This window comes from Flavobacterium sufflavum (genome assembly GCF_004016525.1).
Taxonomy (GTDB): Bacteria; Bacteroidota; Bacteroidia; order Flavobacteriales; family Flavobacteriaceae; genus Flavobacterium; species Flavobacterium sufflavum.
The window spans coordinates 57,672-173,014 of record NZ_SACJ01000001.1 but is presented as its reverse complement, the minus strand read 5'-3'; the positions used below and the strand labels follow the sequence as shown (position 1 = coordinate 173,014).

77 protein-coding genes (2 of these 77 cut by a window edge) are annotated in these 115,343 nt (G+C 34.7%); 45 read left to right on the top strand and 32 right to left on the bottom strand.

Annotated elements, in window-relative coordinates; genetic code table 11:
- The 5 genes from EOD40_RS00560 to EOD40_RS00540 all read right to left on the bottom strand — a co-directional run.
- On the bottom strand, positions 1–822 hold the 5' portion of the coding sequence (locus tag EOD40_RS00560; RefSeq protein WP_128192956.1) for a glycoside hydrolase family 2 TIM barrel-domain containing protein. 1,755 nt of this gene lie to the left of the window's left edge; the window shows 822 of its 2,577 coding nt (coding positions 1–822); it begins with the start codon at positions 820–822; its stop codon lies off the left edge, out of view.
- 79 nt (positions 823–901) lie between these two features.
- A complete protein-coding gene (locus EOD40_RS00555) occupies positions 902–2,626 on the bottom strand; it encodes a family 43 glycosylhydrolase (RefSeq protein WP_128192955.1) in 1,725 nt (574 codons plus the stop codon).
- 487 nt (positions 2,627–3,113) lie between these two features.
- Positions 3,114–3,497 (bottom strand): hypothetical protein, encoded by a 384-nt coding sequence (locus EOD40_RS00550; RefSeq protein WP_128192954.1) that lies wholly within the window; start codon positions 3,495–3,497, stop codon positions 3,114–3,116.
- Positions 3,498–3,634: 137 nt separating this feature from the next.
- Positions 3,635–5,995, bottom strand: coding sequence for a TonB-dependent receptor (locus EOD40_RS00545; protein ID WP_128192953.1), 2,361 nt, complete (start codon positions 5,993–5,995; stop codon positions 3,635–3,637).
- A 507-nt stretch (positions 5,996–6,502) separates the two neighbouring features.
- Positions 6,503–7,273 carry an NUDIX hydrolase gene (locus EOD40_RS00540; RefSeq protein ID WP_128192952.1) on the bottom strand — a complete coding sequence of 257 codons (771 nt, stop codon included), beginning with the start codon at positions 7,271–7,273 and terminating at the stop codon, positions 6,503–6,505.
- Positions 7,274–7,783: 510 nt separating this feature from the next.
- Here EOD40_RS00540 and EOD40_RS00535 point away from each other — a divergent pair.
- The 7 genes from EOD40_RS00535 to EOD40_RS00505 all read left to right on the top strand — a co-directional run bounded on the left by EOD40_RS00535 (position 7,784) and on the right by EOD40_RS00505 (position 19,403).
- Positions 7,784–8,278: an RNA polymerase sigma-70 factor gene (locus EOD40_RS00535; protein ID WP_128192951.1), complete on the top strand. Its 495-nt coding sequence runs from the start codon at positions 7,784–7,786 to the stop codon at positions 8,276–8,278.
- Positions 8,279–8,531: 253 nt separating this feature from the next.
- Positions 8,532–9,650 (top strand): FecR family protein, encoded by a 1,119-nt coding sequence (locus tag EOD40_RS00530; RefSeq protein ID WP_164905424.1) that lies wholly within the window; start codon positions 8,532–8,534, stop codon positions 9,648–9,650.
- Positions 9,651–9,863: 213 nt separating this feature from the next.
- Positions 9,864–13,244, top strand: coding sequence for a SusC/RagA family TonB-linked outer membrane protein (locus EOD40_RS00525; protein WP_164905423.1), 3,381 nt, complete (start codon positions 9,864–9,866; stop codon positions 13,242–13,244).
- An 11-nt stretch (positions 13,245–13,255) separates the two neighbouring features.
- Complete coding sequence (locus tag EOD40_RS00520; protein WP_128192948.1) at positions 13,256–14,767, top strand: RagB/SusD family nutrient uptake outer membrane protein; 1,512 nt, start codon at positions 13,256–13,258, stop codon at positions 14,765–14,767.
- Positions 14,768–15,045: 278 nt separating this feature from the next.
- The gene (locus EOD40_RS00515) at positions 15,046–18,033 is read left to right on the top strand and encodes a glycosyl hydrolase (protein WP_128192947.1); all 2,988 of its coding nucleotides are present in this window, start codon (positions 15,046–15,048) and stop codon (positions 18,031–18,033) included.
- 160 nt (positions 18,034–18,193) lie between these two features.
- Positions 18,194–18,733, top strand: coding sequence for a Crp/Fnr family transcriptional regulator (locus EOD40_RS00510; protein ID WP_164905422.1), 540 nt, complete (start codon positions 18,194–18,196; stop codon positions 18,731–18,733).
- Positions 18,734–18,809: 76 nt separating this feature from the next.
- A complete protein-coding gene (locus tag EOD40_RS00505; RefSeq protein ID WP_128192946.1) occupies positions 18,810–19,403 on the top strand; it encodes an NAD(P)H-dependent oxidoreductase in 594 nt (197 codons plus the stop codon).
- Positions 19,404–19,783: 380 nt separating this feature from the next.
- Here EOD40_RS00505 and EOD40_RS00500 read toward each other — a convergent pair whose 3' ends face one another.
- A complete protein-coding gene (locus tag EOD40_RS00500) occupies positions 19,784–20,839 on the bottom strand; it encodes a GntR family transcriptional regulator (protein WP_128192945.1) in 1,056 nt (351 codons plus the stop codon).
- Between the two features lie 149 nt (positions 20,840–20,988).
- Positions 20,989–21,987, bottom strand: coding sequence for a GntR family transcriptional regulator (locus tag EOD40_RS00495; protein WP_128192944.1), 999 nt, complete (start codon positions 21,985–21,987; stop codon positions 20,989–20,991).
- Positions 21,988–22,317: 330 nt separating this feature from the next.
- On the opposite strand from EOD40_RS00495, the gene EOD40_RS00490 reads away from it, so the two are divergent.
- The 6 genes from EOD40_RS00490 (at position 22,318) to uxuA (ending at position 32,401) form a co-directional block, all read left to right on the top strand.
- Complete coding sequence (locus EOD40_RS00490) at positions 22,318–23,655, top strand: BNR repeat-containing protein (RefSeq protein WP_128192943.1); 1,338 nt, start codon at positions 22,318–22,320, stop codon at positions 23,653–23,655.
- A 41-nt stretch (positions 23,656–23,696) separates the two neighbouring features.
- Complete coding sequence (locus EOD40_RS00485) at positions 23,697–26,825, top strand: glycoside hydrolase family 2 TIM barrel-domain containing protein (RefSeq protein ID WP_128192942.1); 3,129 nt, start codon at positions 23,697–23,699, stop codon at positions 26,823–26,825.
- 18 nt (positions 26,826–26,843) lie between these two features.
- Positions 26,844–29,006, top strand: coding sequence for a family 43 glycosylhydrolase (locus EOD40_RS00480; RefSeq protein ID WP_128192941.1), 2,163 nt, complete (start codon positions 26,844–26,846; stop codon positions 29,004–29,006).
- Positions 29,007–29,202: 196 nt separating this feature from the next.
- Positions 29,203–30,309, top strand: a complete 1,107-nt coding sequence (locus EOD40_RS00475) for a DUF4861 family protein (RefSeq protein ID WP_231129549.1) — start codon at positions 29,203–29,205, stop codon at positions 30,307–30,309.
- A 44-nt stretch (positions 30,310–30,353) separates the two neighbouring features.
- Positions 30,354–31,193: an SDR family oxidoreductase gene (locus EOD40_RS00470; RefSeq protein ID WP_128192939.1), complete on the top strand. Its 840-nt coding sequence runs from the start codon at positions 30,354–30,356 to the stop codon at positions 31,191–31,193.
- A 29-nt stretch (positions 31,194–31,222) separates the two neighbouring features.
- Positions 31,223–32,401 carry a mannonate dehydratase gene (uxuA, locus tag EOD40_RS00465; RefSeq protein WP_196781408.1) on the top strand — a complete coding sequence of 393 codons (1,179 nt, stop codon included), beginning with the start codon at positions 31,223–31,225 and terminating at the stop codon, positions 32,399–32,401.
- A 250-nt stretch (positions 32,402–32,651) separates the two neighbouring features.
- Here uxuA and EOD40_RS00460 read toward each other — a convergent pair whose 3' ends face one another.
- Complete coding sequence (locus tag EOD40_RS00460) at positions 32,652–33,572, bottom strand: retropepsin-like aspartic protease (RefSeq protein WP_128192937.1); 921 nt, start codon at positions 33,570–33,572, stop codon at positions 32,652–32,654.
- A gap of 492 nt (positions 33,573–34,064) precedes the next feature.
- Between EOD40_RS00460 and EOD40_RS00455 the strand changes: the two genes are divergently transcribed.
- Entirely contained in the window at positions 34,065–34,799 is a 735-nt protein-coding gene (locus tag EOD40_RS00455) for a porin family protein (RefSeq protein ID WP_231129548.1), read from the top strand.
- Here the strand turns inward: EOD40_RS00455 and EOD40_RS00450 are convergent.
- Positions 34,794–35,402: a hypothetical protein gene (locus EOD40_RS00450; protein ID WP_128192936.1), complete on the bottom strand. Its 609-nt coding sequence runs from the start codon at positions 35,400–35,402 to the stop codon at positions 34,794–34,796. The genes EOD40_RS00455 and EOD40_RS00450 overlap by 6 nt on opposite strands.
- 173 nt (positions 35,403–35,575) lie before the next feature.
- Here EOD40_RS00450 and EOD40_RS00445 point away from each other — a divergent pair, with 173 nt between their 5' ends.
- The 3 genes from EOD40_RS00445 (at position 35,576) to EOD40_RS00435 (ending at position 39,684) form a co-directional block, all read left to right on the top strand.
- Complete coding sequence (locus tag EOD40_RS00445; RefSeq protein ID WP_128192935.1) at positions 35,576–38,020, top strand: bifunctional UDP-N-acetylmuramoyl-tripeptide:D-alanyl-D-alanine ligase/alanine racemase; 2,445 nt, start codon at positions 35,576–35,578, stop codon at positions 38,018–38,020.
- Positions 38,021–38,106: 86 nt separating this feature from the next.
- A complete protein-coding gene (gene mscL / locus EOD40_RS00440; protein ID WP_128192934.1) occupies positions 38,107–38,526 on the top strand; it encodes a large conductance mechanosensitive channel protein MscL in 420 nt (139 codons plus the stop codon).
- A 162-nt stretch (positions 38,527–38,688) separates the two neighbouring features.
- Complete coding sequence (locus tag EOD40_RS00435) at positions 38,689–39,684, top strand: aspartate-semialdehyde dehydrogenase (RefSeq protein ID WP_128192933.1); 996 nt, start codon at positions 38,689–38,691, stop codon at positions 39,682–39,684.
- Positions 39,685–39,798: 114 nt separating this feature from the next.
- Here EOD40_RS00435 and EOD40_RS00430 read toward each other — a convergent pair whose 3' ends face one another.
- Positions 39,799–40,860: a hypothetical protein gene (locus tag EOD40_RS00430; RefSeq protein WP_128192932.1), complete on the bottom strand. Its 1,062-nt coding sequence runs from the start codon at positions 40,858–40,860 to the stop codon at positions 39,799–39,801.
- A gap of 173 nt (positions 40,861–41,033) precedes the next feature.
- Here EOD40_RS00430 and EOD40_RS00425 point away from each other — a divergent pair, with 173 nt between their 5' ends.
- The 3 genes from EOD40_RS00425 to EOD40_RS00415 all read left to right on the top strand — a co-directional run bounded on the left by EOD40_RS00425 (position 41,034) and on the right by EOD40_RS00415 (position 46,290).
- Complete coding sequence (locus EOD40_RS00425; RefSeq protein ID WP_128192931.1) at positions 41,034–41,387, top strand: hypothetical protein; 354 nt, start codon at positions 41,034–41,036, stop codon at positions 41,385–41,387.
- A 263-nt stretch (positions 41,388–41,650) separates the two neighbouring features.
- Positions 41,651–43,858, top strand: coding sequence for a TonB-dependent receptor (locus EOD40_RS00420; RefSeq protein WP_128192930.1), 2,208 nt, complete (start codon positions 41,651–41,653; stop codon positions 43,856–43,858).
- A 317-nt stretch (positions 43,859–44,175) separates the two neighbouring features.
- On the top strand, positions 44,176–46,290 hold the full coding sequence (locus EOD40_RS00415; RefSeq protein WP_128192929.1) for a prolyl oligopeptidase family serine peptidase: 2,115 nt from the start codon (positions 44,176–44,178) through the stop codon (positions 46,288–46,290).
- A gap of 260 nt (positions 46,291–46,550) precedes the next feature.
- Here EOD40_RS00415 and EOD40_RS00410 read toward each other — a convergent pair whose 3' ends face one another.
- Positions 46,551–48,134 carry a L,D-transpeptidase family protein gene (locus EOD40_RS00410; RefSeq protein WP_128192928.1) on the bottom strand — a complete coding sequence of 528 codons (1,584 nt, stop codon included), beginning with the start codon at positions 48,132–48,134 and terminating at the stop codon, positions 46,551–46,553.
- Between the two features lie 352 nt (positions 48,135–48,486).
- On the opposite strand from EOD40_RS00410, the gene EOD40_RS00405 reads away from it, so the two are divergent.
- The 8 genes from EOD40_RS00405 to EOD40_RS00370 all read left to right on the top strand — a co-directional run bounded on the left by EOD40_RS00405 (position 48,487) and on the right by EOD40_RS00370 (position 54,924).
- Positions 48,487–49,860, top strand: coding sequence for an ammonium transporter (locus EOD40_RS00405; RefSeq protein WP_128192927.1), 1,374 nt, complete (start codon positions 48,487–48,489; stop codon positions 49,858–49,860).
- Between the two features lie 93 nt (positions 49,861–49,953).
- Positions 49,954–50,631, top strand: coding sequence for a tRNA (guanosine(46)-N7)-methyltransferase TrmB (gene trmB, locus EOD40_RS00400; RefSeq protein ID WP_128192926.1), 678 nt, complete (start codon positions 49,954–49,956; stop codon positions 50,629–50,631).
- Between the two features lie 32 nt (positions 50,632–50,663).
- Positions 50,664–51,299, top strand: coding sequence for a LysE family transporter (locus EOD40_RS00395; protein WP_128192925.1), 636 nt, complete (start codon positions 50,664–50,666; stop codon positions 51,297–51,299).
- Positions 51,300–51,474: 175 nt separating this feature from the next.
- On the top strand, positions 51,475–52,623 hold the full coding sequence (locus tag EOD40_RS00390) for a helix-turn-helix domain-containing protein (protein ID WP_128192924.1): 1,149 nt from the start codon (positions 51,475–51,477) through the stop codon (positions 52,621–52,623).
- A 6-nt stretch (positions 52,624–52,629) separates the two neighbouring features.
- Positions 52,630–52,962: an MGMT family protein gene (locus EOD40_RS00385; RefSeq protein WP_128192923.1), complete on the top strand. Its 333-nt coding sequence runs from the start codon at positions 52,630–52,632 to the stop codon at positions 52,960–52,962.
- 183 nt (positions 52,963–53,145) lie between these two features.
- On the top strand, positions 53,146–54,273 hold the full coding sequence (locus tag EOD40_RS00380) for an Mrp/NBP35 family ATP-binding protein (RefSeq protein WP_128192922.1): 1,128 nt from the start codon (positions 53,146–53,148) through the stop codon (positions 54,271–54,273).
- 14 nt (positions 54,274–54,287) lie between these two features.
- On the top strand, positions 54,288–54,527 hold the full coding sequence (locus EOD40_RS00375) for a NifU family protein (RefSeq protein ID WP_128192921.1): 240 nt from the start codon (positions 54,288–54,290) through the stop codon (positions 54,525–54,527).
- Positions 54,528–54,606: 79 nt separating this feature from the next.
- On the top strand, positions 54,607–54,924 hold the full coding sequence (locus EOD40_RS00370) for a 2Fe-2S iron-sulfur cluster-binding family protein (RefSeq protein ID WP_128192920.1): 318 nt from the start codon (positions 54,607–54,609) through the stop codon (positions 54,922–54,924).
- Between the two features lie 58 nt (positions 54,925–54,982).
- On the opposite strand, the gene EOD40_RS00365 is transcribed toward EOD40_RS00370, so the two are convergent.
- From EOD40_RS00365 to EOD40_RS00340, 6 genes are all read right to left on the bottom strand, one after another.
- Positions 54,983–55,732 carry an SGNH/GDSL hydrolase family protein gene (locus EOD40_RS00365; protein WP_128192919.1) on the bottom strand — a complete coding sequence of 250 codons (750 nt, stop codon included), beginning with the start codon at positions 55,730–55,732 and terminating at the stop codon, positions 54,983–54,985.
- A 67-nt stretch (positions 55,733–55,799) separates the two neighbouring features.
- Positions 55,800–56,582: a DUF3050 domain-containing protein gene (locus EOD40_RS00360; RefSeq protein ID WP_128192918.1), complete on the bottom strand. Its 783-nt coding sequence runs from the start codon at positions 56,580–56,582 to the stop codon at positions 55,800–55,802.
- 168 nt (positions 56,583–56,750) lie between these two features.
- On the bottom strand, positions 56,751–57,929 hold the full coding sequence (locus tag EOD40_RS00355) for an acyl-CoA dehydrogenase family protein (protein ID WP_128192917.1): 1,179 nt from the start codon (positions 57,927–57,929) through the stop codon (positions 56,751–56,753).
- A gap of 125 nt (positions 57,930–58,054) precedes the next feature.
- Entirely contained in the window at positions 58,055–58,717 is a 663-nt protein-coding gene (locus tag EOD40_RS00350; RefSeq protein WP_231129547.1) for a tRNA1(Val) (adenine(37)-N6)-methyltransferase, read from the bottom strand.
- Positions 58,718–58,839: 122 nt separating this feature from the next.
- Positions 58,840–59,364 (bottom strand): ribosome maturation factor RimM, encoded by a 525-nt coding sequence (rimM, locus tag EOD40_RS00345; RefSeq protein WP_128192915.1) that lies wholly within the window; start codon positions 59,362–59,364, stop codon positions 58,840–58,842.
- A gap of 13 nt (positions 59,365–59,377) precedes the next feature.
- Positions 59,378–59,929 carry a 30S ribosomal protein S16 gene (locus EOD40_RS00340; RefSeq protein ID WP_128192914.1) on the bottom strand — a complete coding sequence of 184 codons (552 nt, stop codon included), beginning with the start codon at positions 59,927–59,929 and terminating at the stop codon, positions 59,378–59,380.
- Between the two features lie 199 nt (positions 59,930–60,128).
- Here EOD40_RS00340 and EOD40_RS00335 point away from each other — a divergent pair, with 199 nt between their 5' ends.
- Both EOD40_RS00335 and EOD40_RS00330 read left to right on the top strand, forming a co-directional pair.
- Positions 60,129–60,608, top strand: coding sequence for a DUF6252 family protein (locus tag EOD40_RS00335; RefSeq protein WP_128192913.1), 480 nt, complete (start codon positions 60,129–60,131; stop codon positions 60,606–60,608).
- Between the two features lie 157 nt (positions 60,609–60,765).
- Positions 60,766–61,116: an RNA recognition motif domain-containing protein gene (locus tag EOD40_RS00330; protein ID WP_128192912.1), complete on the top strand. Its 351-nt coding sequence runs from the start codon at positions 60,766–60,768 to the stop codon at positions 61,114–61,116.
- 70 nt (positions 61,117–61,186) lie between these two features.
- Here the strand turns inward: EOD40_RS00330 and leuB are convergent, their stop codons facing one another.
- From leuB to EOD40_RS00285, 9 genes are all read right to left on the bottom strand, one after another.
- The gene (leuB, locus tag EOD40_RS00325) at positions 61,187–62,242 is read right to left on the bottom strand and encodes a 3-isopropylmalate dehydrogenase (protein ID WP_128192911.1); all 1,056 of its coding nucleotides are present in this window, start codon (positions 62,240–62,242) and stop codon (positions 61,187–61,189) included.
- 39 nt (positions 62,243–62,281) lie between these two features.
- Positions 62,282–63,805, bottom strand: coding sequence for an alpha-isopropylmalate synthase regulatory domain-containing protein (locus EOD40_RS00320; RefSeq protein WP_128192910.1), 1,524 nt, complete (start codon positions 63,803–63,805; stop codon positions 62,282–62,284).
- 142 nt (positions 63,806–63,947) lie between these two features.
- Entirely contained in the window at positions 63,948–64,544 is a 597-nt protein-coding gene (gene leuD, locus EOD40_RS00315; RefSeq protein WP_071184045.1) for a 3-isopropylmalate dehydratase small subunit, read from the bottom strand.
- Positions 64,545–64,663: 119 nt separating this feature from the next.
- Positions 64,664–66,058 (bottom strand): 3-isopropylmalate dehydratase large subunit, encoded by a 1,395-nt coding sequence (gene leuC / locus EOD40_RS00310; RefSeq protein WP_128192909.1) that lies wholly within the window; start codon positions 66,056–66,058, stop codon positions 64,664–64,666.
- 566 nt (positions 66,059–66,624) lie between these two features.
- Entirely contained in the window at positions 66,625–67,842 is a 1,218-nt protein-coding gene (locus EOD40_RS00305) for a S8 family serine peptidase (protein ID WP_128192908.1), read from the bottom strand.
- 515 nt (positions 67,843–68,357) lie between these two features.
- The gene (locus EOD40_RS00300) at positions 68,358–70,304 is read right to left on the bottom strand and encodes a tetratricopeptide repeat protein (protein ID WP_128192907.1); all 1,947 of its coding nucleotides are present in this window, start codon (positions 70,302–70,304) and stop codon (positions 68,358–68,360) included.
- 36 nt (positions 70,305–70,340) lie between these two features.
- A complete protein-coding gene (locus EOD40_RS00295; protein ID WP_128192906.1) occupies positions 70,341–71,060 on the bottom strand; it encodes a glycosyltransferase family 2 protein in 720 nt (239 codons plus the stop codon).
- A 158-nt stretch (positions 71,061–71,218) separates the two neighbouring features.
- Positions 71,219–71,911, bottom strand: a complete 693-nt coding sequence (locus EOD40_RS00290; protein ID WP_128192905.1) for an aspartyl/asparaginyl beta-hydroxylase domain-containing protein — start codon at positions 71,909–71,911, stop codon at positions 71,219–71,221.
- Between the two features lie 3 nt (positions 71,912–71,914).
- The gene (locus tag EOD40_RS00285; protein WP_128192904.1) at positions 71,915–72,424 is read right to left on the bottom strand and encodes a hypothetical protein; all 510 of its coding nucleotides are present in this window, start codon (positions 72,422–72,424) and stop codon (positions 71,915–71,917) included.
- A 151-nt stretch (positions 72,425–72,575) separates the two neighbouring features.
- Here EOD40_RS00285 and EOD40_RS00280 point away from each other — a divergent pair, with 151 nt between their 5' ends.
- The 7 genes from EOD40_RS00280 (at position 72,576) to EOD40_RS00250 (ending at position 90,277) form a co-directional block, all read left to right on the top strand.
- Positions 72,576–73,133 (top strand): phage tail protein, encoded by a 558-nt coding sequence (locus EOD40_RS00280; protein WP_128192903.1) that lies wholly within the window; start codon positions 72,576–72,578, stop codon positions 73,131–73,133.
- Positions 73,134–73,194: 61 nt separating this feature from the next.
- Positions 73,195–74,346 carry an ABC transporter substrate-binding protein gene (locus EOD40_RS00275; protein ID WP_128192902.1) on the top strand — a complete coding sequence of 384 codons (1,152 nt, stop codon included), beginning with the start codon at positions 73,195–73,197 and terminating at the stop codon, positions 74,344–74,346.
- Positions 74,346–75,263: a methionyl-tRNA formyltransferase gene (locus EOD40_RS00270; RefSeq protein ID WP_231129546.1), complete on the top strand. Its 918-nt coding sequence runs from the start codon at positions 74,346–74,348 to the stop codon at positions 75,261–75,263. Before EOD40_RS00275 ends, EOD40_RS00270 begins: the two co-directional genes overlap by 1 nt.
- A gap of 38 nt (positions 75,264–75,301) precedes the next feature.
- The gene (locus tag EOD40_RS00265; RefSeq protein WP_128192901.1) at positions 75,302–81,676 is read left to right on the top strand and encodes an MBG domain-containing protein; all 6,375 of its coding nucleotides are present in this window, start codon (positions 75,302–75,304) and stop codon (positions 81,674–81,676) included.
- A gap of 72 nt (positions 81,677–81,748) precedes the next feature.
- Complete coding sequence (locus EOD40_RS00260; RefSeq protein ID WP_164905421.1) at positions 81,749–82,588, top strand: outer membrane beta-barrel protein; 840 nt, start codon at positions 81,749–81,751, stop codon at positions 82,586–82,588.
- A 150-nt stretch (positions 82,589–82,738) separates the two neighbouring features.
- Positions 82,739–87,277, top strand: a complete 4,539-nt coding sequence (gene dnaE / locus EOD40_RS00255; protein ID WP_128192899.1) for a DNA polymerase III subunit alpha — start codon at positions 82,739–82,741, stop codon at positions 87,275–87,277.
- Between the two features lie 273 nt (positions 87,278–87,550).
- The gene (locus tag EOD40_RS00250; protein WP_128193391.1) at positions 87,551–90,277 is read left to right on the top strand and encodes a glycosyl hydrolase; all 2,727 of its coding nucleotides are present in this window, start codon (positions 87,551–87,553) and stop codon (positions 90,275–90,277) included.
- Between the two features lie 82 nt (positions 90,278–90,359).
- Here EOD40_RS00250 and EOD40_RS00245 read toward each other — a convergent pair whose 3' ends face one another.
- Positions 90,360–91,943 (bottom strand): glycoside hydrolase family 28 protein, encoded by a 1,584-nt coding sequence (locus EOD40_RS00245; protein ID WP_128192898.1) that lies wholly within the window; start codon positions 91,941–91,943, stop codon positions 90,360–90,362.
- Between the two features lie 302 nt (positions 91,944–92,245).
- Here EOD40_RS00245 and EOD40_RS00240 point away from each other — a divergent pair, with 302 nt between their 5' ends.
- From EOD40_RS00240 to EOD40_RS00225, 4 genes are all read left to right on the top strand, one after another.
- Positions 92,246–93,370, top strand: a complete 1,125-nt coding sequence (locus tag EOD40_RS00240; protein WP_128192897.1) for a glycoside hydrolase family 88/105 protein — start codon at positions 92,246–92,248, stop codon at positions 93,368–93,370.
- A gap of 144 nt (positions 93,371–93,514) precedes the next feature.
- The gene (locus tag EOD40_RS00235; RefSeq protein WP_128192896.1) at positions 93,515–94,846 is read left to right on the top strand and encodes a right-handed parallel beta-helix repeat-containing protein; all 1,332 of its coding nucleotides are present in this window, start codon (positions 93,515–93,517) and stop codon (positions 94,844–94,846) included.
- Positions 94,847–94,904: 58 nt separating this feature from the next.
- Positions 94,905–96,701, top strand: coding sequence for a prolyl oligopeptidase family serine peptidase (locus EOD40_RS00230; protein WP_128192895.1), 1,797 nt, complete (start codon positions 94,905–94,907; stop codon positions 96,699–96,701).
- A gap of 349 nt (positions 96,702–97,050) precedes the next feature.
- Complete coding sequence (locus tag EOD40_RS00225; RefSeq protein WP_394343656.1) at positions 97,051–98,127, top strand: GntR family transcriptional regulator; 1,077 nt, start codon at positions 97,051–97,053, stop codon at positions 98,125–98,127.
- A gap of 179 nt (positions 98,128–98,306) precedes the next feature.
- On the opposite strand, the gene EOD40_RS00220 is transcribed toward EOD40_RS00225, so the two are convergent.
- Together EOD40_RS00220 and EOD40_RS00215 are read right to left on the bottom strand one after the other, a co-directional pair.
- Positions 98,307–100,253, bottom strand: coding sequence for a RagB/SusD family nutrient uptake outer membrane protein (locus EOD40_RS00220; protein WP_128192894.1), 1,947 nt, complete (start codon positions 100,251–100,253; stop codon positions 98,307–98,309).
- Between the two features lie 19 nt (positions 100,254–100,272).
- Positions 100,273–103,359, bottom strand: a complete 3,087-nt coding sequence (locus EOD40_RS00215) for a SusC/RagA family TonB-linked outer membrane protein (protein WP_128192893.1) — start codon at positions 103,357–103,359, stop codon at positions 100,273–100,275.
- A gap of 454 nt (positions 103,360–103,813) precedes the next feature.
- On the opposite strand from EOD40_RS00215, the gene EOD40_RS00210 reads away from it, so the two are divergent.
- The 3 genes from EOD40_RS00210 to EOD40_RS00200 are packed head-to-tail and all read left to right on the top strand — an operon-like array spanning position 103,814 to position 109,619.
- Positions 103,814–105,172, top strand: a complete 1,359-nt coding sequence (locus tag EOD40_RS00210) for a rhamnogalacturonan acetylesterase (RefSeq protein ID WP_128192892.1) — start codon at positions 103,814–103,816, stop codon at positions 105,170–105,172.
- A gap of 17 nt (positions 105,173–105,189) precedes the next feature.
- Positions 105,190–108,060 (top strand): glycoside hydrolase family 2 TIM barrel-domain containing protein, encoded by a 2,871-nt coding sequence (locus EOD40_RS00205; RefSeq protein WP_128192891.1) that lies wholly within the window; start codon positions 105,190–105,192, stop codon positions 108,058–108,060.
- A 17-nt stretch (positions 108,061–108,077) separates the two neighbouring features.
- Positions 108,078–109,619 (top strand): rhamnogalacturonan acetylesterase, encoded by a 1,542-nt coding sequence (locus EOD40_RS00200; protein ID WP_128192890.1) that lies wholly within the window; start codon positions 108,078–108,080, stop codon positions 109,617–109,619.
- Between the two features lie 123 nt (positions 109,620–109,742).
- On the opposite strand, the gene EOD40_RS00195 is transcribed toward EOD40_RS00200, so the two are convergent.
- Complete coding sequence (locus tag EOD40_RS00195; protein ID WP_128192889.1) at positions 109,743–112,202, bottom strand: glycosyl hydrolase 115 family protein; 2,460 nt, start codon at positions 112,200–112,202, stop codon at positions 109,743–109,745.
- 189 nt (positions 112,203–112,391) lie between these two features.
- On the opposite strand from EOD40_RS00195, the gene EOD40_RS00190 reads away from it, so the two are divergent.
- Complete coding sequence (locus EOD40_RS00190) at positions 112,392–113,378, top strand: pectinesterase family protein (protein ID WP_231129545.1); 987 nt, start codon at positions 112,392–112,394, stop codon at positions 113,376–113,378.
- Positions 113,379–113,658: 280 nt separating this feature from the next.
- Here the strand turns inward: EOD40_RS00190 and EOD40_RS00185 are convergent, their stop codons facing one another.
- Positions 113,659–114,336 (bottom strand): hypothetical protein, encoded by a 678-nt coding sequence (locus EOD40_RS00185; protein ID WP_128192888.1) that lies wholly within the window; start codon positions 114,334–114,336, stop codon positions 113,659–113,661.
- Between the two features lie 435 nt (positions 114,337–114,771).
- On the bottom strand, positions 114,772–115,343 hold the final stretch of the coding sequence (locus EOD40_RS00180) for a rhamnogalacturonan lyase (RefSeq protein WP_196781400.1). The gene runs 1,207 nt beyond the window's last position; only the last 572 of its 1,779 coding nucleotides appear in the window; the start codon falls outside the window, past its right edge; its stop codon occupies positions 114,772–114,774.

Sequence of the window (115,343 nt, the reverse complement as noted above, 5' to 3'; positions counted from 1 at the left end):
CAGCTTTTTTTGTGTACTGCCAACAATCTTTCCGCTTGGGTTTAAAATATTGGTTACTAATAAAATATCGCTATTTGATGCTTGTTTGTTTTTTATTGTGGAACTAATTTTTACAATTGCTTTATCCTGTGTTACTTCTGGTGTAGTAATGTTGATTCCCCACGTATCAACATGAACAGGGTCAGTAACAGTTAACCATACATGGCGATAAATCCCTGAACCACTATACCAACGGGAATTTTTGCCCTCATTTCTTACTTTGACTGCTATTATATTTTCCTCTCCGGCGGATTTTAAGTAAGGCGTTAAATCATAATAAAAAGGCGTATATCCATAGGGGTGATTTCCTAAATGTACACCATTTAGCCATACATCAGCGTTCATGTACACTCCATCAAAATGGATGGATACTAGTTTGTTTTCTTTATTTTTTTCAGTTACAAATTTTTTTTGATACCAAGCTGTACCACCAACAGTCCATCCAGTTGGTGCTTTTCCAATGCTGTTTTTTGAAAATGGACCTTGTACTTTTCCTTGTTCTTGGTTTGCTAAATCCTCAATACTCCAATCGTGAGGTAAATTAACTTTTCTCCATTTTGAATCATCTAAATGTATTTGTTCCGCACCTATAACATTAGTTTTGGTAAATGCCCAATCTTTATCAAAAGATATTGTTCGAGTATTTGAATTGCTTTGTGCCATTGAAGGTGAAACTGTTATGATACTTGTTAAAATAAATAAATAGACTCTTTTTAGGGAATTTGCAACAGTTGAAATGCTATACGCTTGATTTAATTTATCTGGTGTGGTTGTGTTTTTCATAAAACAATATAGTTGATAAACATTCTCTTTTATTTTTTTTCTTAGGGTTTCAGCATGATCTGTGTTAATCTGAATTCAATCAATCGTTCTGGGCTTCAATAACTTTGATTCCTTTGGTTATACCATTTTCATTAAAAGTATCAATTGTAAAGAAGTATTTTTGTTGAGCATTAAGACTATGAATTGTTAAAGAATCGGCATTAAAAACCTGATAGTTCATGTATAACTTATCTGGAGCAGTACCATAACGGATATTGTATCCTGTAGCATCCTCACTTTTTTGCCAAGTAAGGATCACATTACGCTTATCAGTAGTATCACGGACAGCTGTAAATGAAGAGACATTTTGAGAAAGTTTTCCATTGCCTTTACCAAAAATTCGCAAACCGGATATGGCAAATTTCCCATCAGGCACATGGTAGTTAGTCAAACGAATATAACGGGCAGACACAGGAGCTTTCAATTCGATAAAATCGTGTGGAACGTCAGTTGTATTTGTTCTTTTGTCGGATATGGTTTTCCATGACTTCTTATCATTGGAATATTCAAGTAAATATTGATAATAAATGGAATTAGTTCTTCCTAAAATAGTTGTTGCCTCATCAAAAAAGTTTATTTGGACAGCATTTATTTTTGATTGTTTCTGTAAATCAACTAGTATCCATTCTCCTTTATTACCGGTTTTGGCACTCCAGTAGCTGCGAACATCTTCGTTAGTTGTATTTTCTTTTGGATGGCTATCTAGTGTAGAAGATACTTCAACAGGCTTTTTATAAGACAATAACATCCCTGATGGTTTATAATCTTCTGGTTCTTTAATGTGCTTTTTAGGTAAAACATGTGGGAAATCTCCAAAAGCGGTATAAGCATAAAAAGTTCCGTCTTCATCCAAAAAAGCAGGAAATAGACCTAGCCGTCTTTCAAAATGATCTTTTACCGAAATTGTCATGGTTCCCATGTACCAGTAATTAGACCATTTATCCTGAAATGTGGTACCGTGTCCAGCACCACAAATAAAGCCTTCGGGTTTATATGAAAAAGGATTGTTCTCAGCAAGTTGAAATGGCCCTAATGGAGAATTCGCAATATATAAGCCATCTGAATAACTTTTATATTCTGTACCTGGAGCCGAATACTGTAAGTAGTATTTGCCCTTATGTTTTGTTATCCAAGGCCCTTCTAAAAATGGCTTTCTTCTTCCTGAATAATCATTGTAATCACTAGGTCGTTCCCAACCATTGTTTATAGTGTTACTACTTAGTAATTCAGATTGAGATCCTATTGGATCGAAAGTTTCTTTATTTAGTTCTACACCATAAATGGGTTTATTATTAGAAAGTCCTTGATACAAATAAAGACGTCCATCATCATCAAGAAAAAGACATGGATCGTTTACAACAATAGGGAAATTTTCTTTTACAATTTGCCATTTCCCGCTTAATGGTTCAGCAGACTTATATATGCGTCTGTCAAGTGCCATAAAATACACAGCATCATTCATTACAACAGCTGTAGGGGCATAATCTTCGAGAGGTAAGTCAGATGTAGTGATGAACTTCCAATCAATCAAATTATCCGATGTCCAATATCCTCCAGATTTAGAAGCAAATAAAAAATACTTTCCTTTAAATAAAACTACAGCAGGGTCAGCAGCTTCTCGACGCGAAGGATTGTTTAACTGAAACCTGTAATTAAGATTTATAGGATTGCAAACAGTTGTTTGTTTATTTATGTGTTGAGCATTGATTTGCAATGAACAACACATAAATAAAATGAATAACAAATTCGATAATATATTTTTCATGTTGTGTAATGTGTTGAGTGTGAAAATGGAAATACAATGTTTCTTTATTGCATTGATTTGAACCTATGATATAAGAGAGGTACTTGCTTTTTTTGAGCTAATACCTTTTTTAGTGTAAATTTTGCTATTAGTATTTTACCTTTATCTAAAGCTTTTACTCTAAATCATTATGGAAATAGTGATAGTAATCCAAGAAGATCAATCCATATTAAAATAAGTCCAATCTTGTGGATTCAGAATAAGATGATTCACGGTAATTTCTCCAGATTGAATAATTTTATTTTTGCGAAAGCTTTTAACTTTTTTGGAGATTATCCAAATGCTCTATAGTTGCTATGAGATAAAATTACAGGACTTTTTTTTATGTAAATTGTTAATAATTTGTGGTTTATTTGGTTTTTAAAAGAGAAGTCGTAATTAAAGAAGATTTTTTGAAATAATTAGGAAGTAATGGTAGTCTTTGTGACTACCATTACTTCTTTTTTTCTCATTTTTTAGATTCAACTATTCTGGTTCCAGTACAATCAAACATGTCTAGCAATGATCCGGTAATATTGTTGTCATCTTTTTTTTCTAGATAGATGTATACATCATAACCACTTGCCGTAAAAAAACAGGTTATGAATTTTTCTTTTTCATCTATTTTAGTGAATACATCTGCAGGTCTACCTTCTCCTGCCATATTTCCTGTTAATTTACCATTTTCGCCTCTTGTTAATGTTAGTACACTTTTAGCATCACCATCAGGAAGACCAGTTGTTAGAAGTTGCCATTTTCCTATAAAATAATCTTTAGATTCTTGGGCTTTTGCGTTAACTGAAAACATCAAGCTGCATACTATAGCAGCAATAATAATACTTAATTTTTTCATGACATTTGTTTTTTTTTGATTTGTAATATTTGTTGTTTGAGAAATAATTTTTTATTTTTTAGAACCTAACTTTCAAAGTTCTAAAAAATAAGAACTTTGAAAGATTAGGATTCATAATCTATTTACACACTTTTTATTTATATTTTGAAATTCACAGTAAATTCGATTGTACGTGGGCGAATACCTGATGCATTAACTCCTTTTCCTATATAATTAGGCTCAGTTGCTGTTGTTATCTGGTCAGCACCTTGCAAAGCACCACTGATACCTTTTTGATTTAAGAAGTTTACAACTTGCAACTTAAAATCAACATTTCTGCTCATACGATATTCAACTCCCCCAAAGGTTTCCCACCAAGCATTGTAAGCAATTGAATTGGTTAGGTTACCATATTGTTTTCCAAAATATCTTAGATTAGCATAAATCTTGTAGTTCCCTAATTTATAACTAGGATCAATTTCCATCAAAACATTAGACATTCCAGGAATAATATTATTATATTCATATGTAGTACCAAAGCCACTTGCTGTATAATTTTTGTATTGTGGTTTTTGCAAGGTTATCAAATAATGCAAATTAAAATTCTTGAATGGACTTGTTACAATATCTGTAGTCCAACCCAGTGTTTGTATATCATAAAAAAGAGGATAAGCTTTAGCTTTTATTGATGTATTATTTGGGTCATAAAAGTCTAATCCAGTAACGTTGTTCAATTTTGAGCTTTGTGTTACTTTAGACACTATACTAAATTTATCTCCTTGATTATAATAAATACCTGCACCTAAAAATATAACTTTTATTTGATTAGACTTGGCTATTGTAGTCTGAGCAACAAGATTACCATTTCCATCCACATCTGTTATAGGGTTTCCTAGTGCATCTTTTTGGTTTGCTGGGTAATCATAATATCTGTTTAGATAATCGTTATAGGTAACATCCCCTAAGAATCCAAATTTATTGGTAACCTTTGCAACAAAACTACCTACAGCTACGTGGTTAAATTTGTTTTTGAAATCTACTGACATAAGGGGTCTGTCCTTTATGAAAGAATTAGTATATTGATTATGAAGTTCCTCTGTATCTTCTTTTTCTAGTCGAGCACCAAGGGTGAAATCAAAAACTTTACCTACTTTAAAATCATCTGATAAATATAATGCTGTTTTATTCGTTTTTACTTTTGTTATATCTCCTGGTATTCCTACAATTCCATCTGCATTAGTGATTGGATAATAATATGGAGACCCTGGAACAGGACTTACATTCATTTGCCAATCTAATAATTGAGGATTAGGTGTTACTGTTTGATAATAAATACCCATGTTTGTTTTTTGCAATCCTGTTTTATACAACTGTTCAGTTAAACCAAGTCTCAAACTATGTACTCCATATTTTTTGGTAAGCTCCATACGAGTCATCCAAGTGTCAATATTGGTTGGTTCTACTGCTTGGTTCACTACCATTTGAACATTGTCTGTATATTCTGTATTAGTATTATGTAAATAGTACTTATTATTAGCATCTGGCGTACTAATTCCTAAAGTCAACGGAAATTGAACAAGAAAAGGCGACTTGGAGTGCATATACATTGTTGAATAACTCAATTTATAATCATTTGAAAATTTATGCTCACCATTTACATAAAAAGCATTAGATTTATTTTCATTAAATTTATCATCCGCTAAGTTCATTTTTACTGATTCTCCAGTATTAGCATCTGCATAGGCAATTTGTCCATTTCCTAAGGTATAACTATCTCTACTTAAACTAAAACCTGGATATTCTGAAAAATCACCATTTCCATTATAAATTAAGGGTTGATTGACACTATAATCTTGTCTTTGTGTTGCGTTTTTATATAAAAAATTAATTTTTCCTTTCTTATATTTCTTTGAAATCCCCAGTTTAAACATCTCCATCCTTTCAGTTGACCAAGGATAATACATCCTATTAACACCATTTCCACGATCATAAGTTTCTTGTAAACTAATTGAGTAACCCCATCCATCCTTACTCATTGGACCTGATACATTTCCACTGTAAATTAAAGACCCCCAGCTATTGGTATAAGCTGAAAAAAAACCTTTAAATTTAGTACCAGGTTCACGATCATATGAATTGACACTAAAACCAACTTTTCCAAAAGTAAGTGCTCCTTCAGCAAGAGATAATAAACCAATCCTTCCGATACTACTATCATACTTCCATACCGAAGTAACAATTTGAGGGTAAAACTGATATATTACTGGAATGTCGTTTTCTAAAATCTGAATATCACCTCCTGGAGGAATACCAACATTGATTTGTCTTGGTGTCGTAGCTGAAGAGGCATTCAACATTACGTTTCTATTCTTCTCTTCTTTCTTGTTTCCTCCAACTGAATCTTTCGCTACAATAGATTCGGTTTTGTCTTTTTTATCCTGTGCGTAGGATTGCTCTGGTAAAATTGCTGCGATAGCAATTAAAATTCCAATTCCAAAAGGAATAATTTTCTTTTTCATAATGTAATTTGGTTAAAATGGTTTTTCATTGCGTTAGTATAATGCTTTCTATTGCGTTATATTTACGCGATAAAAGTATTAAACATTTTTTATATCACAATGCAAAACTTCATAATTATTCATTTTTGCATACTATTTTTACGATATGTAATTTTTTTCACCTAAAATTTTATAATATATTCAAGTGTTTTTTCTTAATTATAAGTATTTGATGATTGGAAAAAGCATAAATTAAAACCAAATAACACTCTGAAAAAGAGTTAGATAAGAACCGAATAAGGTTTCTGTTAATTGGATATGGAGGAAAAAGAAGGAAAGAAGGTAATACAGTTTTAATAAAATCGTCTTGGCGTTAAACTACTATTTTAGATTTAATCTAAAACGTATTTAATGTAGGTAGGACTGAGTAATAATGAAAAAGAAACCCTATCTCGTTTAAGCGAAATAGGGTGAAGAGTTAATTGTAATTATTTTTTAGAGATCGCCTCCGTATGTTTTTTGATAAAATTAAAGTACTAAAGCCGTTCTCTCGGATAAAGCATTTTCATAATTTTCTTTGTGAAACTTATATAAAAAAGGGGAACGATGTTGGCCTATATTACGTTTCTCATCCAGTTTAACAATAATTTCTTGTGCAAGTAATTTATTTGGAAAATTTCGTCTATCAAACTTCTTGTTTAAAATTGTTTCGTATAAAGTTTGAATCTCGGGTAATGTGAATTTCTCCGGTAATAATTCAAATCCGATAGGCTCATGGAATATCTGATTGCGAAGAGTCATTAATGCGTAATCTATTATCTCATTATGATCTAACAATAAGTCTTTTGGAATTTCATTCACATCAACCCATTTATAATCTTCAACAAACACATCTAATTTTATATCCGCTTCTGAACAATCCATTAAAGCATAGTAACCAATAGAGAGCGTTCGTTCAGCTAACCAAGTTCCTTTAGTCATAGATACGTCAATCCCACTTTCATATTCTTGTGGCTTAATACGATGCTTACTATCTCCAAATGTATGAAACTGTTTTAAAAAGATGTTGTCAAGAGCTGTGCGTTCCTTTAAAATTCGATTCACAGCAACTGTCAATGATTCTTCTCTTTTTACATAGCCACTGGGTACTCCCCAACCAATACCTACTAACTTTGTGAGCAATACTTTTAGTTGTTTGTTTTCATAACCAAAAATGACGCACTCCAGTGTAAAATGGGGCAGGTAAATTTTATCACCATTTTCAACGAAATCATAATATTGTTTTAAATTCGAATCCATATAATTTGTAACCTATATTTTTTAAAGTCGTAAAGATAAGAATTGATTTTTCAAGAAAATAATTTAATGCGTAAATTTAATGCAATAAGTTTGCTGTTATGAAAATTTAACCTAATTTTCTCGCAGTCTTTGTTTTTATATACAAATAGAGTATTTATTCAATCTGGGGTATAGGTAAGATCTCCGAAAATTGGATTTGAAATACTCTAGAAGTTATATTATAAACGATACACTATGCCGAAATAAAACATTCTTGATATTAAAGAAAATAAAGGAAACAAAGAAATTTACTTTCGGGGTCGATTGGTAGTATGGAATCTAGCTAATGCACTTAATGTGATTTTTTGTACATCCTAATGAATGACAGAATGAGTTTACTTTATAATGTGTAATGTAAGTGCAGGATAGTCAAAATGGGTTATATTTATATATTTGTAATTATTAAACCATATTAAATAGTTTCTATTGGTAGCTGAAAGGAATATTATTGTTAAAAGTGATTTACGAAAAATGTTTGATACATATTACGAAGCACTCGTAAAATATGCTAATCGTTTTTTGATTTTGACAGATGAATGCGAGGATTTGGTTCAGGACGTATTTGTAGGTTTATGGGAAAAAGAAAAAACATTTCCAGATGAAACTTCGTTAAAAGTCTTTTTATATAAAACAGTTCGCAATAAATGCTATAATGTTATCAAGCATAATAAAGTAAAAGATAAATACGCTGAAAATGTAGTGATATCATTAGAGGACGACAATCTGTTTTTAGAACAAGTACTTGAAGAAGAGATTGTGCGTCAGTTGTACCAAGCTATAGATGTACTTCCTGAAAGGAAAAAACAAATCATTAAATTGAGTCTTAAAGGACTTAAAAACAATGAAATTGCAGAAGAATTACAAATCAAACTCCAAACAGTTAAGACCTTAAAATCTCAATCCTATACTATATTAAGAGAACAATTCCAGGATTTGAGTGCAATCATTTATTTTTTATTGAATTAAAAAAATATTCTTTTTTCAAACTTTTTATATCAATATCCTCAATTTAATCTTTTTGAGATAGTTATAGCAATACGATTGATTTTAAATTGTGATTTTGCTATTTTATTTGGTTCTTTTTTTTACTATCGAAAAAAAAATCTAATTTTTAATAGTACCTTATTACAACTTAGTTGTTCTTAATATATACACTGTAGATATTATGATCGATATTTTTCAAATAGCAAAGTTAAAAATAAAAAAATCTCTAAAAATTTTGTCAGTTTCTGATAAAATACAATTAGATCAATTTTATAATGATTACCCCTTCTCTAAGAAACTTAAAATAAAAAAACTAATTGATAAATTTGAGGGATATTCCGCAATAAATAAAGATAAAGCCTGGAAGTCAATCGAAACTAAGATTAAGGAACAAAAAGACAAGCCCGTTTTTGTACTCTTTAAAAAGCCATGGTATAAATACGCAGCAGCTGCAATTTTAGTCGGTGTTTTAATGATGACTTATTTTTTCAAAGAAAGTGTATTCCAAGATCCTGTTGAAATTACTTCCCCAATTGTAAATGCGAATACGGTTATAGTACCAGGTACTGACAAAGCTACTTTAACTTTAGAGGACGGTTCTGTTGTGACTTTAGAAAAAGGGAATTCAATCACTACTAAAAATGCCAATAGCAATGGTGAAAATATCGTTTATAAAGATGGTAAATCAAAAACGGATGAAATCGGATTTAACTATTTAACCATTCCAAGAGGAGGACAATTTCATTTAGTTTTGGCTGATGGTACCAAAGTGTGGCTAAATTCAGAAACGCAATTAAAGTTTCCTGTATCATTTGTTGATGGAGTTGTTCGTAAAGTGGAGTTAGTTTATGGTGAAGCCTATTTTGAAGTTTCTCCAAGTACCAGCCATAAAGGATCTAAATTTAAAGTATTAAATAAATCACAAGAAATAGAAGTCTTAGGGACAGAATTTAATGTAAAAGCTTATAAAGATGAAGCTAACATTTATACCACTTTAGTACAAGGAAAAGTATCAATTAAAACAGAATTGACAAAGAAAATATTAAAGCCATCAGAACAGTCCAATCTTAACCTTAATACTAATGGTATCCAAGTATCTGTAGTAGATGTCTATAGTGAAATTTCTTGGAAAGATGGCATATTTAGTTTTAAAGGAAAACCGTTAAAAGATATTATGAAAGTAATTTCCAGATGGTACGACGTTGAGGTAATTTTTGAAAATAAAAATTTAGAATCGATAAAATTCAAAGGGACTTTGGAAAAGAATCAAAGTATTGATGAAATCTTATCAATTATGAAATCTTATTCAATAAATAATTATGAAATAAAGAACAAAACCATAATACTGAAATAAATTACTAACCAATAAAATTTACGACTAATGAAATAAAAAAAGAACCAAAAAAAAGAGGATAAAGTCTAAAACCCGCAAAAGTATAAAGCCCTATCCTCAATGTATAACTATCAATTAATTAAAATTATTAACTAACTAATAATGCACAAATTTATGGAAATTAAATTAACCAATACGTTTTTTCTCTTTGGAAAACGGCTATTAATGATTATTATGAAAACATATATTTTTTTATGTTGCACAACCATTTTTGCCCTATCTCCTGTTAATCTCATCTCGCAAAACTCGAAGGTTAAAATCGAGGAAGATAAAACATTGACAGTCGATCAGGTCTTTGATATTATCATGAATCAAACAGACTATAAATTCTTCTATGAAGAAGGACTGTTTAAGGATTTACCAAAAATAAAGGTCAAAAAAGGAGTTGAAAACACAAACAAACTGCTTAATAGAAGTTTATCAAATGGTCATTTTAGCGTTGTAATAACAGATAACAATGCCGTAATAGTAAAGGAAAAATCGCCAGATACTCCTAAGGAAATTCAACAATTGTCCATTTCAGGAAAAGTTGTTGATGAAACTGGAATGCCTTTACCAGGAGCATCAATTCTTAAAAAAGGAACTACAAATGCAACAACTACAGATTTTGAAGGTAAGTTTTCAATCAAAGCAATTAAAGGAGACGTCCTGTTAATATCTTTTATTGGCTATGTCCAGAAAGAAGTTTTGGTAGATTCCCAAAAAGATATAACGGTATCTCTTAAACCTGAAGTCTCAAGTCTTAATGAAATTGTAGTTATTGGTTATGGTACACAAAAGAAAGAAAATGTTTCTGGTGCTGTTTCTCAAATAAAAACAAAAGATATTCCTAAAGCAGCGAATAGCTCGATCAATCAATTGTTGGCAGGAAGAGCTGCAGGTTTACAGGCTAGACAAACAAGTTCAGAACCTGGTGGTAACATTGATATTTCTATTAGAGGAAGAGGAAATCCATTAATCATTATTGATGGAATTCAAATGCCTACAACAGGACTAGAAGCAAGTAATAGTAACATTGCTAATGAATTAAACAATGTTCGTAGAGGTGGTTTTGCAGGGCTTAGTCCAGAGGATATTGAATCAATAGAAGTACTTAAAGATGCAAGTGCCTCCATTTATGGAGTAAATGCTGGAGATGGGGTAATTTTAATTACAACTAAAAAAGGAAAAGAAGGACAAATGAGAATTAACTATAATGGAAGTACTTCAGTTGTTAATAACATGAAGTATCTTAAAACATTAAGTTCTTCTGAATATATGAAAACCTATAATATGTTTTCGAAAGATAAATTTTTATTTGACAATGCGATGACTCCTTATGGAACTAAGACACCTGATTTAGCTGCTTATAATGGTGCGTATAGCCCATTTTCTGAGCAGGATATTCAGAACCCAGAATTTAATACAAACTGGCTCGATAAGGTTTTAAAAGTGGGCTCTATTGCTAATCACTCACTAAGTATTAATGGAGGTAGTGGAAAACTCGTTTATTATGCTTCGGGTAGTTATTTCAATCAACAAGGTAATGTTGTAAATTCGAGTATGGAAAGGTTTACTGGTAAAGCTAATCTCTCTTTTAAAATAAATAAGTTTTTGACATTAAACACTAATTTTAATGCTTCAAAAGCCGAATTTGGTAATACTCAGTCGGGATGGTCAACAGGTGGAGCAGGTGCGCAATCATTTGCAGGGGTTCAAGCTGCTGTTGCTTACCCAGCAAATTTACCTGTATATAATACTAATGGTGAATTTTCTCGATTTGCAAATATTGGTAATCCAGTATCACTTCTTGATATAAAGGATAAGACTAATTTCACATCATTTTTGACCAATCTTTCATTGGACATTGCTATCATTCCAGATGTTTTAACTGGAAAACTGATTTATGGAAATACAGCAGAAACATCAACAAGAGATTTTTTTGTGCCTAAATCAACTTTTTATTTTGAACAAAATACAGCACGTGGTTCTTTTAACGAAGCCAAGAGACAATGGCAAACTTATGAGGCAACATTAGCTTTAAAAAAATCTATTTTAAATGATAATGTAGTAGTTGATGCTGTTTTTGGATTAGGTGAATATCCAAAAGAATCTTATGGTTTTGGAGCAGCTGGAGCAGGAATGTTAGATGCGATTAACACGGCTAATTTAGGTTCTGCAACCACTCAAACTACAATATCTTCCTATAAAGAAAAATCCAAAACACGCTCCTATTTTGCAAGAAGCTCTTTTGAGGTATTAAATAAATATGTATTGCAATTAGGTATTAGACATGATGGATATAGCGGCTTTTTTCCTCAAAATAAGTTTGCATCTTTTCCTTCAGCTTCTTTTGCTTGGAAAGCATCTAAAGAATCATTTTTACAAAATATTGAATGCATTGATTTGTTGAAATTTAGAGGGAGTATAGGGGTTACAGGTGCAATACCTTCAACTTTCGTAGGTAGTGCTTATGCTGCATATATTCCTGATAGTTATGCGATTCGCTTTAATGATGGTTCAGTTTCTTATATTCCATATACTTTAAGTAATATAGATCGCCCTGAATTAAATTGGCCTAAAACCATTATGAAGAATATTGGAATGGATTTAACTTTATTTAAAAATAGAGTTTCATTAAGTGTTGATTTATTTAGGGATGATGTGACTAGATTAATTACATATGCAAGTACGGATCCTCTAGGTTTTTTAGCCACGCAACCTATAAATGGAGCTCATCAGGTAAGAAAAGGATGGGATATTACTCTAGATACAAAGAATTATAAAAGCGATAAATTCAAATGGTCTACCACTTTAAATTTATCACATGTTGATTTTAGATGGAAAGATAGATTTCCAAATTATGTACAATCTACTTATCAGGGAATTCCATATGATGGTATTAATGATCCTGTTAATTCTATTTATGCATTCAAAACAAATGGGATTTTACAAATCGGTCAAGCAGTTCCGGCTTATCAACCTGCTAAAGCTTCATATCCTGGTTCCCCAATTTTCGTAGATAGTAATAATGATGGAGTGATTGACGGAAAAGATATAGTTCGATTTAATGCTTCCCCTGATATAAATATTGGATTAGGAAATACCTTTAATTATGGTGATTTTGATCTCTCCGTATTTTTTTATGGACAATTTGGTGCTTATGGAAACAACCAATTGCTTTCTTGGACAAATCCATTGAGAATTGTTACAAAAGATCAAGCAGGAATTAGAGAAATAAATCAAGTTTGGTCTGCTTCTAATCCAGATGGTAAATATCCGGGAGTAAGTTATAATGAGTCTTCTTTAGCCTTGCCAGTAGGAACTGATGTGAGAATTCAGAAAAGAGACTTTGTAAGATGTAGAAACATCACTTTAGGGTATAACTTTAATTCAAAAGTGCTAAAAAATTATATTAAAGATTTACGCTTTTACGTAGACGTGCAGAATCCATTTGTCTTCACAAAATTTGAAATTGGTGATCCTGAAGTAGACTCACAAGGAAATAGTGCTGGTTTAGCTGCACCTTATCCTATGGTTAGAACATGCTCGTTAGGAATCAATGTAAACTTTTAATTAAAAAAATCATGAAAAAAATAATAATTATTTTTAGTCTTTTAGCTCTTCTTACTGGATGTGATAATGGGTTAGATCCTGAAATATACGGTAGTTTAACACCTGCAAACTTTCCAAAAACGGAATCCGAATATGAACTTTATACTCTAGAAGTTTACAAACCATTTACTTCTAAATGGGGATATTCTGACGGTGGGATTTCTCAAAATTTATTTTGGGGCTATGAATATTCAAATGTACAATTGAATGATGCTTGTACTGATCTTATGTCAGTTGCTGGAGCGCAAGGTTTATTCCAGGAAATAAGTAAAGCCAATTTCTTGATATTAAAGAATGAAAACACTAGGAGTCATATTGAGAAAATTAGATATATTTCCAAAATAACTACAATAATTGGTGACTTAGAAAAGGCTACAACAATTTCTGAAACAGCTAAAGCACGATTCATTGCCGAATCAAAAACGGCAAGAGGAATTTTAATGTACCATCTCTTAACAATGTATGGCCCAGTACCCGTAATCTTAGATGCTAATTTGATAGGAACTGATGCTGAAAAAAATCTTACCAGACCAGAAAGAGGTACATATGTAAATGGAATCATTCAAGATTTACTTGATGCAGCCAATGTTCTTGAAAAATCACCTAGTCAATATGGGCGTTTTAATAAAGGACTTGCGCTTACTTATTTAATGCGTACCTATTTAAATGAAAAGGATTGGTCAAATGCTGAGATAGTAGGTAGAGAAATAGTAGATTTAGGCTATAACCTTGTATCAAATTACAAAAGCTTGTTTGTACCATCAACTGAGCGAAATACGGAGACTATTTATGCCATTTCAACTGATGCATCTGCTAATGGAGGAGGACTTTTAGGAAACATGAATGCATACAGTTGGTATTGCTATCCAGTAGATTTTCCTGGAATTACCCAAAATGGAGGTTGGCTGGGGCCAAATGCATTTTTTACTGCAAGTTGGGAGTTTTATGATTCTTTCGATCCTGCGGATAAAAGAAGGGAATTATTGATTCCTAGTTATTTAGCTGTTAATAATCGAGGAGGAATTCCTGCCGGAGGTACAAGAGATAGATCTAATATGAGTGGAGCAGTTATTATGAAGTATCCTGATGTTGAAACTTCTTCATTTGCTCGTGGTAATGATATTCCGTTGGCAAGATATGCTGATGTTTTGTTGATGCTGGCAGAAGCAATCAATAATCAGGATGGGCCTACATCTGAAGCTATTGGGATGGTCAATTCAGTTCGTTCTAAGCACGGTGGTTTGAATAATTTGTCAGCAGGTGATACGGCAACTAAAGATGCTTTTGCAGCTGCAATTTTGAAAGAAAGAGGATGGGATTTATTCTTTGAAGGATATAGAAGAATAGATTTAATTAGATTTGGGAAATGGAATCAAGCCCTACAATCGGTTGGTAAAACACCTGGTCCTGCTTTATTTCCAATTCCTGAGTATAAAATTCAGCAAAGTAATAATAAACTATCACAAACAGATGGTTGGCAATAATATAAAACAAATAGGTTTAGTTTGGTTATAGTTTGTGTAAATAGGTACTATTAAGTGAATAACTTGATAGTATCTATTTTTATATTGTTTTGTAAATTATAAAAACAAAAGATTGTTGATTTAGCTTTTTAAAAGTTATGTTTTTTTGTATGATATGTAAATATTTATCTGTTATACTTAAATGAAATAGTAGTGTATTCTTGAATGATTTTTTAAATACTAAAACTATTTTAGTTTACCTTGATAAATAGAATTGAAAACGAATTTAATTATATAATATGAGTTTAAATAATTCCAAAAAAAAAGTCAAATACATTTTATTGTTTTTCTATTTTTTTAATGTTTTTACTGCTTTTAGTCAGAATAACGAAATAGCAACACAATTTAAAAATGCAAATGGTCCAAGTCCTTATGTATTATGGCAATGGATGAATGGCTGTGTGACTAAAGAAGGGATTACATCCGATTTAGAAGCATATAAAAAAGTGGGGATAAAAAATGTGCAACAGTTTTTAATTGGAGGTTCTGAAGCTGATATTACCGATCCAAATATTACCGTTTTAGGTGATAAATGGAATGATTTAATGAAATTCTCATTAGATGAATGCCAACGTCTAGGAATGGATTTTGGAACGCATAATTGTCCTGGATGGAGTTCAAGTGGAGCACCAGGAATAGAAGTAGCGGATTCCATGCAAAAATTAATTTGGTCCAAAACCACAGTTTCAGGAAAATCATCAAAAGGAGTTGTTTTACCTAAAGCTGAAATCGATGCTAAATGGAATTATTATCAGGATATTTGTTTAATTGCTATTCCTAAAAATGATGTGATTTTAAAGAAAGAAAATGTTATTGTTTTAACGGATGCAATTGATAGTTCCAACAAACTAAAAAAAGCGCTCCCTAAAGGAGAATGGATTGTGTTGCGTTTCGGTCATACTACAACTGGACATATAAATCTAACGGGACCAGTATCTGGTCAGGGTTTAGAAGTTGATAAAATGAGCAGGAAAGCATTAGATAAATTTTGGGCGTTGTATCCTGCGAAATTAATTCAGATGGCCGATAAACATGCAGGAAAAAGTTTCAAACGAATAGAAATTGATAGCTACGAAGCTGGAAGTCAGGATTGGACTTCTCAGATGCCGGCGGAATTTAAACAACGCCGAGGATATGATTTGTATCCATGGCTGGCAGTTATTGCCGGTTATACGGTTGAATCAGAAAATGTTTCGAAACGTTTTAAAAACGATTGGCAAAGAACCATCAATGAATTATTTGCAGATAATTATTATGGTTATCTGGAAGAGTTGGTTCATAAAACGCCAGGGATGGAGTTTTTGGTAGAGCCTTATGGAACAGGAAAGAAAAATTTTGACGATACTTCAATTAGAGGTATTGGAGATATTTATATGTGTGAATTTTGGACTAAACCCGCTACATGGGGGTGGGATAGTATTTTGCCAGTTTCGAGTAATTCGCATGTGAATAGTAAAAAAATAGTCGCTGCAGAAGCCTTTACAGGACAGCCACAATATGCATTTCAGAATGATTTTGCTGATTTGAAGGCTACAGGAGATCAGGCATTTTGTGAAGGAGTCAATCTTTTTGCACTTCATGCCAGTGCGCATCAACCATGGCCAAACCTGAAACCAGGAATGGTAATGGGATGGTGGGGTACGCAATTTGGTCCAGGACAAACATGGTGGAATCATGGTGCTGCCAAGTGGATTCAGTATGTAACCAGATGTCAGTTGCTATTACAAAAAGGATTGTTTGTTGGAGATGTGTGTTATTTACAATTGCAACGACAAAAAAACACCCCTATTCCAGAAGGATTTAAAGCAGATATTTGTAGCGAAAAAGAATTATTGACACGTTTTAAAGTTAAAGATAATACCCTGACTCTTGGCGATGGAATGTCTTATAGAATATTAATACTTCCAAATCAACCCAAAATAGAACCAGAGCTTGCAAGAAAAATTGAAACTCTTGTAAATGAAGGAGCTATTGTAGTGGGTAATGGATTTACAGGAAGTTCTGGATTGAATAATTATGAAACAAGGAATAAAGAAGTAGTCGATATTAGCGAACGCCTTTTTGGTTCTTTTGAAAGTAACAATAAACTAAAAAAACAACTGCTAAAAATTGGAAAAGGTAAAGTATATGTTGGTTATTCAGTCGAAGAAGCTTTAGCCTTGGAAAATATTGCAAAGGATGTAGAAGTCTTAAATGATAAAGAAAATATTGCCTGGATTCATCGTAATGATGGAAATGAGAACTATTATTTTATATCAAATAAATCAAAAGATAAAATTACAACTAATATCAGTTTTAGGATAGATGGCATGAAACCCGAAATATGGGATCCGGTTACAGGAGAAATTATTGATGCTTTAATTTGGGAAAATAAAAATGGTAGAACTGATGTAAGTCTCAATTTAGAAGGTAATGGTTCTTGCTTTATTGTTTTTAGAAATCAAATAAACAATCAGACTGCTGCAATAAAAAATCTCTCAATTAATGGGATAGATGAAAATATTGGGACATATTTATCAAATAAGAATCAGTTAATTTTAAATAAAAAAGGGACTTATAATTTGTCTGTACAAAATGACAGAAAAGTTGCTCTAAAGCAAAAGCAGAATGAGGAGGCAATACTGTTAAATGAAAATTGGGAAGTACAGTTTGAGGAAAACCGAGGTGCTCCCGCATCAGCTCATTTTGATAAACTTATTTCCTGGCCCTTACATACTGATTCGGGAATTAAATTTTTCTCAGGTACCGCACAATATAAAAAATCATTAAAACTGAATTCAAGACAGTTAAAATCCAATAAGCGAATACTACTCGATTTAGGAGAAGTTAAAAATATTGCTACGGTAATCGTAAATGGAAAAACAGTACAATTAATCTGGAAAGCTCCTTTTGTGGCTGATATTACTAAATTTTGTAAAGCAGGAGAAAATCAGCTGGAAGTAAAAGTAACTAATTTGTGGCCTAACCGTATTATTGGCGATAAATTAGAACCTGAAGATTGTCTTTGGGGGGCTATGCGTACATTTACGTATGTTGATCCAAATATTCCAATTGGAAGAAATCTTTTGGAAATTCCTGACTGGGTTAAAAACAATACGCCACGTCCCAGTAAAAATCGTATTACCTTTTGTACTATGGATTTCTTTGAAAAAGATACACCGCTTTTACCTTCAGGTTTAATAGGTCCTGTACAAATTTCCATCCAGAATATCTGGGATTTTAGATGATAAGAAATAAATATTTTGTGTTTTATTCAAATGCGATTTTATTTAAAAATAAATTTTATTGTACTGTTCTTCTTGAATTATAGAGCTTTATATGATTTTGTTATATATTTATGCGACTTAGTGGTATCAAGCCCGCGAAGAACTAAAGTCAATTTTAAGGATGGATAATTTTATGTATGACAATATTGAGTGGGATAAATTTAGACATTTGTTTAAGCGTCAGGAAATTCCAGCAAAGACAATTCTTTTAAATGAAGGTGAAATTTCTAAACAAGCATTCTATATTGAACAAGGATGTTTAAGAGTGTGTTTCAATAATAATGGAAAGGATATAACTTTTCAATTTTTTTTTGAAGGAGAAAGTGTTTCATCAATTGAAAGTTTCCGGACAAATCAACCTAGTTTATTTACAATCGAAAGTATTGAACCTTGCATCATACATTCCATTTCTAAAAAGGATTTTGAGACAATGATCGAAACTTCAACCTCTATTAAACAGCAAGTAGAAGAACATGCTTTTCAACGATTGATTTTCTATCAAAAATTATTTCTTTCGCGTATCAAAGATAATCCTGAAAAAAGGTACTTAGAGCTATTAGAAAACAATCCTAAAATTTTACTTAGAGTGCCTCAACATTACATCGCTTCTTTTTTAGGGATAACTTCCGTTTCACTAAGTCGTATTAGAAACAGACGCTGAGCATTTCTTTACAATTGTTATCGTTCAGCTATTTTTAACTGCTGACTTTTGTGTCATAAATTTTAAATAACACAAAATGAAAGTAGCAATAATATTTAATCACCCTTATGATGGGAGTTTTTGTAACGCAATTTTGCAATCAGTTACAAACGGGCTTATAAAAGCCAATCACCAAATAGACCTTATTCATTTAGATAAGGATAATTTCAATCCAGTAATGACAGCAGGAGATTTAAAAGCTTTTCGAGACAAAAATCCAGTAGATCCAAAAGTGATAGAATACAATGATAGGATAAAAACTGCCGATCATTTAGTGTTTATATTCCCAATTTGGTGGGAACTCATGCCAGCAATGACAAAAGGTTTCGTAGACAAAGTTATTTTTCCGGGTGTTGCCTATGATTATACAAATGTAAGTAATACAAGAATGACGCCGTTGTGGGACAATATAAAAGGTGTTACGATGATTACAACGATGAATACACCTAACTATTTGTACTGGCTTATTTTTGGGAATGCTATAAAAAAAGCAATGTTGTTAGGGACTTTTTGGAAGATAGGCTTTAAAAACAGAAAGTGGATAAGCTATAATATGGTAAAGATGGTATCCTTAGAGAAAAGGATAAATTGGCTTACTAAACTTGAAAATAAATTCGCGTTATTGAAATAAAAACAAGCTCTTGAATCTTATTTTTTTGAAGAATTTAAGGGCTTTTTCTGTTTTTACTTTTGTTGAATGGATTAAAAATTAAATCATTGTAAAATCACGGACACCCGAGAGCATTGCTCGAACAGGCGAAGCAATCAATCGGTCTCACTCCGGTCGTTTGCTTTGTTTCGCTCGGCTGTTCCAGTCGTCCCGCAAAAGGGGGACTCCATTGCGCACTTATGTGAAACATATTGTGCTCCTTTTTTTATCGAAACCCCAACAACCTCAATTCTCCAGCTATTATTTTGACAATCTGGGAGCCAAACAACAAGTCAAGTATTTCGAGAATAATTGTAATCTGAAGATCTCAAATCGCGAGCTAGGCTTTGATTGCAAGTTTCTTATAATGAATTGCGTTCGATATAATTAAACGGATTTTTTGAAATGTCTTTTTTGTTGCTAAGTACAAGCTTTGCAGCTGCTTCACCCATCCCTTTGAAATCAGTGCTGATTACTGTAATACCCAAAAGTGCTTTTAAGGGAGTTTCATTATATGAAATCACGCCAACGTCTTTTCCCATAACCAAATCTTTCTCCCTAATTTGTTGTATTAAATGAACGAGATCTTCCTCCTCAATAGTAATATAAGCCTCTTTAGATTCGAATTCCAGATCATCATAAATTTTGTCCAGAATTTCAAATTCAAAATCATATCGTTCACAAAAGTTAATAAAACCAACAAGAATTCCTGTTGGATAGGGGAATACCAATTTAGTAGGGTACACTAAAATTATTTTCTTGTATTTTTTTAGTTTCTCAAGACCTTCTTCCAGTGCGTGGATAATGTCTTGTTTGTAATCCTGATAAATGACTGCAAAAGTACCTGAAATTTCAGTGTATGAGTTATCTATTATTATGAGTTTTTCTTTAGGAATTGTTTCAATAGCCTTGATTACTTTTGGTGTATAACAAACATGATTTTTAGCTTTACTCTTAAAGTGAGGCATAATCACGAAATAATTATAGCTATTGATGTTTTTCTTTAGTGCATTAATAAAAAGCTGTTCATCGCAATAATAGAGGTACATATCAACATCAGCCTTATTGCCTATTGTATTGACAAAGGCATTGTAGACTTCCATTTTATAAGAGCTGGGTTTATTTATCAGAAAAAAAATAGTACTCTTGGATTCAGAATTCTCGTCAGCCGTAAAATATCCTTTACCCTTAACCGAAAAAATTAAATCACGGTCTCGAAGGATTTTGTATGCCTTTTCAATAGTGTCACGAGACAATCCAGATGAGTCGCTAAGATCATTTATGGAAGGTATTCGATGTTGCTTTTTAATGTTTTCATTCAAAATGTCTTCTGAGATACTATCTGCTACCTGAATGTATTTGGGAATACTAGAATGATTGTTGACTCTTATTGTAATATTTGTTGATTTTTCTGTCATTCCTTTTTTATGTTAACAATAGTTGAAACTTTTGTTTGCCACTATTTTATAGTTTCTTTTTCTTGTAGTTATATCTCTTCTTTAAATGAAGTAATTTCAATAAATATAACTGTTTTGTCTTGAAATAGCTATACACTACTCCTTTATTTTTACAAAGACCCTCTCACTATCAAACTACTTTTATTTTCTATTTGTTCTTTTTTATGATTGAGGATTAATTCGGCCAGTATGCGTCCCATTTCTTTGAAATCGGTGGATATGGTCGTGATTCCTTCTGCAACAACTTTTTTTAATGGAGTATCATTGTAAGAGATGATGCCAACATCATGACCAATAAGCAATTTTTGTTTTTTAGATTGTTCGATAACGTTTACCAGATGGCGATCATCGGGGATGATATAAAGGTCTCCTTTTTGGATTTCGTTATTTTCAAAATTAGAGATGATGTCGTAGTGAAATTGGTGTTTCTTGCAAAAATCGATAAAGCCTTCTCTCATTCCAATAGGTTGTTTGTAACTGGAGAAAATCAAGATTAGTTTTTTGTATTTCTCAATTTTGTTTTTGCCCGATTCTAAGGCGTTGTAGGTGTCTTTAGTGTGATTCTGGTGTACCGAAGGGAAGTTTTTTAATTCGGCATTGGTTTGATCCAGAATAAATACATCTTCTTCAGGTAATGTTTTGATTATCGATGCCGCATTGACCAAATTGGTAGGCATGATGATGTATTTGGAATAATTTCCATTATTGTCATGGATGAGTTTTTTAAAAACTTCGGGATTGAAATAATGGAAGAAAATATCTATTTGTGCATTTCGATTGATGGTTTCCATAAACGAATTGTAAAGATCTTCCTTAAAGGCGTTTAATTCGTCGAACAATAAGAAAATGCGTTGTTCAAAACTAAAGTCTTCACTTTTTACATAATAACCTTTTCCTAAAATGGCATAAATGATCCCTCTTTTTTTGAGTTCGTCATAGGCTAATAAAACGGTGTCTCTCGAAATTCCGAATTCAATGGAAACTTTATTGACAGAAGGTAGTTTGTCTCCTCTTTTTAAACGTTTTTCGGCTATAGATATTTCTATGGACAATATGATTTGCTTGTATTTTGGGAGATTCTGTCTTTTGTTGATGGATATTATTTTCATGCTAAAGAATATAAGGCGATAAATATATGTAAAATAACCGGTATATAGTGGTATGGTTTGAGGGCTGGTTTTTTAAAAACAATTATTTGTATGAGAGCTGGATTTGTTTGCTAAGTATTTTATTGATGATTTGGTTTGTGTAAACCTGTATCTGGTAGAGAAATTCAAAAACTGGTTGGTACTGGTTTGTATTTGTAAATGTTGTACATACATTTGTTAATTACTCCATAAAAAAAACATTAAAAAAAAATAGATTTGCTATTTTATTCTGGTTTTTTGAAAAGCAATTTTTGTCAGCAATATTAATTTGGGTTTTATAAAAGAAAAGTGATGAATGTAAGTTTAGGGAATCAATTAAGTAAGCAGATTTCAATAGTTAAAAATTTGTTCTTAATAAGCTTGTTTTTTTCTGTAGTAGTCAATGCTCAGCTAAAAACTAAGGAAAGCGAAATTGGTTTAGGCTGGAGCAATAATTCGGTTAATACCGTTATTTTTAGAAACAGTGCGCTCACTACTTTTAAGAATGTACAATATACCGCTTATTACAATCCTGAAGGGAAAATGGTTTTGGCAAAGCGCAATTTGAATACTGATAAATGGGAAAAAGTAATCACTCCTTACAGCGGTAATGTAAAAGATGCGCATAATGATATTAGCATTGTAATAGATGCTGCCGGTTATCTTCACGTGAGTTGGGATCATCATGATACACGTTTGCGATACGCAAAAGCTAAAGCTCCTTATAGTTTAGAATTGGGTGAGGAGCAAGCCATGACCGGCAAAGATGAGGCTAAAGTTACCTATCCTGAATTTCATAATTTGCCTGATGGGAAATTGTTGTTTTGTTACCGTTCGGGGGCTTCAGGACGAGGGAATATGATTATGAAAGTGTATGATGTAAAAACCCAAAAGTGGACTTCCTTACAAAATAATTTAATTGATGGAGAAAATCAACGTAGTGCCTACTGGCAAATGTGTGTAGGCAAAAAAGGAATTTATATTTCCTGGGTTTGGAGAGAAAGTTGGGATGTGTCTACTAATAATACTATTTGCTATGCTTTTTCGGCTGATGGTGGGAAGACCTGGCAAAAATCTACTGGTGAAAAATACAATTTACCAATAACCAAGGCAACTGCTGAACACGCTTGGGAAGTGCCACAAAACAGTAGTTTAATCAATCAAACAGCAATGACTGTGGATGAGGTGGGAAATCCTTATATTGCAAGTTATTGGAATAATGATGCTGTACCGCAGTATAAAGTGGTTTATTTATTAGATGGAAAATGGAATTTAATCAATACTGATTTTCATAAAAACTCTTTCACTTTGGGAGGTGGAGGAACTAAAAGAATTCCAATTTCACGCCCTGAAATTTTAGTAAACAAATCCATGTTGTATCTGCTTTTTAGAGATGAGGAGAGAGATAACAAAATAACATTGGGGTATACTAATTTGGATAAAAAACAATGGAAATTAGAAGATATCAGCCGTTTAACGGTAGGACAATGGGAGCCAAATTTTGATAAGGAACTTTGGAAAGAGAAAAAACAATTGCATATTTTTTCTCAAAATGTAAGTCAGGCCGATGGAGAAGGATTAGCAAAGGTAGAACCTCAGCCGGTACAAGTTTTAGAACTTAAAAAGTTACCTTTATTACAAGCTAAATAGCAAAAAACGCACACACTAAAAACCACCAAAATAGATTAAAAATGAGAAGTAAAATAATTTTTGCGCTTTTGTTAGCTGTGCAAGCCATAACGGCACAGCAACAAAAAAATGAATGGGAGAATCCTGAGGCAGTAGAGCGAAACAAAGAAGCAGGGAGAACTTCATTTGTTTTGTATCAAAACGAGACTGTAGCGGCTTCAAATAAACCGGAAACTTCGGCTTATTATCAAAGTTTAAATGGTGAATGGAAATTTAATATCGTTAAAAAGCCAGTCGATCGTCCGCAGGATTTTTATAAAGTGGATTTGGATGATAAAAGTTGGGCTACTATTCCTGTGCCATCTAACTGGGAATTGCAGGGATTTGATATTCCTATTTATACGAATATCACTTATCCTTTTCCGCGAAATCCCCCCTTTGTAGATAATAATTACAATCCGGTAGGAAGTTATAGAAAAACATTCACCGTGCCTGAAAATTGGAATGGCAAAGAAGTGATATTACACTTTGGATCCATTTCAGGTTATGCCCGTGTTTACCTTAACGGAAAAGAAGTAGGAATGAGCAAAGCCGCAAAAACAGCAGCCGAATTTGATGTGACTTCGTTTTTACAAAAAGGAGAAAATGTATTGGCGGTTCAGGTTTTCCGTTGGCATGATGGAAGTTATTTAGAAGATCAGGATTTCTGGAGGTTGAGTGGTATTGAGCGTGATGTGTTTTTGCAGGCTACACCTAAATTCACCATTTGGGATTATTTTGTAAATGCCGATTTAGATGAAAATTATACCAATGGAATTTTTAAAACTACGGTTCAATTAAGAGCTTTTCAGTTAAACAAAATTAAAAATGCCAATCTGACTTTAACATTAGTGGATGCTCAGGGACAAAAAGTATATGCCGAAACTAAAAAAGTTACCAATGCGACCAAAGAAGTTGTCTTTAATTCAGTTGTAAACAATGTGAATAAATGGAGCTCGGAAACTCCTTATTTATACCGTTATATTCTAAAATTAGAAACTGCTAATCCTGCTGAGAATTCGGTAATTTATGGGAAAGCAGGTTTTAGAAAAGTGGAAATTAAAAATGCCCAACTTTTAGTTAATGGTAAAGCAATATTGGTGCGTGGTGTAAATACTCAGGATCATCATGAAACCAAAGGACACACTCCTGACCACCCAACAATGCGTAGAGATATAGAATTGATGAAACAAAATAACATCAATGCCATCAGAATGAGTCATTATCCGCATGATCCATATTTGTATCAATTATGTGATGAATATGGAATGTATGTGGTAGATGAAGCCAATGTGGAAAGTCACGGAATGGGAGTTGAGGGACAAAATATTTCGGCTGAGTCCAGACATCCTTCTTATGTACCAATGTGGTTTCCGGCGCATTTGGATCGTATCAAACGTATGTTAGAGATCGATAAAAATCATCCATCGGTTATTATATGGTCTATGGGGAATGAGTGCGGCAATGGTCCTGTTTTTTATGATGCCTATAAATGGTTGAAAAATAGAGATGCATCCCGTCCGGTGCAATTTGAACAGGCTAAAGAAAATGCCGATACTGATATTGTTGTGCCAATGTATCCAACTATCAAGTATATGAAAGAATATGCTGCTGCAACTGATAAAACACGTCCTTTTATTATGTGTGAGTATGCACATGCTATGGGAAATAGTAGTGGTAATTTTCAGGAATATTGGGATATTATTAATAGCAGTCCTCACATGCAAGGTGGTTTTATCTGGGATTGGGTAGATCAGGGAATTAAAACCAAAGACAAAAATGGAACGCCTTTTTACGCTTATGGAGGCGATTTAGGAGCTGAAAAATTGCATCATGATGAAAATTCCAGTGCCGATGGTTTGATAAGTACCAATCGTATTCCACATCCATCACTGGTTGAAGTTAAGAAAGTATATCAAAGTATTTTGTTTAGTCTAAAAGGATTAAACCAATTGACTATTAAAAATATTTTCCATTATACCAATTTGAATCAATACCAATTCAAATTTGAATTAGTTAAAAATGGTCAGTTAGTTCAGGAAAAAACATTCAATGTAGATTGTGAACCTCAAGAAAGTGTGACTATCGATTTGCCTATTGAAGCTTTAAACGAAAAAGGAGAATATTTCCTGAATGTCTATGCTTATACTAAAACTGCGACCGACGTAGTTCCGGTAAACCACGAGGTAGCCAGAGAGCAATTTGCTATTGGAAACGGGAATTTTTTCGCTGAGAAAACAGTCGAAATTTCGAAAAAGTCAGCTTTAAAAATCAAGAAGAGCGGAAGCATTTTATCTTTTGAAACAAAAACAATTGCTGGAACTTTTGACTTGGCTAAAGGAGCAATTACGAGTTATAATTTTAAAAACGAAAGTGCTCCAATCATAACTAATTTTCCAACACCTTACTTTTGGAGAGCACCAACAGATAATGATTTTGGAAACAAAATGCCGGAAAAATTAGCTGTTTGGAAAAATGCTCATTTAAATCCTGAAGTAAAATCGGTTACGGTAGGGAAACAAACGGAGCAAGGTTTACCAATAGATGTTCAATATGTTTTGGCTGGAGCCAATACGCCTTACACCGTAAATTATGTAATCCAAAATAATGGAGAAATAAAAGTAACGGCCAGCATAGACAAAACAGATAAAAATTTACCGGAAATCCCTCGTTTTGGTATGCGTTTGGAACTTCCGGGAGCTTATGAGAATTTGAATTATTACGGTCGTGGTCCAATAGAAAATTATTCCGATAGAAAAACGGCTTCTTTTGTAGGCACTTACCAAGACAAAGTGGCAAACCAATTTGTTTGGGAATACATGCGTCCACAGGAATGCGGTAATAAAACAGATACAAGATGGTTTAGCTTGCAAAATGATAAAGGATTAGGTTTGAAAATTACAGGAGAGCAAGCTTTAGGTTTTAGTACGCTAAATGTTTCAACAGAATCTCTAGATCCGGGAGCTACTAAAAATCAACGTCACCTTAATGATGTTAAACCACAAGATACGGTATTTGTACATGTAGATTTAGCACAACGTGGTTTGGGAGGAGATGATAGCTGGAAATCACTGCCACATGAGCAATATTTGCTAACCGCACCAAAATACAGCTATAGTTATACCTTGAGTTTGATAGCTCCAAATAATTAATAATTCGATTAAAATAATATGAAACGAATACAATCCGCATTTTTTACCACTTCGATAAGTCTAATTTTAGTGTTGTTTTCTTCTTGCAGTGTGACTAAAAAAGTAGCCGAGAATACAACTGCTTACTTGTTTGTCTATTTTACAGGAAATGCAAAATCGGAAGAAGCCATCCGTTTTGCAATCAGTAAAGACGCTTATAATTATTATGCTTTGAATGATAATAAACCCGTTATTGTTTCGGAAGCAATCAGTACAACTGGCGGTGTTCGCGATCCTCATATTTTAAGATCAGCCGATGGCAAAACTTTTTACATGACCGTTACCGATTTGCAAACCGCCAATGGTTGGGATAATCAGGCCATGATACTGTTGAAATCGAGTGATTTGGTGAATTGGACTTCTTCAAAAGTAGATATTTCAAAAGTGTTTGCCGGATTTAAAGACGTAAGCCGTGTGTGGGCACCGCAAACTATTTATGATGCTAAGGCTAAGAAATACATGGTATACTTCTCGATGTTACAACCTGGTGGAAAAGATATTGTTTATTATTCGTATGCCAATAAAGATTTTACGGCTTTGGAGACAGTTCCAAAACAACTGTTTTTTAGTCCTACAAAAGGCTCTTGCATTGATGCTGATATTATAGAAAAAGACGGAAAATTTCATTTGTTCTTAAAAACAGAAGACACCGCTGATAAAGGAATTAAAGTGGCAATTTCAGATAAGTTGACTTCAGGATATGTGTTGAAGGATGAATATGTTGATCAAACCAATGAATCGGTTGAAGGTTCGGGAGTTTTCAAACTAAACAATTCGGATACTTATATTTTGATGTATGATATGTACCGAAAAGGGAAATATCAGTTTACATCTTCGACTGATTTGAAAAATTTCAAGGTGATTGATGAAAATGTTTCGATGAATTTCCATCCAAGACATGGTACCGTTTTACCAATAACAAAATCGGAAGCACAGTCATTAATCAATAAATTTGGATGGTTTCCAAATGGTGAAATTGCAGGAGCTCAATCGGCGGCAATCAAACAAAACAACGTTATTATTGATCTTGAAAACAAAAAGATGTTGCTTCCTGTAAAAAACGGAACCGATTTGAAACATTTTGATCCTGAATTCAAAGTAAATCAAGGAGCCTCGGTAAGTCCTGCAGGAGCTCAGGATTTCTCTCAAAAAGCGGTGAAGTACGATTTTGAAATGGGCGATTTAGGCAAAATGTCTTTTGATGTAGAAGCGGTGGTTAGAAATAATCCATCATTGACGGGTTATTATGCCGATCCTGAAATCCTTTATTCGAACAAGGACAATCGTTTTCACTTGTATCCTACTAGCGATGGTTTTAACGAATGGAGTGGCGATTATTTCAAGAGTTTTTCGTCAACTAATTTAGTGGATTGGGTTGATGATGGCATGTTGTTAGACTTGAAAAAAGATGTTTCCTGGACTGATGTAAAGGCCTGGGCGCCTACGGCAGCCGAGAAGAAAATAAATGGTCAATACCGTTATTTCTTTTATTATACAGGCGATGCCAAAATAGGTGTAGCAGTAAGCGATAATCCTCAAGGACCATTTACTGATATTGGAAAACCATTAGTGGCAACAAAACCTAACGGAATTACAAGAGGTCAAATTATTGATCCGGATGCTTTTACTGATCCTGTTTCCGGAAAAAGTTATTTGTATTATGGAAACGGATTTATGGTGGGAGTTGAATTGAATGATGATATGATTTCGGTGAATGAAAAGACACTTACGGTGTTGAATCCGGATAAGACTTTTAGAGAAGGAACCGAAGTTTTCTATCGCAAAGGGAAATATTATTTCTTATGGTCTGAAGATGATACGCGAAGCGAGAATTATAGAGTGCGTTATGCTACAACCACTTCCCCGTTGGGTTCGTTAAGTATTCCTAAAGATAATTTGATATTGGCTAAAGATCCTTCTCAGGGAATCTATGGAACAGGACACAACTCGGTAATTCAAATTCCGGGTACTGACGAATGGTATATTGTGTACCACCGTTTTACTATCCCAAAAGGAATTACTATGGGGCGTGCAGCCGGATATAATAGAGAAGTATGTATTGACCGACTTTATTTTGATGAAGAAGGAAATATCATTGCTGCTAAACCTACATTAGAAGGTATTCAGCCTGTTAAGAAATAAATTAAACCATTTTTAACCATTAAGGAATTAAGAAAATTTAGGCTTAATGGCTCTTAATTTCTTAATGGTGAAATTAAAATGTAAAGCTCTGTTATAAGCTATGAAAAACTATATAAGTTTGATGTTTAAGTGTTTATTGGTATTTTTTTTGTTTTCAATATTGGCTAATGCCCAAAATAAATCAGTGAAAATTTCAGTGAAAAATAATCTCGGTTTTTCGCGAAAAGAAATTCTGTCTGTTTCGGGCAAACAACTTTCAGATTTGTTGAAAGGAAATAAAGCGAACGATTTGCGAATTAAAAAAGAAGGAACATCTGAATATGTTGTTTTACAATGGGTAGATTTTAATCAGGATGGAGTGGCTGATGAATTGTTGTTTCAGGCTGAGGTTCCGGCTAAAGCCAAAACGAATTACGAAATAGTTTTTGATGGAACTATAGCTTTGCCTGAAAGTACAATTACAACTTATTCCCGTTTTGTGCCAGAACGCACCGATGATTATGCCTGGGAAAATGATAAAGTGGCTTTTAGAACCTATGGTCCTGATGCGCAAAAAAGAGTAGAAGAAAATCGTCCAGAAGGAACATTAACCAGCGGAATCGATCTTTGGTTAAAAAGAACGGATAAATCCATCATCAATAAATGGTACGGCGAGAACCTGAAAAAACCGGGTTATTACCATATTGATCACGGCGAAGGTTATGACCCGTATCAGGTGGGCGCGAGTCGCGGTACTGGAGGAAGCGGGATTTGGGAAGACAACAAATTGGCAGTTTCTAAAAATTTTGTGAGTTATAAAACCATTTCAGTTGGGCCATTACGCACTGTTTTCGAATTAACGTATGCGCCTTGGAGTTCGTATGAAGTAAAAGAAACCAAAAGGATTTCGTTAGATTTAGGTTCGAATTTTTCTAAGTTCGAAATTTCGATTGATGTCAATAAACCGCTTCCAAATTATGCCACAGGTATTTCTTTGCATGAAAATAAAGGCGAAGTAAAAATTAATAAAAAAGAAGGTTGGTTTCGCCATGGGGAGACAATCGATGGGGTTTTCTTAGGGGAAGGAATTGTTTTAAATCCAAAGTTAGTTCGTGATGCTTTTGCAAATGTTTCAAAGCTAAAAGACCATAGCGATTTGTTGGTAATAACACATCCAAAAGAAAATAAGTTAATATATTATGCCGGTTTTGCCTGGCAAAAAAGCGGTCAAGTTACTAACGTAGCTGATTGGGATACTTTATTACAAAAACAAGCCGAAATAATTGCTAACCCCCTTAAAGTAACGATAAAAGGAAATAAATAAATCTTTTTTTGTAGTTTCGCTAAAACTTACAAAAAAAGACTGGAATGGATATAATTAAAGGGCTAAAAGATAAAGTAGTCGTAATAACTGGAGGTGCTGGAGTATTAGGTGCCGGATTTACAAACGCACTGGCAAAACAAGGGGCTAAGGTTGCAATATTAGGAAGAGACTTAGTAAAAGCTCAAAAATTAGCTGCCGAAATTAATAGTGCTGGTGGAAAAGCCTTAGGCGTTTCTGCTGATGTTTGTGATGAAGACAGTTTAAGAAAAGCACATCAGGAAATTAATGAGCAATTAGGATTAGTTGATATTCTGATTAATGGAGCGGGAGGAAATCACCCAAAAGGAACTAGTGCTGATGTTTTTTTTGACAGAGAAAATAAAACTACAGGATTACAAACTTTTTTTGGTTTAGATACTGAAGGATTGCGTTTTGTATTTGATCTTAATTTTATTGGTACTTTGTTACCAACTCAGATTTTTGCTGCTGATATGATAGGAAGAGAAGGATGTAGTATCTTGAATATTTCTTCGGTAAGTGCTTTTCATCCGTTGACAAAAGTGGTTGCTTACAGCGCTGCCAAAGCCGCTATCAGTAATTTAACAGAATGGTTATCGGTTTATTTTGCTAAAGAAGGGATTCGAGTGAATGCACTTTCGCCAGGTTTTTTCTTAACGGAACAAAACAGAACTTTATTGACTACTGAAGACGGAAGTCTTACCGAAAGAGGAAATAAGATTCTTTCACAAACACCAATGGGACGATTTGGTGAACCAAATGATTTAGATAGTACATTACTTTGGCTATGTAATCCTGCTTCTCGTTTTGTAACAGGAATTGTAGTTGCTGTAGATGGTGGATTTTTAGCGTATTCAGGAGTTTAACACACACATATAATCAAAATACAATGGGAATAGAACAAACTTGGAGATGGTACGGACCAAAAGATACTGTGCCACTTTCTCATATTAAAATGGCAGGAGCAACAGGAATTGTAACGGCTTTGCACCATATTCCAAATGGAACTGTTTGGACAGTGGAAGAAATTCAAAAAAGAAAAAAAGAAATTGAAGATGCTGGATTGACATGGTCAGTGGTAGAAAGTATTCCTGTTCATGAGAATATTAAAACCCGTAAAGGAGATTATAAAAAATACATTGAAAACTACTGTCAAAGTATAGCAAATCTTGGAGCTTGCGGAATTGATACCGTTTGTTACAATTTCATGCCGGTTTTAGACTGGACCAGAACGGATTTGGCTTTTGAAGTAGAAGATGGTTCTAAAGCTTTGCGTTTTGACCGAATGGAATTTGCAGCTTTCGAATTGTTTTTGTTAAAAAGAAAAGGAGCTGAAAATGATTATACTGCTGAAGAAATTGCTAAGGCTACTACCGTTTTCGAAGCTATGAACGAAGACCAAAAAACATTATTGGTTAAAAACATTATTGCCGGATTGCCAGGAGCTGAAGAAGGATATACAGTAGAGCAATTACAAGTAGCTTTAGATGATTATGCTGAAATTGGCGATGCCGAATTGAGAAATAATTTATACGAATTCTTGAAAGAAATTATTCCGGCAGCTGAAAAAGCAGGAATTGTGATGGCAATTCATCCTGATGATCCGCCTTATGCTATTTTAGGTTTGCCAAGAGTGGTAAGTACTGAAGCTGATGCAAAACAATTGATTGAAGTTGTGGATAGCAAAAGCAATGGTTTGTGTTTTTGTACTGGTTCTTACGGTGTAAGAGCAGACAACGATTTAGTAGGTATGGTGCAACGATTAGGTCATCGTATTAACTTTATCCATTTAAGAGCAACTAAACGTGATGCGGAAGGTAATTTCTACGAAGCGGATCATTTAGATGGCGATGTGGATATGTATGGTGTGATGAAAGCAATTGTGGAAGAACAAGATAAGAGAATTGCTAATGGTCGTCCAGATTACAGATTGCCAATGCGTCCCGATCATGGTCACCAAATGCTTGACGATTTGGACAAGAAAATGAATCCGGGTTATTCAGCTATCGGTCGATTAAGAGGTCTTGCTGAGTTAAGAGGTCTTGAAAGAGGAATCAGAGGAAATCAAAATTAAATAGTATTAAAAAGGAGCAATTTTTTTGCTCCTTTTTTTGTAAAAGCACAAAGATAAAGATGATATAGCTTTTGTATTTTGACTTGTTTTGTTTGCTCACTGCTGTGGGCACAGACAAATGCCTGCGCTAACGTTTGCCTAAATGCTACAAGTCCGAGCGATCGGGTACTATTTTCTCATAATTGTGAGGGCAAAGACAGAGACTATTCCAGAGCGGGTGTACACAGAAATTCTTAGCTGTTTCCATTAGTTATTTATATGGCTCAAAAAAGAATACTTTATTTTTAAAATCGAAAGTTACTATGCCATATTTCAAAAATTGTGCTCCAATTATAGAATAATGTTTATTCGAACAAGTAAGTACTGGAAATCCATGCATTACTAACTTTCCTATGCTTACGGAATCAATTTTTGCAAAATAATTGATTGTTGTATCGTTATGTTTTCCAAACAGACCTGAGCTATAATTATCCTTACTTGCTACAGTACCAATTATATTCTCTTTTTTAATACTATTATTAGAAATTAGCTTATTGTAAGAATCCATTTTAATTTCATACAATCTTCTGGAACCTGTATCAAAGAGGGTCGTATCTTTGCAAGAACCGTCTGAATAGGATGTTAGCAATAAAGGTGTGTTTTGAGTTCCGAAAGTATTAAATTTTACAGAACTAGTTTTTTCGTGTTTCATATTAAAATGTGATTTTGATACTTTAAGTTGCTTATTTTTTGTGTCAATTTTAATAATTAAATTAGTAAAAGTATCACTGCCTAAATAGCCATCTATCACTATTTTTTTGTGTTTAAAAGGCTGTAACACTTTTACAACACTAACTGTCCTATTGTTGATTTCAAAGTTTTTAAGTTGTAAACTTGAAATTGTTGTTTGTTTTACCCATTTTTTATTACCAAAAAAATCTACACCTTTTATAGAATCTTTTACCTCTAATTTAAGTTTTTTAAATATATCTTCTGAAATACATGTGGGAGCACCTGTATCTAGTATAAAATGATAGGTAATTCCATTGATAGTAGTTGGAACAACAATAAAATCAGAGTATAATTCAATAGGAATTGTAACAACTTTAAGCCTATTATAAAAGGATAAGGAGATTGATAGTAATAGGACTAAAATGGACAAAAATAGAACTAAGTTTCTTTTTCTAATCATGATTTTCTTTAAAGCTTAAAATACTGTTTTAAGTATTAATAACGTCAGTTTGTGAAAAAAAATCCGTCTTGTTGAAAACAAATATATATAAATAGTTTTATAAAAAAAGAAGATTTTTCGTATTTTTATATATGCATTATGCTCTATGGATTAGTTTTAATAAACCCAGCTTCTCGAAGTGTTCCTTAAAAATAGTTCTTAAATAGTGGAATTGCTCCTCAAAGTATTTTTCCGATTGCACAGTTATTCACCTGTGCCCGCAAAGATTGTCAAAGCAAATCTAATAAAATTAGGTTCACTTCTTTTGTTATTTATAAAGTAATACTCCTTTTGGTTTTAGTGTTTGTTTATTTGAGTGTAAAGTTGTAAAAACTATGTTGACGTTTTGAATTTCTGAATGAAATTGTGCAATTTTTTTGCTCCTTTTTTGTTTAATAAATCATCGCTACATTGAATCAGTTATATTTGTAAAGTATTTAATAAAAACAGCTAATGATGGACTTACTTCTTAACCCATTTAAAGAAAAATTATTTTTTAGTGTTTTGCTATTGCTGTCTTTTTTTAGTGTTTTTGCACAAGGAGGAGCGCAGCCTAAGAAAGAAGTAAAAGAGGTAAAAATAGATTCTTTGTACAGAGAAGACCAGTTTTATTTTGGGTTTACCTATAATACGTTGAAACAAATGCCGGAAGATGCCTCTCAACAAAAATTTTCAATTGGGATTTCAGGAGGTTTTCTCAGGGATATGCCTGTTAATAAAGACAGAACCGTAGCTTTTGCATCTGGTTTAGGACTTAGTTATAATAATTACAATCAAAATATCGGAATTAGCGGAACCGCCCAAGATGCAATTTATACTGTTCTAGGTTCGCAATCTAATTTTGATAAAAACAAGTTCACTCAGTTATTAGTCGATGTGCCTCTTGAATTCAGATGGAGAACATCTACTTATGAGAGTTATAAGTTTTGGAGAATTTATGGCGGTATGAAATTTAGTTATTTGGTTTATAGTAAATCTGTTCTTGAAAATAATGAAGGCCGGGTAGTGATTACTAATAATGCCGATTTCAATAAATTACTTTACGGCCTTTATCTGTCAGCAGGATTTAATACCTTAAATGTGTATGCTTATTATGGTTTGAATCCTGTTTTTAAATCGGCTGAAATTGACGGAAAGAAGATCGATATGAATGCCGTTACCATAGGTGTGATTTTCTATATTTTATAACCATACATACAGCAAAAGAATTTGTGGGATACTGCCTAAAAGTACTCCCATAATCAGTTCTTTAGGAGTGTGCGCTTTCATTATCAATCTTGATGAGGCCACAACACCATTCATTAATACCAGAAAAATTATTAGGGCAGTATTTGGAGTTTGGTGATGCAGACTTAAGCCGAAGACAAAAAAAGCCAAAGCACTTAGTCCCATCATGTGAAGACTGACTTTTGTGTTAAAAAACAAAAGCGATAATGCAATGAGTGTACTCATCAAAGCACCTAAAAAGAAAAAATGCAGTTCGGGATAAAGTTCCAAGGTAATGCTTTTTCGAACCAAAAGAATAATCAGAAAACATTGAATAACTAAGGGGAATTTACGTTCAGACAATTCAGGTACCATTATAGAGGTAATTTTTCCGGTTAACTTCAACAGGAAAAAGAACATAATTGGTATTACAAATGTGATGATGCTTACCTGAAGTAAGACTATGTATTTTTCTTTATTGAAAAAATAAGAATGATTTGAAAAAAGATAAAAAAGGGTGGCATATATCGGGATAAATACCGGATGAAAAAGATAGGAAAAAAAAGGAAGAATTCTTTTTGGCATTTTTTGAAAATAACTTAGACTCACAAATATAGCGAATCTGGTAAAAAGTCTTTTTCTAAATTAAAAGATTGAATTATATTTAACATTCTTTTAAATTCTTATACAAGGCTTCAGTTTCAAAAGAAGTCTTATTTTTGATGAAGCATAGTTTGCCTTAACTTCTTTTCAATTCGATGAGTATAATAATAAAAAACAGTATTCCAATTCTGGATGCAAAATGGTTTGGAAACCATCCCGAAGCAATAATAGATAATATTTCGATTGACAGTCGCTCCTTGCAAAATAATGAGCATACGCTGTTTTTTGCTTTGGTTGGTCCCAATAATGATGCGCATCATTATATCAGGGATTTAATTGCCATAGGGGTACAAAATTTTGTTGTGACTCATATTCCTGAAGAATGTAACGGTCAGGCTAATTTTTTAGTTGTCAAAAATACGCTTGTTGCATTGCAACAATTTGCGGCATACTACCGCAGTCTTTTTCATTTTCCAATTATTGGTTTAACGGGAAGTAACGGAAAAACCATTGTCAAAGAATGGCTTAATTTCCTGTTGAGTCCGGATTATAATGTGATTCGAAGTCCTAAAAGTTACAATTCCCAGGTGGGTGTTCCTTTGTCGGTAATTGCCATTAATGAGAAACACAATCTGGGCATTTTTGAAGCGGGAATTTCTACCGTTTCTGAAATGGATAAACTGGAAAAAATTATAAAACCTACCATTGGTGTTTTGACCAATATCGGTTCTTCACATGATGAAGGCTTTACTGATTTGGAAGAAAAAATCCAACAAAAAATGCTGTTGTTTCAAGATGCTGCCGTTTTGATTTATCAAAAAAACTCTCAGGTTGAAAACTATATAAATCCTAAAACAAAAGCTTTTTCGTGGAGTTTTAAAGAGGAGAATGCCGATGTTTTTGTGTTTAACAAAGAAATTGCCAATCATGAAACTACATTGTCTTATAAATACAAAGGGAATTCGTATGAGTTAAAAATCCCTTTTGTGGATAAGGCTTCTATCGAAAATGCTATTTCGAGTTTGATGGTGTTGTTGTATTTTGATTACGAAAGTGATGTCATCCAATCGAGAATGGAAATGCTTTTTCCGGTCGAGATGCGCTTGGAAGTAAAAAACGGAATCAATAATTGTAGTATTGTTGATGATAGTTACAGTTCGGATTTTCAGTCTTTGAAGATTGCCTTGGATGTGTTGGAAAGCCAGAATCAATTTCAAAAGAAAACGGTAATCCTTTCGGATATTTTTCAAAGTGGTTTTCCTAATGAGCAATTGTATGCTAAAGTGGCGCAGTTAATTGTTTCGAACAAAATTAATCGTGTTATCGGAATTGGAGAAACTATCTCGGAGTTTAAAGATCAGTTTTCGAATTGCATTACATTCAAAACTACAGCTGATTTTATTTCGAATTTTGAAAAGCTGGATTTCTCCAATGAAAGTATTTTGATAAAAGGAGCGCGTTCGTTTCAGTTTGAGGAAATAGTGACTTTGTTAGAAGAGAAAACCCATGAAACGGTTTTGGAAATTAACCTGAACGCCATTAGTTACAATCTGAATTTTTTTAAATCGAAATTGAAGCCAAAGGTGAAGATCATGGTGATGGTGAAGGCTTTTGGTTATGGAAATGGCGGACTCGAAATTGCCAAATTACTGGAACATCACAAAGTGGATTATTTGGGTGTGGCTTTCGCCGATGAAGGAATTTCGTTGAAAAATGGCGGAATCAAATTGCCTATTATGGTGTTGAACCCTGAAAGTACTAGTTTTTCGGCCATTATTCAGCATCGCTTAGAGCCTGAGATTTATAGTTTGAAAGGATTGCACGCCTTTCTTAAAATTGCAAAGCAAAAAAATCTGCAACATTTCCCAATTCATATTAAACTCGATACAGGCATGCACCGTCTGGGTTTTGAAGAAAATACTATTGATGAGTTGATTTCGACTTTAAAAGGAAATTCAACAGTAAAAGTTCAAAGTATTCTGTCGCATATGGCTACCAGCGATGATGTAAAATATTATGATTTTGCGCTTTCGCAAATTCAGTTGTTCGGTAGATTGTCAACTAAAATAATGAGCGAATTAGAGATTAAACCTATTCGTCACATTTTGAATACTTCGGGAATCAGTAATTTTCCGGACACACAATTTGATATGGTGCGTTTAGGAATTGGACTTTACGGGGTTTCTAATGATGCCAATGAACAGAAATATTTAGAAAATGTGGGTACTTTGAAATCTATTATTTCGCAAATCAGAACTATTGGTACAGGGGAAAGTGTGGGTTATGGCCGAAGATTTATGGCCGAAAAAGAAACTAAGGTCGCCACAATTCCTATTGGTTATGCCGATGGAATTTCGAGAGCCTGGGGTAATGGCGTAGGTTATATGCTTATTAATGGAAAAAATGCGGTTATCTTAGGAAGTGTTTGCATGGATATGTTGATGGTGGACGTAACCGAAATTGATTGTGCCGAAGGTGATGATGTGATTATTTTTGGCGAGAATCCAAATGTCTCTTTTATTGCCGAAAAGTTAAATACGATTCCGTATGAAATACTAACGAGTATTTCCCAGAGAGTGAAACGGGTGTTTTATCGCTAATGCATTTTTTACTTTGAATTGTTTTCTTGTTAAAAAAAAGTGTTAATTTAGGAATCGGAAAGAAGTTTAACTTAAAACAGATAAGTATGGGATTTTTTAGCGATTTTAAAGCCTCTCTAATGAAAGGTGACGTATTGAGTTTAGCAACTGCCGTTGTAATTGGTGGTGCTTTTGGTAAAATTGTGGGTTCTGCTGTAGACGATGTTATTATGCCAATTGTTGGTCTAATAACAGGTGGGGTTGATTTTACAACAAAATTTATCACTTTAGACGGAAATAGCTATGCTGATTTAGCTGCTGCTAAAGCTGCTGGAGCTGCTGTAATTACTTATGGTAACTTAGTACAGGCGATTATTAATTTCGTAATTATTTCCTTTTTTATCTTTGTGGTTTTAAGGGCTGCTGAGAAAGCTAAAAAGAAAGAAGAAGTTGCTGCTCCTGCTGCACCAGCCGGGCCAACTCAGGAAGAATTGCTTACTCAAATTAGAGATTTATTGAAAAAGTAATACCGCTTCACTATATGTTCAACTAAACCACTCAGAAACGGGTGGTTTTTCTTTTGTGTTATATTTTTAACTTTTTGTTACTTTTTGTGAACGTCATTGTTTTGGCTTGGATATTAATTACTTTTGCAGTTCAAATTTAATATTCAATAATAAAAATATACTATGAAAATAGCAGTTGTAGGTGCAACCGGAATGGTTGGAGAAGTAATGTTACAAGTATTGGCAGAAAGAAATTTTGTTACTGCTAATGACGAATTAATCCTTGTGGCTTCTGAGAGATCAGTAGGGAAAGAAATGGAATTTCAAGGTAAAACATACAAAGTGGTAGGATTGGCTACTGCTGTGGATATGAAACCGGAAATAGCTTTATTCTCTGCAGGTGGAGATACTTCATTAGAATGGGCACCAAAATTTGCTGCCGCTGGAACTACTGTAATTGATAACTCTTCAGCTTGGAGAATGGATCCAACTAAAAAATTAGTAGTTCCTGAAATCAATGCTGGCGAATTAACTAAAGAAGATAAAATCATTGCTAACCCAAACTGTTCTACTATCCAAATGGTTTTGGCTTTAGCTCCATTACATAAAAAATACAACGTTAAGAGAGTTATCGTTTCTACTTACCAATCTATTACAGGAACTGGTGTAAAAGCGGTAAAACAATTAGAAAACGAATATGCAGGAATTGATGGTGATATGGCTTACAAATACCAAATCCACCGTAATGCAATTCCTCAATGTGATGTTTTTGAAGAAAACGGATACACTAAAGAAGAGATGAAATTAGTTCGTGAGACTAAAAAAATCTTAAGTGATAATACTATTGCAGTTACGGCTACTGCTGTTCGTGTGCCTATCGTAGGTGGACACTCTGAGGCAATCAACGTGGAGTTTTCAAATGATTTTGACATCAACGAAGTAAGAAGCATCCTTGAAAATACTGACGGAGTAATTGTTCAGGATAACTTGAAAGAGTTTGAATACCCAATGCCTCTTTTTGCTCAAGGTAAAAACGAAGTGTTCGTAGGTAGATTAAGAAGAGATGAGTCTCAACCAAATACTCTAAACATGTGGGTTGTTGCTGATAACCTAAGAAAAGGTGCTGCTACAAACACGATTCAAATCGCGGAATATTTAGTGGCTAACAACTTAGTATAATACTAAATACTTTTTATAAACAGAAAGCTTCTCGATTGAGAAGCTTTTTTTATGGGTTAAATATAGGATTTATTGAAGTTAAGAGAAAGATTTGTAAGATAACAGTTGATTTTGTTAATCATAATATTCGATTTCTCTTGTAACAATCTTAGAAATAAAATTATCCTTTGAATAGATTTTTTTTATCCAGTTTTTATGTGAATCTAATATTGTTTCAATTTGGGTAGTCTCAGTATGTTCTTCTTTGTCATTAAAGAAATCAGATTTTCTTCTGTAAATAGAAAATTTAGAATTTTCCATAATTTTATAATAGGACGTTTTTTCTTTGTTTGAATAATAAGAATAATTTAAAATTGTAATTGAATCTTTTGAATTATAAGTATATGTATGTGTGCTTCTCTCTAAAAAATCTCTAAAATATTCTTCTTTAATATCTAATATATAATCTTTATTGGTGTATTTTTTTGTTATTTCTTTAAAAGATGAACTCGTCTTGTTCTTTATTGTAATTAAAGTATCATTAATAGTTTTGTACGAATAGAGAGTAGAATCATTAGGAAACAAGTTTTTTACGGTTTTATCTCCAGTAATACTTTTATCCCAAGTTATCCCAAATCCATTTGGAGTATTGTGAAGTTTCTCTTTTATTACTTGTCTTTTATTATCATAAGTATATTGATGGTAGTGTTTGAGTGTATCTTGTAGGAAGTATTCTTGTTTTACTAAAAGATTATTTTTAAAATGATTTATATATTGTTCACCTAATTTTTTTCCTTTTTCGTAAATGTTTATGCAATCTGGTTGTTTTCGGGAATTGGAAAAAAACTGTTTGGCTAAAACAGAAAGGGAATCATTTCTCTTGTTAAAAATAACTATTGGTCTGCCTGATTTATCAAACTCAATTAATCTCTGATTTTTATAATATTTATTAAAATTGGAAGTAGTAATTTTTGAAAACAAACCATTTTTTAAAAATTCAATTTTAGTGCTAATTTTTGATGTATCTATTTTGTTATTTTGTTTAGTGTATGAAATATCATCTATATTTAAAGTTTTCACTTTAGCATTTTTGAGATCATTGTAATTAGGTAATGTTACAAATCTTGAAAAAGCATCTTCTTGAGAAAATGTAGAATAGGAAATAGATAAAAAGATAAATAAAAAAATATGTTTCATTATAGCATTTTTTTAAAATATCTGTCAACAACTTTATAGGTTTGATAGCTGTCAGATTTTATTTGAGTCAAATATATTAAAATATTCTTACAAATTATTTAAAGAAGATTTAAGTATTTCTTACGTTAATCTACCCAATTAGGATTTCTTAATTCCACCGCTTAACTTTGCAAATGATGAAAAGAAAACAGCTCCTATATAGTTTTACTTTGGCAGCGGCGGTATTGTTCTCGATACTGTTTCAGTCTTTTCATAGTTATGAGCATTTAGAAAAACAACTTTCACATAAATTCTGTGTTCACAATCCTACACAGAATAAGGCTGAACTCACTCACCAGCACAAGACATTTGAGCATTGTGCCATTTGCCAGTTTGCATTTGGAAGTTGTCTATATCCCAAATTTATAAGTTACCATTTTTTTTCTGATTTTAGGGCAATCCCTTTTTTTAGTAAAGATCAAAAAGAGATTATTCCTTTCTCGGGGAGTTTGTATGCACACCGGGGGCCTCCTGTAAGTATTGTTTAATACTACTTTACTTTTAAGCTTATCATTAAAATATTTGAATTTCACCATTAAGAAGTTAAGGGAATTTAGTTTTGATTCTTAATGCATCTAAATTTCTTAATGGTTTAAAAAGAATAATGTTTTCTATTCAGATAAATCTAAAAAGTAAATAGTGTAATTCTGTTTTTAGTTCACTTACAAATTTTGTTAAGTGTCTTTATTCTAATTCATATTTCTCATGTCTGATTTAAAGTGTGGGAAAGTAAACAATACAATCATTTTCAATGAAAAAATATATAATTGCCCTATTCTTGGGGTTTTCAGCTATGCTGCAGGCTCAAAATGCAGTTTCAGGAATTGTTACTGATAATACAAAACAGCCTCTAATAGGCGTTTCGGTTTATGTTCCGGAATTACACAAAGGAACCATAACCGATGCTAATGGGAAATACGTTTTAAAAAATCTTCCCAATGGAACATTAAAACTCCGTTTTGAATATGTAGGTTATGCCAGCCAGAATCAGGCTATTGATAAATTACAGAAGACAAACACCTTAAATATTCAAATGATAACATCCACTTTTGAAATGGATGAGGTAATTGTTTCTACGGCTTTCAGCAAAATTCAATCCCAGAACGTGATGAAAGTAGAGCACGCCAGTATGCGTGATTTAGAGAAAAAAGGAACGGCGACTCTTATTGAAGGATTGGCGACAATTCCGGGAGTTTCCCAGGTTTCTACGGGAACTTCTATTGGTAAACCCGTTATTCGGGGATTGAGCGGTAACCGCGTTTTGGTGTATTCGCAAGGCGTTCGGGTAGAAAATCAACAATTTGGTGACGAACATGGTTTGGGTTTAAATGATGCCGGAGTTGAGAGTGTTGAGGTTATCAAAGGTCCGGCTTCTTTGCTTTATGGTTCGGATGCTTTGGGTGGCGTCTTGTATTTTAATCCGGAAAAATTTGCCGAAGCCAATACTTTTAAGGCTAATTTTAGTCAAAAATTATTTTCGAATACTTTAGGAAGTAATTCCAGCCTTGGCGTAAAAACGTCAACTGAAAACTGGAAGTTTCTGGCTCGTGGAAGTTACAATACGCATTCTGATTATCAAATTTCAGGAGGAGATCGCGTGACAAATAGCCGTTATAATGAAACCGATTTCAAAACCGGAATTGGATATAGCAACGCTGCTTTTTCTACGGTTTTACGATACAATTTCAATAAATTGGATTTAGGAATTCCCGAAGAAGGAATAGCAGAGCAGTCTAAAAGTAAAAACACTATTTTTCCAAGACAGGGAGTGGATAATCATTTGTTGAGTTGGAACTCGGTGATTTATTTGAAAAACTCAAAACTGGACGTCGATTTAGGATATATAGCAAATGATCGAAGCGAATTTGAAGACAGCAATGAGGCTATTTTACGAATGAAATTAAAAACCTTCAATTATGATGCAAAATACCATTTGCCTAAAATAGGAAATTTAGAATCGATAGTTGGAATTCAGGGAATGCATCAAACCAATGCTAATTTTGGTGCAGAATATTTAATTCCGGATGCGACTACGAACGATTTTGGTGTTTTTGGAACGGCAAATTACGAATGGAAAAGCAATGTAATTCAGGGAGGATTGCGTTTTGACAACCGAAAAATTGCCACTGTAGCTCATGGTGTTTTAGGCGAAGAAGGTTCTTTTGAAGCAATCGATAAATCTTTTGACAGTTTTAATGCTTCTTTGGGTTACAAAACCAATCTGGCTGATAATTTAACGATGCGATTGAATGTGGCTTCGGGTTTTAGAGCACCAAATTTAGCCGAATTAACTTCGAATGGCGTTCACGAAGGAACCAATCGTTACGAAATAGGAAACAGCAATTTAAAGACCGAACAAAACCTGCAAACCGATGTGAATTTTGAATACGGAAACACTCATTTTGAGTTTTTCGTGAATGGATTTTACAATCACATCAACAATTATATTTATACCTCGCCTACAGGAACGCAATTAGAAAACAATGATGTTTTCGAATACATTCAGAACAATGCCAAATTGTATGGAGGCGAAGTGGGCTTGCATTTTCACCCGCATCCGTTAGATTGGTTGCATTATGAAACCAGTTTTGAAACTGTTACAGGAAAGAAACAAAACGGCGATTATTTGCCGTTGATTCCGGCTAATAATTGGAATAATACCATCAGAACCGAATTCAAAATTAAAAATTGGTTTGACGAAGGATTTGCCAGTTTGAATGTAAACACCACCTTAAATCAAGACAATGTTAGCGGTTTTGAAACCAGTTCAAACGGCTATACTTTGGTGAATTTAGGTTTTGGAGGAAAAGTAAAATGGGGGAAAACCGCGTTTAATGTCAATTTGAACGGGAATAACTTATTCGATAAAAAATACATCGCCCATCTTTCCAGATTAAAAACCGATGGAATTCCAAATATTGGAAGGAACATTGTTCTGGGCGTGAATTTTAATTTGTAAGACGTTTTTAGTTTTACCGCAAAGTTTACTAAGTCCTTCGCAAAGTCCGCAAAGCTTTGTGAGCTTTGATATTAAAACAAATCATAATTCTTCTTGTGCTTTGCGCCAAACTTTGTGTTCTTTGCGTTAAAAAATAAAAACACAAAGTTTGGTGAACTTTGAGGTTAAATACAATTTAAAACCATTAAGATGTTAAGAGTCATTAAGTGTAGCGCTTAATTCCCTTAACTTTCTTAATGGTTTTATAATTTTAAGACTTGGTCAAAGTTTTAAAATTTTGAATCCTTATTTTTGTTTGAATAAATAGTGAGAATACTATGCGAAAAACAATTATTATAACCACAATTATCAGCTCTATAATGACATCATTTGCCCAGACTTCAAAAGCCATTTTATATCCGGAAACCAGAAAAGATGCAACAGTAGATGATTATTTTGGAACCAAAGTTAAAGATCCTTATCGTTGGCTTGAAGACGACCGTTCGGCTGAAACCGCTGCCTGGGTAAAGGCAGAAAATAAAGTAACAAATGCTTATCTGGACCAAATCCCGTTTAGAAATCAACTGAAAGAAAGACTTGAAAAACTGTGGAATTATGAAAAAACAGGAGCGCCTTTTATAGAAGCTAATTTTACCTATTATTTCAAAAACAATGGTTTGCAAAATCAGTCGGTTTTGTATCGAAAAGATGCTGCGGGCAAAGAAAGTGTTTTTCTGGATCCGAATACTTTTTCTAAGGATGGAACGACATCGTTAGGAGAATTTGCCTTTTCTAAAGATGGTTCAAAATTAGCCTATTCCATTTCCGAAGGCGGCAGCGATTGGCGAAAAGTAATCATTATGGATGCTCTGACTAAGGAAGTTTTAGGGGATACTTTGGTTGATGTAAAATTCAGCGGCTTGTCCTGGAAGAGAAATGAAGGATTTTATTATTCCAGTTATGAAAAACCTAAAGGCAGTGAATTGTCAGCTAAAACCGACCAACACAAATTGTATTTCCATAAACTGGGAACAACCCAAAAAGAGGACAAAATTATCTTTGGCGAAGACCAAAAACGACGCTATGTTGGTGGCAGCGTTACCGAAGACGATCGCTTTTTGGTCATTACTGCGGCTACTTCGACCTATGGAAATGAGTTGTACATTCAGGATTTGTCAAAACCGGAAAGTCCAATCGTGACTATTGTGGCTGATTTTAATAGCAACAATACCGTTATGGATAATGATGGAGCGCAGTTGTTCATTGTGACTGACAGGAATGCGCCCAACAAGCGAATTGTAACGGTAGATGTCAATAATCCAAAACCCGAAAACTGGAAAGATTTAATTCCCGAAACCACTCAGGTTTTAGAACCGGCCACTTGCAGCGGCTATATTTTTGCCCATTATATGAAAGATGCGGTTTCGGTGGTGAAACAATATGATTATTCAGGGAAATTATTGCGCGAAATTCAGCTTCCGGGATTAGGCTCGGCCGATGGTTTTAGCGGAAAGAAAAAAGATAAAACGGTGTATTTTAAGTTTACCAATTATATTATGCCGACGACTATTTGTGCTTTAGAACCGCATTCGGGTAAATCTGGAGTGTATCAAAAATCAAAAGCTGAATTTAAGACGGAAAGCTATGAAACCAAACAGGTTTTTTATACTTCAAAAGATGGAACCCGAATTCCGATGACCATTACCCATAAAAAAGGATTGAAATTGGACGGAAAAAATCCAACTATTTTATACGGTTACGGCGGATTCAATATTAGTCTGACACCTAGTTTTAGTATTTCTAATGCCGTTTGGATGGAAAATGGAGGTGTATTTGCCGTGCCTAATTTGCGTGGCGGTGGCGAATACGGAAAAGAATGGCACGATGCGGGAACCAAGTTGCAAAAGCAAAATGTTTTTGACGATTTTATTGCCGCAGCCGAATATCTGATAGCTGGGAAATATACGTCTTCTAAGTTTCTGGCCATTTGCGGTGGTTCTAATGGCGGTTTGTTGGTAGGAGCCGTGATGACGCAGCGCCCTGATTTGGCTAAGGTGGCTTTGCCCGCCGTTGGCGTGTTGGATATGTTGCGTTACCATACTTTTACCGCAGGAGCCGGTTGGGCTTACGATTATGGAACCGCTCAGGATAGCAAACAAATGTTTGAGTATTTAAAAGGCTATTCGCCATTGCATACTATCAAAAAAGGAGTGCAATACCTGGCTACTATGGTAACTACAGGTGATCACGATGATAGAGTAGTACCAGCACACAGTTTTAAATTCGTTGCCGAATTGCAATCCAAACAATCCGGAAACAATCCTGTTTTAATCCGTATCGATGTAAAAGCCGGTCACGGTGCCGGAAAATCAGTCGCGGCAACCATACAGGAAAATGTCGATATTCAGGCTTTTACGTTGTTCAATATGGGAATCACCCAATTGCTGAAATAATAACGATTGTCACATCGAGCGAAGTCGAGATGTTTTTTCTTAAGATTATTTAGGAGCACAACGATTCTATTTTTAAACAACGTCTCGTCCCGCTTTCCGTTATATCTCTTGTTCCGCAAGCTCCACAAGAGGATGCTACTTCAATCGGGGCTATTTAGAACGTATTTTTTTTTATAACAACATTTCACACCGCCAGTCGAGAGATTGCTTTCAGCCAGTTCGGCTAAAGCCTCGAGTGGCGGTTTTTGATTTTATAATGATTATTTAACAAATAACATCGAAGCTAGTAAATCATCCCTTTTATAGATGTCATTGTAAAAATGAATCGTTCCATCGTTGTCTACCCAGGCAGTGAAATAACCTATGTAAACTGGAATTTTGCTTTTAAGAGTATACCAGTTTTCTTTGCCGCTATTCATGGCTGAATCAATTTTTTCGGGAGTCCAGTCTGGGTCGTCTTTTAAAATTTCGGCAGCCAATTCTTTGGGTTTTGCCACACGGATGCAGCCGTGGCTGAAGGCTCTGGTTTCTCTGTCAAACAGACTTTTGGAAGGAGTATCGTGCAGGTAAATGTTATTCGAATTCGGAAATAAAAACTTGATTAACCCAAGAGAGTTTTTAGGTCCGGGTTTTTGTCTGAGTTTGTTTTCGTTCCATTCCATGTCGTGTTCGGCCAGATAATTTGGGTTTTTAGCAATACCCGGAAGGATTTCGTTTTTTAAAATACTTGTGGGCACATTCCAGTACGGACTAAAAACGATGTATTTCATGGGGGCGCTAAAAATAACGGTTTTATTCATGGTTTTACCCACCACTACTTTAGAACGCAAAACTACTTCCTGATTTTTGAAATACGATAACAGGAAAGAAGGAATGTTGATGGCTATTAATTCTTTCGCCTTTGGAATATCACTGGAAACCCATCGACAGCGTTCCATGTTGATTATGATAGTTTTGATGCGTTCGCTAATGGGGACATTTAAATCTTTGATAAGTTCATTTGTAATAATGTTGCTTGGGAGAAATCCCCTTCGAACCTTGTAATTTAAAATTCCTTTGGATAATGCTTTGTCGTAAATAGAACTCTCCGAATTTGTTTTAAGATCTTCAGAGAGAAATAATCGTTTTCTGATTTCGGCAATGGCTTTAGCACTATCGCCTATTTTATAAGAAGTAACGGCGGTGTCAATAGTAATGGTGTTCCATCCGCCTTGTTTTTCCATTTGGCGATATTTTTGAAGTGCTTTTTTGAGTAGAAAATATTGGCTGATGAGGTTTTTCTCTTCTTTGTTAATTAAAGAAGGATTGCTTAAAAGCGAATCTAAATAACTAATGTAGGATTGTTTTTTTCGGGGAATATACCATTCGATTTCTACTGATTTAGCAGCATCTAAGCCATGGTACACATTCATGGCGTAAAAAAAATACAATGACGAATTTAAGAGTTCGGTTTCAATATTTGGCATCATATTATTTTCAGAACTGTTGTAAAGTTCTTCCAATTTGTCTTTGTAAGGAACTTTGATCTGGATTCCTTCTTCGTCCAGATTATTGATTTTGTCGTATAATAAGCTCGCAAATTCATTGATGCCGTTTTTGCCAAACCAAATATAATGGTATTGGTGTTTTTGATATAGTTTCTCTACATCTGCCTGGTACTTTTTTAATAATGGATAGTTTTCGAAAAATGAATCAATGGCAGTGTTGTCAAAAGTATTTTTGTCTTTTTTAATTGTATCAGAAGTAAGCGTGTTTAGATTCATTACTTCATTCTTTTTACAGGAGAAAAGAAAGCATAATGAGAGTAGGGAAACAATGGGAAAAACGAAAACTATTTTTTTCATACAGCAACTATTTTGGTTGATAGATTGTGTTGGGCTTATTCCTGAATTTTGAATCTAAAACTGTGAATTAAAGCGAAATGACCAGCTTTGTTCTATGAAAAATTACAACTTTTTTTTTGATTTGTAGTATTTAGAGTGTTTTTTGTTTGATTTTTTTGGATTCTGAAAAATATTTTTCTCATTGAAAGGATTGAAAATCTTTAAAATTGATAATTTTTTTAAACAAAATTGTCTTAGGTGTGTTAAAATAAGGTTATTTGTTATGAACTTGCTTATTTTAGGGGTGTGGATGTTAGAAATATAAATTATTTTTAAATTTGCCCCCAAAATTAATGGGTTAAAGTAAGAAAGTATGAAAATAGAGAAGCGTTGGATCATTTCTTTTGTTATTATTAGTATTGTTTGTATTTCGGGGCTTTTTTGGGAGGCACCTTTAGAACCTAAGGCTGTTCATTCTCAATTTGGAACAACGGATCAAATTGTAGCTGCCGATGTTGCCTGGATGCTTACTTCTTGCTGTTTGGTGTTGATTATGACACCAGGTCTGGCTTTCTTTTATGGAGGAATGGTAGGGAAGAAAAACGTAATTTCTACTATGTTGCAAAGTTTTATCTGTATGGGTGTGGTTACTTTGATATGGGTTGTGGTTGGATTTAGTCTGGCTTTTGGAGAACCAGTTGGAATTCATATTGGAGATGGTTTTTATAGTTTTGTGGGGGATCCTACTACTTTTACTTTTATGGATTTCGTTGGTGTTTTGCCTCATAAAGTGATTGCTAAAACAGTTCCGTTTATGCTTTTTGCCTTGTTCCAAATGAAGTTTGCTGTTATTGCTCCGGCTATTATTACAGGTTCGTTTGCGGAGCGTGTTCGTTTTATTTCTTATTTGCTTTTTATCTGTCTGTTCAGCATATTTATTTACTCTCCTTTGTGTCATGCGGTTTGGTATCCAACGGGGATTTTAGGTTCTTTCTTTGGTGTTAAGGATTTTGCCGGAGGAACAGTAGTACACATGAGCGCTGGGTTTGCGGCATTAGCGGGAGTGCTTGTTTTAGGAAAAAGAAAAAACAGCAATCATGTTCCAACGAATATTCCTTTCGTTTTATTAGGAACAGGGATGCTTTGGTTTGGTTGGATTGGTTTTAATGCCGGTTCTTCTATGGAGGCGAATGGTGTTGCTGCTATGGCTTTTGGAACAACTACTACATCTTCGGCAGCTGCTATGTTAACTTGGATCTTTTTTGACAGAATTAATGGTCGAAAAGTTTCTGCGCTTGGAGCCTGTATTGGTGCAGTGGTAGGACTGGTAGCTATTACACCTGCGGCTGGTTATGTAACGGTTCCGGAAAGTATGTTTTTTGGTTTCATTGCTGCTTTGGTTTCTAATAATGTAGTGTATTCTAAATATTTAAAAGGAATCGATGATACTTTAGACGTTTTTGCCTGTCATGGAGTAGGTGGAATCATGGGAATGATTTTGACGGCTATTTTTGCTCATGGGGAAGATGCCAGTTTGTTACACGGTGGTTGGGGTGTTTTTGGACATCACATGACGGCATTGTTATTAGTTTCTATTTATACTTTTTTTGGTGCTTATTTGTTGTTTAAAATCACAAATAGAATCATTCCTATGCGTGTTTCCGAAGAATCTGAGATTATGGGATTGGATTTGTCACAGCATGATGAAACGCTTTTTCCTATTGAGTGTGCAGAAGAGGCTTATTAAATTCTGAAATCTAAATAGCTGCTTTTTATTTTCCAAAAGCTTGCCCCAGGTCTTAATATATTTGCTTAATTTTGCGCAAATATTTAAAAAACAGTGGGAAGTAAAAATAAATTAAAAAGATTCAAGGAGAACGAAACATTCAATAACGTTTTTCAACCAACAAGAGAAGAGGTAGTAGGTAATTTGTTTCCTTTGAGAGGGAAGTGGAATACTGATTTTTTCAAAAATGATAATCCTTTGGTCTTGGAATTAGGTTGTGGAAAAGGGGAATATTCTGTTGGTTTAGCCGAAAGATATCCTAATAAAAACTTTATTGGAATTGATATTAAAGGTGCCCGTTTTTGGCGAGGAGCTAAAACAGCTGTAGAAACAGGTTTGCACAATGTAGCCTTTGTTCGTACTCAAATCGAATTGATTAATCATGTTTTTGCTGAAAACGAAGTAGACGAAATTTGGATTACCTTTCCTGATCCCCAAATAAAATACAAACGCACCAAACACCGAATGACGAATTCTCAGTTTTTGCAGTTGTATAAAAAAATCCTTAAAAAAGACGGTGTTGTCAATCTTAAAACCGATAGTGAATTCATGCACGGTTATACATTAGGCTTGCTTCATGGTGAAGGGCATGAAGTTTTATATGCTAATCACAATGTTTATGTAAATGAAGGAAGTCCTGAAGAAGTGACTGCTTTTCAGACTTTTTACGAAAAACAATATTTAGAAATTAACAAAGCAATCACCTATATTCGTTTTAAAATTAAAGATTAGTTTCGGAAAATTAACCCTTTTTAGGCTTTCCTATGAATTTTATTATATCCTTATTTTCTGGTTTCATTTCTGCGTTCATAGGGATTACTCCTCCGGGATTGCTTAATATGACAGCCGCTAAGGTGAGTATGAAAGAGGGAAAGCGCAATGCTTCCTGGTTTGTTTTAGGGGCGGTATTGGTCATTTTTTGTCAGGTCTACATTGCTGTTTTGTTTGCCCGGATTATCAATGCCCGTCCTGATATAATTTTGTTGTTAAGGGAAGTAGGATTTGTGATTTTTACTGTCTTAACGGTTTATTTTTTATGGATTGCCAAGCAGCCTAAAATCAAACAACCCAAAATTAAAAAAAACAGTAAAAAGAAGCGTTTTTTTATGGGGATGTTGCTTTCAGGACTTAATTTCTTTCCTATTCCGTACTATGTTTTTGTGAGCATCTGGCTTTCGTCTTATGCTATTTTTTCCTTTGATATTACTTCGGTTTCTATTTTTGTAAGCGGAGCTGTTTTGGGTTCTGTACTTGTGTTCTATTTTTATATTGGCTTTTTCAAGAAAATAGAAAAAAAAGCTGATTTTCTTCTCAAGAACATGAATACAATTATTGGATGTATAACAGGACTGGTTTCGGTGATTACTTTAATTAATATCCTGAAGCATTATTTAGTTTAGTTGACTTATTGGAATCCATGCGATTGAATTGCAGGAATTTACGTTCTGAAAATAATGTAAACAAGTCCGAATTAACGTTTTTTAATGTAGTATGTCGAATGTTTTTTTATGATTGAAAAGAAAGTTAGATAATTGCATATCTTTATTTTTTATCCTAAGAAAATTGAAATTAATTATGTTTTTAAGTGTTGTGTATTTTGTAACGGGATTGTTGGGTTTTCTGACTTTTACTGTTGTGACTACTCAGTATAAATGGAACAGAAAGGTTAATTTTTATCTTTTGGTTTTGCTTTTTGCTTGCTCGCTCCGGTTTCTCTTTAATGGGGTTCATAGTTTAATTCCTTTCTCGATTGATGAAAAAATAGGAATGGTTTTTCGCTCTTTTGGATGTATCGTGTTTCCTTGTATTTATTTGTATTTCAAAAATTTAATTGCAGATAAAAAAAGTATAAGTATCAATCAATTACCTCATTTTATATTTCCTGTATTGTTTGGGTTCTCAATTTTTTTGGTTCGAGAATATGCGCCTTTTTTACTGTTTTATTTTTATTTCCTGTTTGCGGGAATTGCTTTGTTTTATTTGTTTTTGAGTTATGTCGAATTAAGGAATAAAGTATGGTTTAAGCAATCAGAAGCAAATGTTATTGGTAGGGAGGAATTGCTTATTCGAAATTGGTCAGTCTTTTTTTTCGCTGTTTGTGCATTGACAATTTTCCGTTTGGTGATTACACTTTTCTTTGATTTATGGGTTGCGGCTTATTCAGATGGGAGAACTTGTTTGTGGATTACAGCTACCGCGAGTTGCGTCTTGTTTTTTAAACTTTTATTGACTGATGAAACCTTGTTTAATTTTAACGGGCGTTATGATAAAAGAAAAATAGCAGGAGATTTAGAATTGGTTTTTGGGGATTTTTGGATTTTATCTAATCAGGTTTTAGTGGATAATATTCAGGATTTAAAACTCAAATATATTGTAGAAAAAAAGCTGTTGTTTTATGTTTGTGAAATCGAGAGAATGGCTTTGAAGCAATTTTGTTTTAGAAATCCATCGGTTTCTTTGGGTGATTTTGCCTTTAGTTTGGGTATTCCGAAGAGTCATTTGATTTATTTTTTTAAATATCATGCCAATGTTAGTTTTGTTGAATTTAAACGAATGGTCCAAATTTATGATTCGATTGATTTAATAGATGAGGGATATTTGCAATCAAAAACTTTGCAATCCTTATCTAAAAAAGCCGGTTTTTCTTCTTATGATCCGTTTTTGGAGAGTTTTAAAGAGGTTACAGGTGTTGTTCCGCAGGAATATGAAAAAATGATGAAATAAATTATAATGGATTCAAATAATACTAATTTTTTTGAGAGAGTTTATGAGGTTGCAAGGCAAATTCCTTATGGAAGGGTCACTTCTTACGGTGCTATAGCAAAATTTCTTGGTGCAGCCCGTTCAGCGCGAATGGTGGGCTGGGCTATGAATGCATCGCATACCATGGAAGATGTTCCTGCACACAGAGTGGTCAACAGGAAAGGTTTGCTAACAGGCAAATTTCATTTTGATGGGACAAATTTGATGCAGCAATTATTGGAAAACGAAGGCATAAAAGTAGTCGATAACCAGATTGTTGATTTCGATAAATATTTTTGGGATCCGGCAAAAAGAGATTAGCTATTTTTGGATTATAAAAATCACAGTTAAGTGCTTTATAGTTAGAACTAATTTTGGCATTAATAAATACAATTTAAATCCTTTAAATTAAGAACTTAATCTCTTATCTTTGCAATCTCAAATCAGTTTAAATAAACACTTGTTTTGACTGGGAATAGCAATTGAAAAACAGTAAACTTAGTAATGAAATTAGATAGAAAAGAAATTCTGAAAGCCTTAGAGACAATCACTATTGCAGGAGAAGGAAAAAATATGGTAGAAAGTGGAGCTGTTACCAATGTAATCACTTTTGGTGATGAGGTGGTGGTTGATTTGGTTTTGAATACGCCGGCAATGCACATTAAAAAACGTGCTGAGGATGATATTAAAAAAACAATCCATGACTTAGTTTCTGCTGAAGCTAAGATTAAAGTTAATATAAAAGTTGAAGTTCCGGAGAAAGCTGAAATTAAAGGAAAGTCAATTCCGGGAATTAAAAATATTATTGCTGTAGCTTCCGGAAAAGGAGGAGTAGGAAAATCTACTGTTACGGCTAATTTGGCTGTTAGTTTAGCTAAAATGGGATTCAGTGTTGGTGTTCTTGATGCCGATATCTATGGCCCGTCTATGCCAATTATGTTTGATGTAGAAAACGAAAAACCAATTTCGATTCTTGTTGACGGAAAATCAAAAATGAAACCTATTGAGAGTTATGAGATAAAATTACTTTCAATTGGATTTTTTACTTCGCCAAGTCAGGCGGTAATCTGGAGAGGACCGATGGCTTCTAAGGCATTAAACCAAATGATTTTTGATGCCGATTGGGGAGAATTAGATTTTATGTTAATCGATTTACCTCCGGGAACAGGTGATATTCATTTGTCAATCATGCAATCACTTCCGGTTACCGGAGCAGTAGTGGTAAGTACACCTCAGGCTGTGGCTTTGGCTGATGCCAAAAAAGGAGTTTCTATGTTTATGTCGGAAGCAATCAATGTGCCGGTACTTGGAATTATAGAAAATATGGCTTACTTCACACCCGAAGAGTTGCCTAACAATAAGTATTATATTTTTGGTCAGGAAGGAGCAAAAAATCTTGCTGAAGATTTAGCGGTACCATTTTTAGGAGAAGTGCCAATTGTTCAGTCTATTCGTGAAGCTGGAGATTATGGTCGTCCGGCAGCTTTGCAAACAGGTTCGGTAATCGAAACTGTTTTTGAAAATATTACCCGTAAAGTGGTTGAAGAAACGGTAAGCAGAAATGAAAGTTTACCTGCTACCGAAGCAATAAAAATTACTACTATGGCTGGTTGTTCAGCAGTAAAAAAATAATTTAATAAAAGAAAATGACAACAGAAGAATTAACAATTGAAGTTCAAAAAGCACTTGCTGAAATCAGACCTTTCTTAGAGTCTGATGGCGGTAATATTACTCTTGTTTCTATTGAAGAGGATAAGCATGTAAAAGTGCGTCTTGAGGGAGCTTGTACTAATTGCAGTGTTAACCAGATGACACTTAAAGCTGGTGTTGAGACAACTATTAAAAAGTTTGCTCCGCAAATAGAAACTGTTGTGAATATTCTATAGATAAGCATTGCGTTTGTCTGTTACTATTATTTACTAAAACTGTTATATTCTTAAATCAATCAATTCCAAATAGTAAAAAATGGATGTATTAATAAAAATTAAAGATAGAGAAGGTGTTATTCATGAATTGCAAGCCCCTACAGATATGGCTATGAATATCATGGAACTTTGTAAAGCATATGAATTACCTGTTGAAGGTACATGCGGAGGAATGGCTATGTGTGCTTCTTGTCAATGTTATGTTTTAAATGATGTAGGTTTACCTGAAATGGGAGAAGATGAAGAAGCAATGCTTTCTGAAGCTTTCTATGTTAAGTCTAATAGTCGTTTGGGTTGTCAAATTCCAATTACTGTTGATTTGGAAGGTCTTGAATTAGAATTGGCTCCTGAGAGTTAATATCTCGTTTAGAATAATATAAAAAGCAGCTGTTTTTCCAATCGAAAAACAGCTGCTTTTATTTTTGTAATATAGCAACTGCTTTTGGAAGCAGGCGTTGTACAAATAAGGCGTAAGCATCTGTTGATGGATGTAGACCATCACTGGCAACTAAACTAGTGTTGCTTAATCCTTGGCGGGTGATATCGGTAATGTTAACGTAGGTAATTGCATTTGCTTCGCAATAGGATTTTGCAAAGGTATTATAACGGTCAATTTCGGTTGAAATTGTAGCAGGATTGCTAGAGCCTTGTCCGAAAGGCGTATAAGCGTAATCTGGTATAGAAACTACAATCAATTTATTTTTATCCCCTTTGGCAAGACTAATGGCTTTAGTGACCAATTCAGGAAATTCTTTTTCGTATAACGAAAAGACTTTGTTTTGATATTGATTGTTGACTCCTATTAAAAGTGTTACTAAATCGTATTTAGGACTTGGATTTTTGCTTTCAATTGCCGAAATCAGATTAGTTGTCGTCCAGCCAGTCTGAGCAATTATCTCGAGAGCAAAATTATTCTGCTCATTTAAGTTTTTTAAAGCTTTTTTGAGCTGTTCAGGAAAGCGGCAGGTTTCGCATACGCTTTCACCAATGGTGTAACTGTCGCCAAGAGCCAAATAGTTTATGGTTCCTGATTTGGTAGGAAGTTGTAATGATGAATCTGTTGATGGAGGATTTGTTTCAGATTGCATAATTGGATTTTCGCTGCTACAGCTTGTGATTATAGCAAAGATAAAAAACGTAACTACTATTTTCAATATCGTTCTCATTATTATGGAATTAAGTTTTTCCTTTTCTAATAATAGTTACGTTTTTTTTCTAATCTGGGATTGAAATTTAAGCCATCTCAACCTTCATGGTGATTATTTCTTCGATAGCATCCCAAAGTTCAATTCTTTTTTCGAGTGCCAGAACAGATACTTCTTTTACTTCTGTCCATTTTTGAGCGTCTTCTTCGCAAAGTTCCTTAATCATCTGCATAGCCATTGGTCCATGCTCGTCGGCATCTAATTCAATATGTCTTTCGAAATAATAAATCAGTTTGCTTAGATCTGTTTCCGGGAATTGCTCCTGAAATTTTTTTAGAATAGCAAAGAACATACTCGGAATTAAATCTTCTCTACCAAAAGTAAATGCTGCGGCAATTTCATGCGGTTTTCCTTCTTCGATTACTCGGAAAGTAAAGTCCAGGAATGCTTTAATATTAGGATGTAAATCGCTTTTTTTTATGGCTACAAATATGTTTTGTAAAGATTGGATTTCTGATAAAAAAAGGTTGATTTTGTTAGTGTCGGCACCACAGGCTTCCATGGCCTCGATGTACATTTCGTAATGGCTTTGGTGTTTTCCGTCAAGTGTTAAGTCGCTTTCTTCGGCCAAAACAATTTCGTTTATCAAATATCTTGTTTCCGGGTTTATGGTGGCAAACCAAGGTGTTGTTGTACAGGTTAATCTTGCTTGTAAGGCTTTTAATAAAGACATAAAGTCCCAAACGGCATAAACGTGATTTTCTAAGAAGATATGTAAGTCTTCTATGGTTTTTACTTTGTTGTAAAGTGGGTGCTGTAACAGCGTGCTTTTTTGAGCTTTAATGCTGTTGTTAATATGTTGAATGTTCATTGTAAAATAATTTGTGTAAAGATAAAAAAGCTGGCATTTCTCAACAGAATTTGATATCAATTTTATCAATACTTTAATAAGTGTTCCTTTTTCTAAACTCTAAAACTCTTGTATTTATATTTACGAATTTTCGATGTATGTGGTTTTTAATTATTTTAGAAAAAGGGATTATTTAAAAGCAGAAAGTCCAGTGATGTCCATTCCGGTAATTAATAAATGAATGTCATGTGTGCCTTCATAAGTAATCACCGATTCGAGATTCATCATGTGGCGCATAATCGAATAGTCGCCGGTAATTCCCATAGCGCCTAAAATTTGACGTGCTTCGCGAGCGATGGTAATGGCCATGTTTACATTGTTTCTTTTAGCCATCGAAATTTGTGCTGTGGTGGCTTTGTTTTCGTTTTTTAAAACTCCTAATCTCCAAGTTAATAATTGAGCTTTGGTGATTTCGGTAATCATTTCGGCTAATTTTTTCTGTTGCAATTGCATTCCGGCAATAGGTTTGTCAAATTGGATTCTTTCTTTTGCATAACGCAAAGCGGTGTCGTAGCAATCCATGGCTGCGCCAATGGCTCCCCAGGCAATTCCATAACGCGCCGAATCCAAACAGCCTAGCGGTGCGCTCAATCCCGATTTATTAGGTAATATGTTTTCTTTTGGAACTTTCACATTGTCAAAAATTAGCTCTCCTGTTGCCGATGCGCGCAATGACCATTTGTTGTGGGTTTCAGGTGTTGAAAAACCCTCCATTCCACGTTCTACAATCAATCCGTGAATTCTTCCTTCTTCATTTTTTGCCCAAACTACAGCAATATCAGCAAAAGGAGCGTTAGAAATCCACATTTTAGCTCCGTTTAGTAAATAATAGTCTCCAATTTCTTTGAAATTGGTGGTCATGCTTCCGGGATCAGAGCCATGATTAGGTTCGGTTAATCCAAAACATCCCATTAATTCACCAGTAGCTAATTTGGGTAGAAATTTTAATTTTTGCTCTTCGCTACCATATTTCCAAATAGGATACATCACCAACGATGACTGAACCGAAGCTGTAGAACGAACGCCGGAATCTCCTCTTTCGATTTCCTGCATAATCAATCCATAGGAGATTTGGTCTAAACCAGCTCCGCCGTATTCAGTTGGGATATATGGGCCAAAAGCACCAATTTCAGCTAGACCTTTAATGATTTGAGTTGGGAATTCTGCTTTTTGGGCATAGTCTTCAATGATGGGAGAGACTTCACGTTTGATCCATTCACGTGCGGCATCACGTACCAATTTATGTTCGTCCGTCAATAATTCGTCAAGGTTGTAATAATCCGGGGCTTGAAATAAGTCTGGTTTCATGATTACTGCTTTTATGAAATTTAATAAGCACCTAATATTATTAAGGCATTCATAAATTTACATAAAGCAATTTAACCGTGTATGAAAAATAGAGTTAATTTTTGATAAATTGAATTTTTTCTCAATTACATCTTCAGATAAAAATCCTTCGTTAATTCAATATATTCAGGAGTATATTGATGTCTTGCGGTTTCGATGATTAATTCATCAATTGGGAAATTGTTTATTTCTGTTCTTGAAAAAGCCAATAGGCTGCGTTTGATTTCGGTGGTTGGAGTTCCTTTTACGCGGGTAATTTTTAGCGGATATAATTCGGATTCATTGGCTATAGCCAGGAAATTTTCTTCTTCCTTGAAAGGAATAATAACGGTGAAAATTCCGTTTTCAGAAAGTAATAAAGCGGCTGCTTCAATCAAATCCTCAAAAGGCATGGCGTCTTGAAAACGTGCCAAGTCACGTTGGTCATTACTGGATTTGTAATCTGCGCTATAAAAAGGAGGGTTGGAAACAATTAAATCGTATTCATCTTCCGGTTCTTCAACAAATTCGTCAAGGCCGGCATGAAAACAAAACAGGCGGTCATTCCAAGGGGAATTTTCAAAATTATCTGTTGCTTGTTCGTAAGCATCTTCGTCAATTTCCAAAGCGTCAATTTGCTCGGCATGGCTTCGTTGTGCCAGCATCAAAGCAATAATTCCGGTTCCTGTTCCAATATCCAAAATACTGAAAGGATTGTTTTCAATAGGAGTCCAGGAGCCAAGCAGAACGCCATCGGTGCCTACTTTCATAGCGCAACGGTCTTGAGTTATAGAAAATTGTTTGAATTGAAACAAAGTGATTTTTGATTGAAGATTAACGATTTTAGATTGCAGATTTTAGTAGCTAAAAACTGAATACTGAACATTTCTTTTTAAAGATACATCTCAATCAAACCCTCAGGTAAATCCATGATGATTTTTTTGTTTTCGCGATCCACTTTAATTAAGAAGTGATCAATCATTGGAATCAGAATTTCTGCTCCGTCTTTCAATACTTCGAAAAGAGGTTGAGCTGTAGTGTCGTTGACAGATTGGATTTCTCCAACAAATCCCAAACGTTTGTCTTCTACCTCGAAACCAATTACTTCGTGGAAGTAGAATTTATTACCGGAAAGTTTTGGTAGCATTTTTAAAGGAAGATAAATGTCGCTGCCAATAAGGTTGTCGGCTTCTGTTTCAGTGTTTATATCTTCAAAATGAACTCTTAAAAAGTCATTTTTATGTAATGAACTGCTTTCAATAAAAAAAGGAACCAAGTGTTTGTTGTATTCAACAAACACTGATTCCAGATTTTCGTATAACTCGGGTTCATCCGTATCTAAATAGATAAGGACTTCTCCTTTAAAACTAAATTTTTTAGCGATTTTACCTAAATAGAAACAATCTTCTTTACGCATTATCGCTTCTAAATTATGCTTGAGTTTCTTCGTTGTTTTCTTCTGCAACTGGAGCTTCTTCTTCAGTTGAAGCAGCAGCTTCTTCAGCTTGAGCAGCAGCAATTGCATCAGCTTCAGCTTGAGCAGCAGCAGCGATACGTTTTGCGTTTACTTCTTGTTCAGCTTTTAAAGCTTTAGCTTTAGCATCAGCTTGCGCTTTTGATAAACCGTCTTTTTTAGCATCAACTTTTCCAGCTTTAGCTTCTAACCAAGCAGCAAGTTTAGCATCAGCTTGTTCTTGAGTTAAAGCACCTTTACGTACTCCTCCATCAAGGTGGTGTTTCAATAAAGCACCTTTGTAAGAAAGAATTGCTTTAGCAGTATCAGTTGGTTGCGCACCATTGTGTAACCATTTTACTGCGCTATCAAGGTTTAAGTCGATAGTTGCTGGGTTAGTGTTTGGATTGTAAGTACCAATTTTTTCTAAGTATTTACCATCTCTTTTTGAGCGTGCATCTGCAGCTACTACCCAGTAAAAAGGTTTTCCTTTTTTACCGTGTCTTTGTAATCTAATTTTTACTGACATAATCTATATGATTAAATTTTGAGGTACTCGACCCCGATTAATTAAGGCTGCAAAGATACATTATTTTTTTATATGTCAAATATAAATTTAGTATTATGATTCATAAATGTTTAGCGGGGCTTTTTCGCTTCTTTTTTTTGGTTTAATTCAATTATTTTAGGTTTAATATTCTATTTTTGTTTGTAAAACTTTATTATTTATGAAAAAGCATTTTTTGTTTTTGATTGTACTTTTTTCTTTGTTTTCTTGTCAGGAAGACGTGAGGTTCAATAATCCTTCTTTTCAAGGAACGAAAGACAATGTTTTTTGGAGAGCAGTTCAAGCTGTTGCTACGGTAAATTCTGGAGGAGCATTGGTTGTAGAGGCTTATACTGCAACTGAAGTGGTTACTTTGAAAACTAATTCGGCTACTGTGGGTACTTACTATATAGGCACAACTGCAACCACTACTGCAAACTATGTTTTTACAGATCCTTCAACTAAAGAAACTATTACTTTTTCTTCCGGATTTGGAGTTGGAAATGGTCAGATTGTAATTACGGAATACGATCAGGTGGGGAAGACAATTTCGGGGACTTTCAAATTTAATTTAGAAAATACTTTCGACAACCCGTTGGCGGGACCAACTTTGAACTTTCAATATGGGGTTTTCTATAAGGTTCCGGTTACTGTTAAATAGTGCTGAATCAGGACTTTTTGTTTGGTCTTGACGTTTTTAGAATTCTGTGCTAAAGTTTTTTATTTAATTTTCTAAATTATAATATAAATAAGCTTATTTATAGTGGGTTATAGAAAAATAAGACTACATTTGTCACAATTATTATAAATAAGTATATATGAATATTTTTGTTGGAAGCCTTCCATTTAGTATTGAGGAAGCAGATTTAAGAGAGTCTTTTGAGGCTTACGGAGCAGTTGACTCTGTTAAAATTATTACTGATAAATTTACTGGAAGAAGTAAAGGATTCGGTTTTGTTGAGATGCCAGTTGATGCTGAAGCTCAAAAAGCAATTGATGAATTGAACGGAGCTACTGTTCAAGGTCGTGCAATTGTTGTTAATAAATCTGAGCCAAAACCAGAAGGTGAAAGAAGAAGTTACAACAATAACCGTGGTGGAGATTCTCGCGGAGGTTATGGTAACAATCGTGGTGGAGATAACCGTGGTGGAAACAGAGGAGGATATTAATATTTTTTCTTTATATAAAAAAAGGGGACAATTTACATTGTCCCCTTTTTTATTATGTATCATCAAGAAATTAGATGTTAGCAGCTAACCAGTCTCCTACTTCTTTAGTGCCATAAGCTTTAGCTCCATTAGCTAAATCTTCAGTAACAACTCCGGCTTCTAAAGCTTTGTTTACTGCATCTCTCATTGCTTTTCCTTCTTCCATCAATCCGAAATTTTCAAACATCATAGCAGCTGATAAAACAGTAGCCATTGGGTTAGCAATGTTTAAACCAGTTGCTTGTGGATAAGAACCGTGAATAGGCTCAAACAAAGATACTTCAGCTCCCATAGATGCTGATGGCATTAATCCCATAGAGCCTGAAATTACAGAAGCTTCATCAGTTAAGATATCTCCAAATAAGTTTTCGGTAATTAATACGTCATAAGAATTTGGCCATTGAACCAAACGCATAGCAACAGCGTCAACAAATTCGTAGCTTACTTCAACTTCTGGATAGTCTTTTTCCATTGCCTGAACTGTCTCTCTCCATAAACGTGAAGTTTCCAAAACGTTAGCTTTATCAACACAACATAATTTCTTAGAACGAGTCATCGCTAATTCGAAACCTTTTTTAGCTAAACGTTGTACTTCAGCTCTTGTGTAAACACAGTTGTCAAAAGCAGTATCTCCGTTGTCTCTTCTTCCTTTTTCACCAAAGTAAATACCACCAGTTAATTCTCTTAAGAAAACTAAGTCAGTTCCTTCAATTCTTTCTCTTTTTAATGGAGATTTATCTAATAAAGATGGGAATGTAAATGTTGGTCTTACGTTTGCAAACAAACCTAATGCCTTACGCATTTTTAACAAACCTTGTTCTGGTCTTACAGGTGCAGAAGGATCATTATCGTATTTAGGGTGTCCAATCGCTCCAAATAAAACTGCATCAGCATTTTTACAAATCTCATGTGTTGAATCTGGATAAGGTTCACCTACTGCATCAATCGCAGCAGCACCGGTTAAAGCTGGTTTCCAAGTAATTTCATGTCCAAATTTTTGTGCAATTGCATCTGATACTTTTACTGCCTGATCAATTACTTCTGGTCCGATTCCGTCCCCTGCTAAAAGTGCGATATTTAACTTCATTATTTTATATTTATATTAATTTATTGTTTTTGTTCTAATTTAAACTGCTATTACGTTGAGCATTTTTTGAGTTGCAATAATAGCTGCTACCGTTTGGTCAGAATCTAAACCTCTTGTTTTAAATTCTTTCCCTTCGTTTACCCAGGTGATAATGGTTTCGCATAAAGCATCCGAACTGCTTCCAGGAGGGATTCTTACCGCGTAATCAGTAAGTTTAGGTAAAGTCATTTTTTTGGTTTTATAAATTTTTGTCAAAGCATTCATAAAAGCATCAAACTGACCGTCGCCTTGTGCGTGTTCTTCGATGATTTGCCCGTCTATTTTTAAGCAAATAGTGGTTGACGGTCTCATTCCTTTGGCGTGAGATAACAAATACGATTCTACGGTAACTTTTTCCTGATAAGTATGACTATCTAATACGTCAGAGATGATATAAGGTAGGTCTTCTTTGGTAACTGTCTCTTTTTTATCTCCTAATTCGATAATTCTTTGGGTAACCAATTTTAAATCTTCCTGGTTTAATTGTAAGCCTAATTCCTGAAGATTTTTTTCAATGTTGGCTTTTCCGGAAGTTTTTCCTAAAGCGTATTTTCTTTTTCTTCCAAAGCGTTCCGGAAGTAAATCGTTAAAATATAAATTGTTTTTATTGTCTCCGTCAGCGTGAATACCGGCTGTTTGAGTAAAAACATTATCACCTACAATTGGTTTGTTGGCTGGGATTCGGTAACCGGTAAAGGTTTCGACTAATTTACTAACTGAGTATAAAGAAGTCTCTTTTACGCCAATTTCGATTTCGGGCATGAAATCGTTAATTACAGCAATCGTACTGGCTAAAGGTGCGTTTCCGGCACGTTCTCCCATTCCGTTTACGGTAACGTGTAGTCCATGAATACCAGCTTTTAATGATTCCATCACGTTGGCAACACTCAAATCGTAGTCGTTGTGTGCGTGGAAATCAAAATGAATTCCAGGGTATCTTTTAGTGATTTCTGAAATATATTCGAAAGTTTCCGAAGGAATAAGTACGCCCAAAGTATCTGGAAGCAATATTCTTTTTACGGGTTGCGTGCTGATGAAATCTAAATATTGGTAAACATATTCAGGGGAGTTACGCATACCATTACTCCAGTCTTCTAAATAAACATTGGTTAAAATTCCATTTTCAGTAGCTAAAGCAATGCTTTCGGCAATTTCAGAAAAATGCTGTTCAGGTGTTTTTTTTAATTGATGTGTAAGATGGTTGAGTGAACCCTTGGTTAAAAGATTTTGTACTTTTGCACCTGATTTTTTCATCCATTCAATAGAGAGTCCTTTGTCTACAAAAGTCAATACTTCGATTTTGTCAGTATATCCTTTTGTCTCTGCCCAAGTCATAATTCCTTTTACACCTTCAAATTCTCCTTCGCTTACGCGAGCCGAAGCTATTTCGATGCGATCAACATGCAACTCTTCTAATAATAATTGGGCAATGGTTAGTTTTTCTGCAGCAGAAAATGATACTCCTGAGGTTTGTTCACCATCACGAAGCGTCGTATCCATTATTTCAATTTTTCTTTTTCCCATTATAAATTTGATGCTAAAAAAGGTTCTGATTTCATTATTTTGAAATCATTATTTTGTGTGTTTTATAAAACGGTAAAAGCAGCTGCTAGACACAACCCTTAAGGGATGCTTTAGCAGCTGCATTTTTGTATGATTGTATTATTTAGTAAGGAAGCTTGCTGGCAAAACTTACGATTTCTTCTTTCACACTTTGTAAATAGTCAATATCATCAAAACCATTGATCATATTATTCTTTTTGTATCCGTTGATGTCAAAAGATTCTTTTTCACCTGTAGCTTTCAATGTAATTGTTTGCTCTGGTAAGTTGATTTCTAATTCTGTATTAGGATCAGCTTCGATAGCAGCAAAGATTTTATCAGAGAATTCAGGAGAAACTTGTACTGGTAAAACTCCAATGTTTAAACAGTTTCCTTTGAAGATATCAGCAAAGAAAGAAGAAACTACAGCACGGAATCCGTAATCGTAAACTGCCCATGCAGCGTGCTCACGAGAAGAACCTGAACCAAAGTTTTTTCCACCTACAAGGATTTTTCCGCTGTAAGTTGGGTTGTTTAAAACGAAATCAGCTTTAGGAGTGTCATCTCCATTGTATCTCCAGTCTCTGAAAAGGTTGTCTCCAAAACCTTCACGTTTTGTAGCTTTCAAGAAACGAGCCGGGATAATTTGATCAGTATCTACGTTTTCTATCGGTAGTGGCACTGCACTACTAGTAAGTATATTAAATTTATCGTATGCCATTTTTATTTTAGATTTAGATTTCAGAATTCAGATTTTCCATTAAGGGAAATAAACCATGAATATTTAAAATCTTTTTATTTTTATTCTTTTTTGAAATTGTTATTGCTGTTGAAATTCAATTACAACAAATCTCTTGGGTCAGTTAATTTTCCAGTAACTGCTGCAGCTGCTGCCATAATTGGAGAAGCTAACAAAGTTCTTGAACCTGGACCTTGACGACCTTCGAAGTTTCTGTTAGAAGTACTTACTGCATATTTTCCAGCAGGTACTTTGTCATCATTCATAGCTAAACAAGCTGAACAACCTGGTTGACGTAATACAAAACCAGCTTCAGTCAAGATATCTAAAATTCCTTCTTCCTTAATTTGAGCTTCTACAACGTGAGAACCTGGAACTAACCAAGCAGTAACGTTATCTGCTTTTTTACGACCTTTTACAATTTCAGCAAAAGCTCTAAAGTCTTCGATACGACCATTAGTACAACTTCCTAAGAAAACATAATCAATTTGTTTTCCGATCATTACATCATCTTCTTCGAAGCCCATGTAAGCTAATGATTTCTTGTAAGTTTCCTCACCACCTTCAACTTGGTTGGCAGCTGGGATATGTTTAGTGATACCAATTCCCATTCCAGGATTTGTACCATAAGTAATCATTGGTTCGATATCTTCTGCTTTGATGTTTAATTCAGCATCAAATACTGCATCAGCATCAGTTTTTAAAGTTTTCCAATATTCTACTGCTTTAGTCCAAGCTTCACCTTTAGGAGCGTATAATCTTCCTTCTAAGAAATCAAAAGTAGTTTGGTCAGGAGCAATCATACCTCCACGAGCACCCATTTCGATACTTAAGTTACAAACAGTCATACGACCTTCCATAGTCATTTCTTCGAATACATTTCCTGCGTATTCTGCAAAATATCCTGTACCTCCAGAAGTAGTCAATTTAGCAATGATGTATAACGCAACGTCTTTAGGAGTAACTCCTTTGCTTAACTTTCCGTTTACGTTAATACGCATTTTTTTAGGTTTTGGTTGCATGATACATTGAGTAGAAAGAACCATTTCTACTTCAGAAGTACCAATTCCAAAGGCAATAGCACCAAAAGCACCATGAGTAGAAGTATGTGAATCTCCACATACAATTGTAGCACCAGGTAAAGTAATTCCGTTTTCAGGACCTACTACGTGTACAATTCCATTTTTTTGATGACCTAATCCCCAGTGAGAAATACCATATTCAGCCGCATTAGTTTCTAATGCTTTTAATTGATTAGCCGATAAAGCGTCTGCAACAGGCAAGTGTTGGTTAATGGTCGGTGTATTGTGATCGGCAGTTGCGAATGTACGTTCTGGATATAATACTGATACGCCTCTTGATTTTAAACCCAAGAAAGCTACTGGACTAGTAACCTCATGAATGAAATGGCGATCAATAAAAAACACATCTGGTCCGTCTTCAATTTTACGCACAACATGCGAATCCCATACTTTGTCAAATAATGTCTTGCTCATTTTTTAATTTTTTTAGTGTATTTCTGTGTTTTGTGATACTAACTTTTTTAAATAAGGTAGTAACAAGAACGCAAAAGTATAAAAATCAAACCATGTAGTCAATTAATATTATCAATTATATACGATACCCAAACTATATTAATTGGATGTTGTGCTTTTATTTTGTTTGCTTGTGTTTTAGATAGTTAGTTTTTTTATTTCTATTTAGGATTCATAAAGTTGTGTTTGTAACAATATGTGAGTTGTTTTGTCTTTTGTGAATTTTCTGGTGTTTTTAGTTAATTAGTTTGTTTTGTTTGATAAATTGTTTGAATATGTGTCTAAAAGCAAAAAAATCAACAAGATTTTGTTCTTGATATGATTTGTGTAAAAGGTTTTAATTTTTTTAAATTAACTAAATTCTCTCTTTTGTTAAGAGAATTCTATTTTGATAAAATATTACGACAACCAAAAAAATAAGAAAGTTGAATTTAACAGGTGTTTTTTAATAGTTTACTGTAGAAATAGTTGCTGATTGTTTGCTTTATGAACTTAAAGTAAGCTTGTTTAACTGTTTAATAGATAAGTTAATGATGAGCAATTGGATCAGGAATTTTATCAGGATCATTTATAACAGTTTTGTCTGAATTGACAGTTCCTAATAAGAGTAAACCGCATACATGTGGTGCAGCCATTGATGTTCCGCTAATAGTATTCATGCCCCCGCCTTTCCATAAAGATAGAATAGATACTCCAGGAGCACAAAAATCAACTGAGGTTCCATAGTTTGAAAAATAAGCAAAAATATCCGATTTATCCATTGCAGAAACGGTATAGATATTAGTGCCATTGGCGCTAGAGGGAGAGTGATTGTTTGCGTCATCACTTTCGTTTCCAGCTGCTATTGCAAATTTAACTTTTGCGGATGCTTTTATAACTGCATCGTTGAGTACTGAACTGACAGGGCCTCCTAAGCTCATGTTGGCAGCATCACCATCGGTGCCGTTTGCGCCTACATATTCAACCCCGGCAATAACTCCTGAATAAGAACCGCTACCACGGCTGTCTAAGACGCGAACAGCAACTACTGTGGCTCCGGCAGCAACTCCTATAACTCCAATTGTATTGTCAATTGCGGCTACTGTTCCTGCAACATGAGTTCCGTGTCCGTTACCGTCATTAGGATTGTTAGCATCAATGCCACCTAAGAAACTTTTATTACGACCATTTTTGTCTACGTTTAAATCTGGATGAGTTAAATCAATTCCAGTATCTATAATCCAGGCTGTTTTTCCTAGCCCGCTAAGACCACCGCCAACGCGACTAATTCCCCATGGTATAACTTGAGCTGGAGATCCACCGCCACCTCCGCTTGGTTTTCCTTTCAAAATAGATAAATCAGGGTTAAGGGTTATGGTGTAATCTTGTTCAATGGACTTAATGCGGCTGTCTTTTCGTAAAGATAAGAGTTGTTCCTCATTTAATTCTGCTGCAAATCCGCTAACACCATATCCGTAGGTTTGTTTTACCTTTTCTGAAGTAAGTTTAATATCTGAAAAACGAGCCAGATAATCCTTTTTTAACGATAAAATCCTTTCGCTGTATTTTTGCGTAGCATATTTTCCGGACATGTTTTCTTTTAAGACAACTACATATTGTCCTTCAATAGGTTCCATAGTGTAATTGGAAAGTGGACTTAATTCTTGTACTTCAATCAAATCATTATTTTGACAACTTGTAACTAAAAATAAAGATGTGAGACCAAGCACTAAACATAAGCGGGTAAATAAAGTAAAGTTTTTCATTGGTATAGCTTTTAAGTAAGACAAAATGAACAACTTGGGGTGAATAAATTTAGATAAAAAAAGGATATTAAATGATTAATAATCTAATTATTATTTGTGTTGTGTTGCTTTTTATTTTAGGTTAGTATAATTTGTAATTCATTTATTACGTCTCAAGGGAAATAAAAAAGAGACTTTTTTTGTTGATAACTTCCCTTTTCAGTAGCCTAAAAAAAAACTAATTTTGAAATTCAATTTTTGTGATTTTTATAAATTACAAATGCTTCAAAAACAGTTATGTACTTAATATTTGATACCGAAACTACGGGATTACCTAAGCGTTGGGATGCGCCTATAACCGATACGGCTAATAGGCCGCGCTGTATTCAAATTGCCTGTCAGTTGCATGATGATATGGGAGAAATTGGGCGGAACAGTTCTTGATTGATTTTACTGAATATTATTGTTTCATTAAAAATTTAAATGAAGTTGTTTATCAACAAAAAGGAGTCGTATTAATTAGGGATGGCTTCTTTTTATTTTTTAATAAACTCTGAGTAATAATAATTTGCTTTTTCTGTATTTCCTAGTTCTTGGTAGATCATAGTTAAAAACTTTAATGAATTCTTCTCATTTGGATTCAACTTGTAAGCCTTTTCAAATGCAGTTATTGCTTCTTTAAAATTTCCTGATGCGGCTAAAGTATTTCCATAATTCATCCATAATTCAACCGAATTAGAATTTTGCTTAATTCCTTCTTGAAAAATTGCTATTGCTTTTGGATACTCTTTTTTATTGAATAAAGCTGCTCCGTAATAATTATAAGTATTGTCTTGTGTATAGTTGTTTTGAACCAATTCTCTATAATTTGCAATAGCCTCATCAAAATTATTATCTCTAAAATAAGCATCGGCTAAATTAGATTGTAAAGAATAATCAGTTTTGGCTAATGCTAAAGCGCGTTTTGTGTAATATATTGATGTATTGTAATCCTTCATTTTATAATAGCAAACTCCTAAATTGGTTAAAGATCCTTTGTCATTGGGGTCAATTGTCAAAGCCTTCTTGTAAGAATCAATTATGAAAGGTAATTGTTGTTTTTGAAGTTCAATATCTGATGATAATTGGTTGAAAAATACTGTTGCATAATTAAAATGCACTCGTGCACTATTAGGGGCATTCGATAAATCCTCGGTAAACAAAGTGGTATTTGATTTCCAAACTTTATTTCTATTGAATGTTTTGAATGAAAATAGTAAAACGACAAAGGATAAAAAATAAACGGACGGATGAAAAAAAGTTTTTAATTCCGTGTTTTTTAAAAGATGAAATAGTAGAAAAACCAATGCAATGATAATTCCTAAAACTGGAGTGTATAATAATCTGTCTCCCATTGTTGTTCCAATAAGAACAACAATATTAGCGGCTAGAAAAATTGTAATTAAAAAAAATACTATGCCAAAACTGATTAAACTATTTTTATTTCTGAAAAAATAGGCCAACCCTAAAAGCATTCCAATAAGTAGTAAACTTGTAACAAACGAAAAAGAACTTACCGGTACACAAGGGATTTGATTGAAAGAATAATCATAACTCAAATTGTAAGGGTAGATAGATTTTACAATATATCTGGCAAATATGGTAAATCCGGTTGCAATTTTAGAGGTTAAATCATTGCAGCCAAATAAGGAATTATCTAAGTAAGTATATTGAATTCTTTTAAAAGGTGAAGTTAAAATAATATAACGATGCAAAATAAGCCACAGTGCACTAACAGAAATAATTGGAATTATTTTGAAAAGAAAAACATTTTTTTCTTTTCTGAATTTTAACCAAACCAAAAATAAAAAGATTGGTAAAAATAAAATTCCAGCTTCTTTGGATAACAAGCAACATAGAAAAGAGGCTACTCCAAGAAATTGAAAAAATTTCTTCTCTTTGATTAAAAGAAAATAGATACTTAGAATAAAAAAGAGGAAACAGAAAATTTCATCCCGGCTCTTGATGTTTGCGACAACTTCTGTGTGAATAGGATGAACAGCAAATAGTAATACTATAAAAAAAGTAATCCAAATGGAATAGTCTTTTAAATAATGATGCAAGACTTTAAATAATAAAACAATACTTAAGACGTAGTATAAAATATTAAAGAAATGATGTATAAAAGGATTGTTTGGAGACAATTGCCATTCGATGGCAAAAAATACTAATGACATTGGTCTGTATAATCCGGCATTAGAATCCCAATATCCTTGCCAATAAAGAGTAGAAAATAGTTCCGGAATTCCTGCAAGACCTTTTTTAACAAAGTTGTTTTGTTCAATTACAGCTATATCGTCTAAAACAAATCCGTGGTTCAAAGTATTGGCATACAATAAAAATGAAACGATCGCTAAAAACCAAACCATTTTTTGTGTAATACTTTTTTGGTTTAAATCCTCTATTTGAGTCGCATTTGAAACTTTTATTTTCTTCTTAGACATAATAATTCTATAATCAATTTATCTTTATATTTTTAATTAACTCATTTTAAAAAGGCCATATTTAATAATGCAATAAATAGCATGAAAACCGTCTTTCCATCCTATTTTTTTTCCGTCTGCATAAGTTCTGCCATAATACGAAATCCCAACCTCATATATTCTTACATTAGGAAACCTGACAATTTTTGCTGTAACTTCTGGTTCAAAACCAAATCTTTTCTCTTTTAAAGAAATATTTTTAATAATTGAAGAAGTAAACATTTTGTAGCAAGTTTCCATGTCTGTCAAATTTAAATTAGTCATCATATTTGATAAAAATGTCAGAAACTTGTTTCCAATGGTGTGCCAGAAAAATAAAATTCGATGTGGTTTGCTTCCCATGAATCTGGAACCATATACAACATCGGCAAATCCATCCAATATAGGTTTTAATAAAATATTGTATTCGTTAGGGTCGTATTCTAAATCAGCATCTTGAATAATGATAAAATCCCCTGTTGCGTTGTTGATTCCAATATGAATAGAAGTTCCTTTTCCTTGGTTGACATCGTTTTTAAAATATTTTATGGAAAGTTCCGGGTGTTCTTCAACATAATTTTTAATTAATTCTTCAGAATAATCTGTTGAGCAATCATTAATAATTAAAATTTCTTTAGTGGTATTTTCTAATAAATTGACATCATTGATTTTTGATAATATTTGAACTATAGTTTTTTCCTCATTGTAGCAAGGTATTATAATTGAAAGTTTTTTCATATACTATGAATTAAATAAAAGCAGCAAAAATACTTAAAAAACACTATTGCAGGCTATCTATTTGTTTAAAGAAGCAGCTTTGGATATATTGGTTTTGGAAAATACCACAATTGAGAAACAACCAAATATTTTTTAAAGTGCTTGTTCTTATGAGTGAATCATTTTTTTAAATTATCAATTAATTCTTTAGCTACTGGTAAATTAATTTTTTCTAATTCAGCTATTATGAGTTTCTTTTGATTTTCATCAATAGCAGGGGGTGTTTTTGTGAATTCTTCAACTGAGGCTTCTTTAAAAAAGAGATTGTCAGTCCATTCATTTCTAATTCCATCAATGACAAGGTGGATACGGTCGTTGTTGCCGCCATTTTTTACAGAATGTATAAAGTTGGCATTTAAATACCAGCATTCTCCTTCGTTCATGATTAATCTTTTACCATCTAATATAAACTCAACGTTTGAATTTGTAATTATTGGAATATGCAATCGAAACATACCGTCTTCATAGCCCAAACTATGATCGGTATGGGGTTTAACTTCTGCTCCTGCGCCAAGATTTAATAACCTGACAGCGGTTTTTTCAAATAAAAAACCATTAAGGATTTCTTTGAAATAGTCGCAAAAATCTAAAATATCAGTGGGTATGAATTCTTCTGCACTACTTGAAAAAGCGCTAATGTTACTAGATTTTCCTCCTTTTGACATCAATGCTATAGATGTCCATTTTCCAGAATAGTCGTTGGAATTATAATGGTCGATCCATTTTCTTTTTATTACTTTATTGGTATCAATTACTAATTTTTCTTTGTCAAAAAGAAATGGAAATTTTATTGATCGTACTAATTTATCCATAATTTAATCTCTTATCCATTTTTGCATAACCGGAAAAGCTTCCTTTCCTTCTAAATGAGCTCTTTTGTCTCCTAAGGCTAATCCGGCCCATTCTAAAAATGGTAAGCCGATATAGTTTGCATTTGTGAAATTTGAAATAAACCATTCCGAATTTCCTTTATAACCGTTTGGGTGAAATACGAATGAAGGATTGAGATTTAGGTGAGTGAGAGCAGCATAAGACCATAGGATTGCTGCTATTTCTTCACCTTGTGTAGGCCATTCTGCATTATTGATGTTAATGTCAATCATTTTTCTGCTTTCTTTATCTGTAACAGCCAAATGTCCGGCTTCATGTAGTAAATCGCCCGGATGTTTTAATTTGTTAAAATCTACATAGATACAATTAGAACCTAAGCTAAGACCAGGTAAAAAAGTGGTTGATTCTAATTCTTTTTCAATGATTTTAATTCCAATTTTTTCTAAAAATTCCAATACTCTTGTTGTTTCTAAGGTGTTTTTCCTAGTCGGCATGTCTATTATTAAAAAATGATTAATTGATTATTAAGTGTTTAATAAGTTTTGAAGATGTTAAAAAAATATTTTTAAAATATAGGCAATATATTACATTGTTTTATATATTTACTGTTTATTAGTAGGAAAAAAAGTAAAAAAATTAAAAACTATGTCTACAGAACCTTTCGTTGGGGAAATTAAAATTTTAGGATTCAATTTTGCGCCTAGAGGCTATCAAACTTGCAGCGGCCAAATTTTATCAATTGCTTCAAATACTGCCTTATTCTCTTTATTAGGTACCTATTATGGAGGAAATGGGCAATCAACATTTGCTTTGCCAGATTTACAGGGTCGTACACCAATTGGACAAGGGCAAGGGCCTGGGCTTCCTAGTTATGTTATAGGAGAAAATGGTGGAGCAACTAGTGTAAGTATATTAACATCAAATATGCCTGCTCACATTCATACCCTAAATACTGTATCTGCAAAATTACAAGCTTCTACTGCAAATGCTGATGAATCAGCTGCTGAAGGTAATTTTTTAGCGACTTCTTCAGCCCCGGTTTATTCTGGTAATGGAGCAACTCCTGGAGCTTATACTGGAGGGATTCAAATTTCAGGCACAACTGATATTGCTGGATCAGGCATTCCGGTAGATATATTAAATCCGTATTTGGTAATTAATTATTCCATTGCTACTGAGGGAATATTTCCAAGCAGAAACTAATTGAAATTATAAAAAGGAAATTTTCAATATGAAAGTTTCCTTTTTTATTATTTAAAAAATAATGCAAACAATAGGAATTTTATTAGCAAGATCAACATATTATCAAACTATTGGTTTTGATTTATATGAAGGACTTCGTTCCGGATTAAAACATTTAGGAAGAAGTGACATTAGAATAGTTACAGAAAACATAGGTTTTGGAGCTGATAAGCAACAATGTTATCGCAGTGCCGAAAAACTCATACTAGAAGAAAATGTTTCCGTAGTAATTGCATACATAGGACATCGTATGGCACAATTGCTTCGACCACTTTTTCTCGCAGCTAATAAAATACTGATTGTTTTAGATGCCGGAGCTAATTTGCCTAACGAATGGCCTAGCTGTCCAAATATTTTCTATCATTCGCTTCATAATTCCTTGGGGGCTTCACTTGCAGCGAAAAAGGCCACAGATGATGGTTACACATCTGCAGGTATGGTAACGGGTTATTATGATGGAGGTTATTTACACACTTATAGTATTTCAAAAGGATTCGAAGAGGCTGGAGGAACCATTTCTTTTAATCATGCGACTGGATATAAAACAGAAGACTTTACAATAGTACCTTTGGTGGATCACTTAGAAAAATTCCCAAACAGTGCCTTATTAAGCTTATTCAGTGGAGATTTTGTACAGTGGTATTTTGAGGGCATTAAAAACTCATTTAAGGGACAAAATCTCCCTATTTATTTGCCTCCATTTGGTTTTGAGGAAATGATGCTGTCTGATGCAGAATATCCAGGCGACAATATAAAAGGAATTGCGGCATGGTCAAAAAAACTAGAGTCGGAGGAAAATAAAATATTTATTGAAACGATGAAAGCTGCAGGCAGAATAGCTAATCTGTTCTCATTGTTAAGTTGGGAAAGTGCTTCAATAGTTTTAAAAGTGATAGAATTAATTGATGAACATAAAAATAGCATACCTCAAATAGCGAGCGATTTGCAGTCGTTTAGCTTTGAAAGTCCAAGAGGTATGATTTATTTTGACTCTAAAACAAATACTTCTATTTCTCCTTTGTACAACGCAACTATAATTGCTACTAATGAAGGAAAGTGTGAAATACAGATAGAAAGTATGGCAAATGATGTATTTGAACATTTTAAAAAGCTATCCACTCAAGAACTGAATAATTCAACATCAGCTTGGCATAACAGTTATACATGTATTTAATGGGAACACAAAAAAAAATAATGGTGTTGTGTGGCGGAAAATTCGCCTTTCCTGCATTGCAATTATTGGCATATGAAAAATTTATATGCGCAATTGGAATTGGTAAAGGCAATGATACAATTACAGATGCATTAGAAAGAGAATCTGAAGACAGCAACATAGGTTTTAAATCTTTTCCAAATAAAAAAAGTATCTCCGAAATGAGGTCTTGGATTGACATTGTCCAACCTGATTATGTATTTTGTATCTCATTTCCCTTTCTGCTTCCCGAAGCAGTTTTGTCTTATGGACAGGATAAATTCATCAATTTTCATCCGGGGCCTTTGCCTCAATATAGAGGATCGATGCCAATTTTTGAAGTATTGAAAAATCAGGAAACAGAAACTGCCATTTGTGCTCATTTTATGAATTCGAAATTTGATGAAGGGAATATTATTTTTAATGATCCCGTGACTATTGAAAAAGGAGATACTTATGGAAAACTAACCGTTAAATTAAGTGAGCGGATGGCACAAGTAACTTTAAATATGGCTAATATGTTACAATTTGCAAGTCAGATTCCAAGCCAGCCTCAAGAGGAAAGCTTGTCCTGTTACTATGAAAAACCTGAATTATCAGATACTTATATTAATTGGAAACGAATGACGGCAAGTGAAATAATCTCATTGATTAACGCCTGTAATCCATGGAATAATGGGGCGGACACCACATTACAAGGAGAACAAGTTAAAATAATTGTAGCTTCTCTATTGGAAGAGTCTCATAACAATCAATCAGGAACAATTGTGTCTTTTACAGATACTGTAAATATAGCTTGTGTAGACAGTAAACAAATTGCCGTTGAAATCCTTAGTACCGACATTGGTATTCTGACAGCGAAACAATTTGCAGAATTAAAATCAATACTGGCTAATTAATATTTAAAATAATGCCCTAATTTAAATCTATTTCTATTATGAAGAAAAACTTTACTTTAACTTTTGCAATGTTGCTTTGCCTCTTTTGTATAGGAGCAAATGCGCAAACGCAATTTTGGAGCGATACCTTTGAGGACACAGGTGCTCCCAGTACAGGCACACGAACGCCTTCTATTACTGAATTTTCTTGTGGTGGTCCACCTGCAACTTCTTATTTTTTCAGAACTGCACTAAGTGGAATTGCATTACAAAGTGGGACTTATAGTGGGTTTGAAGGTACTAAATTTTTTGCAGCTGAAGATATTGACCGAGGGGCAACATGTGTGAACGCTTCTATTAGCTCAAATCAACAAGTAACTTGGTCTAATATCAATATTTCAGGAAAAACAGGATTATCATTTAAAGGTCTTTTTGCAGATAATGATTTTAATGGTTCTTATCAAGGCACCTCTTTTGCGCCAGATCAAGATTTCATGGCAATTGAATATCGAATTGATGGGGGAGCTTGGACTAAAATTATTGGAATTTATGCAAATACTACAACATCTTCGAATGTTTTTAGTGTTGATACAGATGGTGATTTAATAGGTGATGGAACTGCTTTAAGCTATACTTTTAAAGAATTAGCCGCAAATATTTCTGGAACCGGAACCTTATTGGATATTAGATTTAATTGTTCTGTAAATGCTGGTTCTACACAAGAGATTGCTATAGATAATTTTCGTTTATTTGAAACGGCTGGAACAGCTCCAACAGTCACTACAACAGCAGCAACAGGTGTGGGTGCTGTGAAAGCTACATTGGGAGGAAATGTTACCGCTGATGGTGGAGCAACTGTAACAGAAAGAGGTATTGTATGGGCAACAACTGCAAATCCTACAACCTCCAATACTAAAGTCAGTAATGGAACAGGTACTGGAAGTTTTAGTGCGACTATTTCCTCCTTGCCTGCAGGAACGCTTGTTCACTTTAGAGCTTATGCAACTAATACATCAGGTACAAGTTATGGATCGGATTTGACTTTTACAACCAATGCTGCATTATCAGCAACTGCTAGTCAAACCAATGTGTCTTGTAATGGAGGTACTAATGGTACTGCTTCGGTTACTGCTTCGGGTGGTGTTACATCCTATAGTTATTCTTGGTCACCTTCGGGAGGAACGGGAGCTACGGCTACAGGTTTAGCAGCGGGATCCTATACATGTACTATAACTGATAGCGAATCAACACAAATTACAAAAAACTTTACGCTTACTCAGCCAACGGTAATAAATACAGCCTCAGGTTCTCAAACCAATGTGTCTTGTAACGGTGGAACAAACGGTTCAGTATCGGTTTCTCCTTCTGGCGGAACTCCGGGTTATACCTATTCATGGTCACCATCTGGCGGAACAGCAGCTACAGCTACAGGTCTTGCCGCAGGAAGTTACACTGTAACGGTAACAGATGCGAATGGTTGTACTGCAACTCGCAATTATACTCTTACACAGCCATCGGCAATCAATACTTCTTCAGGTTCCCAAACCAATGTGTCTTGTAATGGCGGAACTAATGGTTCTGCATCGGTTTCTCCTTCAGGCGGAACTCCAGGCTATACCTACTCTTGGTCACCATCTGGCGGAACTGCTGCTACGGCTACAGGTCTTGCTGCAGGAAGCTATACAGTAACGGTAACCGACGCTAATGGTTGTACTGCAACTCGCAACTATACTCTTACACAGCCATCGGCAATCAATACTTCTTCAGGTTCCCAAACCAACGTATCTTGTAATGGCGGAACTAATGGTTCTGCATCGGTTTCTCCTTCAGGCGGAACTCCAGGCTATACCTACTCATGGTCACCATCTGGTGGAACTGCTGCTACGGCTACAGGTCTTGCCGCAGGAAGCTATACAGTAACGGTAACCGACGCTAACGGATGTACTGCAACTCGCAACTATACTCTTACACAGCCATCGGCAATCAATACTTCTTCAGGTTCCCAAACCAACGTATCTTGCAACGGTGGAACAAACGGTTCTGCGTCGGTTTCTCCTTCTGGCGGAACTCCGGGCTATACTTATTCATGGTCACCATCTGGTGGAACTGCTGCTACGGCTACAGGTCTTGCCGCAGGAAGCTATACGGTAACAATAACTGATGCAAACGGATGTACGGCAACTCGTAACTATACTATTACCCAGCCATCGGCAATCAGTACAGCCTCAGGTTCTCAAACCAATGTGTCTTGTAACGGTGGAACTAATGGTTCGGCATCAGTTTCCCCTTCTGGCGGAACTCCGGGCTATACTTATTCATGGTCACCATCTGGGGGAACGGCAGCTACAGCTACCGGTCTTGCAGCAGGAAGCTATACTGTAACTGTAACCGATGCAAATGGTTGTACAGCAACTCGCAACTATACAATAACACAACCATCAGCAATCAATACAGCCTCAGGTTCTCAAACCAATGTGTCTTGTAATGGCGGAACAAACGGTTCAGCATCAGTTTCCCCTTCTGGCGGAACTCCGGGTTATACTTATTCATGGTCACCATCTGGAGGAACTGCAGCTACAGCTACCGGTCTTGCAGCAGGAAGCTATACTGTAACTATAACCGATGCCAATGGATGTACGGCAACTCGTAATTATACAATAACGCAACCATCGGCAATCAGTACAGCCTCAGGTTCTCAAACCAATGTGTCTTGTAACGGCGGAACAAACGGTTCAGCATCGGTTTCTCCTTCTGGTGGAACTCCGGGCTATACTTATTCATGGTCACCATCTGGAGGAACTGCAGCTACGGCTACCGGTCTTGCTGCAGGAAGCTATACTGTAACTATAACCGATGCCAATGGATGTACGGCAACTCGTAATTATACAATAACGCAACCATCGGCAATCAGTACAGCCTCAGGTTCTCAAACCAATGTGTCTTGTAACGGCGGAACAAACGGTTCAGCATCGGTTTCTCCTTCTGGTGGAACTCCGGGCTATACTTATTCATGGTCACCATCTGGAGGAACTGCAGCTACGGCTACCGGTCTTGCTGCAGGAAGCTATACTGTAACGGTAACAGATGCCAATGGATGTACGGCAACTCGTAATTATACAATAACGCAACCATCGGCAATCAGTACAGCCTCAGGTTCTCAAACCAATGTGTCTTGTAACGGTGGAGCCAATGGTTCAGCATCGGTTTCTCCTTCAGGCGGAACTCCGGGCTATACTTATTCATGGTCACCTTCTGGAGGAACTGCAGCTACAGCTACCGGTCTTGCAGCAGGAAGCTATACTGTAACTATAACCGACGCCAACGGATGTACGGCAACTCGTAACTATACAATAACGGAGCCATCGGCATTGAGTTTTACAACTACAACTTTGCCAGGTTATGATTATAATCAAACTTACAATCAAACAATTTCTGCTACAGGTGGTACAGGAACAAAAACTTATGCAGTTACTGCAGGAAGTTTACCTTCAGGAATTTCTTTAGCATCAAATGGTGTGTTATCAGGAACTTCTACTCAGATTGCAGATAGTAATTTTACGATTACTGTTACTGATGCAAATAGTTGTACTGCTGCATATAATTTTGTATTAAAATTAAATCAAATACCAATTACTGTTACAGCAACAGTATCTCAAACCAAAGTATATGGAGATAGCGATCCTGTTTTTACATATACAGTGACACCAAGTTTGTTGTCTGGAGATACGTTTACTGGAGCTTTGGAAAGAGCCACAGGTGAAAATATAGGTAATTATGCTATAAATGCAGGTACTCTTTCAGCAGGGTCTAAATATTTAATGACTTTTGTTAGTGCTGATTTTGCTATTACAGCCAAGCCAATTACAGTCACTGCTACTGCTTCTCAGGCAAAAGTTTATGGCACAGTAGATCCTGTTTTCGCTTATACAGTTTCGCCAAGTTTAGTAAGTGGAGATTCATTTACAGGAGCTTTAACAAGAGCTGTAGGAGAGAATATTGGGACTTATGCAATTGGACAAGGAAGTTTGAGTGCCGGTTCTAATTATACTATTAGCTATGTTAGCAAAGACTTTGCTATCACGGCCAAGCCAATTACGGTTACGGCTTCTTCTTCTCAGACAAAAGTTTACGGTACAGTAGATCCTGTTTTTGCTTATACAGTTTCGCCAAGTTTAGTAGGAGGAGATTCATTTACAGGAGCTTTGACAAGAGTTTCGGGAGAGAATATCGGAACTTATGCTATTACACAAGGCAGTTTGAGTGCAGGTTCTAATTATACTATCAGTTATGTTAGTAAAGATTTTGCTGTTACAGCTAAACCGATTACAGTTACGGTTACTGCTTCTCAGACGAAAGTTTATGGTACTGTTGATCCTGTTTTTGCTTATACAGTTTCTCCAAGTTTAGTAGGAAGTGATGTGTTTACAGGAGCTTTATCAAGAGTGACTGGAGAGAATATTGGAACTTATGCTATTAATCAAGGAAGTTTGAGTGCAGGTTCTAATTATACGATTAGCTATGTTAGTAAAGATTTTGCTATCACAGCCAAGCCAATTACAGTTACTGCTACTGTTTCTCAGACGAAAGTTTATGGTACAACTGATCCCGTTTTTGCTTATTCAGTTTCACCAGCTTTAGTAGGTAGCGATACTTTTACAGGAGCTTTAACAAGAGTTTCGGGAGAGAATATTGGGACTTATGCTATTAATCAAGGAAGTTTGAGTGCGGGATCTAATTATACCATTAGTTATGTTAGCAAAGATTTTGCTATCACAGCCAAGCCAATTACAGTCACTGCTACTGCTTCTCAAACGAAAGTTTATGGTACAACCGATCCGGTTTTTGCTTATTCAGTTTCACCAGCTTTAGTAGGAAGTGATACTTTTACAGGAGCTTTAACAAGAGTTTCGGGAGAGAATATTGGAACTTACGCTATTAATCAAGGAAGTTTGAGTGCGGGGTCTAATTATACTATTAGTTATATCAGTAAAGATTTTACTATCACAGCCAAGCCAATTACAGTTACGGCTACTGCTTCTCAGACAAAGGTGTATGGTACTGTTAATCCAGTATATACTTATTCAGTTTCTCCAGGTTTAGTAGGAAGTGATACCTTTACAGGAGCTTTAACAAGAGCTGCAGGAGAGAATGTAGGGACTTATGCAATTACTCAGGGAACATTGAGTGCTGGTTCTAATTATACAATTAGTTATGTTAGTAAAGACTTTGCTATTACAGCCAAGCCAATTACAGTTACAGTTACTGCTTCTCAAGCAAAAGTTTATGGTTCAGCTAATCCGGTATATACTTATTCAGTTTCACCAAGTTTATTAGGAAGCGATGCCTTTACAGGAGCTTTAACAAGAGTTTCGGGAGAGAATATCGGAACTTATACTATTACACAAGGAAGTTTGAGTGCAGGTGCTAACTATACTATTGCTTATGTTAGTAAAGACTTTGCTATTACAGCCAAGCCAATTACGGTAACAGCTACTGCTTCACAAACGAAGGTGTATGGTACTGTTGATCCAATCTTTACATATGCAGTTTCTCCAAGTTTAGTAAGTGGAGATTCATTTACAGGAGCATTGACAAGAGCGACTGGAGAGAATGTAGGTGCTTATGCAATTGGTCAAGGAAGTTTGAGTGCAGGTGCTAATTATACGATTAGTTATGTTGGTAAAGATTTTACTATTACTAAAGCCAATCAGACTATTACTTGGAATCAAATTTTAGAGTTAGGTTGTGATGGAGTGACAACTGCGGTATTGACAGCTACTTCTAGTAGTGGTTTGCCTGTAAGTTATACTTCTTCTAATACTAATATTGCAACGATTTCAAATGGAGTATTGGCTTTACAGAATTATGGTTCAGCAATTATTACAGCTTCACAATTGGGTAATAATAATTATAATGCAGTTCCAGTAGTTAACTTGGTGGTTGTAAATAGTCAACCTAATTTAATCAGAAAGCAGTTTGAAGATATTATCTTCTTTGATAATAGTTCTAAGACTTTTACATCCTACACTTGGTATAAAAACGGGGTTTTAGTTCCAGGTCAAACTGCTCAGTATTTTAAAGAGAATGGAGCTTTAAATGGTACTTATTATGCTAAAGCAACAAGATTGGATGGAATGGTAGTTACAACTTGTCCAATAGTTTTGTCTCCAATAGTAGAGGAAGAATATATAAAGATTGTTCCTAATCCGGCAAAACCGAATACAAGTTATGAACTTGTTACTAATGTGTCTTCATTAAGATTACAAAATGCACGTGTTGAAGTATACAGTGTAGGAGGATTGTTGTTAGATAATAAAACTATTAGTGAAAACAAGGTGATTTTAAAAGCTCCAATGGTTGAAGGTATTTATATTGTAAAAATGACCTTGGCAAATGGTAAATATTTCACCAAAAACCTTTTAGTTAAAAATTAAAAACTATCGAGAGTATGAAATCCTCATTTGATGTAAATGAGGATGGATTATTCTGATACAAAAAATATAAATATGAAATTTAATATTAAAAGCATAATAGGGGCTTCAGCCTTTCTAATATCTCAAGGGGTTGCTGCTCAGTTTTATGTAGGTGTGCAATCAGGAATTGGACAAATCCGAAATGATATTAAAGTGACATCGCCAGGATATCAAATTGAACATGCAGGAACATTAAAAGCGGGTTATATTTATTCGCTAACTAATCATTTTGGAATTGGAACAGGCATAGAATTTTCTCAATATAAGCAGGATGTTTCTTTGAATAATCCAATAGGAACTTTAACTAATTTTGAGGTTGATCCTTCAGGTTCTGCATTTGTTTATAATGTAACGACAAGTGGTTATAGTGAAAAACAAACACTTCATGCGATACAAATTCCACTTTTCGTTCAGTATAAAACAAATATCCATAAAGGAGTTGATTTTAATTTTAGAGCAGGAGCTAAATACTTTTTGCCTGTAAAATATAAGATTGACGCAACGGCATCTTATGTAAATGGTACGGCCTATTATCCGGATGTTAATTTGAGTATTGATAATTTACCAGAATACGGTTTTGGAGGTCATGCTAATTATTCAGCTACCGGCGAATACGAAACGAAGGGAATAGTGATGAGTATGTTTGAGTTAGGTTTTACATTTGATATCGGAGCAAAAAATGCATTATATGCAGCAATGTTTCTTGAAAGTGGCTACGGTTCTATTCTTGACCAGGATACTGATAAATCTTACATAGGTTACAATCCAACATCTGTTACAGATAGAAAAGCTAATGGATTGTATAGTACAGATATGGATGCAAAGATTCGCCCTTTAGCATTTGGTGTTACACTAGGATGGAATTTTAAATAAGCCTATTTTTTAAATTTGTATGAAAGGTCTTGATTAATTATCAAGACCTTTTTTTGTTGATAACTTCGCTTTTCATTGGCTTAAAAAAAAACTAAATTTGAAATTCAATTTTTGTAATTTTTATAAATTGCAAATGCTTCAAAAACAGTTATGTACTTAATATTCGATACCGAAACTACTGGATTACCTAAGCGTTGGGATGCGCCCATAACCGATACGGCTAACTGGCCACGTTGTATTCAAATTGCCTGGCAGCTGCATGACGATATGGGACAGCTTATCGAACATCAGGATTATCTGGTAAAACCGGAAGGTTTTAATATCCCCTATGATGCCGAACGTATTCATGGAATTTCGACCGAGTTAGCAGAGGCGGAAGGAATCCCTTTGGCCGAAGTTTTGGAGAAATTTAATATCGCTTTAGGCAAAGCCAAATTTATTGTAGGTCAGAATCTGGGTTTTGATGTCAATATTATGGGTTGCGAATTGTATCGAATGGGGGTTGATTCGCCAATGGCTTCCATGCCGGTTTTGGATACCTGTACCGAAGTTACCGCTAGTTTATTGAAATTGCCGGGAGGTCGTGGAGGAAAATTTAAATTGCCTACACTAACTGAATTACATAGTTATTTATTCAATGTCCCTTTTGCTGAAGCACACAATGCAACTGCCGATGTTGAGGCAACTACGCGTTGTTTTCTGGAATTAATCAAAAGAGAAGTTTTTACTAAGGAAGAACTCGATGTTCCGGCTTCTTACTTTCAGGATTTTCAGGCAAAGAATCCGCAGGAAATTCAGCTTATCGGTTTAAAGCATATCAATTTAAAAGCAGCTTCTGACGAAATTAGAAAGCAGCTTCAAAAAGTAGATCAAACCACAACGCAAACCATTATTTCGGATGCGGATAAGCAAGGTTTGGACGAAGCTAAATTTGCTCACTTACACAATCATACACAGTTTTCGGTCTTACAGTCGACTATCGGGATAGCGCCTTTGGTGGCTGTTACAGCTAAAAATGGTTTTCCTGCTGTTGCAATGACCGATACAGGAAACATGATGGGAGCTTTCCATTTTGTGAGTGCAGTGATGAATCACAATAAAGGGGTTTCCGCCAAGAATAAAGCTTTGGTTGAAAGTGGGGAAGAACCTACAGAAACCGAAATCAAACCTATTGTAGGTTGCGAATTTAATATTTGCGAAAATCATCAAGATAAGTCCAAAAAAGACAATGGCTACCAAGTTGTTTTATTGGCAAAAAATAAAAAAGGCTATCATAATTTGGCTAAAATGGCATCTATAGCTTATGTGGATGGTTTTTATTATGTGCCAAGAATTGATAGAAACGTTGTAGAAAAATACAAAGAAGACATCATGGTTTTGTCGGGGAATTTATACGGTGAAATTCCGAGTAAAATTCTGAACATTGGTGAAAACCAAGCCGAAGAAGCCTTGATTTGGTGGAAAGAGCAATTTGGAGACGATTTCTATCTCGAAGTGATGCGTCACAATCAGGAAGATGAAAACAGGGTGAACAAAACTCTGATTGAGTTTGCGCAAAAGCATCAGGTAAAATTAATTGCGACCAATAATACCTACTATGTAAATAAACAAGATGCGAATGCACACGATATTTTATTGTGTGTAAAAGATGGTGAAAAGCAAGCAACACCTATAGGTCGCGGTCGTGGGTATAGATATGGATTGCCCAATCAGGAATATTATTATAAGTCGGGAGAGGAAATGAAAAATCTCTTTGCCGATTTGCCTGATGCGATTATCAATATTCAGGAAATTGTTGATAAGGTCGAAATTTACTCATTGTATCGAGATGTATTGCTTCCTAAATATGATATTCCTGAAGAATTTGTTGATCCTGAAGATGAAAAAGATAATGGTGTTCGTGGAGAAAATGCTTATTTAAGGCATTTAACGATGGAGGGAGCTAAAAGGCGCTATGAAGAAATTACGCCTAGCATTCAGGAACGATTGGATTTTGAATTATTGACGATTTCAAACTCTGGTTATCCGGGTTATTTCCTGATTGTACAGGATTTCATTGCCGAAGCTCGAAAAATGGATGTTTCGGTGGGGCCAGGCCGTGGATCGGCTGCGGGCTCTGCCGTGGCATATTGTTTGGGAATTACTAATATCGACCCAATTAAGTACGATTTGCTTTTTGAGCGTTTCCTGAATCCTGATCGTGTGTCCATGCCCGATATTGATATCGATTTTGACGATGAAGGTCGTGGTCGCGTAATGGATTATGTAATCAATAAATATGGAGCCAATCAGGTGGCGCAAATTATTACCTATGGTAAAATGGCGACTAAATCGGCTATTCGTGATACGGCTCGTGTACTAGATTTACCATTGTTTGAAGCAGATAGAATAGCGAAGTTGATTCCTGCGATGATGCCGGGAAAATGGAATCTGGCTCGTTTCCTTTCTGAATCAGAAGATGAGGTTAAAAAAGCATTAAAAGGTGCTGATGAATTTGAACTTGTAAAAGAATTAATCGGCATTGCCAATGAAGATGATTTGGCAGGAGAAACTATTCAGCAGGCAAAAATTCTGGAAGGGTCGATGCGAAATACAGGTATTCACGCCTGTGGGGTGATTATCACGCCTTCGGATATTACTAATTTCGTTCCGGTTACCACTGCCAAAGATTCGGATTTGTATGTAACCCAGTTTGATAACTCGGTTGCCGAAAGTGCAGGATTGCTGAAAATGGACTTCTTGGGCTTGAAGACCCTGACTTTGATAAAAGATACCGTAAAACTGGTGAAGTATCGAAATGGAATCGATTTGGATCCCGATACTTTTCCAATTGACGATGTCAAAACATACGAGCTGTTCCAGAGAGGAGAAACGGTTGGTATCTTCCAATACGAGTCACCCGGAATGCAGAAATACATGAAGGATTTGAAGCCGACGGTTTTTGGGGATTTGATTGCCATGAATGCCTTGTATCGCCCGGGACCTTTGGAGTATATTCCTTCCTTCGTTCGAAGAAAGAATGGGGAAGAGCCTATTGTGTATGATTTAGATGCCTGTGAAGAATATCTTGGAGAAACTTACGGAATTACGGTTTACCAAGAGCAGGTGATGCTTTTGTCCCAATCCTTAGCGGGTTTTACTAAAGGTGAAGCCGACGTTTTGCGTAAGGCGATGGGTAAGAAACAAAAGGACGTACTGGATAAAATGAAACCTAAATTTGTCGAGCAAGCTTCGGCAAAAGGACATGACGCAAAGGTTTTGGAAAAAATCTGGAAAGACTGGGAAGCCTTTGCTAGTTATGCTTTTAATAAATCGCACTCCACTTGTTATGCTTGGATTGCGTACCAAACGGCTTATTTGAAAGCGCATTATCCGGCAGAATATATGGCAGCGGTACTTTCGAATAACATGAACGATATCAAACAGGTTTCGTTCTTTATGGAAGAATGTAAGCGAATGGGATTGCAAGTTTTAGGGCCTTGTGTGAACGAATCTTATTATAAATTTACCGTAAACGATGATTATGCGGTTCGTTTTGGAATGGGAGCCATCAAGGGTGTGGGAGCCGGTGCGGTTGAAACCATTGTGGAAAACAGAAAAAACGGAAAATACAAATCCATTTTTGATTTGGCTAAGCGAATTGATTTACGTGCCGCCAATAAAAAGGCGATTGAGAATTTAGCTTTGGCAGGTGGTTTTGATGCTTTTGAAGGAACTACCCGTGCGCAATATTTTCATGATGAAGGTGACGGAATTACCTTTTATGAAAAAGCCATGCGTTATGGTTCGAAATTCCAGGAGAATGAAAATTCGTCTCAGGTTAGTTTGTTTGGTGAAGCCAGCGAAGTACAAATTGCTGAGCCCGTAGTTCCGCCTTGTGAGGACTGGAGTACAATGGAAAAGTTAGCCAAAGAGAAAGAAGTTGTAGGGATTTATATTTCTGGCCATCCACTGGATGATTTTAGATTTGAAATGAAATATTTCTGTAATGCTAAGTTGGAAGCTCTTAAAACCTTGGAGGCTTATGTAGGGAAAACGCTGACTTTTGGCGGAATTATTAATAATGTCCAGCATCGTGTGGCTAAGAATGGTAAAGGCTGGGGGATGTTTTCGCTGGAAGGTTATGATGAGAGTTATGAGTTTCGAATTTTTGGAGAAGAGTATTTAAAATTTCGCCATTTCCTGATACAGAACAATTTTACTTTTATGAAATTAACGGTGAAAGAAGGCTGGATGAATCAGGATACAGGGAAAAAGGGTGATCCAAGATTACAGTTTGTAGAGATAAAACAGTTGCAGGACGTGTTAGAGGCTTTCGCCAAAAAACTAATCGTATTGCTGAACATAAAAGATTTGTATCCTGAATTTATACACAAGTTGAGTCATCTTTTTAATGAAAATAAAGGAGAAAATCAGGTGACTTTTGAAGTGATGGAGATAGAGAAAATAAAAAAACTCGTGGAGATGGCTCCTGTTATGGAGGATAATGAAGAGGTTGTTTTTGAAGATGAAAATGAAGATGTAGAGGCTTCGGATGTGCCGGAAAACAAGGCTGTTCAGGTTACCGAGGTTGAAGAAATTAAGGTTGTAACTAAGCTGAGTATGGTGAGCAGAAAGTTAAAAATTAAGATTTCGACCGAATTGTTACAGGAACTGGAAAAAATGCAGGTGAATTTTAAGTTGAATTAATCAATTATAATAGCTGTGTAAAACCCGTCTTGTTTTTCAAAACGAGACGGGTTTTTTGTGAGTTTCAATTTTGATATGGGTCATTATTGTTGATGAATTGGAGTCTTCTAAAGAAGAGTTTTGCTGTGTAGTATCAACAGGACGGTACAGGATGCGTTAGAAAGTCATCTTTAATAATTTTATATTCTGAATATAATCAGATCAATTTTAAATAAACTTGGTCTAATCTGTTTGAGGATGGATTACGAACCAGATAATTTTAATATAAAATCAATGAAAATCAAACACAATTGTCTTCCGTTTTTTATCGGGATTCTATTTTCTTTAAATGGTGTGGCTCAAACAAATGCCTGGCCTGAAACCAAAAATGTGAACAAGCCATGGGCACGCTGGTGGTGGATGGGAAATGCGGTAGATAAACCCAATTTGAAATCAAGTTTAATCGATTTTCAAAAAGTCGGAATTGGAGGAGTCGAAATAACACCTATTTATGGAGTAAAAGGAGAAGAGAATAATTTTATTGATTATTTGTCGCCAAAGTATATGGAAATGCTGGGCTACACGGTGAAAATTGCCGATAGTTTAGGCTTGCAGGTCGATATGGTTCTTGGGACAGGTTGGCCTTATGGAGGACCTCAGGTTACGCTTCCTCATGCAGCAACTAAATTGGTAGTGGAAAAATATGAGGTTAAAAAAAACGAACAATTCAATAAAGAAATAAATGTAGATCCGGCAAAGGAGAAAGTACCTGCACAATTACTGGCTGTTTCTGCTTATGGTGCCGATGGTTCTTATCAGGATTTGACAAGCCAGTTAAAAGGGAATGTATTAAACTGGAAAGCCAAAAAAACTGATTATACACTTTATGCTGTTTTTGCCGGGAAAACGGGTCAGCAGGTTAAGCGTGCTGCGCCAGGCGGAAAAGGCTATACTTTAGATCATTATTCAGAAGAAGCACTTAATGCTTATGTAGTTCCTTTTGATAAAGCGTTAGTGGGATTTGAAGGTAAGTTGAGAGCTGTTTTTAATGATAGCTACGAAGTTTACGGAACCGATTTTACGCCATTGTTTTTACAGGAATTTGAAAAACGAAGAGGTTATGATTTAAAAAAATACTTTCCTCAGTTGTTGAGTAAAGAGGATTCTGAAGTTGGAAACAGAGTAAAAAGCGATTATAGAGAAACGATATCTGATTTGTTGTTGAATAAATTTGATTTGCCATGGACGAAATGGGCGAATTCTAAAAACTATAAAACGAAATTACAAGCGCACGGTTCACCAGGGAATTTAATTGATTTATATGCTTCGGCTGATATTCCAGAGTGCGAAACTTTTGGTTCTATGCCTTATGATATTCCGGGATTCAGACGTGAAAAAGAAGATATTAGAGATGGTGATGCCGATCCTGTGATGTTAAAATTTTCTTCTTCGGCGGCACATATTTCAGGAAAACCATTGACTTCTTCAGAAACTTTTACGTGGTTGAGAGACCATTTTAAAACGGCATTGTCGCAATGTAAACCGGAAGCTGAGGACTTGTTACTTAACGGGGTCAATCATATTTTTCTACATGGTTCTACTTATTCGCCTAAAAAAGCGGAATGGCCGGGATGGCAATTCTATGCTTCGGTGAATTTTAATGCCAATAACAGTATCTGGGAAGATGCTCCGGGATTGTTCAATTATATTGCTAATTGTCAATCGATGTTACAATCTGGGAAGCCAGATAACGAAACATTATTGTATTATCCAGTTTACGATACTTGGGGGAAAAGCTTAGAAGGAAATTTATTTTTCCAGTTTAAGATTCATTCGTTGAAAGAATGGTTGCATGGAACTCCGTTTTATGATACGACTAAAAAATTGATGGCAAATGGTTATGGAGTTGATTTTGTTTCGGACAACTTTATTGCTCAAGCCACAGTAAAAGACGGAATGATAGTTTTGCCTGGAAATAGTTATAAAGCATTAGTGGTGCCAAATTGTGACAAAATGCCTTTGGCTACTTTAGAGAAATTGATTGATTTAAAGAAAGCGGGTGCTTCTATTATTTTTGAAGGTTTGCCAAAATCGGTTCCGGGACTTAAAGATTATGAGGCTCAAAATACAAAATTAGCAACATTACTTTCAGAAAATAAAGCTATTGTGAGTCCGGTGAGTGATTTGTTTAAAGCTTTAGCTGACGCAAATGAACAGCCTGAAACATTAGTAAAAACTGGTTTGAAATTCATTAGAAGAGATTTAAATGGAGAGAAAATCTATTATCTGGTAAATCACACTGCCAAAACCATTGAAGGGTTTGTTCCTTTGGCTGTAGCCAATAAAGAAGTATTGGTTTTAGATCCGTTGACTAGAAATGTTGGAAATGCAATAGTTAAGAAAGAGGGACAAACTACTTTGGTAAAACTTCGCATAGAATCAGGAAAATCATTTATTCTTAAAACGGAGAATACAGCTTCAGAAAAGCTCTGGAAATATTATCAGGATGCGGCTGAACCAATTGTACTAAAAGGAGACTGGAAGTTGACTTTTGAAAAAGGAGGGCCAACTTTGCCTGCTCCTGCCAAAGTAAGCACTTTAGAATCATGGACTAAAATCAGTCCTGAAACGGAAGCTTTTTCAGGGACAGCTTTGTACACTTTGCAGTTTGATGCACCAAAAGTGACTGCTGATAATTGGAAATTGAATTTAGGTGATGTGAGAGAAAGTGCTAAAATTTGGTTGAATGGTGAATATATTGGAAATGCCTGGTCGGTGCCATTTACAATTAATTTAGGGCAACTTAAAAAAGGGAAAAACGAGTTGAAAGTTCAGGTGACCAATCTTTCTGCAAATAGAATTATAGACTTGGAAAAGAAAGGAAAAGAATGGAAAATTTTCTATGAAATCAATATGGTAGATAAAGATTATAATAAATTTGATGCTACTAAGTGGAAACCGATGCCTTCGGGATTGTTAGGTCCGGTTTCAATTACTCCTTTAAAAAATGAAACGAATTAAATAGTTTTTTTAATTTTTTACAATAAAAAAACTTCCCTAGACTAGAGTTTTGGGAAGTTTTTTTGTTTTATGAATGACTGGTTTAATGTTTGTTCGAAAACCATTTTGTGTCTTCCATATTGATGCTCGAACGGATAATGATTGAATCCGAAAGAGTGCCTTTTATATCCAGTTTTGGAGGATTAGTTGTTTTAAAATCAATTTGATTGAACAGGATGTTTTTAGAATCTAAAAGGGATAAAATATTGTTTTTTGCTGTAATTGAAATGTTTTTAAAAACAGCGTTTTTAAGGTCCTGAACAAGGAATAAATCGGAACAGTTTACCGTTGCATTTTCAATAGTTAAATTGCTTACCGGAGATTCAGGGATGCCTATAACTTTTACAAAAGTGGTGCAGTTTTCTATAATAATATTTTTAATAGCAATATTGCGGTATTTTGGGGTCAATTTATTGATGGTTCTTGCCGGTAATCGATCGGCGAGATCTCCCACACTGCCTGAAGCACCTAACATATCCCATTTGATGGCTGTTAAGTTAAGATTCATTCGGATGCGTTCATAAGTAAGATTTTCTCCACCACCGCCACGGGATCTTCGACTTTTAAAGAGGATACCAACACCGGAATTGTTAAAGACACAATCGTGAACGTATAGATTTTTAATCATTCCTGCTGTTTCACTTCCACAGGTAATCCCGCCATGTCCTTCCAGGGCTAAGCAATAACGAACCACTACGTTTTCAGTAGATTTGTTTACTCTGATCCCGTCTTCACCTCTTCCAGCTTTCATCGTAAAACAATCGTCGCCGGTACTTAAATTACAATATTCAATCAATACATTTTTGCTGGATTCAATGTCAATTCCGTCACCGCGGGCTGTTTCGACTGAATTAACAGTAACACCGCGGATAATTACATTGTCACAGTAAATAGGGACAATATTCCAAAAAGCGGTATTTTCCAGAGAAACTCCTTCGATATACACTTTTTTACAATTGATAGGCGAAATAAACATTGGAGGGAAAATCCAGTCCTGTTTCGTTCCGTCAACAATTCGTTCTGCTACAGGGGTGTTAGGATTAATCACATTGTCAATCACGTCTTTTGTTAAGATGTTGTCACGAATAGAACCTTTTTGAGGGCCTATCAATTTTCCGTTTCCGGTTATTGCAATATTAGTAGCACCATTGGCATAAATACAGGCTCCTAGTGACATGACTTCGATTCCTTCGACACGGGTAAAAACTACAGGAAGGAAATCTTTTATTTCGCCGCTAAAAACTAACTGGGCTTCATTGTCTAAATGAAAATTGATGTTGTCTTTCAGTTGAATTCTTCCTGTTAACCATTTCCCATTGGGTACTACAATAGTCCCTCCTCCTTTGGTACTTAATTGGTCAATGGCTTTTTGAATTGTATAAGTGTTTATTTCTGTTGTAGAAAGTGCCAATGTAATTTTTTCCGAAGGGAAAGTTGGTTTTGTAAACTGGATAGTTTTAAAAGGGGCTTTTACCGCTTTGATTTCGGAGGTCAGCATTTTTACGCCAACTTCATTTTCTGTTGGAATGTTTACAGATGAAGTTGGATTGTTTAGGTTTTTCTTTGTGTTGCAAGAAAATAATGTTGCAATTGCTAAACTGAATGCTGCTATTGTTTTTAATTTCATTTTGTTTAATTTGATTCTTTTTGCGAGGTTTTTTGTTCCACAAAAAGCATGCTAGTTTAGGAATTGTAAAAGTACTATTTTATCAGGCAATTGCCCCAATGGGGAGTTTATGGTTATGTTTTACAGGCTAAAATTCAATTAAAGTTTTAAGTAATGTTGTATTGGCTTTAAAAACTAATTATTAATTTTAAATTAGCAGGATGCAACAGGATAGAAAATAGCTTTAGCAAAACTATTTTTACCCGATTGCATTTTAATGTCGAATGTAAATGAACAATCAATGTTAATATAAAGAGAATATAATGAAAAAACTGCTTTTAATTTTTACATCATTATTGTTAGGGAATTCAGTAGTAAATGCGCAACAAGCCTTTAATAAAAAAGAGGTGTTGGCTCAAATGGAATTGGCTAATAAATATTTTATGGACAAATGGCCGGATACAGGCAAAACCATTGTTACCAATAAAGAGCGTCCAAGTAACATTTGGACTCGTGGGGTTTATTATGAAGGATTAATGGCTTTGCACGAAATCTATCCAAAACAAGCTTATTATGATTATGCTTACTCTTGGTCAGAATTTCATGGTTGGGGATTTAGAAATGGGAATGCAAACAGAAATGCCGATGATTATTGTGCAGCACAAACTTATATTGATTTGTACAATATCGAGCCAGATGCTAAAAAGCTAAAAAACACAAGACAATGTGTCAATATGTTGTTGAATACGCCTCAAAATGATGACTGGTCTTGGATTGACGCTATCCAAATGGGAATGCCTGTATTTGCAAAAATGGGTGTTTTAGAAAAAGATAATCGTTATTATGAGAAAATGTATTATATGTACATGTACTCCAGAAATAATCACGGTGACCACGGATTGTTTAATCCAAAAGACGGATTATGGTGGCGTGATGCCGATTTTGATCCTCCTTACAAAGAGCCAAATGGAGAAGACTGTTACTGGAGTCGTGGAAACGGTTGGGTAATTGCTGCTTTGGCAAAAGTATTGACTATTATTCCTGAAAATGCTCCTCATAGAGAGCAGTATGTAAAAGATTTAAAAGCGATGGTAAAAGCCTTAGTGCCTATTCAAAGAGCCGATGGATTCTGGAATGTAAGTTTGCATGACCCAACAAATTTTGGAGAAAAAGAAGCTTCCGGAACAGCTTTATTTGTTTATGGAATCACCTACGGAATCAATAGCGGAATCTTAGATAAGAAAACTTATTTACCGGTTGTTGAAAAAGCCTGGAAAGCATTGACAACAGAGAGTTTGCATAAAGACGGATTTTTAGGATTTTTGCAATCTACAGGAAAAGAACCAAAAGATGGTCAACCATTAAATTATGATAAAATCCCTGATTTTGAAGATTATGGATTGGGTTGTTTCTTGTTAGCCGGATCAGAAATCTATAAATTGAAGTAATACCAATTGGTTTTGCTTTTTATAGAAATTTAAAAATACAATTAGTTAAAAAATTAAAAGGGAAGTTTAGTGGCTTCCCTTTTTAATGAATATTAATTTCTGAAAAATTTAAAAATAATTATCATTTAATTAATTCGTTGGTGTATGAAATATAGAATTTTACTCGTCCTTGTTTTTTTGAATAGCTTTCTTTTGTCGGCTAAAGAATTTTATGTTGCTCCTCAAGGCAATGATACTAATGATGGAACGATAACTAAACCTGTTGAGACCATAAAAAGAGCACAGGAATTAGCCAGTTCTGGTGATGTGGTTTATATAAGAGGCGGGCTTTATAGCATGCGTGAAGAACAAATTGCATTGAAGAAAGGCATTTGGGCTTATGTTACTAATTTAGATAAGAGTGGTATTTCTTATTTGGCTTATAAAAATGAAACGCCTGTTTTTGATTATAAAAATGTAAAACCCGCAGGCTGTCGCGTGGTTGCTTTTTTTGTGAATGCCAATAATATTTATATAAAAGGAATTGAAATAACAGGCGTTCAGGTTACCATAAAAACACATACCCAATCGGAGTGTTTTGAAGTTCGTGGCAGTAATAATACATTGGAACAATTAAAAATGCACGATAATATGGCTATCGGTGTTTATATGATTAGTGGTTCCAATAATCTGATATTAAATTGTGATGCTTATAATAGTTGGGATTCGGTTTCTGAAGGTGGAAAAGGAGGGAATACAGATGGGTTTGGATGTCATTTGCAAAAAGGAAGTGTAAATAATGTTTTTAGAGGTTGTCGTGCCTGGTTTAATAGTGATGATGGTTTCGATTTAATTAATAATGCCGAGCCTGTTTTAATAGAAAATTGTTGGGCTTTTTACAATGGATATTCTCCGGACTTTATAGGTAGAGGTGATGGAAACGGATTCAAAGCTGGCGGATATGGAGCTGGAAAAAATCCGTATAATGAACTTATGGAAAGATATGCGCCGATACCTAAGAATACCATTCGTTTTTGTCTGGCCGTTAGAAACAAACAAAGCGGATTTTATGCGAATCACCATTTAGAAGGGAATTATTGGTATAATAACACGGCTTATAAAAACAAAAGAAATTATAATATGTTAAATTGCGTGGCTTTAAATCCAACTGATTTTGGTACTGATGGACCAGGTTGGAATCATGAAATGGCTAATAATTTGGGTTTTGGAGCTATCACAGCAGAATTGACCGATATAGATAAATCTCGTTGTGTGTTGAAGAATAATTATTTTGATTTAGCTAGTATTTCAGTTTCAGCGTCTGATTTTTTAAGTCTTGACGAATCTTTGTTGATGGCTTCAAGACAGGCTGACGGAAGTTTACCTGATAATAATTTTTTAAAGTTGGCTCCATCAAGCAAGTTTATAAATGCAGGAGTCAATTTAGGATTTGCATTCAAAGGTTCTGCTCCTGATTTAGGTTGTTTTGAAAAATAATAACGCATTAGTTGCGAATTGTAGAAATAGAATTTTATAAAAAAAAATGATGAATAGAATGAACAAAACACTATTTTTTGGATTAGTCCTTTTTTTAGGATTGTCCATAAACTGCTTTTCTCAAGAAAGCGCAGCATTTCCATTGTGGGATAAAATCCCGGGAGTTATTAAAAACGAAACATATAAAGAAGAACTTCGATTAGATGCTCAAGGCAATCGAACGGGAGTTAGAAAGGTTTCTGAACCGACTTTGATTCCTTTTTTGGTCGAAAATAAATCATCTAAAAATGCTGCGGTTATCATTTGTCCGGGAGGAGGTTATGCTCTTTTGTCTATTGATAAAGAAGGGATTAATGTGGCAAAATGGTTTAATTCCATTGGGGTTTCAGCTTTTGTATTGAAATACCGTTTGCCATCGGATGATATTATGACTGATAAAACTGTTGGGCCATTGCAAGATGCACAGGAAGCTATTCGAACATTGCGAAGAAATGCCGATATATGGAATCTTGATGCTAACAAAATAGGGATTATGGGATTTTCGGCAGGAGGACATTTGGCTTCTACAGCTTCAACGCATTATTTGGATAAGGTTTATGATGCTAAAGGGGATCTTAGTGCGCGTCCTGATTTTTCGATGTTGATTTATCCTGTTATTTCTATGGAGAAAGGTATTACTCATAATGGTTCTAAGGAAAGTCTTTTAGGAAAAATGGCTTCAGATGATTTGATTGCCAAATATTCGAATGAAAAATTAGTTGATGAAAAAACGCCGCCAACATTTTTAGTTCATGCTACTGATGATGGTGCCGTTCCTGTTGAAAATAGTATCAATTATTATCTGGCTTTAAAGAAAAATAAAGTTCCTGCTGAAATGCATCTGTATCAAAACGGAGGCCATGGTTTTGGACTTGGAACAAAAGGAACACACACCGATTGGCCTAAGGCTTGTGAGCATTGGCTGGCTGCAAATAAAATAATTGCTGATAAATCATCGGTTTATATTTTTTCTTATTTCAAAGGAAATGGTGAAGATGGTTTGCATTTAGCTTATAGTGAAGATGGGTATAAATGGCAATCTTTAAAAAAAGATGCTTCTTTTTTAACGCCTGAAGTTGGAAAAGATAAGTTAATGCGAGATCCTTGTGTTATTAAGGGAGGAGATGGATTGTACCACATGGTTTGGACAGTGAGTTGGACTGATAAAGGAATTGGCTATGCTTCTTCGAAAGATTTGATTCATTGGTCAAAACAAGAATTTTTGCCTGTAATGGAATACGAAAGTGGTACGCGAAACACCTGGGCTCCCGAAATTACTTATGATACTAAGAAAAAGATGTATATGATTTATTGGGCAAGTACCATTGAAGGTAAGTTTACGGAAACCCAATCTACTGAGGAAAAAGGATACAATCACAGAATTTATTACACCACTACTAAGGATTTTAAAAAATTTACCCGCACTAAACTTTTGTACGAGCCAGGTTTTAATGTAATTGATGCCACAATTTTAAAAGAGGATAAAGGTTATATTATGTTTCTAAAGGATGAAACTAAAGTTTCTGTGCAAAAGAATCTAAAAGTGGCTTATAGCGATAAGTTGACAGGATCTTACACTAAAGCAAGTGAGCCTATTACTGGTGATTATTGGGCTGAAGGGCCTACGGCTATTAAAATTGATGGGCAATGGCTGGTTTATTTTGATAAGTACAGAGATCATAAATATGGTGCTATAAAACAAACGGCTAATGGATGGGAAGATGTTTCGGATAAAGTTAGTTTTCCTCAGGGGACACGACATGGAACTGTTTTGGAAGTTTCAAAATCAACTCTTTTACAGCTAATGAAAGAATAATGAAGTAGAAATAAACTCTGTTTTTCTTTTAGTCCAATTAAAATCTATAGGTTTTAATTGGACTTTTTTGTTTTGAATAAGTTGTTGTAGGATAAAGAATAAAAATGTAAAAGCTCAAGTATAGAGTTTTTATTAAAACATTTGATTTTTTATATTAATTATATTTTTTTCTTTGATATTGTGTCGTTTTAGTTTTATTTTAAGTATTTTTAGATTTTATTATAAAATTATTTTTATATTTGGTAATCGATTACAGATTTTTTATTTGGAATTATTGCTTTCTTTGATCAAAGAAAAATGCAAGGGATTTTATGTATTGTGAGAAATAGAAATATAATTTAGAAGGAAAATGGAAAAGTTTTTGACAAAAGAGATGATTGATGAAGGGGTTTCCTTTACAATAAGCTTAAGTGAAAATTCGAGAATCCCAAAATACAAACAAATTGTAGATTCGATAATTCATAATATTTCTACAGGCAAATTGCAGATGGATCAGAAGTTGCCTTCTATTAATATGCTAAGCGAGGAATTTTATCTTTCCAGAGATACAGTAGAAAAAGCCTATAATATTTTAAAGAAAAGAAAAATTATTACTCCTATCAGAGGAAAAGGCTATTATGTTACCCGTACCAAATTAATTGCAAAAGTTAATGTTCTTTTCCTGATTAATAAGTTAAGTTCTTATAAGATGAGAATTTATAACAGCTTTATTAATAGTATTGGAGGGAATTCTCAAACGGATTTGCATATTTATCATTGCGACCAAACTTTATTCCTGAATTTAATTGATAAATACCTTGGGGCTTATGATTATTATGTAATTATGCCTCATTTTAAAACCGATGATTTAACTCATTTTAGTTCTGGTGAAGGAGTCTTGGAGGCAATTAATAAAATCCCAAAAGAGAAATTAGTTATTTTAGATAATAATAAGGGAATAGAGGACTCTATAATTGAAGTTTGTCAGGATTACGAGAATGACATTTATGGAGCATTAAAACAAGGAATAGAAAAAATTTCAAGATACAACAAACTGATTTTAATTTACCCTGAAAGTTCTGTTTATCCTTATCCAAGAAGAATTTTAAATGGTTTTAAACGTTTTTGCTTAGATTCGGGACTAGAATATGAGGTATTAAGAGAAGTTTATGATGATATTGTCTTGAAAAAAGGAGATTTGTTTATTACAATAGAAGAATCTGACTTGGTAAATCTTGTTAAACAAATTAGAGATAAGGATTTTGAATTAGGTAGAGAGATTGGTGTGATTTCATACAATGATACTCCGTTGAAAGAGTTATTAGGGATTACGGTAATTTCTACTGATTTTAAAATGATGGGGGCTACTGCTGCCAGTATGATTTTAAATAAAGAATCAGGTAAGATTAAAAATCCATTTAATTTTATTGATAGAAATTCTATTTAGATTTGTAATTGTTTTCTATTAAACTATAACAAAAAACGTGTAAGTTAAAAGACTTACACGTTTTTTTGTTTTGTAATATTTTTAAAAAGTTGCTAATTGTTATATGTGCAATATGGTAAAAAAAAGTGGAGATCTTTTAGGTCTCCACTTTTTTGATATAATAGTTTCTTTTTTATCTGTTAGTAATTAGGATTTTGCATCGCTTGTTTTTCAGCGGATGTCAAAGGTATTCCATTTTTAGTGATTCCATCTAAGAAAGTTTGTGGAATAGGTCTTAAAGTATGGTAATCTTTGATGTTAGGAGCTGCTTCAGGGTTGTATGCTATAGCTCTGGCAACTAGTGTTTTGGTTCTACTCAAGTCTTCCCAACGGTGGAATTCTCCGCAAAGCTCTCTGGTGCGTTCGTTTAAGATTAAACAAAGCATACGGTCGTAATCAGTAGTGTAGCCTAATTTAGTTATAACGGCTTGATCAGCTGCTGGTAGTGTGTTGATACTGCTGATATTTAAGCTGGTTGCAGTAGTAGTAGTAGCGATGTTATTGGATTCGTAGTATGAATTTTCCGGCATGAATGAAACAGCTCTTCCTCCTTGAACTGCAGTTGACCATGCTGCTGATCCATCTGTGTAAACAGAACGATCTTCTCCTGATTTATAAGTTGCACGGTTACGAACGGTATTAATGTAGCTTAAGGCATCACTATAAGAACCGGTTCCTAATTTGGCTAAACGGATTTTTGCTTCGGCAGCCATTAGATAGGTTTCAGCTGAACGGGCTAATATGATATCGCGGCTACCTTTTGTAGCATTGAAATCAAGTCTGGAACCATCCATATATTTGCTTAGGGATGGGAATCTTACATCTTTCATTAGTCCAAAGTTGTCAGCTGCATATTCTACATATACACTCGGAATTGTTTTAGCTTTTCCAGGATATGCATAGTCAACATTTTTGGTTTTAGCAAAACGAGTATCGGTTGGGCTATTCATGACGTACATGATACCTAAGTCGCCATTTACATAATAAGAGCCTGATTTATTGTTAACCATACTTTTAGTTTGGAAGCTTTTCCAAAAACGGGAATCGTTTACTTTGTCATAAATGTCATAAGTATAATAAGTTGGAGCTAAACGGCTAAATGGTCTTCCTCCTGATGTATTACGAATCATTTGTGGTAATTGATCATAGGTTGAAAGGAAATACAAATGTTGTTGATTACCGCCAGTTGTTAATTGGTTGGAATTAAAATCAGCAGATAAGATTAATTCAGCTAATTTTTCATTAGCTCCGTCAGCCGCTTTGAAATCCCATAAATTTACATAGTTTGGCGCTAAAGCATGACGGGTGATTACGTCATCACATAAAGTAACAACACGCTGTAAGTCTGTTGTTTTTTTTGTGTTATCAGTGTACCATGTATCATTAATTTCACTTGCACGTGTTAAAAGAGCTTTTGCCAAATAATGAGCTGCTGCGTCTTTAGTGATTTTAATAGGTGCCCCGGTATTACTTAATAAATCGTAAGCTTTTTGAAAATCATCTATAACTTGTGCTAGTACTTCTTGTGCAGTTGCTCTGGTGAATTCTTGTTCTACGGTGTTGCTAACTGTTAATTTTAAAGGTACGCCTCCATATTGTCTTTCTAATTTCAAGTAATTGTAAGCTCTCATGAAGTACCCTTCTCCTAATGCTGTTTTTTTGATAGCATCATTGGTTGATACAATGTTGGTTGCTGATTCAATTAATTGATTTGCATTTCCAATAGCAATGTATAAATTGTCCCAATTGGTATTGGCTGCAACTGTATTAGAGTTGGAAACAGTTACAAATGAACCGAATCCTGAGCCATAAGAGTTCCATAATCCATTAGAAGGGTCACCTCCTACGTGAAATTCATCGGTACCGGATTGATTAGCAGTAAGCGGAACTTCACGATTCATGTCTAAAGCGAAGGTTTGGTAGTAAGTTCCAACAGATAGAGCCTGAATACCAGCTTCTGTATTGAAGTAGTCTTTACTGTATGCAGTGGTTAATTCCTCGTCTAAAAAATCTTTGTTACAAGATGTGCCAAGTCCCAATGCAGCTATCAGCATCAAGTTGATATATAGTTTTTTATAATTTTTCATGATTTATTTGTTTAAATTCTTAGAATTGAACATTTAGTCCTAATGTAAATCCTCTGTTAGAATAGGTAGTTCTGGTGTCAAGGTCTGTCCATTTTACTTTTGAGAAAATCATTCCCGGATTGGCAGCCTGAGCATAAATTCTTAATCTTGATAATCCTATTTTCTCTACGAAATCTTTATCAAAGATATATCCTAATGAAATGTTTCTTATTTTTAAGAAAGAACCGTTTTTATATCCAAATATTGGGTTGTAAGTGTCTCCTGTACCTGCTGAATAGAATGGCTTTTGGTATTCAGCATCGGTGTTGTCGTCAGTATAATAATCTAATTTTCTTTGACTTGTTTTTCCGCTTAAGTTTTCTCCTCCTGCATTGTATAAGTATGCAAAGCGTCCGATTACGAAAAAGGAAAGTTCTAAGTTTTTATATTTGAAAGTATTGGTTAAACCAGCAATGTATTTTGGTTCTGTACTACCTAGAATTACACGGTCATTATTAGCGTCAATTTTATAATCACCATTTTGATCTACAGGTCTGGCGTTTCCAAATGTGAAAAGATTCGGGTTGTTGGCAGCAGTGTTAAATTTAGCCATTTCTACTGCGTCTTCAGGTCTCCAAACACCATTGTTTTCAAATCCATAGATTACACCTCTTGTTTGACCGATAAATAAACTGTTGTTGATGTCATCAAATTTTCCATTTGCTAATTTAACAATGGTGCTTTTTTGGTAAGAGGCGCTTAAGTTAGATTCCCAGGTAAAATCTTTTGTTTTAATATTTACAGTGTTTAGGGTAAGTTCAACCCCATTTCCTTTAGTTTCACCAATGTTTTGTAATGTTGTGCTGAAACCTGTTACTGAAGGGATACTTCTGTCAAATAATAAATCAGTAGTTTTAGAAGTATAATATTCTAAAGTCCCTGATATTCTGTTGTTAAATACCCCAAAGTCGATACCGTAGTTGTATTGGCTTGTTCTTTCCCAAGTTAGTTCAACGTTACCCATTTGAGAACTATTTGTAACTCCGGAAGATGTTGAGTATAGTATTTGTGCTAATGGTGGTTGGGTTTGGTATGGGTCTACAGAAGCATTAGCTGTTGCCCCGTAACCTGCTCTCAGTTTTAAAGCGTTTAGCCATGTAATGTTTTGTAGGAAGCTTTCTTTGTCAATACGCCATGCTAAAGATGCACTTGGGAAAAATGACCATTTATGGCCAGGTGCTAATTGTGAAGCTGCATCATAACGACCTGAAGCAGTAACAAGGTATTTGTCATCAAAGCCATAGGTAACCCTTCCCATGTAAGAGTATAAACCTTTTTCGGTAATGTTAGAAGCATAGCCAGCTAAAGTTACATTTGCAGTAGTTAAAGCATTCCATTTGTTCTGAGCATTCAGAATGTTTTGTGCTGACATGGTACTTTCTTCGTTAGAATATTGAGTCTGGCTTTGTAATAAAGTTGCACCAAAATCATGTCTTCCTAATGTTTTGTTGTATAAAAGTAAATTATCTAAAGTATAGGATATGGTTTGGTTTTTTGCTAATGAAGCAAAGCTGGTTCCTGAACGGGCAGAAGATAATCCATCTAAATAAACACCGTTTCTGTAAGATGTTAAATCAGGTCCAAAATTCACGCGGTATTTTAATCCGTCTAAAGTTTTTGAAATGCCTCCAAAATCGAATTGTCCGTACAAACTTCCGAAAATTTTAAGAGTTAAACGTTGATCCTGAGAGTATTTGTATTCTTCGTAAACATTTCTAATAGTTGAGTCTCCTCCTGGATTTTGAATTCTGTTTCCGCTAGCGTCAAGTGGTACTGCGTAAGGTAAATTTTGTCTTGCAGTAAGGTAAATTCCATCTGAACTTGCTACTGCGGATCTACCTACGTTAGACATTCCGTATTCGTTAAGACCATAACTGGCGTTAATGTTGATTCCCATTTGGAACCATTTTGTAGGGGTGATGTCAACGTTAGCAATACCATTATAACGTTTGTAGCTTTGTCCTTTTAATGTTCCGGTATTGTCTAAATATCCGAATGAACCATAGGCTTTCATTTTTTCGGTACCGCCACTTACGCTTAAAGTGTGTTGCTTTGTTACTCCTGTTTGGGTAACAAATTTAGTCCAATTGGTCGTGCTTACTTTTGAACCATCCCAAACATCTTTTCCAGTTGAGTCTTTTGACCATCCTTTTTCGATATTAGCCCAGGCGGAAGGGTCAAGAGTAGCTAAAAATATTTCTTTGTCATTGGCAATAGTTGGTTTGTTTCCTGGAGGGAAACCTCCTGTGTTAGAATAATATTTCGCCCAACGACGTAATTCAATGTATTCACCTGCATTCATTAATGGAGCAAATTCGTGAATTTTATCTGTGCTTACAGCTGTGTCATAATTTAAGGTGTATTTTCCGTTTTTTCCTTTTTTGGTAGAAACAATGATAACCCCATTTGCTCCTCTGGAACCATAAATAGCTGTGGCAGAAGCGTCTTTTAATACGTCAATAGCTTCAATGTCATTTGGGTTGATAAAATCAATACCTCCGGAGTTCAATGGAATTCCGTCTACTACATAAAGCGGGGAGTTGGATGCTGAAATAGAACGTGAACCACGGATGTTGATACTTCCAACAGTTCCCGGACGTTCATTAGAGCCAATGTCCACCCCGGCAGCTTTTCCTTGCATCGCTTGAACGGCGTTCTGTACGGGTCTTGAAGCGATTTGTTCGGCTCCAACACTTACAATGGATCCAGTTAAGTCCTTCTTTTTTCTTGTTCCGTATCCTACAACAACAACTTCTTCCAGTTTTGCGCCTTCTTCTTCTAATTTAAAGTTAATGCTAGTCTGGTTGCCTACTTTTATTTCCATCGTTTTCATTCCAATAAAAGAAGCAACGAGGATGTCTTCTGGTTTTGCTTTGATAGCGAATTTCCCATCAAAATCCGTTTGGACACCATTAGTGGTGTTTTTGATTAATACGTTGGCGCCAGGTATTGGCATTCCTGTATTGTCTTTGATTGTTCCTGTGATGGTTTTGGTTTGTGCTAAGGCAATCATGTTGGTCAGAATGAAGCCTAAGTACACCAAATACTTTACGAATGAATGTTTCATAAAAAAATGGTTTTTGTTAATTAATTAGGTTTGGTTTGTTGTGAAATATTAATGTGATAATAAAAAGCTGTTATAATTTAAAATTACAAAAAAATAAGTTTAAATAATTACGAAAGCGAAAATAAAATTAACTTTTATTTAACGTGTCCTGTACTTGCCTGTTTTCTTGAAATTTTTTCTTGAAACGGCAATTTTATAAGTTTTTGGTTATGAAAACAAACTGATTTAATCAGTTTATTGGTGAATTATTTTTTGTCAAAGATGGTTTTTGTAGTGATTATTTGAAATTGTTTTTGTGTAAAAAAAGGAAATAGACTTTTGGTTAATGAATTTCGTGTTGATTTTAATGAGATAATCCTAAATTAGTTTTGTGGCTTACCTAACAGTGCAGGATACTGATTTATCCCGAAAGCAATACTTTAGTAAATTATTTAAAAAATAAATTTGATATTTTATGATACAAAAAAACAAGATGATTTGTTTATTGCTTTTGATATGCAGTTTCAATTTTTCTATTGCTGCTGAAATTGAAAATTTGGTTTCAGATGAAACAGTTTTAGAAACTTCAAAGACAATAGGAAAACAAGTTTTTTACTTTGGCGGAAAAAATAAAAAGTCTAAACAGGCTATAGTGATTGATAAACCATTAAGTTATGATTCATCTACCGGATATGGTTTTGATTTTAATACTGCAACGAATGTAAAATTGAATGCTAATTCTTTTACCGCTGAAGTACCAACTTATTTTTCGGTACAACTTCCTGAAGGTAATTATCAGGTTTCGGTAACTTTTGGCAGTACAACTAAAAGTACCAATACAACAATTAAAGCGGAATCCAGAAGGTTGATGCTTGATCAACAACTGCTTAAAAAAGGAGAAACTGCTACAAAAACTTTTAATGTAAATGTTAGAACTCCTAAAATAGATGCAACATCTCAAATTCAACTAAAAGACAGGGATTTTGGTCAGTTAAATTGGGATGAAAAACTGACTTTGGAATTTCTGGGAACTGTTGAAATCAAAAGTATTGCAATTATTCCAATTACCAATGTTAAAACGGTTTATTTGGCTGGAGATTCTACTGTAACCGACCAGGATTTAGAACCTTGGGCTTCTTGGGGACAATATATTACGAATTATTTTGACGAAAATGTAGTGGTAGCTAATTATGCGGTTTCCGGATCCACATTGCGTTCGTTTAAAGCAGGTTTACGCTTAAAAAAAATCGTATCAGTTATTAAACCGGGAGATTATTTAATAGTTGAATTTGCCCATAATGATGAGAAAGAAAAAGGCGAAGGTATTGGTCCTTGGGATTCGTATTCTGCCTCCATTCGCGAATATGTTCAAGCAGCCAGAGACAAAGGCGCAATTCCTATTTTGATAACTCCTGTTCAACGCCGCGCTTTTAATGCTGATGGAACTTTAAAACCTACTCATGGAGATTATCCTGATGCCATGCGAAAAGTAGCTCAGGAAATGAATGTTCCATTGGTAGATATTACAAAATTGACCACTACATTATATGAAAGCTGGGGAGATGAACCATCCAGAAAAGCATTTGTTCAATATCCGGCCAATACCTTTCCGGGTCAAAAAGAAAAATTAGAGGATAATACCCATTTTAATTCTTTTGGAGCCAATGAAATTGCGCTTTGTGTCATTAAAGGACTTCGTGATTTGAATAATCCTTTGGCTGCTTATTTTATAAAAGGACTACCTCAATATAGTCCAAATCATCCGAATGCTTTTGCAAAATGGACTTTACCAATGAGTAATCGTTTTGAGATTGTGAAACCAGACGGAAACTAATTCTATAATCAAATTTTATGTTTTTTAAAAAATCATTACAAGCTGCGGCGGCATTATTCCTACCGTTTTTATGTGTAATAAATGCTAATGCACAGCAAACTAATAAAGTGTTTCTTTCGGGAACGGATTTTGAACATCCCGTAAAATGGGATTTTATGTGTACAGCTGGAAGTAACAGCAAACAATGGTCTAAAATTAATGTGCCTTCAAACTGGGAATTGGAAGGTTTTGGCGAATATACTTATGGCCGTTGGTACAAAGAATTAAATCAAAAGGAACCAAGTAAAGAAGAAGGTTTCTACAAACACGAATTCCAAATTTCAGCTTCAGATAAAGGCAAAACCATTTATATTGTTTTTGGAGCAGCGATGACTGATACCGAAGTGAAAATTAACGGAAAATCAGCAGGGCCAATTCATCAGGGTGGTTTTTACGAATTCAAATACGATATTTCGTCTTTATTGAATTATGGTGGTAATAATGTTTTAGAAGCGCATGTTTCAAAACATTCGGCTAATAATTCAGTAAATGCTGCCGAAAGAAGAGCCGATTGGTGGCTTTTTGGTGGAATTTATCGTCCGGTTTGGTTGGAAATTATGGCTAACGAAAATATTGCTCATGTAGCTGTTGATGCCAAAATGGATGGAACGCTAAATGCCGTTTTGGATTTGCAAAATATAGCTAAGAATAGCATTTTGGCTGTTTCCATTACTGCTGTAGGAAGTGATAAAGTTATTGGGACACATTCTTTTGATGTTAATGCTAAAGAGATTAAAAAATCGATTAGCATGCAATTTCCAGATATCAAACCCTGGAGTCCGGAAACACCTAATTTGTACAATCTGAAATTAGAATTGGTACAAAATGGGAAAACGATTCATGAAGTAACGGAACGCATTGGTTTTAGAACCTTAGAATTCACTAAAAAAGACGGAATCTATGTGAATGGTAAAAAGATTATCATGAAAGGAGTTAATCGTCATGAAATTTGGCCGGAATCAGGAAGAAGTACCAGCAAGCGTTTAAGCATCATGGATGTGAATTTGTTGAAAGATATGAACATGAATGCCGTGCGTGGTCACTATCCAGCCGATAGTCATTTTCTGCAGGTTTGTGATTCATTAGGGATTTTTGTTTTGGATGAATTAGCGGGTTGGCAAAATTCTTATGATACTGAGACAGGAAGCAAATTAGTCAAAGAAATGGTATCGCGCGATGTGAATCATCCGTCAATTATTATTTGGGATAATGGAAACGAAGGCGGATGGAATTATAAAATCGATAGTATTTTTAAAGATTTAGATCCTCAAAAACGTATTGTAATTCATCCTTGGTCAGACTTTGATGGTTGGGATGCGCATCATTATCCGGCATATCAAACTGGAATTCATCGATTTGTAAATGGAGAAAATGTTTTCTTTCCAACGGAATTCATGCACGCTACTTATGATAATGGAGGAGGAGCAGGACTGGAAGATTTTTGGAGTCATTTTAAGGAAAGTCCCTTGTTTGCAGGTGGATTTATCTGGGTTTTCTGTGACGAAGCCGTTAAGAGAGTCGATTGGACAGGAAAAGAACAATTTGATTCTAAAGGTTCTTTGGCTGCCGATGGAATTCTTGGACCACATCGTGAAAAAGAAGGAAGTTTTTATGCGATTAAGGAAATTTGGGCACCAATTCAATTTGCTCCTTTGAGTATCACTTCTAAGTTTGATGGTACATTTTTTATCAGTAACTATTACATTTTTAGCAATCTTAATTCTTGTACGATGGAGTACAAAGTGGTTAAGGCCAATAAAGATGCGTTGTATGCTAAGAATGAAAATTCGATTTTAGATAAAGGAAAAATTGAAATTCCAAGTATCGAACCAGGTGAAAAGGCAAAAATAAAAATTCCAGTTTCGGCTAACTTTTTCGAAGGGGACTGGGTTGAAATTACAGCTCGTGACCAACATGGAAGAGAAATTTATACCTGGACCTGGACAATTCACAAAGGAGATTATTTTGCAGAGAAATTTTTGTTGAAAAAAGAAACCAAAGCAAAAGTGAGCATCAAAGACGAAGCGACTTCGGTTTCATTGATTAGTAAAGATGTTCAGGTTTCATTCGATAAAAAATCAGGGAAAATTACCGAGGTTAAAAACAAAAACGGAATTGTTCCTTTGACTAATGGACCAAGACCAATTGGTATGATAGCTGAAGTAAAAAGTGTTGAAACTGCTGTCGAAAATAATGCAGCCGTTTGTGTGGTGAATTATATTGGAGGAATCAAAAAAATCAAGTGGACCATGACTGCCGATGGTCGTTTAAAAATGGAAATGTTGGCCCTTAAAGATGCAGGTGCTAATAATGGTTTTGATGGTGCTTTCTTCCAGGATAAGGTAGATGCTTTTGGTATTACTTTTGATTTTCCTGAGCAAGGGGTGGAAAGCATGAAATGGTTTGGAAAAGGACCTTATCATGTTTGGAAAAACAGAATTAAAGGAACGACTTATGGACTTTGGGAGAAAGAATACAATCAGACGATTCCGGGAGAAAGTTTTGAGAATATGGTTTTGCCAGAGTTTAAAGGCTATCATGCTAATTTTTACGCAGGAGCTTTAAAAGCAAAAGACAACAATAGTTTTAAAATGTTTGCTGCTTCTGAAAATGTGTTTTTAAGATTGTTTACACCCGATTTGCCTAAAAATGCTTTCGAAGGAGCTTATCCGCAACCGGCGTTTCCGGAAGGAAATATTTCGTTTATGTATGAAATTCCAGCCATGCGTGACTTTAAACCTATTGAGCACCATGGGCCACATAGCCAGCCTTCAAGTATCCGAATCAAAAGTGGAGACGAAGGAATTCAGATGAACTTATGGTTCGATTTTAGAGTAGCAACCAAATAACAATAAACCCAATAAAAATGAAGATTAATAAATTAATGCTTTTTGCCTTTTTAGCTCTTTTTTTAGTGCAATTTCAGGCTGAGGCACAGCAAAAAATAACAGTGTATACGGTAGGAGATTCTACCGTAAAAAATGGTCGTGGCGATGGAACAGGCGGTCTTTGGGGCTGGGGCGATTACATCGGTCAGTTTTTAGATTCTAACAAAATTACGGTTGAGAATCATGCTCTGGGAGGAACAAGTTCCAGATCATATCAAAACTTAGGATTATGGGATGCAGTTTATAAAAAACTGAAAAAAGGCGATTATGTTTTAATCCAATGGGGGCATAATGACGATGGCCCGCTTAATGATACCATTAGAGCCAGAGGAACCATAAAAGGAATTTCTGATAAGACAGAGGAAATTGATAATATGATTACCAAAAAGCATGAAATTGTTCATACTTACGGTTGGTACATTCGAAAAGTAGTGAAAGAGGCTAAAGAAAAAGGAGCGATTCCAGTGGTTATGTCGCCAATTCCAAGAAATACATGGAAAGACGGAAAATTGCCAAGAAATAATACTTCTTATGGATTATGGGCGAAACAAATTGCGGATCAGGAGAAGGTAGTTTTCATCGATTTGAATGATAGAATGGCTAAGAAATTGGAGCAATTTGGCGAAGCAAAGGTAACAGGAACTTATTTTTATAAAAAAGACCATACACATCCATCGGCTAAAGGAGCTGTGATGGCTGCCACTTCAATAATAGAAGGATTAAAAGCATCTACGAGTCCTTTGAAGAATTACATTCTGGAAAATCCGGTAATCAAATTGCCTAGAAAAATCAATGTTTTCCTGATTGGCGATTCGACCATGGCAAACAATAACAATGAAAATGCAGTAGGATGGGGAGTAATGGCTCCACGTTATTTTGATACTACCCGAGTGAATATCGTTAACAAAGCAAGAGGAGGAAGAAGTTCACGTACTTTTGATTTTGAAGGACTTTGGGATAAAGCAAAGAAAGAAATCCAGCCTGATGATTTCGTTATTATTCAATTTGGACATAACGATGCCGGTAAAATTGACGGGGAAAAATTCAGAGGTTCTATCAATGGTGTTGGTGACGAAACGCAACAAGTGAATCGCGCAGATAGTTTGACGGAAACGGTTCATACTTATGGTTGGTATTTGAAGAAATTCATTCGCGAAACCAAAGAAAAAGGAGCGACTCCAATTGTGATGAGTTTGACACCTAGAAACGAATGGCCAAATGGAAAAGTGGAGCAAAGAGATCAAACCTATGTTAAATGGGCGCAGGAAGCTGCCAATGCTGAAAAAGTAGATTACATCAATTTAAGCCAAAAAGTGGCTCAGAAATATGAAGCTTTAGGACAGGAAAAAGTAAAAGAGTTTTATCCAAAAGATCATACGCATACCGGTAGAGCAGGTGCTAATACTGTTGCCGAAACCGCTGCTGAAGAACTAAGAAGCTTAAAAGGAAGTAAGATTAGAGATTTGGTTTTAACAAAAAAAGAGGTAGATGATCTACCTCCAGTTGAGTTGAATAAATAATCGTTTTGTTTAATCTGGCTGTCATCCCGAGCGAAGTCGAGGGACAGGATGTTATGTATTTGTAATGTTCTCGACTTCGCTCGAACTGACATCGAATTAAAATTTTAAAAATATGAGATACCGTTATTTAAATGGTATCTCATATTTTTTTTGTCCTTTAGGATAAACAGCCAGTTGGTCAATTACAATTCCAGTTTGATTTACCTCGATTTTAATAGTGTGTTTTCCTGTGTTTTCTATTTTTACAGGAAGTGTAACAATAGCTGCATTCCGCAACACATTTGCCTTCCAAGTTGCGTCTCTGTCATAGCTGTTCAACTTGAATGTTTTGTTAGTATTTGAATCGAATGTAACTGTTGCTTGATGATTGGAATCGTTAGCATGTGTTGGGATAAAACGCACTTCAATCTCATATTCGCCTGTATTATTGCTTTCGAAAGTATAAGTTACCGAAGGTTTTTCGGATTCAAAAGAGCTTGTTTTTAATGGAAATAAAGTAATGGCAGCATTGCTGTATCCAAAACCTTCTATCGCTTTCCATTGGTAATTTTTTACCCCTTGACTTGCAGAGAAATCTTTAGCCTGAATGGCAATGGATTCGTTAGTTGGATTTGCTTCTTTCTTTTCTTCAATTTTTACTGGGTTATCATATTTTATAGCATCAAAAACAGGCAGTTTTCTAGGAGCCATACTCATCATGTTAGCCCATTTTCCATTGCTCATTTCGTTATTGTAATAACGAGTCAATTCTTCAATTTGATGGTAGCCTTCTTTCGATAAATTTTCGAATTTTTCCTTTTCTGCCTGATCTTTACTTTCTAAAGATAATTGCCAATATAAAAATTTATGATTGATGTAAGCTGCCGATTTTACTGGATAAACAACCAACTGAAACCAGGCATCTTTTCGCTCATTAGGAATAGATTGGGACAAACGATTTACTTCGTTCATCAATTGATCGTAAAGCTCGATTCTTCGTTTGGCTTCTTGAGTAGTAAATTCAGATGGTTTAATTTGGGTTGTTGGTTCTGTTTGGCTCCAGCCCATGAATTCCGGTTTTCTCAACATCGCTAATCTATAATATTCACTCATGACGTTGCTAACATCATTGGCAACGGCATCATTAAATTCTCTTGCTGCCCAGTTTTTCAGATGTTGGTTAATTCCATCTGGTTTTATGGAGTTGATATCCCAGGCCAAGTCCATGAAGAATTCCAAATCGTATTCGGCAGGTTTGATGTCGCCCACATTCACAATCCACATTTTTTTGTCACCGTTGGCGTAAGCCTTAGACATTTCAGACCAAATTAAACCCGGCTGCATAGACGATAACCACAAATAGTCATGAGGTCTTCCCCAGTAACTTAAATGGTAATAAATACCGCCGCCGCCAATTCTTTTTTGTTCTTTTTCGTTACTAATTCGTCTGATGTAGCCATAGTTGTCATCAGTCCACATCAAGGTAATATCCTCAGGAACTTTTAGTCCTTTGTTGTATTGTTCTAAGACTTCTTTGTAAGGAATCATTACTTGCGGAATCGAAGTAATAGGTTTTTTAAATGTCGAAGCCAGCATTTCGCGTTGTTTAATGATGATTTTTTCAACCATATTTTTGGCTTCTTCTACATTTTTTGCTCCTTCCATTTGGCTGTCATGAACGCCTCGCATTCCAAGCGTGAAGACTGCTTCTGCTTTGCTGTCGCGAACTTCATTTAGTCGGTCTTGCCAATATTTATTGATGTTTTCACTGTTGGTAAAATAATTAAAAGCACCCATCGTTTCTTTTTTCCACTCGTCCACATTGTTTCTCAACATTGGCTCGGCGTGGGAAGTTCCTAGTAGAATATGGTATTTCTGGGCCATTTCTTTATTGCCTTCGATTTTAAAAAAAGCTTTGGTCGATTCGTGCATCGCTGGCCAAATGGTATTGGCTTTCAGGCGCAATAACAATTGGAAAATCTTTTCGTAGGTTTTAGGGCCAATATCTTTTGTTTCTTTTTCGAAAGTTTTAGCAGCCCAGGGTTGTAATCCCCAGTCTTCATCATTTAAGAATATGCCGCGAAATTGCACCGAAGGACTTTCGGTGATTCCTCCAGTTGGAAGGTTCAGAACTAATGTTTCTTTTTTAATATTGTTGACATCAGCCCACCATTTCCAAGGGGAAATCCCTAATCTTTCGGCAGTTTCAAAAATTCCGTAAACCGTTCCGCGTACATCGCTCCCTACAATGTACAAATTGTTTTTGTCCTGGTCAATCGAAAATTTTTCCCAGGCCCCTTTTAAGTTTGGTTTCGTATAATTTTTAAAAACACTTTCATTGATTTGCCCAATGTAAATCCCGTTTTCTCCCTTTGATTTTTGGGTTTTTACAATAGCAGGTTTTTGAGCTGTGATTTCCTGAATGTCGTTTGCCAATTCATTGACAGCCCAAACCACCAGTTGGTCTGCATTTTGATCGATGTAAATAGTGCTGACTTTATTTTTATCAGCAATAAGAAAGCTGCTTTTGTTTTCCTGACTCCAAAAAAAATGGCTTGTAAAAAAGAGTATTAGTAAAGAGGAATATTGAATTTTGTTTTTCATTAAATGCTTGTTTTGATTGGTTTTATTAGCTTATTAATAGCCGTCTAAAATAAGATAATAACGCCTAATAATGAAGTGATTTCGTGATTTTTTACAATATGTATTCGATTACTAAAAGCTGGGTTTTTTTTCTTTATTTTTGGGATTCGATTCCTTTTGGTTTAAAGGATGAATAATTAATTTTTTTAGATGATGAAGTATATTTTAGTATTGTTTTTTTGTGTTTTTTCAGTTGCTACTATCGATGCGCAGTTAAAAAAAGATTTGGATAAAAAGATAACGGTTGCTCAGGATGGAAGCGGCGATTTTAAAGCCGTTCAAGCGGCCATTGATGCTGCCAATACTGAAAAAGAATCCGTTTTGATTTACATCAAAAAAGGGATTTATAAAGAAAAGTTAGTCATTCCATCTTCAAAAGCAGGATTGAAATTGCTGGGCGAGAATAAAGAAAATACGATTATTACGTATGATGATTATTCGGGGAAAGCCAATCCAAATTCGAATCGAAATATTGGAACTTCCGATTCGTATACGCTTTTGGTTCGTGCTGATGATGTTCGAATTGAAAATTTAACGATTGAAAATACATGGTGTGAGAAAGGACAGGCCGTTTCTTTGCATATAAAAGGAAATCGTATTATAATTAAAAATACAAAGATTTTAGGTTGTCAGGATACGCTATTGACCGATGGTGATGGAACCTATCAATATTATCAAAATTGCTATATTGAAGGAACTACCGATTTTATTTTTGGACCGACAACGGCAGTTTTTGAAAATTGTGTCATCAAAAGTAAAAGAGATTCTTACATAACGGCGGCATCAACTCCCGAAAATCAACAATTTGGTTATGTGTTCCTGAATTGCGTACTGATTGCCGATGCCAATGTGACCAAGGTTTTCTTGGGTCGTCCGTGGCGACCGTATGCAAAAACGGTTTTTATGAATTGTAATTTAGGGAGTCATATTTTGCCGGAAGGCTGGAATCCATGGAAAGATGAGCGATTCGCCGATAAAACCAAAACGGCTTTTTACGCCGAATACAACAACAAAGGGAAAGGAGCTAAAACGGATAAAAGAGTGGCTTGGTCGCATCAATTAACTAAAGAAGAAGCTGCAAAATATACCTTGAAAAATATCTTTCCTAAGGATGATTTTTGGAAAACGATTCGATGAATTTTTAGCTCCTCAAAGTCTATGATTTTGAGGATGCGTTAATCTGTCTCTGACAGAGATAAAATAGACACGTAGATTTTGCAGATTTGCGCTGAAAAACTATTGAGAAATCTGCGAAAATCTGTAGAATCTGCGTGAAAATTAATGTTTGGACGAGATAAGGATTTTTTAAGAACCGCGTTGCAAACGCTTTATTTAGTTCTTAAAAGTAAGTAGGTGCTCGTTGCAAACGAGCAACAGATGGAAATCTATTTTTAACGCTTGTGATGTGTTGTTTGTCTTACTGTTGTTTTATTTCCCATTCATTTGTGTTTTTATTATAAAATAAATTTTTTCTGTAAACATTAAGTAAAATGAATGCTGAATCAATTTTTTTTGATTCAATATTTATATAATGAATTGTATCTCTTTTTTTAACTTTTGATGATCGCCAAAATCTAATATCATAATATTTTTCGGCTAGTTCAACTTTATTATTTTGCAAAGATAATTTCAACTCTAAAGAATCTATTTTTGATTCATTCTTTTCATTTATTAAATTTAGGCTATCAATTTCTTGTAATAAATCATTATAACTTACGACTTTGTTATTTCGAGTTCTATAATCATAAGTTGTAGAATAAGTTGAATCAGGAAGCATTACTCTTCTAACTCCTAAAATTTGATTTGCGATTGTATCGGTTTTAATATCGTCTATTTCATTATTTAAATGATTTATTTTGTCATTAAAAATTAAAGATAGAATGACTAAAGTGAATAAAACGAAACACAACATAAATAGAATTTGAACGAGTTTTTTTGCTCCTTTAAAAAATTTAATGATTTCATTAAATCTTTTAGAAGTCTCATTTAAAATTTCTTCTCGATTCTCTATGTTTTCATTGTATAATAATTCAATATTTTTCTTTACTAAATGAAAATCATTTTGAATTGACTCACTTTTTTCCGTTTTTTTCATAGCTAGTGAGTTTTATATTTTGTTCTTTATTTTCAATTTGCAATAATTGTAATTGTGTTTGCAAGGCTTGAATTTCTTTAAAATTATTTTTTTGGATTTCAAGAATTTCGATATTTCTAATGAAATTATTATAGTAGATTCCTAAACCAAATCCCATAGCAATTAAAGAAACAATTGCCGTAAATGTGCCAGCACTAGTTCCTAAGTTTTTAACTAGTTTTTGAATTGCTATATTTACGAAATCAAGTTTTATAATTTTAATTTTTTAGATTGTGTATTTAAATAGTACATAGCTTTTGTATATGCTTAATAAGTAAGTATTGAGGCTATAAAAACTAATGCTATTTGGCTAAAGTATGAAAATAAATTTTCTTACAAAATTAAAAAGCACAGCTTACACTGTGCTTTTAAAAAAAATATTTAAGATAAACGTTTTTAAGGAACCAATTTAATATTCGGTTTTGGAGCGGCTTTCATGCCGGTTCCCATGTAAAAACTGGTGTGTGGCGGCTGATTGTAGCCTACATTTTGCCAGGCAATTGCTAAACGATATTGGGAATCGTGCATTAGGGTGTATTGTCTTATAGTCGTTGGAATTGTAGTGGAATAAATTCGTAATTCGCTGTTGTCCTCACTTCTTAAAATCAACTCTTCTCTCCAATCTCCTAAAATATCAGCAGAAAGGGCAGGAGTGGATTTAGTTCCATTGTTGGAACGGGCACCTTCGGCAGTAAATAATCGGCCTTTTCCGTATTTGTCAATATAATTGGAATTCAGAATTTCTCTTGAAGCATCACCATCCCAATAAATTACAAAATTAGCTGCTCGTGGTGCTTCTCCAATTGCATTTCCTTTGATGTCATATAAAGATTTGGAACCCGACCACCACATTTGGGCGCCAACTCTGCTAGGGTCAATGTTATCGGCAACACCTCTTCCTACGTCCTGATCGTCCATGGCAGTAAATAAAACTTTTCCATCGGCAGCCGAAAATAAAACTACTCCCG

Excerpts from the sequence above, each read along its gene's own strand:
- EOD40_RS00555 (WP_128192955.1), bottom strand. The coding sequence starts at position 2,626 with ATGAAAAATATATTATCGAATTTGTTATTCATTTTATTTATGTGTTGT.
- EOD40_RS00550 (WP_128192954.1), bottom strand. The coding sequence starts at position 3,497 with ATGAAAAAATTAAGTATTATTATTGCTGCTATAGTATGCAGCTTGATG.
- EOD40_RS00545 (WP_128192953.1), bottom strand. The coding sequence starts at position 5,995 with ATGAAAAAGAAAATTATTCCTTTTGGAATTGGAATTTTAATTGCTATC.
- EOD40_RS00540 (WP_128192952.1), bottom strand. The coding sequence starts at position 7,273 with ATGGATTCGAATTTAAAACAATATTATGATTTCGTTGAAAATGGTGAT.
- EOD40_RS00535 (WP_128192951.1), top strand. The coding sequence starts at position 7,784 with ATGTTTGATACATATTACGAAGCACTCGTAAAATATGCTAATCGTTTT.
- EOD40_RS00525 (WP_164905423.1), top strand. The coding sequence starts at position 9,864 with ATGAAAACATATATTTTTTTATGTTGCACAACCATTTTTGCCCTATCT.
- EOD40_RS00520 (WP_128192948.1), top strand. The coding sequence starts at position 13,256 with ATGAAAAAAATAATAATTATTTTTAGTCTTTTAGCTCTTCTTACTGGA.
- EOD40_RS00515 (WP_128192947.1), top strand. The coding sequence starts at position 15,046 with ATGAGTTTAAATAATTCCAAAAAAAAAGTCAAATACATTTTATTGTTT.
- EOD40_RS00510 (WP_164905422.1), top strand. The coding sequence starts at position 18,194 with ATGGATAATTTTATGTATGACAATATTGAGTGGGATAAATTTAGACAT.
- EOD40_RS00505 (WP_128192946.1), top strand. The coding sequence starts at position 18,810 with ATGAAAGTAGCAATAATATTTAATCACCCTTATGATGGGAGTTTTTGT.
- EOD40_RS00500 (WP_128192945.1), bottom strand. The coding sequence starts at position 20,839 with ATGACAGAAAAATCAACAAATATTACAATAAGAGTCAACAATCATTCT.
- EOD40_RS00495 (WP_128192944.1), bottom strand. The coding sequence starts at position 21,987 with ATGAAAATAATATCCATCAACAAAAGACAGAATCTCCCAAAATACAAG.
- EOD40_RS00490 (WP_128192943.1), top strand. The coding sequence starts at position 22,318 with ATGAATGTAAGTTTAGGGAATCAATTAAGTAAGCAGATTTCAATAGTT.
- EOD40_RS00485 (WP_128192942.1), top strand. The coding sequence starts at position 23,697 with ATGAGAAGTAAAATAATTTTTGCGCTTTTGTTAGCTGTGCAAGCCATA.
- EOD40_RS00480 (WP_128192941.1), top strand. The coding sequence starts at position 26,844 with ATGAAACGAATACAATCCGCATTTTTTACCACTTCGATAAGTCTAATT.
- EOD40_RS00470 (WP_128192939.1), top strand. The coding sequence starts at position 30,354 with ATGGATATAATTAAAGGGCTAAAAGATAAAGTAGTCGTAATAACTGGA.
- EOD40_RS00460 (WP_128192937.1), bottom strand. The coding sequence starts at position 33,572 with ATGATTAGAAAAAGAAACTTAGTTCTATTTTTGTCCATTTTAGTCCTA.
- EOD40_RS00455 (WP_231129548.1), top strand. The coding sequence starts at position 34,065 with ATGATGGACTTACTTCTTAACCCATTTAAAGAAAAATTATTTTTTAGT.
- EOD40_RS00450 (WP_128192936.1), bottom strand. The coding sequence starts at position 35,402 with ATGCCAAAAAGAATTCTTCCTTTTTTTTCCTATCTTTTTCATCCGGTA.
- EOD40_RS00445 (WP_128192935.1), top strand. The coding sequence starts at position 35,576 with ATGAGTATAATAATAAAAAACAGTATTCCAATTCTGGATGCAAAATGG.
- mscL (WP_128192934.1), top strand. The coding sequence starts at position 38,107 with ATGGGATTTTTTAGCGATTTTAAAGCCTCTCTAATGAAAGGTGACGTA.
- EOD40_RS00435 (WP_128192933.1), top strand. The coding sequence starts at position 38,689 with ATGAAAATAGCAGTTGTAGGTGCAACCGGAATGGTTGGAGAAGTAATG.
- EOD40_RS00430 (WP_128192932.1), bottom strand. The coding sequence starts at position 40,860 with ATGAAACATATTTTTTTATTTATCTTTTTATCTATTTCCTATTCTACA.
- EOD40_RS00425 (WP_128192931.1), top strand. The coding sequence starts at position 41,034 with ATGATGAAAAGAAAACAGCTCCTATATAGTTTTACTTTGGCAGCGGCG.
- EOD40_RS00420 (WP_128192930.1), top strand. The coding sequence starts at position 41,651 with ATGAAAAAATATATAATTGCCCTATTCTTGGGGTTTTCAGCTATGCTG.
- EOD40_RS00415 (WP_128192929.1), top strand. The coding sequence starts at position 44,176 with ATGCGAAAAACAATTATTATAACCACAATTATCAGCTCTATAATGACA.
- EOD40_RS00410 (WP_128192928.1), bottom strand. The coding sequence starts at position 48,134 with ATGAAAAAAATAGTTTTCGTTTTTCCCATTGTTTCCCTACTCTCATTA.
- EOD40_RS00405 (WP_128192927.1), top strand. The coding sequence starts at position 48,487 with ATGAAAATAGAGAAGCGTTGGATCATTTCTTTTGTTATTATTAGTATT.
- EOD40_RS00395 (WP_128192925.1), top strand. The coding sequence starts at position 50,664 with ATGAATTTTATTATATCCTTATTTTCTGGTTTCATTTCTGCGTTCATA.
- EOD40_RS00390 (WP_128192924.1), top strand. The coding sequence starts at position 51,475 with ATGTTTTTAAGTGTTGTGTATTTTGTAACGGGATTGTTGGGTTTTCTG.
- EOD40_RS00385 (WP_128192923.1), top strand. The coding sequence starts at position 52,630 with ATGGATTCAAATAATACTAATTTTTTTGAGAGAGTTTATGAGGTTGCA.
- EOD40_RS00380 (WP_128192922.1), top strand. The coding sequence starts at position 53,146 with ATGAAATTAGATAGAAAAGAAATTCTGAAAGCCTTAGAGACAATCACT.
- EOD40_RS00375 (WP_128192921.1), top strand. The coding sequence starts at position 54,288 with ATGACAACAGAAGAATTAACAATTGAAGTTCAAAAAGCACTTGCTGAA.
- EOD40_RS00370 (WP_128192920.1), top strand. The coding sequence starts at position 54,607 with ATGGATGTATTAATAAAAATTAAAGATAGAGAAGGTGTTATTCATGAA.
- EOD40_RS00365 (WP_128192919.1), bottom strand. The coding sequence starts at position 55,732 with ATGAGAACGATATTGAAAATAGTAGTTACGTTTTTTATCTTTGCTATA.
- EOD40_RS00360 (WP_128192918.1), bottom strand. The coding sequence starts at position 56,582 with ATGAACATTCAACATATTAACAACAGCATTAAAGCTCAAAAAAGCACG.
- EOD40_RS00355 (WP_128192917.1), bottom strand. The coding sequence starts at position 57,929 with ATGAAACCAGACTTATTTCAAGCCCCGGATTATTACAACCTTGACGAA.
- EOD40_RS00350 (WP_231129547.1), bottom strand. The coding sequence starts at position 58,717 with ATGAAAGTAGGCACCGATGGCGTTCTGCTTGGCTCCTGGACTCCTATT.
- rimM (WP_128192915.1), bottom strand. The coding sequence starts at position 59,364 with ATGCGTAAAGAAGATTGTTTCTATTTAGGTAAAATCGCTAAAAAATTT.
- EOD40_RS00340 (WP_128192914.1), bottom strand. The coding sequence starts at position 59,929 with ATGTCAGTAAAAATTAGATTACAAAGACACGGTAAAAAAGGAAAACCT.
- EOD40_RS00335 (WP_128192913.1), top strand. The coding sequence starts at position 60,129 with ATGAAAAAGCATTTTTTGTTTTTGATTGTACTTTTTTCTTTGTTTTCT.
- EOD40_RS00330 (WP_128192912.1), top strand. The coding sequence starts at position 60,766 with ATGAATATTTTTGTTGGAAGCCTTCCATTTAGTATTGAGGAAGCAGAT.
- leuB (WP_128192911.1), bottom strand. The coding sequence starts at position 62,242 with ATGAAGTTAAATATCGCACTTTTAGCAGGGGACGGAATCGGACCAGAA.
- EOD40_RS00320 (WP_128192910.1), bottom strand. The coding sequence starts at position 63,805 with ATGGGAAAAAGAAAAATTGAAATAATGGATACGACGCTTCGTGATGGT.
- leuD (WP_071184045.1), bottom strand. The coding sequence starts at position 64,544 with ATGGCATACGATAAATTTAATATACTTACTAGTAGTGCAGTGCCACTA.
- leuC (WP_128192909.1), bottom strand. The coding sequence starts at position 66,058 with ATGAGCAAGACATTATTTGACAAAGTATGGGATTCGCATGTTGTGCGT.
- EOD40_RS00305 (WP_128192908.1), bottom strand. The coding sequence starts at position 67,842 with ATGAAAAACTTTACTTTATTTACCCGCTTATGTTTAGTGCTTGGTCTC.
- EOD40_RS00300 (WP_128192907.1), bottom strand. The coding sequence starts at position 70,304 with ATGTCTAAGAAGAAAATAAAAGTTTCAAATGCGACTCAAATAGAGGAT.
- EOD40_RS00295 (WP_128192906.1), bottom strand. The coding sequence starts at position 71,060 with ATGAAAAAACTTTCAATTATAATACCTTGCTACAATGAGGAAAAAACT.
- EOD40_RS00290 (WP_128192905.1), bottom strand. The coding sequence starts at position 71,911 with ATGGATAAATTAGTACGATCAATAAAATTTCCATTTCTTTTTGACAAA.
- EOD40_RS00285 (WP_128192904.1), bottom strand. The coding sequence starts at position 72,424 with ATGCCGACTAGGAAAAACACCTTAGAAACAACAAGAGTATTGGAATTT.
- EOD40_RS00280 (WP_128192903.1), top strand. The coding sequence starts at position 72,576 with ATGTCTACAGAACCTTTCGTTGGGGAAATTAAAATTTTAGGATTCAAT.
- EOD40_RS00275 (WP_128192902.1), top strand. The coding sequence starts at position 73,195 with ATGCAAACAATAGGAATTTTATTAGCAAGATCAACATATTATCAAACT.
- EOD40_RS00270 (WP_231129546.1), top strand. The coding sequence starts at position 74,346 with ATGGGAACACAAAAAAAAATAATGGTGTTGTGTGGCGGAAAATTCGCC.
- EOD40_RS00265 (WP_128192901.1), top strand. The coding sequence starts at position 75,302 with ATGAAGAAAAACTTTACTTTAACTTTTGCAATGTTGCTTTGCCTCTTT.
- EOD40_RS00260 (WP_164905421.1), top strand. The coding sequence starts at position 81,749 with ATGAAATTTAATATTAAAAGCATAATAGGGGCTTCAGCCTTTCTAATA.
- dnaE (WP_128192899.1), top strand. The coding sequence starts at position 82,739 with ATGTACTTAATATTCGATACCGAAACTACTGGATTACCTAAGCGTTGG.
- EOD40_RS00250 (WP_128193391.1), top strand. The coding sequence starts at position 87,551 with ATGAAAATCAAACACAATTGTCTTCCGTTTTTTATCGGGATTCTATTT.
- EOD40_RS00245 (WP_128192898.1), bottom strand. The coding sequence starts at position 91,943 with ATGAAATTAAAAACAATAGCAGCATTCAGTTTAGCAATTGCAACATTA.
- EOD40_RS00240 (WP_128192897.1), top strand. The coding sequence starts at position 92,246 with ATGAAAAAACTGCTTTTAATTTTTACATCATTATTGTTAGGGAATTCA.
- EOD40_RS00235 (WP_128192896.1), top strand. The coding sequence starts at position 93,515 with ATGAAATATAGAATTTTACTCGTCCTTGTTTTTTTGAATAGCTTTCTT.
- EOD40_RS00230 (WP_128192895.1), top strand. The coding sequence starts at position 94,905 with ATGAACAAAACACTATTTTTTGGATTAGTCCTTTTTTTAGGATTGTCC.
- EOD40_RS00225 (WP_394343656.1), top strand. The coding sequence starts at position 97,051 with ATGGAAAAGTTTTTGACAAAAGAGATGATTGATGAAGGGGTTTCCTTT.
- EOD40_RS00220 (WP_128192894.1), bottom strand. The coding sequence starts at position 100,253 with ATGAAAAATTATAAAAAACTATATATCAACTTGATGCTGATAGCTGCA.
- EOD40_RS00215 (WP_128192893.1), bottom strand. The coding sequence starts at position 103,359 with ATGAAACATTCATTCGTAAAGTATTTGGTGTACTTAGGCTTCATTCTG.
- EOD40_RS00210 (WP_128192892.1), top strand. The coding sequence starts at position 103,814 with ATGATACAAAAAAACAAGATGATTTGTTTATTGCTTTTGATATGCAGT.
- EOD40_RS00205 (WP_128192891.1), top strand. The coding sequence starts at position 105,190 with ATGTTTTTTAAAAAATCATTACAAGCTGCGGCGGCATTATTCCTACCG.
- EOD40_RS00200 (WP_128192890.1), top strand. The coding sequence starts at position 108,078 with ATGAAGATTAATAAATTAATGCTTTTTGCCTTTTTAGCTCTTTTTTTA.
- EOD40_RS00195 (WP_128192889.1), bottom strand. The coding sequence starts at position 112,202 with ATGAAAAACAAAATTCAATATTCCTCTTTACTAATACTCTTTTTTACA.
- EOD40_RS00190 (WP_231129545.1), top strand. The coding sequence starts at position 112,392 with ATGATGAAGTATATTTTAGTATTGTTTTTTTGTGTTTTTTCAGTTGCT.
- EOD40_RS00185 (WP_128192888.1), bottom strand. The coding sequence starts at position 114,336 with ATGAAAAAAACGGAAAAAAGTGAGTCAATTCAAAATGATTTTCATTTA.